At 73.1% G+C, this 112,082-nt stretch carries 99 protein-coding genes, 4 tRNA genes and 3 pseudogenes (1 of these 106 running past the window's edge); 48 read left to right on the forward strand and 58 right to left on the reverse strand.

Annotation, left to right across the window (positions count from 1 at the left end):
* Window positions 1-119: 119 nt before the first annotated feature.
* The 3 genes from AB0O82_RS19960 to AB0O82_RS19970 form a co-directional block, all read right to left on the reverse strand.
* Window positions 120-1,097, reverse strand: coding sequence for a ribose-phosphate diphosphokinase (locus tag AB0O82_RS19960; protein WP_350877737.1), 978 nt, complete (start codon window positions 1,095-1,097; stop codon window positions 120-122).
* A gap of 200 nt (window positions 1,098-1,297) precedes the next feature.
* Window positions 1,298-2,752, reverse strand: a complete 1,455-nt coding sequence (glmU, locus tag AB0O82_RS19965; RefSeq protein ID WP_363585320.1) for a bifunctional UDP-N-acetylglucosamine diphosphorylase/glucosamine-1-phosphate N-acetyltransferase GlmU — start codon at window positions 2,750-2,752, stop codon at window positions 1,298-1,300.
* A 144-nt stretch (window positions 2,753-2,896) separates the two neighbouring features.
* A tRNA-Gln gene (locus AB0O82_RS19970) sits at window positions 2,897-2,967 on the reverse strand.
* Between the two features lie 249 nt (window positions 2,968-3,216).
* On the opposite strand from AB0O82_RS19970, the gene AB0O82_RS19975 reads away from it, so the two are divergent.
* Together AB0O82_RS19975 and AB0O82_RS19980 are read left to right on the forward strand one after the other, a co-directional pair.
* Window positions 3,217-4,206, forward strand: a complete 990-nt coding sequence (locus tag AB0O82_RS19975) for an acyl-CoA desaturase (protein ID WP_363585321.1) — start codon at window positions 3,217-3,219, stop codon at window positions 4,204-4,206.
* Window positions 4,207-4,397: 191 nt separating this feature from the next.
* Window positions 4,398-5,000: a TetR/AcrR family transcriptional regulator gene (locus AB0O82_RS19980; protein WP_063348051.1), complete on the forward strand. Its 603-nt coding sequence runs from the start codon at window positions 4,398-4,400 to the stop codon at window positions 4,998-5,000.
* Between the two features lie 91 nt (window positions 5,001-5,091).
* On the opposite strand, the gene AB0O82_RS19985 is transcribed toward AB0O82_RS19980, so the two are convergent.
* A complete protein-coding gene (locus tag AB0O82_RS19985; RefSeq protein WP_363585322.1) occupies window positions 5,092-5,883 on the reverse strand; it encodes a methyltransferase domain-containing protein in 792 nt (263 codons plus the stop codon).
* 110 nt (window positions 5,884-5,993) lie between these two features.
* On the opposite strand from AB0O82_RS19985, the gene AB0O82_RS19990 reads away from it, so the two are divergent.
* Window positions 5,994-6,491: a MarR family transcriptional regulator gene (locus AB0O82_RS19990; RefSeq protein WP_363585323.1), complete on the forward strand. Its 498-nt coding sequence runs from the start codon at window positions 5,994-5,996 to the stop codon at window positions 6,489-6,491.
* A 15-nt stretch (window positions 6,492-6,506) separates the two neighbouring features.
* Here AB0O82_RS19990 and AB0O82_RS19995 read toward each other — a convergent pair whose 3' ends face one another.
* The 5 genes from AB0O82_RS19995 to AB0O82_RS20015 all read right to left on the reverse strand — a co-directional run bounded on the left by AB0O82_RS19995 (window position 6,507) and on the right by AB0O82_RS20015 (window position 10,446).
* Window positions 6,507-7,454 carry a response regulator transcription factor gene (locus AB0O82_RS19995; RefSeq protein ID WP_363585324.1) on the reverse strand — a complete coding sequence of 316 codons (948 nt, stop codon included), beginning with the start codon at window positions 7,452-7,454 and terminating at the stop codon, window positions 6,507-6,509.
* A gap of 298 nt (window positions 7,455-7,752) precedes the next feature.
* Entirely contained in the window at window positions 7,753-8,715 is a 963-nt protein-coding gene (gene galE / locus AB0O82_RS20000) for a UDP-glucose 4-epimerase GalE (RefSeq protein ID WP_350877731.1), read from the reverse strand.
* 150 nt (window positions 8,716-8,865) lie between these two features.
* Entirely contained in the window at window positions 8,866-9,534 is a 669-nt protein-coding gene (locus tag AB0O82_RS20005; protein ID WP_363585325.1) for a LuxR C-terminal-related transcriptional regulator, read from the reverse strand.
* A gap of 182 nt (window positions 9,535-9,716) precedes the next feature.
* Window positions 9,717-9,792 (reverse strand) — tRNA-Thr (locus tag AB0O82_RS20010).
* Between the two features lie 204 nt (window positions 9,793-9,996).
* Window positions 9,997-10,446: a helix-turn-helix domain-containing protein gene (locus AB0O82_RS20015; protein ID WP_363585326.1), complete on the reverse strand. Its 450-nt coding sequence runs from the start codon at window positions 10,444-10,446 to the stop codon at window positions 9,997-9,999.
* 185 nt (window positions 10,447-10,631) lie between these two features.
* Here AB0O82_RS20015 and AB0O82_RS20020 point away from each other — a divergent pair, with 185 nt between their 5' ends.
* Entirely contained in the window at window positions 10,632-11,228 is a 597-nt protein-coding gene (locus AB0O82_RS20020; protein ID WP_363585327.1) for a flavodoxin family protein, read from the forward strand.
* Between the two features lie 20 nt (window positions 11,229-11,248).
* Here AB0O82_RS20020 and AB0O82_RS20025 read toward each other — a convergent pair whose 3' ends face one another.
* The 4 genes from AB0O82_RS20025 to AB0O82_RS20040 form a co-directional block, all read right to left on the reverse strand.
* The gene (locus AB0O82_RS20025) at window positions 11,249-12,583 is read right to left on the reverse strand and encodes an MFS transporter (protein WP_363585328.1); all 1,335 of its coding nucleotides are present in this window, start codon (window positions 12,581-12,583) and stop codon (window positions 11,249-11,251) included.
* A gap of 123 nt (window positions 12,584-12,706) precedes the next feature.
* Entirely contained in the window at window positions 12,707-13,975 is a 1,269-nt protein-coding gene (locus AB0O82_RS20030; protein ID WP_363585329.1) for a S8 family serine peptidase, read from the reverse strand.
* Window positions 13,976-14,107: 132 nt separating this feature from the next.
* Complete coding sequence (locus AB0O82_RS20035; RefSeq protein ID WP_363585330.1) at window positions 14,108-15,778, reverse strand: hypothetical protein; 1,671 nt, start codon at window positions 15,776-15,778, stop codon at window positions 14,108-14,110.
* Window positions 15,779-15,821: 43 nt separating this feature from the next.
* A complete protein-coding gene (locus tag AB0O82_RS20040) occupies window positions 15,822-16,268 on the reverse strand; it encodes a hypothetical protein (RefSeq protein ID WP_363585331.1) in 447 nt (148 codons plus the stop codon).
* A gap of 417 nt (window positions 16,269-16,685) precedes the next feature.
* On the opposite strand from AB0O82_RS20040, the gene AB0O82_RS20045 reads away from it, so the two are divergent.
* Window positions 16,686-18,584 carry an FUSC family protein gene (locus tag AB0O82_RS20045; RefSeq protein ID WP_363585332.1) on the forward strand — a complete coding sequence of 633 codons (1,899 nt, stop codon included), beginning with the start codon at window positions 16,686-16,688 and terminating at the stop codon, window positions 18,582-18,584.
* A gap of 108 nt (window positions 18,585-18,692) precedes the next feature.
* On the opposite strand, the gene AB0O82_RS20050 is transcribed toward AB0O82_RS20045, so the two are convergent.
* The 8 genes from AB0O82_RS20050 to rsmI all read right to left on the reverse strand — a co-directional run bounded on the left by AB0O82_RS20050 (window position 18,693) and on the right by rsmI (window position 27,550).
* Window positions 18,693-20,552 carry an ABC-F family ATP-binding cassette domain-containing protein gene (locus tag AB0O82_RS20050; protein WP_363585333.1) on the reverse strand — a complete coding sequence of 620 codons (1,860 nt, stop codon included), beginning with the start codon at window positions 20,550-20,552 and terminating at the stop codon, window positions 18,693-18,695.
* 225 nt (window positions 20,553-20,777) lie between these two features.
* Complete coding sequence (locus AB0O82_RS20055; protein WP_363585334.1) at window positions 20,778-21,695, reverse strand: 4-(cytidine 5'-diphospho)-2-C-methyl-D-erythritol kinase; 918 nt, start codon at window positions 21,693-21,695, stop codon at window positions 20,778-20,780.
* The gene (gene rsmA, locus AB0O82_RS20060; protein ID WP_363585335.1) at window positions 21,692-22,615 is read right to left on the reverse strand and encodes a 16S rRNA (adenine(1518)-N(6)/adenine(1519)-N(6))-dimethyltransferase RsmA; all 924 of its coding nucleotides are present in this window, start codon (window positions 22,613-22,615) and stop codon (window positions 21,692-21,694) included. The genes AB0O82_RS20055 and rsmA overlap by 4 nt, the downstream gene beginning before the upstream one ends.
* Before the next feature lie 28 nt (window positions 22,616-22,643).
* Window positions 22,644-23,243, reverse strand: coding sequence for a Uma2 family endonuclease (locus tag AB0O82_RS20065; RefSeq protein WP_363585336.1), 600 nt, complete (start codon window positions 23,241-23,243; stop codon window positions 22,644-22,646).
* 70 nt (window positions 23,244-23,313) lie between these two features.
* Window positions 23,314-24,192, reverse strand: a complete 879-nt coding sequence (locus AB0O82_RS20070; RefSeq protein WP_363585337.1) for a TatD family hydrolase — start codon at window positions 24,190-24,192, stop codon at window positions 23,314-23,316.
* Entirely contained in the window at window positions 24,192-25,811 is a 1,620-nt protein-coding gene (metG, locus tag AB0O82_RS20075) for a methionine--tRNA ligase (protein ID WP_363585338.1), read from the reverse strand. The genes AB0O82_RS20070 and metG overlap by 1 nt, the downstream gene beginning before the upstream one ends.
* 175 nt (window positions 25,812-25,986) lie before the next feature.
* Window positions 25,987-26,412 carry a hypothetical protein gene (locus tag AB0O82_RS20080; protein WP_363585339.1) on the reverse strand — a complete coding sequence of 142 codons (426 nt, stop codon included), beginning with the start codon at window positions 26,410-26,412 and terminating at the stop codon, window positions 25,987-25,989.
* Between the two features lie 247 nt (window positions 26,413-26,659).
* On the reverse strand, window positions 26,660-27,550 hold the full coding sequence (gene rsmI, locus AB0O82_RS20085; protein WP_363585340.1) for a 16S rRNA (cytidine(1402)-2'-O)-methyltransferase: 891 nt from the start codon (window positions 27,548-27,550) through the stop codon (window positions 26,660-26,662).
* Between the two features lie 97 nt (window positions 27,551-27,647).
* Between rsmI and AB0O82_RS20090 the strand changes: the two genes are divergently transcribed.
* Both AB0O82_RS20090 and AB0O82_RS20095 read left to right on the forward strand, forming a co-directional pair.
* Window positions 27,648-29,579, forward strand: coding sequence for a phospholipid carrier-dependent glycosyltransferase (locus AB0O82_RS20090; protein WP_363585341.1), 1,932 nt, complete (start codon window positions 27,648-27,650; stop codon window positions 29,577-29,579).
* Window positions 29,580-29,752: 173 nt separating this feature from the next.
* On the forward strand, window positions 29,753-31,519 hold the full coding sequence (locus tag AB0O82_RS20095) for a penicillin-binding transpeptidase domain-containing protein (protein ID WP_363585342.1): 1,767 nt from the start codon (window positions 29,753-29,755) through the stop codon (window positions 31,517-31,519).
* A 25-nt stretch (window positions 31,520-31,544) separates the two neighbouring features.
* Here the strand turns inward: AB0O82_RS20095 and AB0O82_RS20100 are convergent, their stop codons facing one another.
* The 6 genes from AB0O82_RS20100 to AB0O82_RS20125 all read right to left on the reverse strand — a co-directional run bounded on the left by AB0O82_RS20100 (window position 31,545) and on the right by AB0O82_RS20125 (window position 39,416).
* On the reverse strand, window positions 31,545-32,744 hold the full coding sequence (locus AB0O82_RS20100; protein WP_363585343.1) for a glycosyltransferase 87 family protein: 1,200 nt from the start codon (window positions 32,742-32,744) through the stop codon (window positions 31,545-31,547).
* A 334-nt stretch (window positions 32,745-33,078) separates the two neighbouring features.
* On the reverse strand, window positions 33,079-34,578 hold the full coding sequence (locus AB0O82_RS20105) for an amino acid permease (protein ID WP_363585344.1): 1,500 nt from the start codon (window positions 34,576-34,578) through the stop codon (window positions 33,079-33,081).
* 229 nt (window positions 34,579-34,807) lie between these two features.
* Window positions 34,808-36,328, reverse strand: a complete 1,521-nt coding sequence (locus AB0O82_RS20110; protein ID WP_363585345.1) for a penicillin-binding transpeptidase domain-containing protein — start codon at window positions 36,326-36,328, stop codon at window positions 34,808-34,810.
* Window positions 36,328-37,704 carry an FtsW/RodA/SpoVE family cell cycle protein gene (locus tag AB0O82_RS20115; protein ID WP_363585346.1) on the reverse strand — a complete coding sequence of 459 codons (1,377 nt, stop codon included), beginning with the start codon at window positions 37,702-37,704 and terminating at the stop codon, window positions 36,328-36,330. Before AB0O82_RS20115 ends, AB0O82_RS20110 begins: the two co-directional genes overlap by 1 nt.
* Window positions 37,705-37,890: 186 nt before the next feature.
* Complete coding sequence (locus tag AB0O82_RS20120; RefSeq protein ID WP_363585347.1) at window positions 37,891-38,574, reverse strand: ABC transporter; 684 nt, start codon at window positions 38,572-38,574, stop codon at window positions 37,891-37,893.
* Window positions 38,571-39,416, reverse strand: coding sequence for an ATP-binding cassette domain-containing protein (locus AB0O82_RS20125; protein WP_363585348.1), 846 nt, complete (start codon window positions 39,414-39,416; stop codon window positions 38,571-38,573). Before AB0O82_RS20125 ends, AB0O82_RS20120 begins: the two co-directional genes overlap by 4 nt.
* Before the next feature lie 258 nt (window positions 39,417-39,674).
* On the opposite strand from AB0O82_RS20125, the gene AB0O82_RS20130 reads away from it, so the two are divergent.
* From AB0O82_RS20130 to AB0O82_RS20150, 5 genes and pseudogenes are all read left to right on the forward strand, one after another.
* On the forward strand, window positions 39,675-40,922 hold the full coding sequence (locus AB0O82_RS20130; RefSeq protein ID WP_350877784.1) for a VWA domain-containing protein: 1,248 nt from the start codon (window positions 39,675-39,677) through the stop codon (window positions 40,920-40,922).
* Window positions 40,923-40,924: 2 nt separating this feature from the next.
* Complete coding sequence (locus AB0O82_RS20135) at window positions 40,925-41,812, forward strand: peptidase (RefSeq protein ID WP_363585349.1); 888 nt, start codon at window positions 40,925-40,927, stop codon at window positions 41,810-41,812.
* A gap of 158 nt (window positions 41,813-41,970) precedes the next feature.
* Window positions 41,971-42,223: pseudogene (locus AB0O82_RS20140) on the forward strand (ATP-dependent DNA ligase); the annotation flags it as partial.
* Between the two features lie 259 nt (window positions 42,224-42,482).
* Complete coding sequence (locus AB0O82_RS20145) at window positions 42,483-42,701, forward strand: ferredoxin (protein WP_359896573.1); 219 nt, start codon at window positions 42,483-42,485, stop codon at window positions 42,699-42,701.
* 93 nt (window positions 42,702-42,794) lie between these two features.
* On the forward strand, window positions 42,795-44,000 hold the full coding sequence (locus AB0O82_RS20150) for a cytochrome P450 (RefSeq protein WP_363585350.1): 1,206 nt from the start codon (window positions 42,795-42,797) through the stop codon (window positions 43,998-44,000).
* A gap of 54 nt (window positions 44,001-44,054) precedes the next feature.
* Here the strand turns inward: AB0O82_RS20150 and AB0O82_RS20155 are convergent.
* Window positions 44,055-44,417, reverse strand: a pseudogene (locus tag AB0O82_RS20155) (transposase); the annotation flags it as partial.
* On the opposite strand from AB0O82_RS20155, the gene AB0O82_RS20160 reads away from it, so the two are divergent.
* Complete coding sequence (locus AB0O82_RS20160) at window positions 44,338-44,598, forward strand: hypothetical protein (RefSeq protein ID WP_363585410.1); 261 nt, start codon at window positions 44,338-44,340, stop codon at window positions 44,596-44,598. The pseudogene AB0O82_RS20155 and the gene AB0O82_RS20160 sit on opposite strands and share 80 nt — an antisense overlap.
* Window positions 44,599-44,857: 259 nt before the next feature.
* Here the strand turns inward: AB0O82_RS20160 and AB0O82_RS20165 are convergent.
* From AB0O82_RS20165 to AB0O82_RS20200, 8 genes are all read right to left on the reverse strand, one after another.
* Window positions 44,858-44,931: transfer RNA gene (locus AB0O82_RS20165), tRNA-Ala, on the reverse strand.
* Between the two features lie 82 nt (window positions 44,932-45,013).
* The gene (gene glpR / locus AB0O82_RS20170; RefSeq protein ID WP_363585351.1) at window positions 45,014-46,156 is read right to left on the reverse strand and encodes a gephyrin-like molybdotransferase receptor GlpR; all 1,143 of its coding nucleotides are present in this window, start codon (window positions 46,154-46,156) and stop codon (window positions 45,014-45,016) included.
* A gap of 149 nt (window positions 46,157-46,305) precedes the next feature.
* The gene (locus tag AB0O82_RS20175) at window positions 46,306-46,932 is read right to left on the reverse strand and encodes a GNAT family protein (RefSeq protein WP_363585406.1); all 627 of its coding nucleotides are present in this window, start codon (window positions 46,930-46,932) and stop codon (window positions 46,306-46,308) included.
* Complete coding sequence (locus AB0O82_RS20180) at window positions 46,929-47,432, reverse strand: MogA/MoaB family molybdenum cofactor biosynthesis protein (RefSeq protein WP_363585352.1); 504 nt, start codon at window positions 47,430-47,432, stop codon at window positions 46,929-46,931. The genes AB0O82_RS20175 and AB0O82_RS20180 overlap by 4 nt, the downstream gene beginning before the upstream one ends.
* 38 nt (window positions 47,433-47,470) lie before the next feature.
* Complete coding sequence (gene moaC / locus AB0O82_RS20185) at window positions 47,471-47,911, reverse strand: cyclic pyranopterin monophosphate synthase MoaC (RefSeq protein ID WP_363585407.1); 441 nt, start codon at window positions 47,909-47,911, stop codon at window positions 47,471-47,473.
* 153 nt (window positions 47,912-48,064) lie between these two features.
* A complete protein-coding gene (glp, locus tag AB0O82_RS20190) occupies window positions 48,065-49,405 on the reverse strand; it encodes a gephyrin-like molybdotransferase Glp (protein WP_363585353.1) in 1,341 nt (446 codons plus the stop codon).
* A gap of 25 nt (window positions 49,406-49,430) precedes the next feature.
* Window positions 49,431-50,351: a UTP--glucose-1-phosphate uridylyltransferase GalU gene (galU, locus tag AB0O82_RS20195; protein WP_363585354.1), complete on the reverse strand. Its 921-nt coding sequence runs from the start codon at window positions 50,349-50,351 to the stop codon at window positions 49,431-49,433.
* Window positions 50,352-50,401: 50 nt separating this feature from the next.
* Complete coding sequence (locus AB0O82_RS20200; protein ID WP_363585355.1) at window positions 50,402-51,313, reverse strand: GGDEF domain-containing protein; 912 nt, start codon at window positions 51,311-51,313, stop codon at window positions 50,402-50,404.
* A 101-nt stretch (window positions 51,314-51,414) separates the two neighbouring features.
* Between AB0O82_RS20200 and AB0O82_RS20205 the strand changes: the two genes are divergently transcribed.
* Window positions 51,415-51,990 carry a 5-formyltetrahydrofolate cyclo-ligase gene (locus AB0O82_RS20205; RefSeq protein ID WP_363585356.1) on the forward strand — a complete coding sequence of 192 codons (576 nt, stop codon included), beginning with the start codon at window positions 51,415-51,417 and terminating at the stop codon, window positions 51,988-51,990.
* A 54-nt stretch (window positions 51,991-52,044) separates the two neighbouring features.
* On the opposite strand, the gene AB0O82_RS20210 is transcribed toward AB0O82_RS20205, so the two are convergent.
* The gene (locus AB0O82_RS20210) at window positions 52,045-54,756 is read right to left on the reverse strand and encodes a penicillin acylase family protein (protein ID WP_363585357.1); all 2,712 of its coding nucleotides are present in this window, start codon (window positions 54,754-54,756) and stop codon (window positions 52,045-52,047) included.
* Window positions 54,757-55,067: 311 nt separating this feature from the next.
* Here AB0O82_RS20210 and AB0O82_RS20215 point away from each other — a divergent pair, with 311 nt between their 5' ends.
* From AB0O82_RS20215 to mscL, 5 genes are all read left to right on the forward strand, one after another.
* Window positions 55,068-56,552, forward strand: a complete 1,485-nt coding sequence (locus AB0O82_RS20215) for a potassium/proton antiporter (RefSeq protein ID WP_363585358.1) — start codon at window positions 55,068-55,070, stop codon at window positions 56,550-56,552.
* Window positions 56,553-57,039: 487 nt separating this feature from the next.
* Entirely contained in the window at window positions 57,040-58,311 is a 1,272-nt protein-coding gene (locus AB0O82_RS20220) for an MFS transporter (protein WP_363585408.1), read from the forward strand.
* Between the two features lie 193 nt (window positions 58,312-58,504).
* Complete coding sequence (locus AB0O82_RS20225) at window positions 58,505-58,837, forward strand: FmdB family zinc ribbon protein (RefSeq protein WP_350877692.1); 333 nt, start codon at window positions 58,505-58,507, stop codon at window positions 58,835-58,837.
* Between the two features lie 286 nt (window positions 58,838-59,123).
* On the forward strand, window positions 59,124-59,396 hold the full coding sequence (locus AB0O82_RS20230; protein WP_363585359.1) for a hypothetical protein: 273 nt from the start codon (window positions 59,124-59,126) through the stop codon (window positions 59,394-59,396).
* A gap of 30 nt (window positions 59,397-59,426) precedes the next feature.
* Window positions 59,427-59,846, forward strand: coding sequence for a large conductance mechanosensitive channel protein MscL (gene mscL, locus AB0O82_RS20235; RefSeq protein ID WP_363585360.1), 420 nt, complete (start codon window positions 59,427-59,429; stop codon window positions 59,844-59,846).
* Window positions 59,847-59,856: 10 nt separating this feature from the next.
* Here mscL and AB0O82_RS20240 read toward each other — a convergent pair whose 3' ends face one another.
* Window positions 59,857-60,120 carry a hypothetical protein gene (locus tag AB0O82_RS20240; RefSeq protein WP_363585361.1) on the reverse strand — a complete coding sequence of 88 codons (264 nt, stop codon included), beginning with the start codon at window positions 60,118-60,120 and terminating at the stop codon, window positions 59,857-59,859.
* Window positions 60,121-60,260: 140 nt separating this feature from the next.
* The gene (locus AB0O82_RS20245; protein ID WP_363585362.1) at window positions 60,261-61,232 is read right to left on the reverse strand and encodes a sigma-70 family RNA polymerase sigma factor; all 972 of its coding nucleotides are present in this window, start codon (window positions 61,230-61,232) and stop codon (window positions 60,261-60,263) included.
* A gap of 441 nt (window positions 61,233-61,673) precedes the next feature.
* On the opposite strand from AB0O82_RS20245, the gene AB0O82_RS20250 reads away from it, so the two are divergent.
* The gene (locus AB0O82_RS20250) at window positions 61,674-62,486 is read left to right on the forward strand and encodes a phosphatase PAP2 family protein (protein WP_363585363.1); all 813 of its coding nucleotides are present in this window, start codon (window positions 61,674-61,676) and stop codon (window positions 62,484-62,486) included.
* Between the two features lie 73 nt (window positions 62,487-62,559).
* Window positions 62,560-63,432 (forward strand): carbon-nitrogen hydrolase family protein, encoded by an 873-nt coding sequence (locus AB0O82_RS20255; protein ID WP_363585364.1) that lies wholly within the window; start codon window positions 62,560-62,562, stop codon window positions 63,430-63,432.
* A gap of 76 nt (window positions 63,433-63,508) precedes the next feature.
* Here the strand turns inward: AB0O82_RS20255 and AB0O82_RS20260 are convergent, their stop codons facing one another.
* From AB0O82_RS20260 to AB0O82_RS20275, 4 genes are all read right to left on the reverse strand, one after another.
* Window positions 63,509-65,992, reverse strand: a complete 2,484-nt coding sequence (locus tag AB0O82_RS20260) for an ABC transporter permease (RefSeq protein ID WP_363585365.1) — start codon at window positions 65,990-65,992, stop codon at window positions 63,509-63,511.
* Between the two features lie 243 nt (window positions 65,993-66,235).
* Window positions 66,236-66,311: transfer RNA gene (locus AB0O82_RS20265), tRNA-Arg, on the reverse strand.
* Between the two features lie 214 nt (window positions 66,312-66,525).
* Window positions 66,526-67,818, reverse strand: coding sequence for a transglycosylase family protein (locus tag AB0O82_RS20270; protein ID WP_363585366.1), 1,293 nt, complete (start codon window positions 67,816-67,818; stop codon window positions 66,526-66,528).
* A 148-nt stretch (window positions 67,819-67,966) separates the two neighbouring features.
* Window positions 67,967-69,412: a hypothetical protein gene (locus tag AB0O82_RS20275; protein ID WP_363585367.1), complete on the reverse strand. Its 1,446-nt coding sequence runs from the start codon at window positions 69,410-69,412 to the stop codon at window positions 67,967-67,969.
* A gap of 758 nt (window positions 69,413-70,170) precedes the next feature.
* Between AB0O82_RS20275 and AB0O82_RS20280 the strand changes: the two genes are divergently transcribed.
* Complete coding sequence (locus AB0O82_RS20280) at window positions 70,171-71,703, forward strand: glycosyltransferase family 39 protein (protein WP_363585368.1); 1,533 nt, start codon at window positions 70,171-70,173, stop codon at window positions 71,701-71,703.
* A 107-nt stretch (window positions 71,704-71,810) separates the two neighbouring features.
* On the opposite strand, the gene AB0O82_RS20285 is transcribed toward AB0O82_RS20280, so the two are convergent.
* Entirely contained in the window at window positions 71,811-74,084 is a 2,274-nt protein-coding gene (locus AB0O82_RS20285; RefSeq protein ID WP_363585369.1) for a hypothetical protein, read from the reverse strand.
* 298 nt (window positions 74,085-74,382) lie between these two features.
* On the opposite strand from AB0O82_RS20285, the gene AB0O82_RS20290 reads away from it, so the two are divergent.
* The 3 genes from AB0O82_RS20290 to AB0O82_RS20300 all read left to right on the forward strand — a co-directional run bounded on the left by AB0O82_RS20290 (window position 74,383) and on the right by AB0O82_RS20300 (window position 76,833).
* Window positions 74,383-75,126 (forward strand): GPP34 family phosphoprotein, encoded by a 744-nt coding sequence (locus tag AB0O82_RS20290; protein ID WP_363585370.1) that lies wholly within the window; start codon window positions 74,383-74,385, stop codon window positions 75,124-75,126.
* A 637-nt stretch (window positions 75,127-75,763) separates the two neighbouring features.
* Window positions 75,764-76,624: a helix-turn-helix transcriptional regulator gene (locus tag AB0O82_RS20295; protein WP_350877673.1), complete on the forward strand. Its 861-nt coding sequence runs from the start codon at window positions 75,764-75,766 to the stop codon at window positions 76,622-76,624.
* Window positions 76,624-76,833: a DUF397 domain-containing protein gene (locus tag AB0O82_RS20300; protein WP_363585371.1), complete on the forward strand. Its 210-nt coding sequence runs from the start codon at window positions 76,624-76,626 to the stop codon at window positions 76,831-76,833. The genes AB0O82_RS20295 and AB0O82_RS20300 overlap by 1 nt, the downstream gene beginning before the upstream one ends.
* Window positions 76,834-77,022: 189 nt before the next feature.
* On the opposite strand, the gene AB0O82_RS20305 is transcribed toward AB0O82_RS20300, so the two are convergent.
* Together AB0O82_RS20305 and AB0O82_RS20310 are read right to left on the reverse strand one after the other, a co-directional pair.
* Window positions 77,023-78,138, reverse strand: coding sequence for an ADP-ribosylglycohydrolase family protein (locus AB0O82_RS20305; RefSeq protein WP_350877669.1), 1,116 nt, complete (start codon window positions 78,136-78,138; stop codon window positions 77,023-77,025).
* Between the two features lie 203 nt (window positions 78,139-78,341).
* Complete coding sequence (locus AB0O82_RS20310; RefSeq protein ID WP_363585372.1) at window positions 78,342-80,948, reverse strand: bifunctional FO biosynthesis protein CofGH; 2,607 nt, start codon at window positions 80,946-80,948, stop codon at window positions 78,342-78,344.
* Between the two features lie 182 nt (window positions 80,949-81,130).
* Between AB0O82_RS20310 and AB0O82_RS20315 the strand changes: the two genes are divergently transcribed.
* The 3 genes from AB0O82_RS20315 to AB0O82_RS20325 all read left to right on the forward strand — a co-directional run bounded on the left by AB0O82_RS20315 (window position 81,131) and on the right by AB0O82_RS20325 (window position 84,410).
* Complete coding sequence (locus AB0O82_RS20315) at window positions 81,131-82,420, forward strand: DUF2092 domain-containing protein (RefSeq protein ID WP_363585373.1); 1,290 nt, start codon at window positions 81,131-81,133, stop codon at window positions 82,418-82,420.
* A gap of 78 nt (window positions 82,421-82,498) precedes the next feature.
* The gene (locus AB0O82_RS20320) at window positions 82,499-83,518 is read left to right on the forward strand and encodes an ABC transporter ATP-binding protein (protein WP_363585374.1); all 1,020 of its coding nucleotides are present in this window, start codon (window positions 82,499-82,501) and stop codon (window positions 83,516-83,518) included.
* Window positions 83,505-84,410 carry an ABC transporter permease gene (locus AB0O82_RS20325; protein ID WP_363585375.1) on the forward strand — a complete coding sequence of 302 codons (906 nt, stop codon included), beginning with the start codon at window positions 83,505-83,507 and terminating at the stop codon, window positions 84,408-84,410. The genes AB0O82_RS20320 and AB0O82_RS20325 overlap by 14 nt, the downstream gene beginning before the upstream one ends.
* A 36-nt stretch (window positions 84,411-84,446) precedes the next feature.
* On the opposite strand, the gene rarD is transcribed toward AB0O82_RS20325, so the two are convergent.
* Both rarD and AB0O82_RS20335 read right to left on the reverse strand, forming a co-directional pair.
* Entirely contained in the window at window positions 84,447-85,415 is a 969-nt protein-coding gene (rarD, locus tag AB0O82_RS20330; RefSeq protein WP_363585376.1) for an EamA family transporter RarD, read from the reverse strand.
* A 176-nt stretch (window positions 85,416-85,591) separates the two neighbouring features.
* Window positions 85,592-86,440, reverse strand: a complete 849-nt coding sequence (locus tag AB0O82_RS20335; protein WP_363585377.1) for an SDR family oxidoreductase — start codon at window positions 86,438-86,440, stop codon at window positions 85,592-85,594.
* 205 nt (window positions 86,441-86,645) lie between these two features.
* Here AB0O82_RS20335 and AB0O82_RS20340 point away from each other — a divergent pair, with 205 nt between their 5' ends.
* The gene (locus tag AB0O82_RS20340; RefSeq protein ID WP_350877776.1) at window positions 86,646-86,987 is read left to right on the forward strand and encodes a helix-turn-helix domain-containing protein; all 342 of its coding nucleotides are present in this window, start codon (window positions 86,646-86,648) and stop codon (window positions 86,985-86,987) included.
* Here the strand turns inward: AB0O82_RS20340 and AB0O82_RS20345 are convergent.
* Window positions 86,974-87,741, reverse strand: a complete 768-nt coding sequence (locus AB0O82_RS20345; protein ID WP_363585378.1) for a TetR/AcrR family transcriptional regulator — start codon at window positions 87,739-87,741, stop codon at window positions 86,974-86,976. The two genes, AB0O82_RS20340 and AB0O82_RS20345, sit on opposite strands and share 14 nt — an antisense overlap.
* A gap of 84 nt (window positions 87,742-87,825) precedes the next feature.
* A complete protein-coding gene (locus AB0O82_RS20350) occupies window positions 87,826-88,821 on the reverse strand; it encodes an AsnC family transcriptional regulator (RefSeq protein WP_363585379.1) in 996 nt (331 codons plus the stop codon).
* A 262-nt stretch (window positions 88,822-89,083) separates the two neighbouring features.
* On the opposite strand from AB0O82_RS20350, the gene AB0O82_RS20355 reads away from it, so the two are divergent.
* The 3 genes from AB0O82_RS20355 to AB0O82_RS20365 all read left to right on the forward strand — a co-directional run bounded on the left by AB0O82_RS20355 (window position 89,084) and on the right by AB0O82_RS20365 (window position 91,631).
* Entirely contained in the window at window positions 89,084-90,637 is a 1,554-nt protein-coding gene (locus AB0O82_RS20355) for an MFS transporter (RefSeq protein ID WP_363585409.1), read from the forward strand.
* A 74-nt stretch (window positions 90,638-90,711) separates the two neighbouring features.
* Entirely contained in the window at window positions 90,712-91,167 is a 456-nt protein-coding gene (locus AB0O82_RS20360; RefSeq protein WP_363585380.1) for a hypothetical protein, read from the forward strand.
* A gap of 206 nt (window positions 91,168-91,373) precedes the next feature.
* Entirely contained in the window at window positions 91,374-91,631 is a 258-nt protein-coding gene (locus tag AB0O82_RS20365; protein ID WP_363585381.1) for a DUF6011 domain-containing protein, read from the forward strand.
* A 35-nt stretch (window positions 91,632-91,666) separates the two neighbouring features.
* Here AB0O82_RS20365 and AB0O82_RS20370 read toward each other — a convergent pair whose 3' ends face one another.
* Complete coding sequence (locus tag AB0O82_RS20370) at window positions 91,667-93,610, reverse strand: hypothetical protein (protein WP_363585382.1); 1,944 nt, start codon at window positions 93,608-93,610, stop codon at window positions 91,667-91,669.
* 296 nt (window positions 93,611-93,906) lie between these two features.
* Between AB0O82_RS20370 and AB0O82_RS20375 the strand changes: the two genes are divergently transcribed.
* Together AB0O82_RS20375 and AB0O82_RS20380 are read left to right on the forward strand one after the other, a co-directional pair.
* Window positions 93,907-94,635 (forward strand): chitinase, encoded by a 729-nt coding sequence (locus AB0O82_RS20375; RefSeq protein ID WP_363585383.1) that lies wholly within the window; start codon window positions 93,907-93,909, stop codon window positions 94,633-94,635.
* Window positions 94,636-94,958: 323 nt separating this feature from the next.
* Window positions 94,959-95,681, forward strand: a complete 723-nt coding sequence (locus tag AB0O82_RS20380) for a DsbA family oxidoreductase (RefSeq protein ID WP_363585384.1) — start codon at window positions 94,959-94,961, stop codon at window positions 95,679-95,681.
* Window positions 95,682-95,735: 54 nt separating this feature from the next.
* Here AB0O82_RS20380 and AB0O82_RS20385 read toward each other — a convergent pair whose 3' ends face one another.
* The 5 genes from AB0O82_RS20385 to AB0O82_RS20405 form a co-directional block, all read right to left on the reverse strand.
* Complete coding sequence (locus AB0O82_RS20385; protein ID WP_363585385.1) at window positions 95,736-96,140, reverse strand: DUF3052 domain-containing protein; 405 nt, start codon at window positions 96,138-96,140, stop codon at window positions 95,736-95,738.
* A gap of 104 nt (window positions 96,141-96,244) precedes the next feature.
* Window positions 96,245-96,445, reverse strand: coding sequence for a hypothetical protein (locus AB0O82_RS20390; protein WP_363585386.1), 201 nt, complete (start codon window positions 96,443-96,445; stop codon window positions 96,245-96,247).
* Between the two features lie 78 nt (window positions 96,446-96,523).
* Window positions 96,524-96,889 carry a hypothetical protein gene (locus AB0O82_RS20395; protein WP_363585387.1) on the reverse strand — a complete coding sequence of 122 codons (366 nt, stop codon included), beginning with the start codon at window positions 96,887-96,889 and terminating at the stop codon, window positions 96,524-96,526.
* A gap of 105 nt (window positions 96,890-96,994) precedes the next feature.
* Window positions 96,995-97,258, reverse strand: coding sequence for a hypothetical protein (locus AB0O82_RS20400; RefSeq protein ID WP_363585388.1), 264 nt, complete (start codon window positions 97,256-97,258; stop codon window positions 96,995-96,997).
* On the reverse strand, window positions 97,258-97,629 hold the full coding sequence (locus AB0O82_RS20405; protein WP_363585389.1) for an ATP-binding protein: 372 nt from the start codon (window positions 97,627-97,629) through the stop codon (window positions 97,258-97,260). The genes AB0O82_RS20400 and AB0O82_RS20405 overlap by 1 nt, the downstream gene beginning before the upstream one ends.
* A gap of 208 nt (window positions 97,630-97,837) precedes the next feature.
* Here AB0O82_RS20405 and AB0O82_RS20410 point away from each other — a divergent pair, with 208 nt between their 5' ends.
* From AB0O82_RS20410 to AB0O82_RS20445, 8 genes and pseudogenes are all read left to right on the forward strand, one after another.
* A complete protein-coding gene (locus tag AB0O82_RS20410) occupies window positions 97,838-98,722 on the forward strand; it encodes a helix-turn-helix transcriptional regulator (protein ID WP_363585390.1) in 885 nt (294 codons plus the stop codon).
* A 10-nt stretch (window positions 98,723-98,732) separates the two neighbouring features.
* A complete protein-coding gene (locus AB0O82_RS20415; RefSeq protein WP_363585391.1) occupies window positions 98,733-98,939 on the forward strand; it encodes a DUF397 domain-containing protein in 207 nt (68 codons plus the stop codon).
* A 94-nt stretch (window positions 98,940-99,033) separates the two neighbouring features.
* A complete protein-coding gene (locus AB0O82_RS20420; RefSeq protein WP_363585392.1) occupies window positions 99,034-99,609 on the forward strand; it encodes a DUF1707 domain-containing protein in 576 nt (191 codons plus the stop codon).
* A 276-nt stretch (window positions 99,610-99,885) separates the two neighbouring features.
* Complete coding sequence (locus tag AB0O82_RS20425) at window positions 99,886-100,404, forward strand: DUF6879 family protein (RefSeq protein ID WP_363585393.1); 519 nt, start codon at window positions 99,886-99,888, stop codon at window positions 100,402-100,404.
* 196 nt (window positions 100,405-100,600) lie between these two features.
* Complete coding sequence (locus AB0O82_RS20430) at window positions 100,601-100,843, forward strand: hypothetical protein (RefSeq protein ID WP_363585394.1); 243 nt, start codon at window positions 100,601-100,603, stop codon at window positions 100,841-100,843.
* 5 nt (window positions 100,844-100,848) lie between these two features.
* Window positions 100,849-101,364, forward strand: a complete 516-nt coding sequence (locus AB0O82_RS20435) for a DUF6879 family protein (RefSeq protein ID WP_363585395.1) — start codon at window positions 100,849-100,851, stop codon at window positions 101,362-101,364.
* Between the two features lie 190 nt (window positions 101,365-101,554).
* Window positions 101,555-102,082: pseudogene (locus AB0O82_RS20440) on the forward strand (DUF4157 domain-containing protein); the annotation flags it as partial.
* Window positions 102,083-102,272: 190 nt separating this feature from the next.
* Window positions 102,273-102,770 (forward strand): hypothetical protein, encoded by a 498-nt coding sequence (locus AB0O82_RS20445; protein ID WP_363585396.1) that lies wholly within the window; start codon window positions 102,273-102,275, stop codon window positions 102,768-102,770.
* Between the two features lie 25 nt (window positions 102,771-102,795).
* Here the strand turns inward: AB0O82_RS20445 and AB0O82_RS20450 are convergent, their stop codons facing one another.
* Window positions 102,796-104,289, reverse strand: a complete 1,494-nt coding sequence (locus tag AB0O82_RS20450; protein WP_363585397.1) for a BTAD domain-containing putative transcriptional regulator — start codon at window positions 104,287-104,289, stop codon at window positions 102,796-102,798.
* 131 nt (window positions 104,290-104,420) lie between these two features.
* On the opposite strand from AB0O82_RS20450, the gene AB0O82_RS20455 reads away from it, so the two are divergent.
* The 4 genes from AB0O82_RS20455 (at window position 104,421) to AB0O82_RS20470 (ending at window position 110,056) form a co-directional block, all read left to right on the forward strand.
* Window positions 104,421-107,456 (forward strand): BTAD domain-containing putative transcriptional regulator, encoded by a 3,036-nt coding sequence (locus tag AB0O82_RS20455; RefSeq protein ID WP_363585398.1) that lies wholly within the window; start codon window positions 104,421-104,423, stop codon window positions 107,454-107,456.
* A 170-nt stretch (window positions 107,457-107,626) separates the two neighbouring features.
* Window positions 107,627-108,526 (forward strand): CAP domain-containing protein, encoded by a 900-nt coding sequence (locus tag AB0O82_RS20460; protein ID WP_363585399.1) that lies wholly within the window; start codon window positions 107,627-107,629, stop codon window positions 108,524-108,526.
* 63 nt (window positions 108,527-108,589) lie between these two features.
* Complete coding sequence (locus AB0O82_RS20465) at window positions 108,590-109,447, forward strand: peptidoglycan-binding protein (protein ID WP_363585400.1); 858 nt, start codon at window positions 108,590-108,592, stop codon at window positions 109,445-109,447.
* A gap of 51 nt (window positions 109,448-109,498) precedes the next feature.
* Entirely contained in the window at window positions 109,499-110,056 is a 558-nt protein-coding gene (locus AB0O82_RS20470) for an RICIN domain-containing protein (RefSeq protein WP_363585401.1), read from the forward strand.
* Window positions 110,057-110,369: 313 nt separating this feature from the next.
* On the opposite strand, the gene AB0O82_RS20475 is transcribed toward AB0O82_RS20470, so the two are convergent.
* Window positions 110,370-111,011: a TetR/AcrR family transcriptional regulator gene (locus AB0O82_RS20475; RefSeq protein ID WP_363585402.1), complete on the reverse strand. Its 642-nt coding sequence runs from the start codon at window positions 111,009-111,011 to the stop codon at window positions 110,370-110,372.
* 514 nt (window positions 111,012-111,525) lie between these two features.
* Between AB0O82_RS20475 and AB0O82_RS20480 the strand changes: the two genes are divergently transcribed.
* Together AB0O82_RS20480 and AB0O82_RS20485 are read left to right on the forward strand one after the other, a co-directional pair.
* Window positions 111,526-111,879 carry a DUF6542 domain-containing protein gene (locus AB0O82_RS20480; RefSeq protein ID WP_363585403.1) on the forward strand — a complete coding sequence of 118 codons (354 nt, stop codon included), beginning with the start codon at window positions 111,526-111,528 and terminating at the stop codon, window positions 111,877-111,879.
* On the forward strand, window positions 111,872-112,082 hold the 5' portion of the coding sequence (locus tag AB0O82_RS20485) for an LCP family protein (RefSeq protein ID WP_363585404.1). The gene runs 1,442 nt beyond the window's last position; the window shows 211 of its 1,653 coding nt (coding positions 1-211); the start codon lies at window positions 111,872-111,874; the stop codon falls past the right edge of the window. Before AB0O82_RS20480 ends, AB0O82_RS20485 begins: the two co-directional genes overlap by 8 nt.

Below are 112,082 nucleotides of genomic sequence, written 5' to 3' on the forward strand. Positions count from 1 at the left end.
CCTGTGCCCGCGCGCCTTCGCCGAAGCGGGGCACGCTCAGGTCGGTCGGCCTCTCGCGCAGGAACGGCCGGGGCCTGCCGGGCTGGGCCGTGGACCGGGGCCGCCGCCGTCGGGCTTCGTCAGTGCACGCCCTCGAAGAGGCTCGTGACCGAACCCTCCTCGAACACCTCGCGGATCGCGGCCGCGATCGAGGGGGCGATGGACAGCGTGGTGATCTTGTCCAGCTGGATCTGCGCCGGGGTCGGCAGCGTGTTGGTGAACACGAACTCGCTCACCCGCGAGTTCTTCAGCCGGTCCGCGGCCGGGCCGGAGAGCACGCCGTGGGTGGCCGCCACCAGGACGTCCGCCGCACCGTTGTCGAACAGCGCGTCGGCCGCGGCGCAGATCGTGCCGGCGGTGTCGATCATGTCGTCGACCAGGACGCAGACCCGGTCCTTGACGTCACCGACGACCTCGGCCGACAGGATGGTGTTGGCCTGGGTCATGTCGCGGCGCTTGTGGATGATCGCCAGCGGCGCGTCCAGCCGGTCGCACCACTGGTCGGCCACCTTCACCCGGCCGGCGTCCGGCGACACGATGGTCAGCTTGGAGCGGTCCACCCTCCCGCCCACGTAGTCCGCCAGCATCGGCAGCGCGAACAGGTGGTCCACCGGGCCGTCGAAGAAGCCCTGGATCTGCGCGGTGTGCAGGTCCACGGCCATCAGCCGGTCGGCGCCCGCCTGGCGCAGCAGGTCGGCGACCAGGCGCGCCGAGATGGGCTCGCGGCCCAGGTGCTTCTTGTCCTGGCGGGCGTACCCGTAGAACGGCAGGATCGCGGTGATGCTCTTGGCGGAGGCCCGCTTCAGCGCATCGATCATGATCAGCTGTTCCATGATCCACTGGTTGATGGGAGCCGTGTGGCTCTGCATCACGAAGCAGTCCGCGCCGCGGGCCGAGTCCAGGAAGCGGACGTAGATCTCGCCGTTGGCGAAGTCCAGGGCCTTGGTCGGGACGAGCTCGGTCCCGAGCGCCTCGGCCACCTCCCTCGCCAGTTCCGGGTGGGCACGGCCGGAGAAGAGCTTGAGTTTCTTCTCACCCGACGTCGTGATCCCGCTCACTGCACCGTCTCCTCGCGTTGCTGACGCTGAACCCCGTCGTCCCGTGCGGGCAGGCGCAGCCGGCTCGCACGGGGTCGGGGGAATTGTCGGTACGCCTGGACACGGGCCGTAAGCCCAGTGGCGCACGTATGACCCCAAGGTTACGCGCCCACGCAGAAACCGTCCGCCCCGGGACCGCCCTCGGGCTCCCGCCCGTCCCGTCAGGCGTCCGCGGCCCCGTCCGTCGCGGCCTTCGCGGCCTGCGCGGAAGTGGTCCCCGGGCGCTTGCGCTCCACCCAGCCCTCGATGTTGCGCTGGTGCGCCCGGCTCACTCCGAGCGCGCCCGGCGGCACGTCGGTGGTGATCACCGAACCGGCCGCGGTGTAGGCGCCGTCCCCGATCGCCACCGGGGCGATGAACATGTTGTCGGAACCGGTGCGGCAGTGCGCACCGATCACCGTGCGGTGCTTGTTGACGCCGTCGTAGTTCACGGTGACCGAGGCCGCGCCGACGTTGGCGCCCTCGCCGATCGTGGCGTCCCCGATGTAGGAGAGGTGCGGCACCTTGGCCCCCTCGCCCAGCTCGGAGTTCTTCACCTCGACGTAGGTGCCGACCTTCGCCTTGCGGGCCAGCTTGGCCCCCGGCCGCAGGTAGGCGTACGGGCCGGCGGTGGCCAGCTCGCCCACCTCGGCGCGGTCCGCCGTGGTGTTGCTCACACGGGCGCCGGCGCCGATCAGGGTGTCGGTCAGGGTCGAGTTCGGGCCGACCTCGCAGCCCTCGCCCAGGTGGGTGGCACCGTGCAGCTGGGTGTTCGGCAGCACGAGGGCGTCCGGCTCGTACGTCACCTGCACGTCGATCCAGGTGGTCGCCGGGTCCACCACGGTGACGCCGGCCCGCATCGCCCGCTCCAGCAGGCGGTCGTTCAGCAGCCGGCGGGCCTGCGCGAGCTGCACCCGGTCGTTGATGCCCAGGATGTCCCGGTGGTCCTCCGCGACCACGGCGCCCACCCGGTGCCCGGCGGTGCGCAGGATCTCCAGGGTGTCGGTGAGGTACTCCTCGCCCTGCGAGTTGTCCGTGGTGAGCTCGGCCAGCGCCTCGACCAGCAGCTTGGCGTCGAAGGCGAAGACGCCCGAGTTGATCTCGGCGATCGAGCGCTGGACGGCGGTGGCGTCCCGCTCCTCGACGATCGCGGCGACGGTGCCGTCTTCGTCCCGCAGGATCCGGCCGTAGCCGAAGGGCTCGGGGACGACGGCGGTCAGGACGGTGACCCCGTTGTCCTGGCCGGCGTGGGCCTTCGCCAGGCGGCGCAGCGTGTCCCCGGTCAGCAGCGGGGAGTCCCCGGCGGTGACGATCACCGTGCCGTCCAGCACCACGCCGTCGGCGGCCAGCGCCTCCAGCGCCGTGCGCACCGCGTGCCCGGTGCCCTTCTGGTCCTCCTGCACCACCGGACGGGCCGCCGGGTAGTGCGCCGCGAGGTGCTCCTGGACCTGCTCCCGCTGGTGTCCGACCACCACGACGAGCTGTTCCGGCGTCAGTTCGCGGGCCGCCGAGACGGCATGACCCACCAGCGACCGGCCGCAGACCTCGTGCAGCACCTTGGGCAGCTTGTTCGACTTCATCCGGGTCCCGCCACCGGCGGCGAGCACGACAACGGCGGCAAGCGAATTGGCACCCATGCGGGGAGGCTCCTCGGTCGGTTCACAGGGCGGGCAGAACGGGCCCGGACCGGACCGAGGCCGGTCGCCATTCGCACAGTCCGCCGAGCAGCACCGACAATACCGGCGGTTCGGCGGTACGCCCGAACCTGAGGCGTGCAGAGGCTCCGCCGCTAGGATTCGAACCCAGACAAAGGCCTCCAAAGGGCCCTGTGCTGCCATTACACCACGGCGGATGGTTGCTCAGACCCTACCCGAGTCGACCCTGCCATGGGTATCAACTGCCGCGATCCGCAGGCCCCGATCCGCCGGGAGCGGTCGAACAAGCCGGGCCGCCGGTTCATCCATCCAGTCGGGTGAATTCACTCAAGCGCCGTGCGGCGGCGTGTTCCCTTCGCCACGGAGCGCAACCTACGATGCCGTAGGTTACGCCAACGTAGCCTCCGCTCCTCCCTCCCGCACAGGGATGTCGCAAAGGGACGCCCATGACCACCAAGGCCGGCGAGCCGAGCGCGGGGAACGCCGCGCTTCCCACCGAATCCCCCGATCCCACCGACACCGCCACCCGACTGTCCGCCACCCGCGGCGGGGAGAAGCAGGGCCTCGCCGAACGGCTCGCGCTCGGGCTGTTCATCCTCCTGCCGTTCACCGCGCTGCTGGCCGCCGTGCCGGTGGCCTGGGGGTGGGGACTGGGGTGGACGGACGCGGCGATCACCGTCGCCATGTACTTCCTCACCTGCCACGGCATCACCGTCGGCTACCACCGCTACTTCACCCACAGCGCGTTCAAGGCCAACCGCCCGATGCGGCTCGCCCTCGCGGTCGCCGGCAGCCTGGCGGTCGAGGGCCCGCTGGTGCGCTGGGTGGCCGACCACCGCAAGCACCACCGGTTCAGCGACAAGGACGGCGACCCGCACTCGCCGTGGCGCTACGGGGAGAACCTCCCGGCCCTGCTCAAGGGCCTGTGGTGGGCGCACATGGGCTGGATGTTCGACGAGGAGCAGACCCCGCAGCTCACGTACGCGCCGGACCTCGTCCGCGATCCGGCCATACGGCGGATCTCCCGGCTGTTCTGGCTCTGGACCATGATCTCGCTGCTGCTCCCCCCGCTGGTCGGCGGGCTGGTGACGCTGTCCTGGTCGGGCGCGCTGTCCGCCTTCTTCTGGGGATCGCTGGTCCGGGTGGCCCTGCTGCACCACGTCACCTGGTCGATCAACTCGATCTGCCACGCCGTCGGCCGCCGCCCGTTCCGCTCCCGGGACCGCTCGGGCAACGTCTGGTGGCTGGCGGTGCTCTCCTGCGGCGAGTCCTGGCACAACCTGCACCACGCGGACCCGACGGCCGCCCGGCACGGGGTGCTGCGCGGGCAGATCGACTCCTCGGCCCGGCTGATCCGCTGGTTCGAGCTGGCCGGCTGGGTCCGGGACGTCCGTTGGCCGGACGCGCAGCGGATCGCCGCCCGCCGCGCCGCATGAGTCGTCGCTTCCAGCATGATGTAGGGGTGAACGGGAGCAGCGCAGACAGCACAGGCGGCCACCAGAGCACGCGGACGGACGCGGCGCCCGACGCGGCGCCGGCCCGTCCGCGAACCGCTGCACCGGCGGGCGGGGGCGCCTCGGGGGGTGCGCCCGCCCCGGCGCCGCGCCGCCGGGGCGGGCGGGTCCGGATGACCGGCAAGCAGCGGCGGGAGCAGCTGCTGGAGATCGGCCGGACGGTGTTCGCGGAGCGCGGCTACGACGGCACCTCGGTGGAGGAGATCGCCGAGCGGGCCGGGGTCTCGAAGCCGGTGGTGTACGAGCACTTCGGCGGCAAGGAGGGGCTGTACGCGGTGGTGGTGGACCGCGAGATGCAACTGCTGCTGGACATGGTCACGGGGGCGCTGACCGGCGGGCACTCGCGGGAGCTGCTGGAGCAGGCCGCGTTCGCGCTGATGGACTACATCGACACCTCGACGGACGGCTTCCGGATCCTGGTCCGGGACTCCCCGGTAGCCCAGTCGACCGGCACCTTCGCGTCACTGATCAGCGACATCGCGACGCAGGTGGAGGACATCCTCGGCCTGGAGTTCAAGTCCCGGGGCTTCGACGCGCGACTGGCCCCGATGTACTCGCAGATGCTGGTCGGCATGGTGGCGCTGACCGGGCAGTGGTGGCTGGAGGTCCGCAAGCCGGACAAGGCGCAGGTCGCGGCGCACCTGGTGAACCTGGCCTGGCACGGGCTGGAGGGCCTGGAGCGGCACCCGAGGCTGGTCGGCGGGCGCAAGGACTGACTAGCGGGCGAACCGGCGGCGGGGTAGGGCCGACCGGCGGGCGGAAGGAGCGACCGACGGGCGGAAGGGCCGGCGGCCCTCCCGCCCCGCATCAGGCCCTGGTCCCGACGGCGAAGATCCGCCGGAACGGGAAGACGGTGCCGTGCGACCCGGCCGGGTAGGCCTCGCGCAGGAGCGCCCCGTACTCGGCGAGGAAGGCGGCTCGGCGGGCGGGGTCGGTCAGCCGGGTGAGGACGGGGCGCAGGGCAGTGCCCTTGACCCAGGCGAGGACCGGGTCCGGGCCCGGGAGCAGGGTGCGGTAGGTGGTCTCCCAGACGTCGGGCGCGCAGCCGGCGGCGGTGAGGGCGTCCAGATAGCGCTCGGGCGGGTGGACGCCGGCCCTGGCGGCGTCGTCGCCGAGGAGGCCGCGCCAGCGGGGGCTTCGCCGGAGTTCGGCGAGCAGGGTGTGGCTGGGGGCGTCGAAGTTGCCGGGGACCTGGAAGGCGACGGTGCCGCCGGGCGGCAGGGCGCCGGCCCAGCGCGGGACGAGGTCGAGGTGGCCGTCGATCCACTGCAGCGTGGCGTTGGAGACGATCAGGTCGGGTCCGGCCGGGGCCGGGTCGTAGTCGCGGGCGTCGGCGAGCAGGTAGTCGGCGGTGGGCTCACCGTCGGTGCGGGCGGTGGCGAGCATCGGGGCGGAGTTGTCGATGCCGGTGAGGCGGGCGTGCGGCCAGCGTGCGCGCAGCACGGCGGTGGAGTTGCCGGGGCCGCAGCCGATGTCGAGGATCACGGGATCGCTCGGGTTCGGGAGGGCGGGGACGCGGGCGAGCAGGTCGCGCAGCGGACGGGTGCGTTCGTCCGCGAAGCGCAGGTACTGCGCCGGGTCCCAGACGGGACTGGTCATGGTCCACCTCACAAGTATCTCGACATCAAGATATCCCAGGTAGCCTTGCTGGCACATTTCTCGACGTCAAGAGACTTCACATCGACACATCCACCGATACACTGATCGTCATGGAGGACGAGGTCGACAGGCTGGTCGCAGCGTGGCGCCGAGAGCGCCCCGACCTCGACGTGGAGCCGCTGGAGGTACTCAGCCGGGTCAGCAGACTCGCCCGGCACCTCGACCGCGCCCGCCGCACCGCCTTCGCCGAGCACGGGCTGGAGCCCTGGGAGTTCGACGTCCTGACCGCCCTGCGCCGGGCCGGCTCCCCCTACCAGCTCTCCCCCGGCCAGCTGCTCACCCAGACCCTGGTCACCTCCGGCACCATGACCAACCGCATCGACCGCCTCACCGGCAAGGGCCTGGTCAAGCGCCTGCCCGACCCGGACGACCGGCGCGGCGTGCTCGTCCGGCTCACCGACGACGGCCGCGACCGCGCCGACCAGGCACTCGCCGGACTGCTCACGCACGAACGCGAACTGCTCGCCCAGCTCAGCTCCGGCCAGCAGGGCGAACTCGCCGCGCTCCTGCGGCAGCTGGTCGCCCCGTTCGACAACATCCCGGGCTGATCCGCGCCCCGGAGTTCACGTCCGGTCCACCGCGGTCACGACGGACGGCGGCGCCGGCAGGGCCGGCTCGGCCGGGCTGACCCCGGCCCGGCGGGCCACCGCCACCGCGGCCAGCGTGGAGTGCACCCCGAGCTTGCCGAGCACGTTCTGCATGTGCGTCCGGACGGTGTGCGGCGACAGGTAGAGCCGCTCCGCGACCGCCTGCCGACCCAGGCCCGCGACCATGCAGCGCAGGATCTGCTTCTCCCGCGGAGTGAGGGTGTCGACCAGCCGCTCGCTCTCGGTGCGGTCCCGCCGGGCGGTGGTCAGCTCGCGGATCACCCCGGTCAGCAGCGCGGGCGGCAGGTGCGTCTCGTCCCGCAGCACCCCCCGGACCACGGAGAGCAGCCGGGCCAGCGAACTCTCCTTGGCCACCCAGCCGGTGGCGCCCGCGTGCAGGGCCCGGGCGGCGCGGTGCGGGTCGTCGGCGACGGCCAGCACGACCGCCCGCAGCCCCGGATGGGCGCGGCGGACCCGGGCGAGCAGGGTGATGCCGTCCGGTGCCGGAGGCGTGGTTCTGAGCTGGTCGGCCCGGTACGCGTCGGAGCGGACCGGTTCCGTGCCGCGCCCGCCCGGGCGCAACAGGTCCACCGGGCGGCCGCCGGACTGCGCCACCGGCGGGCCGACCGGGTGGCGGGGCGGCGGCACCGCCGGGGCCGGCCGCCGCCGGGCCGCGTCGGCCGCGTCCGGGCCGAGCCGGCTCCGGACACCCGCCGAAGCAGTGCCCTCGGCCCCCAGGTCGGCGTCGATCAGGACCACGTCGAAGGCCCGCCCCTCGACGGCGGCACGCTCCAGCGCCCGCTCGGCGGCGGCCCCGCTGCCGGCCGCCCCCACCTCCACGTCGGGCTCGGCGGCGAGCGCCGCGGCCAGGGCCTCGGCGAAGATCCGGTGGTCGTCGACCACCAGGACGCGGATCCGCCCCATCGTCACTACCCCCCTGCTCAGACCGGCCCGAGCCCGGGGGCGGGGACCGGCCCCGGCACCCGCGGTCTGGGCCCGTCACTCCGCCCGCCCACCGGTGGCCGGTGAGGCCGAAAAGGGCGCCGGCCCCCACCGGTACCGCACTCAGCGTACGGGCCGGGAAACCCCCTCGTGGCGGTTTGGTGAAGTTTCGTCAGGAGGTGCGCGAGTGGCGGGATTTCACGCCATCACCGGTCGAAGCGGGCAACGCCGAGGCGCCGCCCCCGAACCTCCGGGAGCGGCGCCTGCGGGGTCCTGCGGCCTACTTGCCGTGCTTCTCCAGGGCGAACTTCCAGGCGTCGGCGACGATGTCGTCCAGGTTCGGGCGGCGCGGCGTCCAGCCCAGCGCCTCGTGGGCGCGGGCCGCCGAGGCCACCAGCACGGCCGGGTCGCCGGCCCGGCGGCCGGCCGCCTGCACCGGGATCTCCCGGCCGGTGACGCGCCGGACCGACTCGATCACCTCGCGCACCGAGAAGCCGCTGCCGTTGCCCAGGTTGCAGATCAGGTGCTCGCCCGGCTTGGCCGCGTCCAGCGCCAGCAGGTGCGCGTCGGCCAGGTCCGCGACGTGGATGTAGTCGCGGATGCAGGTGCCGTCCGGGGTCGGGTAGTCCTCGCCGTACACCGCGATGTGCGGGCGCTGACCCAGCGCCGCCTGGAACACCAGCGGGATCAGGTGCGACTCGGGGTCGTGGCGCTCCCCGTACGCGCCGTACGCACCGGCCACGTTGAAGTAGCGCAGCGAGACGGCGGCCAGGCCGTGCGCGACGGCCTCGCTGGTGATCAGGTGGTCCACGGCGAGCTTGGTGGCGCCGTAGGCGTTGGTCGGCGAGGTGCGGGCGGTCTCCGCGATCGGCACGACCTCCGGCTCGCCGTAGACGGCGGCGGTGGACGAGAACACCAGCTTGCGCACACCCGCCGCGCGCATCGCCGCGACCAGCTCCAGCGAACCCGCCACGTTGTTGCGCCAGTACTTCTCCGGGTCCACGACCGACTCGCCGACCTGCGAGGAGGCGGCGAAGTGCAGCACGCCGTCGAAGGAACCGTCCAGCACCCGGCCGGCCTCCTGGACCCGACCCTCGACGAACTCGGCACCGACCGGGACGCCCTCGCGGAAACCGGTGGAGAGATCGTCCAGGACGGTCACCTGGTGCCCCGCCTCCAGCAGGTGGGCGGCCACCACGCTGCCGACGTAGCCGGCGCCACCCGTGACCAGGTACTTACTCATGATGAGACCTCCAGCGGGCGACGGTCCGCCGGTCAGCGGCGGCCGTCGATGACGTGTGTACGACTGAGGCTATTCTCCCTGCCCGCCGGAGTGCCCAGGACCATGTGAACGGGCCGCCCGGGAGCCGGTTTCACGGACCCCGAGCCCCCCTCAGCCGCCGGCCATCCGCTCCAGCAGCCCGGTACGGGCCGCCACCGCGGCCGCCTCCAGCCGGGTCCGCGCACCGAGCTTCATCAGCACCCGCTGGACGTGCGTCCGGGCGGTGCTCGCGGCGATCCGCATCCCGGCGGCGATCGCCGCCGTGTCCTCCCCGTCCGCGATCCGGGCCAGCACCTGCACCTCACGGCGGGTCAGCAGCCGCAGCAGCCGCACCGCCTCGTCGTCCGGCTCGGCGACCGGCCGCAGCAACTGGTCGAAGGCCCCGCGCAGCACGTCCACGGCCACCGCCGCCTCGCCCGCCCGGGCCCGCCCGATCGCCCGCTCGACCACCCCGATCCGCTCGTCGCTCGGCACGTACCCCGCCGCCCCGGCCGCGAACGCCCCCGCCACACCGCGCAGTTCACCCACCGGACCGAGCACGATCACGGCCACCTCGGGACGCTCCCGGCGGATCCGGCGCAGCCCGTCGAAAGCCGCCGGCTCACTCGGCGCGGACACCCCCAGCAGACACACCTCCGGCCGCCGGCCGACCACCAGATCGGCCGCGACCCCGGCCGGGCAGCCGACCGCGAGCACCCGGTGGCCGCGCAGCTGCAACGCCGTGGCCAGCGCCTCGGCCAACAGCCGGTGATCGTCGACCACCACGAGTCGAACGCCCATGACGCCCTCCCGGTCGGGGTTCGGCTCGCGCCCGCACCCCATGGGCGGGCGGCCGATGACGCACCATCACAGCGCATTCCGTACCCGACCCGCTAGGCCGCCGCGCTCGGCCTCCGCACCGGGCCCGACGGTCTGATCGGGGAACAGCAAAAGGCCCTCGCCATGAAGCGAGGGCCTTCGAATGGAGCCCCCATGCGGAATCGAACCGCAGACCTTCTCCTTACCATGGAGACGCTCTACCGACTGAGCTATAGGGGCTTGCCGGGCTTTCGCCGGGCCGGTCGAACAAGGAAGACATTACACGGCTGGCGGCCAGGAAGGGAAATCGGGTCCGCGGCCCCGGCGCACGCCGGACCGACCCCCGGCGGGCGGGCACCCGCCCCTCGGCGCGGGCCCGGCCAGCCCTCGGCGCGCGCGGCCAGCCTTCGGCGTGCGCGCGGTCAGCCTTCGGCGTGCGCGCGGTCAGCCTTCGGCGTGCGTCTCGTCGAACTCCTCGCGGGCGGCCAGCATCTGCCCGGTCCGCTGCTCCGTCCACCGGCCGAGCGGCGCCAGCAGTACAGCCAGCTCCCGGCCGAGCGGCAGCAGGTCGTAGACCACCCGCGGCGGCGTCTCCGGGAACACGGTGCGGCGCACCAGTCCGCTGCGCTCCAGGCTGCGCAGCGACTGGGTGAGCATCTTGCGGCTGACCCCGCCGACGCCGCGCTGCAGTTCGGAGAACCGCTGCTGCCCGCAGGCGGCGAGGCTCATCAGGATCAACATCGACCACTTGTCGGCCAGTTCGGCGAACATCGCGCGGCTGGGACAGAGCTGGGCGAAGACGTCGAGCTCCTGCTCCCGGTCCTGCCCGCCCTCCCGTTCCTGCCCCTGCCGCCCGGTGCCGCTCTCCGCCCGGGCCGCTTCCTCCGTCGTCATGCTGTCCAGGGTAGCCCCACGGTCTCCAATCCACCCTTGGTAACCAATGGAGACTTGGTCTATATTAGAGACCAGTCGATGGGCCGGGGTGCGGCAGCAGGCCCTCGCCGCCCCTTGCCTTCCCCCTGCCTTGCCTGCGTTGCCCTGCCCTGCCCCTGCCCGTACCCGTACAGGAGTGCCCCCGCATGACCGCCATCCGCCCGACCGTCGCCCTCGCCTACCACTCCGGCTACGGCCACACCGCCGTCATCGCCGAGGCCGTCGCCCGCGGCGCCGCCGCCGCCGGCGCCGAGGCCGTCTCGATCGCCGTCGACACCATCACCGACGAGCAGTGGGCCCAGCTCGACGCCGCGGACGCGATCGTCTTCGGCTCCCCCACCTACATGGGCACCGCCTCCGGCGCCTTCCACGTCTTCGCCGAGGCCACCAGCAAGCGCTGGTTCTCCGACGCCTGGCGGGACAAGGTCGCCGCCGGCTTCACCAACTCCGCCTCCAAGAGCGGCGACAAGGCCGGCACCCTCGGCTTCTTCCAGACCCTCGCCGCCCAGCACGCCATGAGCTGGGTCAACCTCGGCCTCAAGCCCGGCTGGAACGCCACCACCGCCACCGAGAACGACCTCAACCGCCTCGGCTTCTTCAACGGCGCCGCCGCCTCCAGCCCGTCCGACGCCGGCCCCGAGGCCGTGCACAAGGCCGACATCGCGACCGCCGAGTACCTCGGCGAGCGGGTCGCCCAGCACACCGCCGTCGTGCTGGCCGGCCGCGCCGCCCTCGCCGGCTGACCGCACCGCACGGTCGGCACCTACGCCGCCGGGTCCGCCCCCAGGAGGGGCGCCCGGCGGCGTCCGCCGTCCACCGCCCCCAACTCCGCGCCGCCGGTCTCCGGCAGCAGCCACAGGCACCCCAGCGCCACCGCGCCCAACCCCACCAGGTACCAGCCGACCGGCTCCGCCGTCCCGTACGCCTCCGTCAGCCGCGTCGCCACCAGCGGCGTCGTCGCCCCGCCCACCACGCCGCCCAGGTTGTACGTCAACGCGGCACCCGTGTACCGCACCCGGGTCGGGAACAACTCCGGCAGGAACGCCGCCACCGGCCCCATCAGGCACCCCAGCACCACCAGCGCACCCGCCAGTGCCACGAACATCAACGGCCGGCGCACCGTCTCCAGCAGCGGGAACAGCACCAGCGACCACCCCGCCGCCAGGCCCGTCGCCCAGCACAGCGTCCGCCGCCGCCCCCAGCCGTCACTGCGCGACGCGCTCACCCACACCGTCACGCCCATGCCCAGCGCGCCCACCAGCAGCATCACCAGCACCAGCGAACTCGCCACCCCGAGCCCGGACGTCGCGTACGCCAACGCGTACGTCGTGGTCAGGTAGAACAGCGCGTACCCCACGGTGATCGCCCCGCAGCCCAGCAGCACCGTGCGCCAGTGCCCGCGCAACACCTCCACCACCGGCGCCCGGTCCCTCGGCTCGTCCGGCCGGAACAGCGGCGTCTCCTCCAACCGCAGCCGCACGAACAGCCCCACCGCCACCAGCCCCAACGACGCCAGGAACGGCACCCGCCAGCCCCACTCCCGGAACGCCCGCTCGTCCAGGCCGAGTTGGACCGCCAGGAACACCCCGTTCGCCAACACGAACCCGCTCGTCGGCCCCAACTGCAGGAACGCCCCGTACCGCCCCCGCCGCCCGGCCGGCGCGTTCTCCGCGATCAGCAGCGCCGCCCCGCCCCACTCCCCGCCCAACCCCACGCCCTGACACACCCGCAACGCCACCAGGGCCACCGGCGCCCACCACCCCCACGACCCGAACCCCGGCAACACCCCCACCGCCGCCGTCGACAGCCCCATCAACAACAGCGACACCACCAGCGTCGCCTTCCGCCCCACCCGGTCCCCGAAATGCCCGAACACCACCGCCCCCAGCGGCCGGGCCAGGAACGCCACCGCGTACACCGAGAATGCCGCCAACAGCGCCCCCACCGTGCCCAGTTCAGGAAAGAACACCGACCCGAACACCAAGGCCGCCGCCGTCCCGTACAAAAAGAAGTCGTAGAACTCGATCGCCGTACCGATCAGCGCCGCAGCCGCCGCACGCCTCAACTGCCCCGCCCGCCGGGCTTCCTCCGCATCCATACCACCACCCTGGACACCAGCCCGCCCCGCCACCAGCCCCCACCCGAGTGACCCCCGCGCACACCCCCACCCCACGCGCCCCCGGCTCAACACCGCAGGCGCACACCAGCGCAGGCCCCCGGATCACCGCACGTACGGGTCCTCCCCCGGCGGCGCCGCAGGCTGTCCACTGGCCTTCCGCCGCCGCAGCACGACGGACACCGCACCGGCGACCAGCACCAACCCACCCACCACACCGGCCACGACCGGCAACGCACCACCCGAACCGGAGGACTTCTCCGCCGCCGGCCCCACCGGAGGCGCCCCCACGGCCACCTCACTCGGACTCGGGGCGGCCGAACTCGACGAGGGCGTCGAAGTAGCCGACGAGCTCGCCGAGGGCAAGGTCTGCACAACCGGAATCGGCGACACATTCGCAGGCCCAGGATCGCCAGGTTCTGTCAGCGCGACGCGAGGCCTGACAACTCCGTACCCGACATCGACACTGCGGACCGACCCATCAGTCGGTTTTCCTGCCGTGTTAATTAGCACCCGAAGAACCTGATTTTCCGTCCATTCCGGATGCGTCGACCACACCAGGGCTGCCGAAGCAGAAACGAGTGCGGCCGAGTCCGAAGTCCCGTGACTCTTGCAATAACCAGTTGAGGAAGTGCAAGCTGCAAGCATATCCATGCCGGGCGCGGAAAGAATAACCTGCGGACCCTGCTCAGACTCGGCTGTCGCAATCACATCACGATCGACTGCCCCTACCCCGACAACGCCCGGAAGAGCTCCGGGATACTCGACCGGATTGCCCTTCTGCGCTTCATTTCCGACGCTTGCCACTACAAGAACACCCTTGGCCCTCGCAGCCTCAATTACGCCATTCAGATTGACAACATCTTCCGGCGCGGGAACTGCCGCATCCATACCCTGCGAGATATTGATGACCTTGGCACCCTGATCAACCGCATAGGAAATGGCCTGGCCGATCTGGCCAAGGAATTCAGTGGATACGAGCGCACCAGAAGACCCGTTATTGATCTTCAAGGGGAGAATTTTAACCCCGGGGGCCAGGCCTTGGGCACCGGTTCCCCCCATACCTTTGCCCGTCCCGGCGATGAGGCTGGCAATCCCGGTGCCGTGCCCGTCACCGAAGGAGCCCACCCCACCAGGACTGCCGCTGAAATCCTTGCCGGGCAGGAACTGCCCCGCCAGATCTGGATGATCCAGCTTGAATCCGCCGTCGATCACGGCAATCGTGATCCCCTGCCCCTTGGTGATCTTCCACATCTCCGGTGCATGCATCGCGTCCAGATGCCACTGCTGTTGCCGGATCGTGTCTTCGGCAGCCGCCGGCACTGCGACCGGGCCGACCACAACTCCCGCCGCCAAAAGCACCGCAGCGGACATCCGCCAACGAGATCGCGTGTTCGTCCGCCCCATCACAACTCCTCGTCAATCTCTCCGTCGACCGGGGAGCGTGCCCCGAACAGGTCTGCCCGGCCACCGGGAGAGCCCAGTGGCCGGGCAGTCGTTGCCGTCCTACTCAATCACGTCCGGGTTGCTGTGCGGCGTACCGCTGGTCCAGGTCTCCTCGTCCTCGTGGAGGTAGTCGGCCCGCTTGCGGCGATCGCGCTCGTTCCGCCCGGAGTGACCCGCCGTTCCAGGAGCCATCATGCCGTTCTGCCCGGAGCGGGCTTCGCCCTCAACGGCTCCCGCAGCAGCAGCCCGGTTACGCAGGCCCGTACCACCCGGCGTGAACTCCCCGCCAGCAGCCGGTCCCTTGCGGCCGCCGACCGCCCCTCCTCCGGTCGAGGTCAGGCCTCGACCCCGCGAGCTGCCGCCCGAACCAACGGCTCCGGAACCACCACCCATCCCTGGATGCATGCCGCCCACCCCGCCCGCGCTGCCGGCCGCTCCCGCCCGACCAGCCTGGGCCTCACGGGCGCCGAAGACCGTCCCGCTGGGCAGACCCGGGTTGCCACCGGACTTTCCCGGCACCGAGCCGCCGCCGAACGGAGCCGTACGGGCGGGGATCGAGCCCCCGCCCCTGCCGGAGACGGATCCGCCACCACCCTTGGCCGGGATCGACCCACCGCCGACCCCCGCCGGGAAACCGGTCACCGGGCCGCCACCCGGACCACCCGGATATCCCGGGGTGCCACCGGGGCCACCCGGGTATCCGGGAATCCCACTCGGACCGTCAGGCGAGAGACTTCCACCACCACTGGGGCCGAGCGGGCCGGTCTGACCTGGCACGGTCGGCAGGCTGTCGAGGCCGGTACCGGGACGGTGGACGGGTTCCGACGACACAGAGGGAGGCGCCGAGGAGCCCGGGCCCACCGGCGTCGGCGGCACCTGGCCACCGCTTCGCGGCGGAATCGGGTCGGCGTGGCCAGGCCCGCCGACCTGGCCTTGCGGACCCGACCCCGGACTCCGAGGCACGACCGAACCACCACCGTAGTTTCCACCTGGCGGGCGGTAGCTACCCCCGGTGCTACCGCCGCCTGTACGAGGGCTACGAACGGAGCCGCCGTAACCGCCCGAGCCACTGCCACCAGAGGCCGTCGAGGATTCGTACTTGTTGCTACTCGCATCCGGCGTACCCGGTAGAGCCACGTCCCCGAGCCCGGCCAGCTTCGTCGTCGCGGCCTCGTACGCCTGCCCCAGCTTCTCCATCTGGTGGATGGCTTCCTGGTGAGCCTTGTAGACCCGCTGGGAGGCGGCCAGAGCCTCCGTCTCGGTGACCCAGGAGCAGTTCTGCTTCTTCATCATGGCGTCGACGGTGGCGGTGGTCGGCCCGGCCGGGGTGAAGTTGGCGCTCGTGAGCGCCAACTGGTTGGGCGCCCCCTGGGTCGAGCGTGTCTTGACGATGTCGACATCGTCGTGTGGCACGTCCGGCACGGCCACCTTGGCGGTGCTGAGTGCCTCACCGGCCTGGTGCATGGCGTCGCCGGCGGTTGTGGAGTAGTCACCGAGCAACGCGGCAGACTGCTGCAGGTTGCCGGCCCAGGTCTTGAAGCTCTCGGCGGCCGGCCCTTCCCAGCTGACGTTGCCGATGTGCGATTTGAGTGCCGCGCCGAGTTCCTTCAGGACACGGCCGGCCGACTGCAGCTGGGTGCCGCGGCTCAGCACCGTCGTGGGGTCGGTGCTCTGGACCATTTTCTTGAGCTGGGCGTGTCCGACGCCCTCGAAGTTCGTTCCGTCTGCCACTACTTACTCCCCGTTTCCCCGTGGGCGCCCTCGCCGACCACCATCAGAAGCCCTCGCCGCCGGCCCGCGGCGGTGTGGGGCCGCCCGCGTTCTTCGCGACGGCGTTCTGTGCGGCCGCCGTGTCGTCCTCGTTGGCCGAGTAGTTGCCCGCCGTCGCCGCGACCGCGGTCTTCATCGCCTCGATCTGCGACACGAAGTCCTTGTGCAGCTTGACGAGCTGGGTGTGCACCTTGTCGTAGGCCGCGGTCAGGGCCGTCGCTTCGGCGAACTCCGCGCTGGCGAAGCTTCCGCCGGTCAGCTTCTGTTCCTGGAGTTTGTACGGGGCCGCCGGGGAGCCCTCCATGGCCTGGAGCAGGGCTTCGATCTTCTTGGCGAACGCGGTGAGCGTGTCGAGCTCGACCTTGACGTCCTTCTTGCCGAAGGCGGACACCAGGTCGGCGGCGCTGACGTTCGTCTGCACGGTGCTGACGAGGGGGCCGAACCCCATCATGTGGCTGAGCATAAATGGCGTGACGTCACCGGACGTGTCCGGACTGGCCCCCGTGTTCGGTGGAACCTCTCCTGCCACAGCAGTTCACCTCTCCCCCGTACGGGCGGCGGTTCGGGGTAACCCCGGGGCCGCCGCTCCGCAACATACCGTCAACTTCTCGGTCGTACAGTGCTGGTCGGTGCACCGCCCGCCCTGGGGGCGGTCTCCGCCTCCGTAATCGTAGCCACCGCCCCTGTCGGGTCGGCAGGGCCCTTGGCCCGCCTGTGCGGGATCGGTACGAACTTGACACGTGCGGCCCTCGGGGGTGTCGCGCCGGGCCCCGGTAGACTGGTCTCGCCCGGTTGGACCGGGTACGCCCCCATCTGCCGCGCAATGTCGCACAGCAGCGACCCCTGGCCGCAGAACGGACGTGACCTGATGCCCGCAGACGAGTCCGCCCCCTCCTGGTGGGCCCGTGCCGCCCGTCCTTCCCGGCCGCCGTTGCCGCTGGCGCTGATGGCCCGCGCGGCGGTGGGCATGGCGGTGCCGCTGGCCGCAGGGCTGCTGGCGCACCGGCTGGATCTGGGGGTGTTCGCCGGTCTGGGCGCGATGCACGCGACGATGAATGACCGCGCGGAGCCGAGCGGCCTGCGGGTGCCCCGGATCGCGTCGGCGGTGCTGGCTTCGGCGCTCGGCATGCTGATCGGCACCTCCCTCCAGCACGCGCACGTTTCGGCGGTGGTGCTCGGTGCGGCGCTCACGTTCACGGCGTTCGCGTCCGGCGCGCTGAGTGCGACGGGCCCGCGGGGTTCGGCGGCGGGGATGCTGCTGCTGGTGTCGGCGGCGTTGGGCAGCGGGATGCCGTTGCCGGATCCGTGGTGGGCGGCGGCGCCGATGATGCTGGCGGGTGCCGCGTTCGTGGTGGTACTGGGTCTGCCGGGGGGCGCGCACCGCCGTCCCGCCTCGGATCCGCGCAACCGTGCGCTGGCGGCCGCGTACGAGGCGTTCGGCCGGACGCTGGCCGATTTGGGCACGCCGCAGGGCGCGGTTTCGCGCCAGGTGTTGACGGCCCGGTTGAACCAGTTGCAGGACCTCCTCCCGCGACCGCACCGCCCGGGGTCGGAGTCCGCCCGTACGGTTCGGCTGCGCCGGATGTACGAGGCGGCGTTGGCCGCCACCGAGGCGGCGACGGGCCTGTTGTGGGCGTGGCGGCCGGTGCCGCCCGAGGTCGCGGAGGTACCGCTCCGGTTGGCGGACGCGGTCCGGCGGGGCGGCGGCGAGGTCGCCGTTCCGCAGTGGCAGCCGGACACGCCGTCCCGGCAGGCCCTGGACGTGGCGTTGCGCGCGGCGGCCGACACCGTGGCCGGCCGGGAGGCGGAGGTCGGTACCGCCCCGGCACCGCCGCCCGATCCGTGGCGGCTGCGGGTGCGGCTGCTGTCGCGCGGTTCGGTCCGGTACGGGCTGCGGGTGGCGTTGTGCATCGCGGTCGGTTCGGCGGTGACGGCCAGCTACCCGCTCAGCAAGAGCTACTGGGTGCCGATGACGATCGCCTTCGTGTTGAAGCCGGATCTCGGTTCGGTGTTCCTGCGGGCGGTGAGCCGCTCGGTCGGCACGGTGCTCGGGGTGGCGGTCACGGCGGCCGTGGTGTCGCTCACGACCGACGCGTGGGTACTGACGGCGATCGCCGCGTTCTGCGTGGCCCTGCTGCCGTACGCGACGGCGGCGCACTACGGGCTGAACACGGTGGCGATGACGCCGATGGCGTTGATCCTGCTCCAGTTGGGCGGGCAGAGCAGCGCGGCCGAGTTCTGGCCGCGGGTGCTGGACACGGTGCTCGCGAGCGCGATCGTGCTGCTCTTCGGCTATCTGCTGTGGCCGGAGCGTCCGCGGCACCGGATCGAGCCCCGGCTGGTGGACGCGGCCACCGCGCTGCGGGCCTATCTGGACGCGGTCACCGGGGACGCGGGCCGGGCCGAGGTGTGGCTGCGCCGTACGGCGTACCGGGCGTTGGAGGACGCCCGCCAGGAGGTGCGGCAGGGGCTGGCCGAGCCGCCGCCGACAGGACGGCTGGCGGAGCAGTGGCTGCCGGCGACGGCGGCGTTGGAGCGGCTGGGCGGCGCGGTGGCGGCGTTCGCGGCGCAGCTGCGGTACGGCGGCCGGGTGCCGGATCCGGCGGAGGTGGGGCGGGTGCGCCGGGCGCTGGACGAGCTGACGGCGGCGGCCCGCGAGCACCGCCCGCCGACCGGGGCGGCGGCCCGCCCGACGGCACCGCACGACCCGGCGCGCAGTGCGCTGGGCCGTGCGGCGGACGAGCTGGAGGCCCTGCTGGCCCGGTAGGGCCCGACCGGAGTCCCGGTCCCCGCCAGAGGACTCCGACCAGAAGACTCCGACCAGAACTCCAACCAGAACCCCGATCAGGACTCCGGCCAGAACCCCGACCGGGGCTCAGACCTGCTCGGCCAGCTCCAGCCAGCTCAGCTCCAGCTCCTCCTTCTCCTCCCGGACGGTGCGCAGTTGCGCGTCCAGCTCCGCGACCTTGGAGAAGTCAGCGGCGTGCTCGGCGAGTTGGGCGTGCAGCTTGGACTCCTTCTGGTCCAGCTTGGCGATCTGCCGCTCCATCTTCTGCATCTCCTTCTTCGCCGCCCGCAGGTCGCCGCCCGACAGGGCCGACGCGGCGGTCCCGGCGTCCGAACCGCCGGACGCCGCGGCCGAAGCGGTCGAGGCGGTCGAAGCACCCGACGCGGCCGAAGCGGCGGCGGCGATCGAGGCGGCCATCCGCGCCCGCCGCTCCAGGTACTCGTCGACGCCGCCCGGCAGCATCCGCATCTTCTGGTCGCCGAGCAGCGCGTGGACGACGTCGGTGGTCCGCTCGATGAAGAACCGGTCGTGGCTGATGACGATCATCGAGCCGGGCCAGCCGTCGAGCAGGTCCTCCAGCTGGTTGAGGGTCTCGATGTCGAGGTCGTTGGTGGGCTCGTCGAGGAACAGCACGTTGGGCTCGTCCATCAGCAGGCGCAGCAGCTGGAGCCGCCGCCGCTCGCCGCCGGACAGGTCGCCGACGGGCGTCCACTGCTTGTCCTTGCCGAAGCCGAACTGCTCGCACAGCTGGCCGGCGCTCATCTCCCGGCCCTTGCCGAGGTCGACGCGCGAGCGGACCTGCTCGACGGCCTGGAGCACCCGGATGGCCGGGTCCAGTTCGACGACCTCCTGCGACAGGTAGGCGAGCCGCACCGTCTTGCCGACCTTGATCAGACCCGACGCGGGCTGCACGTCGCCCTCGGAGGCGTACGCGTCGCGCAGGGCGCGCAGCAGCGAGGTCTTGCCGGCGCCGTTGACGCCGAGCAGGCCGATCCGCTCGCCGGGGCCGAGCTGCCAGGTGAGGTTCTCCAGCAGCAGCTTGGGGCCGGCCTTGACGGTGACGCCTTCCAGGTCGAAGACGGTCCTGCCCAGTCGCGCGTTGGCGAACTTCATCAGCTCGGACCGGTCCCGGGGCTCCGGCACGTCGGCGATCAGGGCGTTGGCGGCCTCGATCCGGTAGCGCGGCTTGGAGGTGCGGGCGGGGGCGCCGCGGCGCAGCCAGGCGAGTTCCTTGCGGGCGAGGTTCTGGCGCTTCTGCTCCTCGACGGCCTCGATCCGGGAGCGCTCGGCGCGGGCGAAGACGTAGTCGGAGTAGCCGCCCTCGTACTCGTGCACGGCGCCGCCCTGGACGTCCCACATCCGGGTGCAGACCTGGTCGAGGAACCAGCGGTCGTGGGTGACGCAGACCAGCGCGGAGCGGCGCTTCTGCAGGTGCTGGGCGAGCCAGTTGATGCCCTCGACGTCGAGGTGGTTGGTGGGCTCGTCGAGGACGATCAGGTCGGGCGAGCCGAGGAGCAGCTTGGCGAGGGCGATCCGGCGGCGCTCGCCGCCGGAGAGCGGGCCGATGACGGTGTCGAGGCCGTCGGCGAAGCCGGGCAGGTCGAGGCCTCCGAAGAGGCCTTCGACGATGTCGCGGATGCGGGCGTCGCCGAGCCACTCGTGGTCGGCCCGGTCGGCGATCACCTCGTGCCGGATGGTGGCCGTCGGGTCGAGCGAGTCGTGCTGGGTGAGGACGGCCAGCTGGAGGCCGCCGTTCCAGGTGATCCGGCCGCTGTCGGCCTCCTCCAGCTTGGCGAGCATCCGGATCAGGGTGGTCTTGCCGTCGCCGTTGCGTCCGACGACGCCGATCCGGTCGCCTTCGCTGACGCCGAGGCTGACTCCGTCCAGGAGGGCGCGGGTGCCGTAGACCTTCGTGACGGACTCGATGGTGGCGAGGTTGACGGCCACGTCTGCTGCGCTCCTGGGATTGGCGGTCTCGGGGCGGCCCGCCGGTCGCGGCCGGGCACCCCTGTCGGGGACGCCCCGATCTCCCCAGCCTAATGGGCCCGCCGAAGCGCCCTCACCGCCTGCGGCGGCGGGGGCCCCGAACCGGCGGGCCCCGAACCGGCGAAGCCCCTACGGCACGGGCGGGGTCCCTACGACACGAGCGCCGCCCCCGGCACCGGCGGGCCCCTACGGCACCAGCGCCGCCCCCGGCACCGGCCCGTACGTGGCGTGCGCGGTCCGGCAGGTGCCGGAGGCCCGCAGCGCCTCGGCGACGGCGGCGGCCGCGTCGGCGTCCTTGGCGAGGAACGCGCAGGTCGGCCCCGAGCCGGAGACGAGGGCGCCGAGCGCGCCGGCCTCGGTGCCGGCCCGCAGGGTGGCGGCGAGCGCGGGTCGCAGCGAGAGGGCGGCGGGCTGGAGGTCGTTGGCGAGGGCGGCGGCCAGGGCGACGGCATCGCCCTGGGCGAGGGCGGCGAGCAGCGCGGGGTCGGCGTCGGGGGTGCGGACGTCGGTGTCGCTGGAGCCGGTGCCGGCCTCCTCGCGCAGACGGTCGCACTCGCGGAAGACGGCGGGGGTGGAGAGGCCGCCGTCGGCGACCGCGAACACCCAGTGGAAGGTGCCGTCGACGGTGAGCGGCTGCAGGATCTCGCCCCGGCCGAGGCCCAGCGCGACGCCGCCGAGCAGGGCGAACGGCACGTCGGAGCCGAGTTCGGCGGCCAGCTCCAGGAGGGTGTCGAGGGCGGTGTCGAGCTGCCAGAGCGCGTCGCAGGCGACCAGCGCGGCGGCCCCGTCGGCGCTGCCGCCGGCCATGCCGCCGGCGACCGGGATGGCCTTGGCGATGTGCAGGTGCACGCCGGGGTCGGCGATGCCGTGGTGGGCGGCGAGCAGGCGGGCGGCGCGGGCGGCGAGGTTGCTGTCGTCGAGGGGGACGACGTGGGCGTCCGGCCCGGTGCAGGAGAGCGTGACGCCCTCCCCCGCCGTGGCGGTGACCTCGTCGCCGAGGGCGACGGCGAAGAACACGTTGGCCAGGTCGTGGAACCCGTCGGCGCGCAGTCCGCCCACCCCGAGCTGGACGTTGACCTTGGCCGGAACCCGCACGGTGATCACTGGGAGTCCGCCTCCGGCTCGTGCTCGGCGATCTTCGGCTCGTGCTCGGCGATCTTCGGCTTGTGCTCGGCGATCGCGGCGAACTGCTCCACCGTGAGCATCTCGCCGCGCAGCTTGTGGTCGATCCCGGCCGCCGCGAGCGCCTGCTCGGCCCCGGCGGCGGAGCCGGCCCAGCCGGCCAGCGCGGCGCGCAGGGTCTTGCGCCGCTGGGCGAACGCGGCGTCGACGACGGCGAACACCTCCCTGCGGCTGGCGGTGGTCTTCGGCGGCTCGCGGCGGATCAGCGAGACCAGCCCGGAGTCGACGTTGGGGGCGGGCCAGAACACGTTCCGGCCGATGGCACCGGACCGCTTCACGTCGGCGTACCAGTTGGCCTTGACGGACGGGACGCCGTAGACCTTGTTGCCGGGCTTGGCGGCGAGCCGGTCGGCGACCTCGGCCTGCACCATCACCAGGGTGCGCTCGATGCTGGGGAAGGTCGCCAGCATGTGCAGCAGGACGGGCACGGCCACGTTGTACGGCAGGTTGGCGACCAGCGCGGTGGGCGCCGGCCCGGGCAGCTCGGTGACCTCCATGGCGTCGCTGAACACCAGGTCGAAGCTGTCGACCTTGCCGGGCATCCGGGCCGCGACGGTCGCCGGCAGGTGCTGTGCCAGCACCGGGTCGATCTCCACCGCCGTGACGTGCGCGGCCACCTCCAGCAGCGCCAACGTCAGCGACCCGAGCCCGGGGCCGACCTCGACCACCGCGTCCTCGGCCGTCACCCCGCCTGCCCGGACGATCCGCCGCACGGTGTTGCCGTCGATGACGAAGTTCTGCCCGCGCTGCTTGGTCGGCTTCACGCCGAACGCGGCCGCCAGCTCCCGAATGTCGGCGGCGCCCAGCAGGTGGCTGTCAGGGGTGGGGTCGGTGGTGCTCACGCGCCAAGGATACGGGCGCGTGGGGCCCTCAGAGTTCGACGACCTCGGCGAGGTCGATCTCGACGGGGTACGGCACCGAGGTGCGGAGCACGCCCTCGTGCTGGGCGACGGGCAGGTAGACGCCCTTCTCATCGTCCCGGTGGAACTCGTGCACGATCGGCAGGTTGTCGAGGCCGCGCTCGACCCGCCAGTAGTACGGGATCTTCTTCTCGGCGTACTGGCCTGGCTTGCGGAAACGGTCGACGACCCTGGAGCCGGGTGATACGACCTCGACCGCCAGGACCACCGACTCGGGCGGGGTGCACTCCAGCTCGAAGAAGTCGAGGCCGGTCTTGTCGATGACGACGACGTCGGGCTTGGAGGTGTTGTATTCGTCGAGCAGGACGCAGCGCTCGGCGTTCACGACGTAAGGCGTGGTCCGCGCGCCGGACAACCTGATGAGCAGCTGATCGCGCACCTGGTCGTGCCACCACTTCGCCGTCCCTCGGACCACGACGGCTCCGTCCACCAGTTCCCAATCGAACGGCAGGTCGAGGTCCTTGACCTGCTCGTACGTCCAGCCCTGGGACGGCGGATGCATCCAGTCGATCGGCTCGGCGGTCATCGCCACCTCCCTCACTGCACTCATGCTAGCCAGCCCAAGAAGCAGCCGGGAGTGCCGAATCGTTCCGCCGGAATCCGACTTTCGTTCGACCGGCTCAGTACCCGAAGGCCCGGGCCGTGTTCTCCGCGATCGCCGTGGACAGCTCGTCCTCGTGCAGCCCCAGCGTGCCGGCCATCGAGCGGACGGTGACCGGGATGAGGTACGGGGCGTTGGGCCGGCCGCGGTAGGGGTGGGGGGTGAGGAAGGGCGCGTCGGTCTCGACCAGGACCCGGTCGAGGGGGGTGGCGGCGAGGGCGTCGCGCAGCGGCTGGTTGGCCTTGAAGGTGACCGGGCCGGCGAAGGACAGGTACCAGCCGTGTTCGGCGCAGACCTTGGCCATCTCGGCGTCGCCGGAGTAGCAGTGGAAGACCGTCCGCTCGGGGGCGCCTTCCGCCAGCAGGACGGCGATGACGTCCTCGTGGGCGTCGCGGTCGTGGATGACCAGGGCCTTGTCGTGCCGCTTGGCCATCTCGATGTGGCGGCGGAACGACTCCTTCTGGATCTCGACGCCCTCGGGGCCGGTGCGGAAGTAGTCGAGGCCGGTCTCGCCGACGGCGCGGACCTGCGGGAGGGCGGCGAGCCGGTCGATCTCGGCGAGCGCCTCCTCCAGCGCGGCCTCGCCGCCCGCCTTCCGCTGCTGGCCGGACCAGCCGTCCGCGTCGCCGAGGAAGATCCGCGGCGCCTCGTTGGGGTGCAGGGCGACGGCCGCGTGCACCTGCTCGTACTGGGCCGCCAGTTCGGCGGCCCAGCGCGAGCCGGGCACGTCGCAGCCCACCTGGACGACCGTGGTGACCCCGACCGAGGCGGCCCGGGCCAGTCCCTCGGCCGGGGTGCCGGCCTGCATGTCGAGGTGGGTGTGCGAGTCGGCCACCGCCACGGCCAGGGGTTCCGGCAGTGGCGGCGGGGTCGACCGGGCGTCGTCCTTGGCAGACATCAGGAGGCGGGCTTCTCTTCGAGGCGCGGGAACAGGATCTCGCCCTTGGTGACGGTGCTGCCGGCGGGCAGCCGGCCCCAGTCGGCGGTGGTGGCGATGGTCTGCGCGGCGAGCGCGCCGAGGCCGGCCTCGGCGCCGAGCGAGGTCCACAGCTTCTCGGCGGTGGACGGCATCACCGGGTTGAGCATGACGGCGGTGCCGCGCAGCGCCTCGGCGGCGGTGTAGAGGATGGTGGCGAGGCGGGCCCGGCCCTGCTCCGAGTCGTCCTTGGCCACCTTCCACGGCTCCTGCTCGGTGAGGTAGCCGTTGACCTGCTTGACGAACTCGAAGATCGCCGCGAGGCCGCCGGCGAAGTCCAGCTCCTCGCCGATCTTCCGGTCGGCGGTGGCGAGGGCCGTGGCGAGGCCGTCCGCGATGGCCTGCTCGGCGTCACCGTGGGCGGCGGCGGCCGGCAGCGCGCCGTCGAAGTACTTGCCGACCATGGCGGCGACCCGGGAGGCCAGGTTGCCGAAGTCGTTGGCGAGTTCGGAGGTGTACCGGGCGGTGAAGTCCTCCCAGGAGAACGAGCCGTCGGTGCCGAAGGGGATCGCCCGCAGGAAGTAGTAGCGGTAGGCGTCCACGCCGAAGTGCGAGGTGAGGTCGGTGGGCGAGATGCCGGTCAGGTTGGACTTGGACATCTTCTCGCCGCCGACCATCAGCCAGCCGTTGGCGACGACCCGCTTGGGCAGCGGCAGGCCCGCGGCCATCAGCATGGCGGGCCAGATCACGGCGTGGAAGCGCAGGATGTCCTTGCCCACCAGGTGGACGGAGGCCGGCCACAGTTCGGCGAAGCGCTCCGGGTCGCTGCCGTAGCCGGCCGCGGTGATGTAGTTCTGCAGCGCGTCCACCCACACGTACAGGACGTGCTTCTCGTCCCAGGGCAGCGGGACGCCCCAGTTGAAGGTGGAGCGGGAGATCGAGAGGTCCTTCAGGTCCTGCTCGACGAAGCGCAGCACCTCGTTGCGGGCCGAGGCCGGCTGGATGAAGTCCGGGTTGGCGGCGTAGAACTCCAGCAGCTTCGGGCCGTAGGCGGAGAGGCGGAAGAAGTAGTTCTCCTCCTCCAGCCATTCGACCGGCCGCTTGTGCACGGCGCAGAGCTTCTCGTCCTCGGTGGCGCCGTCGAGCAGTTCGGCCGGGAGCTTGAACTCCTCGCAGCCGACGCAGTACGGGCCGGAGTAGCCGCCCTTGTAGATCTCGTCCTTGTCGTACAGGTCCTGGACGAACTCCTGCACGCGGTCGGTGTGGCGCTGCTGGGTGGTGCGGATGAAGTCGTCGTTGGCGATCTCCAGGTGCTCCCAGAGCGGCTTCCAGGCCTCTTCGACCAGCTTGTCGCACCACTCCTGCGGGCTGACGCCGTTGGCCTCGGCGGTCCGCATGATCTTCTGACCGTGCTCGTCGGTGCCGGTCAGGTACCACACCTTCTCGCCGCGCTGGCGGTGCCAGCGGGTGAGGACGTCGCCCGCCACGGTGGTGTACGCGTGGCCCAGGTGCGGGCGATCGTTGACGTAGTAGATCGGGGTGGAAACGTAGTACGCCGGGGCGGTCGCCCCGGTGGTGCTGTGGTCTGCAGTGGCCGCCATGGTCGGAAAGCTTAGTCGGGCCCGCCCGCAGCCCTCGACCGGATTGCCGCCCGCCGCCCTCGACGGATTGCTGCCCGCTGCCCTCGACGGATTGCCGCCCGGCCGGCGACGGCGGGGGCCGCCCGCCGCGCTGCTCGCGGCGGGCGGCCCCCGGGTGCGCTCCCGGTGCCGGCGGTCAGCCCAGCAGCCGCGACCAGAACCGGGCCCAGCGTCCGCGCGGCTTCGCGGGGTCGGTCACCGGGGCCGCCCCGGCCGGCTCGGCGTGCGCCGGGTAGCCGGGGGCGTGGTGCCAGGACTGGTCGGCGGTGGCGACCCGGCCCTCGCGCATGATCCGGACGGTGTGTCCGCCACACCCCGGGCAGGTCGGCTTGAGCAGCGGGGACGGTACCCGGACACCGTTGGCGTGGTATTCGAACACGACGTGCCCGTCCTTGCCGGCGTGGTGCTCGATGTCGTACGCCTGCTCCCAGCCGTACCCGCATCGCAGGCAGGCGAAGGAGTAGGCCTCCCGCACGGTCTCGACGGGAGTGTGCGGCCGTCCGGCCAGGCCGGGGGCGCTCAGCGCGTTGCCACCGAGGGGGCTACCGATCATCTCGCTCATAGCCGTCTCCCAGCGCCCGCCGGGCGCTCGCCCGGCTGGGTCTTTCCATTCCAGGAAATGCCCTGACGGCCTCGGCCGATGCCCTGCTTGTGAAGAGTTGGACGCGGGTTGGGAACTCCTATACGAAAGGCCTGGATCGTTCCGGAAACCGCGACCGAACTTTCAGCTCCGTGGGCGTTTACCGGGGCCTTCCCTCAAAGGTACGACTCCCCCGGGGTCACGCAACCCCCCGGAATTCACCCCTCTTTCACGGCCCCGTTCCCGCCCCCTTCGCGGCCTCGTTCTTCGCCTCGTTCTTGGCCGCCACCACCGCGTCGAACACCTCCCGCTTCGGCAGCGCGAGCTCCGCCGCGACGGCCGCGATGGCCTCCTTGCGGCGCTCCCCGGCCTCCTCCCGGACGGCCACCAGCCGGGCCAGTTCGGCGGGGGTGAGCTCCTGCGGCGCCGCCGGCGGGGCGCCCGCGACGACGACGGTGATCTCGCCCCTGACGCCTTCGGCGGCCCAGGCCGCCAGGTCGCCGAGGGGTCCGCGTTTCACCTCCTCGTACGTCTTGGTGAGCTCGCGGCAGACGGCGGCGGGCCGATCGGCGCCGAACGCCTCGGCCATCGCGGCGAGCGCCTCGGCGATCCGGTGCGGCGCCTCGAAGAAGACCATGGTGCGCGGCTCGGCCGCGATCGAGGCGAGCTGCCGGGCCCGGTCACCGGTCTTGCGCGGCAGGAAACCCTCGAAGGTGAAGCGGTCGACGGGCAGGCCGGACAGCGCGAGCGCGGTGAGCACGGCGGACGGCCCCGGCACCGCGGTGACCTTGACGTCGGCCTCGACGGCGGCGGCGACCAGCCGGTAGCCGGGGTCGGAGACGGACGGCATGCCGGCGTCGGTGACCAGCAGCACCCGGGCGCCGCCGAGCAGTGCCTCGACCAGTTCGGGGGTGCGGCCGACCTCGTTGCCCTCGAAGTAGGAGACCACCCGCCCGGCCGGGGTCACCCCGAGCGCCTGGGTGAGCCGGCGCAGCCGCCGGGTGTCCTCGGCCGCGATCACGTCCGCCGTGGCCAGTTCGGTGAGCAGCCGGGGCGGGGCGTCCGAGACGTCGCCGATGGGGGTGCCTGCGAGAACGAGTACTCCTGTCACGGGCCCCATCCTTGCAGCTACCGCGGCCCGGGGGCTTTTGGTGACGATTCGGGCAGCTTCCGAGGGAGCGGTCACACGTGCGAGAAGCGCCCCTACGATGTGGCGGATGAACGGCGACACGGCGGCGCGCACGCCCACTGGTACAGACCACACCGCGCAGGATGGCGGCGACGTGGCCGGCCTGCCGTCCTCCGCCGTCCCGGCTCCGCGGCCCGCCGACCAGGCCGGGAGCCCCGCGCGGCCCGACCAACCCGACCAGTTCGACCGCCCGGACCAGCCCGACCAACCCGACCAGTTCGACCGCCCGGACCAGCCCGACCAACCCGGCCAACCCGACCAGCCCGGCAGCGCCGCGCGCAGCTGGCGCGAGCGGCTGGCCGGGTTCGGCTACGCCGGCCGCCCGGTGGCCCCGCTGGCCGAGCGCCTGGTCCCGCCGATGCCGGACGGCCCCGGGGTGACCCCGGCGGTGGTGCCTCCGTCGCCGCTGCTGCTGCGGCTGGGCGTGTCCGTGCCGCCGGCCGTGTGGTCGTGGCTGTGCCGCTGGTCCGGCTGGCTGGGCCCGATCGCGGTGGCGGTGTTCGCCGGGATCCTGCGCTTCACCAACCTCGGCCAGCCGCACGCGATCATCTTCGACGAGACGTACTACGCCAAGGACGCCTACGCGCTCTGGCACGGCGGCTACGAGATCAACTGGCCGGACGGCGCCAACGAGCAGATCATGACGCCCGGCGCGGCCGTCCCGTACCGCTCGGCGGCCTCCTACGTGGTCCATCCGCCGGTGGGCAAGTGGATCATCGGCGTCGGCGAGATGTTGTTCGGCATGAACCCCTTCGGTTGGCGGTTCGCGGTGGCCCTGCTCGGCACGCTGTCGGTGCTGATGGTGGCCAGGATCGCCCGCCGGCTGTTCCGCTCGACCCTGCTGGGCTGCGTGGCCGGCCTGCTGCTCTCGGTGGACGGCCTGCACCTGGTGCTCAGCCGCGCCGCGCTGCTGGACCTGGTGGTGATGTTCTGGATCCTCGCCGCCTTCGGTTTCCTGCTGCTGGACCGCGACCGCACCCGGGCCCGGCTGGCCGACCGGCTCGGCGGGGTGCCGGACGCGGTGCTGGCGCAGCGGGCGAACCTGGGCTGGCGCCCGTACCGGATCGCGGCCGGCGTCTGCGTCGGCCTGACCTGCGCCACCAAGTGGAGCGGCCTGTACGTGGCGGCGGCGTTCGGCGTGATGACGGTGCTGTGGGACGTCGGCGCCCGCCGCCTGGCCGGGGCCCCGCGCCCGTACCTGGCGACGCTCGCCCGGGACGTGGTGCCGGCCTTCGTGTCGGTCGTGGTGGTGTCGCTGGTCGTCTACGTCACGTCCTGGTGGGGCTGGTTCGCCAGCAGCAACGTGCCGGGCAAGGGCGGCTGGGGCCGGGACTGGGCGGTGGGCCGCTCGACCGACTACCCGTGGATACCCGAGGGGCTGCGCGCCCTGTGGCACTACCACTCGACGGTCTACGACTTCCACACCCACCTGAGCGACCCGCACACCTACCAGTCGAACCCGTGGTCCTGGCTGGTGCTGGGCCGGCCGGTCTCGTTCTTCTACGAGTCCCCCAAGCAGGGCCAGAGCGGCTGCACGGCCGCCGAGTGCGCCCGCGAGGTGCTGGGCATCGGCACCCCGCTGCTGTGGTGGGCGGCCGTGGTGGCGCTGGTGTACTGCCTGTGGCGCTGGGTGGCGCGGCGGGACTGGCGGGCGGGCGCGGTGCTGTGCGGCCTGGCCGCCGGCTACCTGCCGTGGTTCGCCTACCAGCAGCGGACGATCTTCCTCTTCTACGCGGTGGTGTTCGTCCCGTTCCTGGTGCTCGCGGTGACCATGCTGGTCGGTGCGCTGATCGGGCCTCCGGGGGCCTCCCGGGACCGCCGGATCATCGGTTCGGCGGCGGCCGGGCTGCTGGTGCTGCTGATCGTGTGGAACTTCCTCTTCTTCTTCCCGCTGTTCACCGGGCAGACGATTCCGATGGACGACTGGCGCCAGCGGATGTGGTTCAACAGCTGGATCTGATCGACACCGCTGTTCCCCGAATCATCCGTATGCGGTGCACGACACGTACCAGATCCGTCACAACTCGCGGGCATTTCGTCGGCGCACCGATCGGCGCTGCCTAGGGTGGGGGAACAACGTGTCCGGCCCCGGTCGGTCGCGCCCGTCCGGCAGACCCTTGGGGGAACAGCACCATGCGCAGAGGCGCGAAGATCGGCATCATCACCGGCGTCTCCGTCGCCGTGCTCGCGGGCGGTGGCTACGGGGCGTACAGCCTGATGGGCGGCTCGGACTCCGGATCGTCCTCGGCGAAGAAGCCCCGCACGGTGGTCGCCGAGCCGCCCTCGGCCGAGCAGGCGACCAACGGTGCGAAGGACTTCCTGGCGGCCTGGGCGGCCGGCGACCTGGACAAGGCCGCCGCGCTGACGGACGACCCGGCCGCGGCCACCACCGCGCTGACGGCGTTCCGCGACCAGGTCAAGCCGAGCGCGCTGACCCTGGCCCCGGCCGGCCCGGCCACCCCGCAGGCCTTCGCGTCGGCCACCGGCACCCCCGCGCCGGCCAAGCCCTCCGCCGGAGCCTCGGCCACGTCGTCGGCGGGCGCGACCCCCGGTGCCACCGACTCGCCGTCGGCCTCCGCCTCGGCCGGCCCCGCCGGTGTGCTGATGGGCTTCAAGGCGCGCGCCGAGTTCGCCGGCACCAACCGGGTCTGGGACTACAACGGCTTCCTGAACGTCGTGAAGATGAGCGACAACACCCCGGCCGTGCACTGGGCGCCGACGGTGATCCACCCGCACCTGTCCGGCAACGAGACGATCGCCACCCAGCAGGTCTTCGCCCCGCCGTCCACCGTGGTGGACCGCAACGGCAAGCCGCTGCAGGGCGCCTCGCTCACCCCGGCGCTGCTGTCCACCCTCCAGGACAACGCCCACAAGCTGCTGCCGCCGGACCCGAACAAGGACCAGGACGCGGGCAGCGCGGTGGTGATCAGCGACCCGGCCGGAAAGGGGGCCTCGGACAAGCTGTTCACCATCGTCGAGCCCAAGCCCGGCAAGCCGTTCAAGGTGACCATCGACAACACCATCCAGGCGGCGGCCGAGAAGGCGATGACGGACCTGGGCGGCAAGTCCGGGTCGATCGCCGCGATCGAGCCGAGCACCGGCCAGGTGCTGGCCTTCGCCAACGCGCCGGCCAGCGGTCAGAACCGGGCCTTCACCGGCCTGCTCGCGCCCGGCTCGACGATGAAGATCGTCACCTCGACGGCGCTGCTGGAGGCCGGGGTCAACCCGGACACCGTGGTGGCCTGCCCGGAGAAGAGCAGCAACCCGGTCGCGATCCCGAACGACTTCCCGGGCGCCTTCCCCAACAACACGCTCCAGCAGGACTTCATGGTGTCCTGCAACACGGCCTTCATTAACCAGGGCCTGACCAGCCTCAAGCCCGAGACGCTGTCCAGCACGGCCAAGGACGTGTTCGGCATCGGCCTGGAGTGGAAGACCGGTCTGCCGAACACCGACGGCAAGGTGCCGCCGACGCCGGGCAGCAAGGACGAGCAGGCCATGAACTACATCGGCCAGGGCAAGGTCCAGATGAACCCGCTGGCCATCGCCTCGATCACCGCGACCGTCCAGAGCGGCGCGTTCAAGCAGCCGATCCTGGTCGCCGGCCTGCCGCAGCAGGCGGCGGCCCGCCAGATCGCGCCGGACGTCGCGGGCAAGCTGCGCGCGATGATGAACGCCACCGCCACCGGCGGCACGGCCAAGGACGTGATGGCCGGGATCACCGACAATGCGGGTGCCAAGACCGGCTCCGCCGAGGTCGCCGGCGCGACCACCACCAACAGCTGGTTCACCGCCTTCCGCGGCAACATCGCGGTCGCCGCCGAGGTGCAGGGCGGCGGCCACGGCGTGGACGCGGCCGGCCCGGCCGTCGCCTCGCTGCTCAAGGCCGCGGGCCGCTAGAACAACCCGTCCGGACGGAGCCCGCTCAGCCCCGTGGCAGGGCGGGCTCCGGTCTGCCCGGCAGCCGGTGCGGCGGGATCGGGCGCCGGCTGCTCCAGCGCCGGGCCGCCAGCCGCGGCCAGATCACCAGGACCACCGGCAGGGCGAGGTAGCCGAACCGCCCGGCCGGGGCGAGCATGAACGCGATCGCCAGCCCGGCGGCCAGCAGGTCGGCGGCCGCGATCGCGGACACCGGCGGCCTGGCGAGCAGCCAGATGGCCACCCCGATCCCGCCCATGGTCATCAGCGCCAGCGAGACGGAGTGCCCGGTCGGCCCGAAGCCGGCCAGCACCTTGCCGGGCAGCGGGCTGCCGGCCGGCGTGCGGATGGCGGTGAGCCCGAGCGGGAAGCGCACCACCTGCTCGCGCAGTGCGTCCGCCCGGGTCAGCGCGGAGGGCAGGAGCACGGCCAGGCCGGCACCGAGCGCGATCAGCGTGGTCCGGGCGGCGGGTCGGCGGCCGTACAGCCGCCACAGCAGCAGGGCGGCGACCGGCAGCGCCGGCCAGGCCGTCCACTTGAGGGTGCAGGCGAGGGCGAGCACCAGGCCGGCGCCGACGGTGCGGTCCCGCTCGGCGAGCGCCATGGCGAGGCAGCAGAGGCCGATCAGCGGCAGGTCCACCCCGCCGACGACGAGGGCCAGCGAGATCAGCGGCGAGGCGGTGAGCACGGCGAGCGGCAGCAGCGGCGCGCGCTCGCGGGTGGGCCGCAGCAGCCGCCAGCTGGCCAGCAGGCAGACCACGAAGGCCAGCGCGAACCAGATCCGGGCGTCCCCGGCGACCTGGGCGAGGTCGGAGCCGTCGCCCAGCAGTTGGCGCGGCATCCCGAACAGGGTCATGGCCGGCAGGTACGGGTTGTAGTCGGTGACCACCACCGGGTGCGGCAGGTACGGGCTGCCGGTGGTGAGCAGCAGGTGGGCCGAGCGTTCGACCACCATCACCTCGGACTGGTGGCGGCCCTGCACGGCGAGCAGGGCGAGCGGCGCGAGGACGGCCCCGGCGAGCGCGACCACGGCGGCGGCGCGGGCCGCGTAGCGGCGCGGCAGGGTGACGCAGAGCAGCCCGGCCAGGACGTAGGCGGGGGCCGCGATGAAACCCCACATCCGCTGGTTGGGCAGGTCGGAGACGAGCGGGAAGGCGGCCGCCCAGCCGGCCGCGATCAGGCAGCCGAGCAGTTGGACGGTGCGCATCGAGGCGAGTCGGGCGGGATTCAGCCGATCGGGCGTGGGCGGGAACGTGCTCTCGCCACGCTGGCGGGGGAATGGCCGACTGGAGAAGCCGAGGGGCGGTCGTCCTGGTCCGGACGGCGCTCCGGCGGGGGTCGGCGGGGCCGGCGTTCTGCTGCGGCCGGTGAAGCGGCCGCGCGGGCGGGAGAAGCCGGGCGTGCGGGTGCTCACCATGGTGGAAGGTTATGGGTGGTGGCCGGGCCCTGTCGCCATGGCGTGGGGCACGTAGCGGGAGGTGGCATGAGGGGGGCCGCCGGGTGTCGTGGTCGGCGGCCCCCCATGTCCGGATTCGTCCGGCTCAGCTGTTGCGGTGGCCGGTGGAGCTGTCCGCCGTGGCGGCCTGCGCCTGCTGCTCCAGCTTGGAGTGCTTGATGCTGTAGCCGAAGTAGACGACCACGGCGACGGCGAGGGCGATCGCGCCGGCCCGGAAGGTGTCGGCGTGCAGGCCGGTGATCAGGTAGGCGCAGAAGGCGACGCTGAGCAGCGGGACGACCGGGTAGCCGGGGACCTTGAAGCCGCGCGGCAGGTCGGGCTGGGTGCGGCGCAGGATGATCACGCCGATCGAGACGACCGAGAAGGCGATGAGCGTCCCGAGGCTGGTGATGTCGGCCAGTTCCTTCAGCGGGACGAAGGCGGCCAGCGCGCCGACGCCGAGGCCCACCACGAGGGTGTTCCAGACCGGGGTGCCGGTGCGCGGGGAGAGTTCGGCGAAGCGCTTGGGCAGCATGCCGTCGCGGCCCATGGAGTACAGGATGCGGGTCTGGCCGTAGATCACCACGAGGGTGATGCTGAAGATCGAGAGGATCGCGCCGATCGCGAAGACGATCGAGGGCCAGGTCTGGCCGGTGATGTCCTGGAGGATCTGGGCGAGGCCGGCCTCCTGGCCCTGGAACTTCTGCCACGGCTGGGCGCCGATGCCGGCGAGGGCGACCAGGATGTAGAGCAGGGTCACCACGACCAGCGAGATGATGATCGCCAGCGGCAGGGTGCGGCGCGGGTTCTTGACCTCCTCACCGGCGGTGGACACGGCGTCCAGGCCGATGAAGGAGAAGAAGATGCTGGAGGCGGCGACCTGCACGCCGCCGATGCCGAGCGGCATGAACGGGGTCAGGTTGCCGGAGTGGAAGCCGGTGAGCGCGACGCCGACGAACAGCAGCAGGATCAGGATCTTGATCCCGACCATGGCCGCGTTGACCTTCACCGACTCGCTGACGCCGCGGATGAGCAGCACGCAGACCATCGCGACCAGCAGCAGCGCCGGCAGGTTGAACCAGTGGGTGTCGTTCGGCGCGCCGGACAACTGCTCCGGGATGGTGAAGCCGAAGGTCAGGTCGAAGAACTTGTTCAGGTACTCGGCCCAGCTCACCGCGATCGCGGAGGCGGAGACGCCGTACTCCATCAGCAGGCAGATGCCGACGCCGAACGCGACGCCCTCGCCGAGGGTGGCGTAGGCGTAGGAGTACGAGGATCCGGAGACCGGGATCGCGGAGGCCATCTCGGCGTAGCAGAGCGCGGTGAGTCCGGCGGTGACCGCGGCGAGCACGAAGGACAGGATGACGGCCGGGCCGGCCGAGGGCACCGCGCTGCTGAGCACGAAGAAGATGCCGGTGCCGATGGTGGCGCCGATGCCGATCGAGGACAGCTGCCAGAGGCCGATCGTGCGACGCAGGTGGATGCCGGAGCGTCCGCCCTCCTCGGGCGCACCGGCCGGGAGGCCGTCCCGGCCCTCGCTCTCGGCGATGAGGGACGAGACGGGCTTGCGTCGCAGCAGACGCGCACCGAGAGAGTTGCTGGTCACAGCTGCGGTCCTTCTGGGCGGGGGAGGGTGTCCTGGCGGCCGGTCACTCGACGCGTCATGGGGTGTCATCGGGGACCAACCGAACAAAGATGGGACAGTACCCCGCGAAAGCACCAGTGTCGCAAACGAACAGTCCGGATCGGCGCATTGTACGAATTGGCGCATGAGTCTATACAAACCGGACACTTCGCAGACGGCGGATTCGCCGTCCAGCAGCTAAGGCAGCAGTTCAGCGGCCCAGCACCGCCCGCATCACCGAGCGGGCGATCGGCGCGGCCAGCCCGCCGCCGGTGACGTCCGTGGCGTCACTGTCCGCGATCACCACGGCCACCGCCACCGGCGGCACCGCGTCCGAGCCGGCGGGCTTGGCCCAGGAGATGAACCAGGCGTACGGCGTCCCGCTGTTGTCCACCCCGTGCTGCGCGGTGCCGGTCTTGCCGCCGACCACCGCGCCGCCGATCCGGGCGTTGCCGCCGGTGCCGTTCTCCACCACGTCGGTCATCAGCTTCTGCACCTGCCCGGCCACCGCCGGGGTCATCGCCCGCCGGTACACGGCGGGTTTCATCAGCTGCACCGCGGTGCCGTCGCCCTTCGTCAGTCTGTCCACGAGCTGTGGACGCATCACCGTCCCGTCGTTGGCGATCCCGGCCGCGACCATCGCCATCACCAGCGGGGTCGCCGCGGTGTCGAACTGCCCGATCGAGGAGAGCGCCACCTGCGACTGGTTCATCGTGGTGTCGAAGTTGGACCGGGCCGGGCGCACCGGCATGTCCAGCCTGGCGTCGTTGAAGCCGAAGTTCTCGGCCATCGCCACCATCGGGTCCAGCCCGGTCCGCACCCCGAGGTAGCCCAGCACGCTGTTGCAGCTGTAGACCATCGCGGTGTCCAGCGACTGGCCGGGCCGGTCGCACGCCGAGGTGTCGTTGACCAGCGGCGTGGTCGTCCCGGGCAGCACGTACGGGTACGGCGCGTCGGTCGGCGCGTCGGGGTCGGTGACCACCCCGGCCGCGAGCGCGGCCGCCGCCGTGACCACCTTGAAGGTCGAGCCCGGCGGGTAGGTCTGGCGCAGCGCCCGGTTGAGCATCGGCTGGTCGGTGTCGGCCTGCAGCCGGTTCCAGGCGGCCTGGTCGGCCGCGGCGGAGCCGGCGAAGCTGCCCGGGTCGTAGGACGGCGTGCTGGCCAGGGCGAGGATCCGGCCGGTGGCCGGCTCGATCGCGGCCACCGCGCCCTTCTGGCTGCCGAGCCCGCGCACCGCGGCCTCCTGGGCGGCCCGGTTCAGGGTGGTGTAGACGTCCCCGCCGGGGTTCTGCCTGCGGGCGACGGCGTCCCAGACCGCCCAGCCGGCCAGTCTGCTGTCCGTCCCGGACAGCAGGTCGTCCTCGATCCCCTCCAGCTGGGTGTTGCCGTACGCCTGCGAGGCGAAGCCGGTGACGGCCGCGTACGTCGGACCGTCGGTGTAGGTGCGCTTGTAGTCGTACCGGCCGCCGGTGGGTTCGGAGCCGGTCACGGTGTCCGCGCCGACCCGGATGTCGCCGCGCGGCTGCGAGTACCGCTCGATGGTGAGCCGCTGGTTGGCGGCGTTGTGGTTGAGGTCCTTGGCCTGGAACACCTGCACCCGGGTGGCCTGGACGCACAGCGCCGCGACCAGCAGCAGGCAGAAGACGCCCGCGCGGCGCCCGGTGACGGAGATGCCCGGCAGGCCCTGCGGCCCGTTGCCCCGGGCGCGCGGACGGGAGCGGGTGCGCACCATCAGTCCTCCTCCGACACGGGCGCGGACACGGACACGGGCAGGACCGGGGCCGGGGCCGGGGCCGGCCGACGCGCGATGTCGCTCATCCGCACCAGCAACGCCACGATGATCCAGTTGGTGACCACCGAGGAGCCGCCCTGCGCGACGAACGGCAGCGTCATCCCGGTCAGCGGGATGAGGTCGAGCACCCCGCCGGCCACCACGAACACCTGGAGGCCGACGATCGCGGCCAGGCCGATCGCCAGCAGCCGCCCGAACGGGTCGCGCAGCGCGATGCCCGTCCGGAACCCCCGGGAGATCAGCAGCGCGTACAGCAGGAACACCGCGACGAGCCCGGTCAGGCCGAGTTCCTCGCCGATGGTGGCGAGGATGAAGTCCGACTTGGCGGCGAAGCCGATCAGCACCGAGTGCCCGTCGCCGAGCCCGGTGCCCAGTTCCCCGCCCCAGGCGAAGGCGAACAGCGACTGGGCGATCTGGTTGGCGCCCTTGCCCGCCGCGATCGAGCCCAGCGGGTCCAGCCAGTCCGTCACCCGGCTGTGCACGTGCGGCGAGAGCCAGCCCACCGTGACCGCCCCGACCGCCGCCAGGACCAGCCCGATCACGATCCACCCGGTGCGCGCGGTGGCCACGTACAGCATCACCACGAACAGGCCGAAGAACAGCAGCGAGGTGCCGAGGTCCGTCTCCAGCACCAGGACGCCGACGAACGCCGCCCAGATCAGCAGCACCGGCCCGAGCACCCGGCCGCGAGGCAGCTGCCAGCGCCAGACCCGGCGGCCGGTGAGCGCCAGCGCGTCCCGGTGCACCGCCAGGTAGGCGGCGAAGAAGACGGCCAGCAGGATCTTGGCGAACTCCCCCGGCTGGAAGGACAGCGGCCCGAGGACGATCCAGATCCGCGAGCCGTACACCGGCGGGAAGAAGATCGGCAGCACCAGCAGGACCAGCGCCACCAGCGCCCCGAGGTAGGCGTACCGCTGCAGCCGCCGGTGGTCGCGCACCAGCAGCACGACCGCGATGAACAGCGCCACCCCCAGGCTCGACCAGAGCAGCTGGGTGGAGGCCGCGCCGACGCCCGAGGTGGCGCGGTCGAGCCGGTAGATCACCACCAGGCCGATCCCGTTGAGCAGCACCGCGATCGGCAGCAGCAGCGGGTCCGCGTACCGGGCCCGCCGGCGGACCACGGCGTGCGCCAGCAGGGCGAGCACGCCGAGCGCGGCGCCGTACTCGGCCGCGTCGGCCGGCACCCTGCCGTCCAGGTTGACGCCGACCTCGACGTAGCCGAACACGGCGATCAGCACGGCGGCCAGGACCAGCAGCAGCTCGGTGGTGCGCCTGGTCGGCACCGGCCGGCTCGGCCGGGCTGCGGTTCTCGTCACGGCGGGGGGTGTCGCCACGGACCGTCCTGGGGGTCGCGGGGAGCCGGAGCGCTGTTCCGGGGGATGCCAATCGGAATGGACCGGCGGCACGAAGCCGGTTCACCCAGGTTCGTCACCCTAACGAGCACTATCCATATTTATCGGCTTTTTGCTGCGGTGTGTCCGCCCTTGGCATGAATCCTCCGCTCACTCGGGCCGCCGTCCGGCCAGCGCCGCCGCCCCGGCCGCCGCCGCGGCCAGCAGGACGGCGGCCGGCGGCAGTTCCGCCCACGGCACGGCGACCCGACCGGTGCGGGCCGCCGAGACCAGACCGCGGACCGCCGCGTTGGCCGGCGAGAGCGGCGCCACCAGCGCCAGCGCGGCCAACGCCAGCGCCACCGCGATGCCGTACTGCGGCCGCGCCAGCACCGGCCGGTTCGCCAGCGCCCCGGCCACCACCCCCAGCAGCACGCACACCACCGCGGCCGACGCCCCGGCCGCCAGCGCCGGTCCGACCGGCGGCTGCCGCTCCACCCCCGGGTTGGCCACCGTCCCGCTCAGCCACCACAGCGCCGCCACCTCGGCCGCCGCCAGCACCAGCCCGGCCGTCAGCGCCGCCAGCAGCGCGCCCAGGTGCACCCGCGGCGGCCCCGCCGCCGCGACCAGGCAGGCCCGCGAGGCCGACGGCTCCGCCCCGAGCGCGCTGCGCACGTACCAGGCGCTCACCGGCAGCAGCACGGCCGCGCCGTAGCCGAGGTCGCCCAGCAGCGGGTTGCCCGCCGACACGCCCACCACCAGCAGCAGCGCGTACGCCAGGAACGGCGGCAGCCAGGCGTGCGAGCGCACCAGCAGTTCCAGGTGGTACCGGGTCAGCGCCCCGAGCTGCCTCACCGCCGCCCCTCCCGCTGCCGCACCGCCAGCACCCGGACGGCCGGTCGGCCGAGCAGCAGCCGGCGCAGCAGCGCTTCCGTGTGCGCGGCCGGCACGGTCAGCCGCACGGCCGTGCCGGCCAGCGGGGTGAGCCGCGGCGCCCCGGGCAGCCGGGGCGGCAGCGGGGTGCCGTCCGGGACGTCCACCTCGACCTCCGTCTCCGGGCCGCCGTCCGGCACGGGCCCCGCCTCCTCGGCGGGCCGCAGACCGCCGTCCGCGCCGACCTGGTAGGCGGCGCTGGTCAGCCCGGCCAGCCGGGCCGGGTCGTGGTCGACGAACAGCACCGCCCCGCCGTCCGCCGCCCGCTCCGCGGCCGCCTCGTCCAGCACCGCCCTGGCGTCGGGGTCGAGCCCGGTCCAGGCCTCGTCCAGCAGCAGGACCGGGGCCTGCGCGAGCAGCGCCTGCGCGACCGCGACCTTCTGGCAGGTGCCCTTCGACAGCCGGCTCAGCGGGGTGCCCGCCCGGTCCGCGATGCCGAAGCGGTCCAGCCAGTCCCCCGCCCGCCGCCGCGCCCGCTCCGCCGACAGCCCGTGCACCCGGCCCACCCGCAGCAGGTACGAGGCGGCGTCGAACGGCAGCGCGGGCGGGAAGCGTTCGGGCACGTACGCGGCACCACCCGCGCGGGCCACCCGCCCGGCGGTCGGCCGCTCGATCCCGGCCGCCAGCCGGAGCAGCGTCGACTTGCCGCTCCCGTTCGCCCCGGCGATCCGCACCAACTCCCCCGGCCCGACGGCGAGATCGACCCCGCGCAGGACCCATCGCCCGCGCCGCCCGTACCGTTTTCCGACCCCCGTCAGCTCCACCGCGCCCCCATTCCCGCCCGGACTCGCACGAAACCCGCACGGAAGGCTATCCAGCCCGGGTAGGGCGGACGTAAGTCCGCGCAGCCCCGACCGCCTTTCCACGCGCCGGAGTTCACGCCGTGGCGGGGTGGCGCACGATCCGCTCTCGTTTGGCCATCGCGAACTGATGATCCCTAGGATCACCGGGTGACTACCGGACGACGACCAAAGACCAGGCTCGGCAGCCTGCTGGGCGCCCTGGCGATAACGGGCGCCTCGCTGCTCATCGGCCTGCCCGCCCACGCCGACGAACCATCAGCCGGAGCCGCCGCGCCCAAGGAGGCCCCCAGGGTCGACCTCGTCCTGGACGTCAGCGGCTCCATGAACGAGCGGGACATCCAGGGCAAGAGCCGGATCTCGGTGGCCCAGCAGTCCCTGAACGACGTGATCGACGCGCTGCCCGCGGAGACCGAGTTCGGCATCCGCACCCTGGGCGCGAACTACCCCGGCAACGACAAGACCCAGGGCTGCCAGGACACCAAGCAGCTGTACCCGGTCGGCAAGACCAACAAGGTCGAGGCCAAGACGGCCGTCGCCACCCTGCGGCCCACCGGCTGGACCCCGATCGGCCTGGCCCTGCGCGGCGCGGCCCAGGACCTCGGCAAGGGCGAGACCACCCGCCGGGTGGTGCTGATCACCGACGGCGAGGACACCTGCACCCCGCCGGACCCCTGCGACGTCGCCCGTGAACTCGCCTCCCAGGGCATCCACCTGGTCGTCGACACCCTCGGCCTGGCCCACGACGACAAGACCCGCCAGCAGCTGCTCTGCATCGCCAACGCGACCGGCGGCACCTACACCGACGTCCGCACCCAGGAGCAGCTCACCGACAAGGTGAAGCAGCTGGTCGACCGCTCCAACGACACCTACGCGGTGACCCCGGTGAAGACCTCCGGCGCCGACAAGTGCGAGAGCGCCCCGGTGCTCGCCCCGGGCGTGTACAGCGACCGCGAGAAGTTCTCCGAGCACCGCGTCTACAAGGTCCCGGTCAAGTCCGGCCAGGAGCTGCGCGCCTCGGTCAGCGTCGGTCTGGACCGCGCGGTGGCCCGGGACTACGGCGTCCTGCTGCAGGCCACCAGCGCGACCGGCCAGGAGCTGGTCCGCGGCACCGACGCCGGCAGCAGCCGCACCGACGTGATCTCCACCGGCCTGCGCTGGTCCACCAGCGACTCCAAGGGCTACATCACCACCGGCCCGACCTCCTCGTCGAGCGCCAAGCCGGAGACCACCGTCTGCCTGGTCGTCAGCAACTCGCTGGCCCCGCAGGCCGGCGTCCAGGCCGACCCCGGCCTGCCGCTGGAGCTGACCGTCGACCTGGCCACCGCCTCGTCCGCCCCCGAGGGCGCGGCGATGGGCCTGGGCCGCGGCTGGATCCTGCTGCTCACCCTCACCCTCGCCGGACTGCTGTTCGGCCTGGTGTTCGGCTGGATCGCCCGCTGGCGGATCTCTGTCTGGCGGGAGAACTGACCATGCGACCGACCACGCGCACGACCCTTCGCGGCGCCCTCGCCGCCCTCGCCCTGCTGCCCGCCCTCGCGCTGGCCGCCCCGACCGCCTCCGCCGCCTCCCCCTCGCCCTCGGCGAGCGCGAGCGGCGCCCCGGCCCCGGCCACCAAGGCCGGCACCTCCTTCCTGACCGCGACCAACCTCTCCCCCGGCCAGGACGCCAACGTCGCCGCCTCCACCGGTGACTACCTGTACTGGGCGTTCGGCGCCTCCGAGGGCCAGACCCCGACGATCGGCCTGACCGTCAACCTGGCCCCCGCGACCGACCGGCACGGCCCGCAGACCTGGTCCGCCGAGGTCTTCGACGGGCTCCGCCGCCGCCAGTCCTGCACCGCCGGCACCCAGAACGCCACCGGCGACCAGAACACCGGCACGCTCACGCTGAGCTGCACCCTGCGCGAGATCCGCTCCTGGGCCGAGCCGTGGTCCGGCGACCCGCTGCCCGGCACCTACTACGTGCGGCTCTCGGTCAGCGACGTCCCGCAGACCGACCTGGGCCTGGCCACCTCCGTCCAACTGCACGTCAGCGCGAAGGGCAACGCGGACAACGCCCAGCCGGAGGGCGGCGAGCTCAAGGCCCCGCTGGTCCCGCCGGCCGGCGGCGGCGCCAGCACCGCCAAGGCGGCCGCCCCGGTGGGGGCCGAGGAGCACTGGTACACCGGCTGGTTCTCCGGCTGGAACAGCCGCTGGTACTGGACCATCGGCGGCGGCGCCCTGGCCGCCCTGGCGGGCGTCCTGGGCTACAACCTGACCCGGCACCCACGCGGCTACCGCCCGCCCCGCTACGGCGCCGTCCCGCCGCAGTCCGGCGCCCCCCAGCCCGGCCCCTACGCCGGTTCCCAGCGCCCCTGACCCACCCCGCCCAACCCTGAGGGCCGGCCGGACTCCCCCGGCCGGCCCTCGGCCGTTCCCGCTCCGGTTCCCGCTCCCGCCCCCGTGCGCGACCGACCGGCGACCGGGACCGTCCGAGGGCCTCGCCGGCCGCCCGGGCGGCCGGCGAGCCGGGGCTCGGCCCGTGGGTGATGCTCGGCAAGACCTTCAAGGGGCTGACCGAGCGGACGCTCGCCTGGCAGACCGCCGAGTTGCTCGCCCGGGAGACCGGGCGGGACGCCCGGACGGTGCCGGTCCGGCCGGAACTGGTCGTCGAGGTCGCCTTCGACGGCCTCCAGCGCGGCCCCCGCTACCCCGCCGGGCTGGCCCTGCGGTTCACCCCGGGTGGTGCGCTACCGGCCGGACAAGAGCGCCGCCGAGGCCGACACGGTGGCCTCCGCACGGGAGTTGGCCACCGCCGAAGGCTCTTGTGAGGCCGTCCGCGCGGCCTGGTCCGCCGACCCGTCCGGCGAAGTACCGCCGGTTGAAACGCATTGCGCCGCAATGGGGGTTCACACACAGGGGCCGAGTCAGCCATTCTCGATCCGGCCACCGTACCCCTCCGTGAACGGACCAGCGACGGCTAGGTTGACCGTGACAACGAGAGGCGGCCGCCGGGCAGCCGGCGCCGCCCTGGCGAAAGGTGCCCGACATGCAGGTGAGCGTCGACCGGGACCGTTGCTGTAGCTCCGGCATGTGCGTGATGAACGCCCCCGCGGTCTTCGACCAGGACGACCGGGACAGTCTCGTGAGACTCCGTCAGACCGTCCTGCTGCCCGAGCAGTTCGACGACGTCAGACTCGCCTCCGAGCTCTGTCCGGGCCGGGCGATCACCGTCACCGGGGACGAGCCCGCGCGGACCGGGGCCTGACGGACCCCCGCCGCCGGCCCCGCAGGCCGCGCCGGGAACCTTCCCGGGCCCCGAACCCCACGAGAACACCCGCGACGTGAGGAGACCCCCGCCTTGACCACCGCATCCACCACCCCCGTCCTCCCGCTGCCGGCCCGGCACTCCGGTGGCTGCCCGTTCGGCCCGCCGCCCGCGTACTCCGAGGCCGCCGCCACCGGGCCGGTGACCAGAGCCGAGCTGCCCGACGGCGACCTCTGCTGGCTGGTCACCGGCTTCGCCGAGGTCCGCACCGTGCTGTCCGACCGCCGGTTCAGTGCCGACATCCGCCACCCGACCTTCCCGCTGCTGGTCGCCGGCGCTCGCGAGCTGATCACCGACAATCCGGACTTCCTGCGGCTGGACGACCCCGAGCACGCCCGCCAGCGCCGCATGATCACCGGGGAATTCCTGGTCAAGCGGGTGGAGGCGCTGCGCCCGGAGATCCAGCGGATTGTGGACGAGGCACTGGACCGGATGACCGCGGGCCGGACCACGGCCGACCTGGTCACCGACTTCGCGCTGCCGGTGCCCTCGCTGGTGATCTGCCTGCTGCTCGGCGTGCCGTACGAGGACCACGACCGCTTCCAGAACCTGAGCCGCACGATGCTCAGCCGGGAGAGCACCGTGGAGCAGCTCCGGGAGGCCCAGGAGGAGGTCCGGGACTACCTTCGCGACCTGACGGCCCGCAAGCGCGCACAACCGGAGGACGATGCCCTCAGCCGACTCGCGGCGCGGGACGACCTGACCCCGGACGACGTGGCCGGCATGGGCGTGCTGCTGCTGGTCGCCGGGCACGAGACGACCGCGAACATGATCTCGCTGTCGACCGCGCTGCTGCTGGAGCACCCCGAGCAGATCCCCGGCCTGGCCGACCCGGCCACCCTGCCGGGCGCGGTGGAGGAGCTGTTGCGGCTGCTGACCATCGTGCACACCGGCCTGCCCCGGGTGGCGCTGGAGGACGTGGAGCTGGGCGGCGTCACCGTCCGGGCCGGGGAGGGCGTGATGGCGATGCTCTCCACCGCCAACCGGGACGAGGCGGTGTTCGGCGGCGCCGGCCATCGGGCGACGGACGAGCTGGACCTGGACCGGGACGCCCGGCGGCACCTGGCGTTCGGCTTCGGCGTACACCAGTGCCTGGGCCAGCCGCTGGCCCGCGCCGAACTCCAGATCGCCCTGGAGACGCTGTTCCGCCGGCTGCCGGGGCTGCGGCTGACCGGCGAGCGCGAGTTCCGTACCGAGTCGTTCATCTACGGGATGCGGTCACTGCCCGTGGCCTGGTGAGCGGGGCCCAATGGAGAACTCTCGCTGGAGTACCAGGCAAAGCTGTCCGGGCGATCATGCGCGGAGCCAGATGACGAGAGCGGCTGCGGTGACGGTGCCGAGGTAGACGTATCCGCGCTTGTCGTATCGGGTTGCGACCGCTCGGGCGTGCTTGAGCTTGTTGATGGCCCGTTCGACGGTGTTGCGCTTCTTGTACCGCTTCTCGTCGAAGGCCGGTGGGCACCCGCCGCGTGAGCCTTTGCGCAGGCGGGCGGCCTGACCGTCCGCCTTCTCCGGGATCGTGTGCCGGATGCCGCGCCTGCGCAGGCAGGCGCGGCACGGGCCGCTGCTGTAGGCCTTGTCGGCGGCCACGCTGTCGGGCGTCTTCCGGGGCCTGCCCGGCCCTGTCCGCGGGACACGGATCTTCTCCAGTACCGGCGGACGCGTCGCCCAAGCGGTCCTGCTCGCCCTGATGGTCTTCATGATCGACCTGTTGACCATCCAGGACCGGCTCCGCACCAGCAGCCCCGGGCTGACAGCGGCGAACAGCATCGAGGACTACGACGGCCTCACGCCCGCCCCCGCAGACTTCAACGGCCTGCCCCCGCCGCACAGCTGACGAACAACTCGCAGACACCCCGAAGTGGCCTACCCCACAAAGCCGTTGGCCCGCCGCTCGACGGCGGCTTCCGCACGACCGCAACAGCTCAGCCGACCCCGAGAAAGCCCGCGCAGTCGCGTGATCTACGTCACGAAGCCCCATCGCCATCGCACGCCGCCTCGAACAGACCCGCCCAAAGCAGAAATCCCGCCCGACCGAATCGGTCGAGCGGGATCTCGTGACCACTCACGAATCAGACTCGTGAACAGTCGTTGGGTGGAGCTGAGGGGATTCGAACCCCTGACCCCCTCGATGCGAACGAGGTGCGCTACCGGACTGCGCCACAGCCCCAACGAGAAGAAACTCTAGCACCTTCCGGAGGGGGGCCGTGACCACCCCCGGCGATGCGGCGCTGGTCCGGGGGCCGGGGAGGTCACTCGTTGGCCGCGCGGGGGCGGGCCTCCGGGGCCGACGGTTCGGCGTACTGGTCGAACAGCGGGGTGTTGCGGGCGGACTCGGCGGGGCGGCCCGCGGTCCAGGTGCCGGGGGCCGTCAGGTCGAGACCGCGGGAGACCCGGGGGGCGACCGGCGCCGTGACGTACGTCGGCAGCGGGACGGGCACCGGCTCCCAGGAGTCCGGGCCGGCCGCGCCGCGCTCGCGCATGCCGTCGACCCACTCCTCGTGCTCGGTCGCCTCGGCCACCGCGGAGGCGGACGGCGCGGAGACGGCGGCCTCGCCGGGGTCGGCGGCCAGCCGCAGATGCGGGCGGCGCCCGGCCCGCCCCTCGGCGGCCGGGGCCTGGGCACGAACCGGGGCCTGGGCCCGGACGTGGGCCTGGGTGTGGACCTGGGTGTGAGCCTGGGTGTCAACGGCCTCGGCCGGGACGCTCCGGGCCGCGGCGCGCTGCTGCTCGCGCTTGCGCAGCCGCTCGGCCGCCTGGGCGGCCCGGGCGCGGTCGAGCTTCACCTCGTAGCGCTGGCGCTCCAGCTTGCGCAGGTGGCCGATGTACAGGGTGAGGAGGATCGCCGGGACGGCCGGGACCCAGAGGAAGGCCAGTCCGGCCACCGCCGCGACCACGGCGCCGAGCGCGAAGGCCAGGAAGAGGGCGGTGACCATCCGACGCCGGCGGGCCAGCAGCCGGGCCCGGCGCTGCGCCCCGCCGTGCGGCGCGGAGCCCGGACGCTCTCCCCGGGCGCCCCGCTCGGGCGAGGACGAGGATGCGGGCGAGGACGCGGACGCGGACGCGGGCACCGGCGCGGGCGGAGGCTCGACGGAGGGCGGGGACTCGGGCCCCACGGCGGGCGGCGCGGAGTCCGCCGCGGGGTCGCCGGAGGCGGCCCCGTCCCGTCCGGGAGGGCCGTCGCTGCTGTGCTCGTCGTCACGCGGTTCGTCGCCCAGGGCCCGGGCTGCCCGCCGCTCCAGCCCCGAACGCCCGGCCAGCAGGCGGATGGCGGTGCTGAAGCGCTCCGTCGGGCGCGCCTCGTTGAGTTCGTCCTGCCTGCGGAGCCACATCGGCACCAGATAGGCGGCCCAGGCCCCTACGATGACGGCGTAGATAAGGCCGCTACTGCTCACGATCCACACCGTACGGGCGCCGGGAAGGCCTGGCAGCAATTTGGCTCGGCGTGTCGTGTGATCAAGCTGATTCTCCGACTATTTTGCCGGTATTTGTGCCAGTCCGCCGTCGCGACGATGCCATATCGATATTTGTTTCGAACATATATTCAATTACTTGACTCGCGACCTGAACTGATCGACCGCCAGCGTTCCAGCATCCCCTCCGGCACCTCCTCGGCGGTCAGCGCGTACACCAGGTGGTCCTGCCAGGCGCCGTCGATGTGGAGATAGCGCGGGCGGATTCCCTCCGAGCGGAAGCCGAGCTTTTCCACCACCCGGCGGCTCGGGCCGTTCTCCGGGCGGATGCAGACCTCGATCCGGTGCAGGCCGAGGGTGCGGAAGCAGTGGTTGACGGAAAGCGCCACGGCCGTCGGCATGATGCCCCGGCCGGCCACCGCCTCGTCGATCCAGTACCCGACGTTCGCCGAGCACATCGAGCCCCAGGTGATGCCGCCCACGGTCAGCTGGCCGACCAGCTGGCCCTTGTAGAGCACGACGAAGGGCAGCATCCGCCCGGCCGAGCCCTCACCGCGCAGGAAGCGCACCATCTGCCGGAACGTCGGGCGCGGCCCGGCGGCCTGCCCGGCCGGACCGGGCGGGACGGTCGCCTCCCAGCGGCGCAGCCAGTCCCGGTTGCGGAGGCTGACCTCCTGCCACTCGCGCTGGTCGCGGGCCCGGATCGGGCGCAGCACGACCTCCCCCTCGTGGAGTTCTACCGGCCAACCGGCGTTCAGTGCGTTCTCCCGGAAGCTGGTGCGTCCGGCCGGGGGTGGTCCCCGCCGCCGAGCTGGTCGATGGCGTGGACGAGCAGCGGTTCGAGGACGGCCAGGCCGTCCTTGACGCCGCCGGTCGAGCCCGGCAGGTTGACGATCAGGGTACGTCCGGCGAGCCCGGCCAGCCCGCGGGAGAGCGCCGAGGTCGGCACCTTCTCCCGGCCGTACGCGCGGATGGACTCGGCGATGCCGGGGACCTGCCGGTCGATCACCCGGGCGGTCATCTCCGGGGTGAGGTCCGTCGGCGAGATGCCGGTACCGCCGGTGGTGAGCACGACGTCGTAGCCGGCCGCGACGGCCTCGCGCAGGACGGCCTCCACCGGCTCGCCGTCCGGGACGACCCGGGGGCCGTCGGCGGTGAAGCCCATCGCGGTCAGGCCGGCCACCAGCAGCGGGCCGCCCCTGTCCTCGTAGACGCCGGCCGAGGCCCGGTTGGACACGGTGACCGCAAGGGCCCTCATCCGTCCGGACCCCTCGGTGGTGAGCTCGCTCCGCCCGTTCACTCGCCCGCCTCCGGCGCGAACCAGTCGCCGCTCTTGCCGCCGGTCTTGCTGAGCACCCGGACGGACTCGATGGCAGCGCCCTTGTCCACGGCCTTGACCATGTCGATGACGGTGAGGCCGGCCACCGCGACGGCGGTCAGCGCCTCCATCTCGACGCCGGTGCGGTCGGCGGTCCTCACGGTGGCGGTGATCTCGACGGCGTCGTCCGCGACCGTGAGGTCCACCGTGACGCCGGAGACGGCGATGGGGTGGCAGAGCGGGATCAGGTCGGGGGTCTTCTTGGCGCCCATGATCCCGGCGATCCGGGCCACCGCGAGGGCGTCGCCCTTGGGCACGCCCTCGCCGCGCAGCAGCTCGACCACCTTCGGGGAGACCCGGACCCGGCCGGCCGCGACGGCGGTGCGCGCGGTGGTGGCCTTCTCGGAGACGTCGACCATCCGGGCCGCGCCCTGGTCGTCGACATGGGTGAGGCGGTCGCCGGGGGGAGGTGTCGTCACGGGTGGCTCCAGGGGCACGCAGGTCGAATACCGCGCTACCGTACAGCTCCCCCGCCACACCCCGTGGGAGGGGCCTGGTCCGCGAGACATGTCCTAGGAACCGAGCAGGACCACGTCGACCTCGCTGCCGGCGGGCAGGGCGGTGACGGCCTCGGGGACGGTGATCAGGCAGTTCGCCCGGGCCAGGGCGCCCACCAGGTGCGACTCGGCGCCGCCCACCGGCTCGACGGTGCCGTCCGCCGCCGAGTAGCGGCCGCGCAGGAACTGCCGGCGGCCGGCCGGGGAGCGCAGCGCCGCCGGGCAGAGCGCGCGGACCACCGGGCGGTGGACGTCGGCGGCGCCGAGCATGGTGCGGATGACCGGGCGGACGAACAGCTCGAAGGAGATGTAGGCGCTGACCGGGTTGCCGGGCAGGGCGAGCAGCGGCACGCCGGCCGGGCCGCCGATCCGGCCGAAGCCCTGCGGCTTGCCGGGCTGCATCCGCAGCCTGCGGAAGTCGACGCCGCCGTAGGACTCGAAGACCTCCTTGACCACGTCGTACGCGCCGACGCTGACCCCGCCGCTGGTGACGATCAGGTCCGCCCGGCCGAGCTGGTCCTCCAGGACGGCGCGCAGCCGGTCGGCCTGGTCCGGGACGGCGCCGACCCGGTAGGCGATGGCGCCGGCGTCCTGGGCGGCCGCGGTGAGGGTGAAGCTGTTGGAGTCGGAGATCTGCCCGGGGCCGACCGGCTCGCCGGGCTGGACCAGCTCGCTGCCGGTGGACAGCACTACGACCCGGGGGCGCGGGCGGACCCTGACGGTGGCGCGGCCGATCGCGGCGAGCAGGCCGAGCTGGGTGGGGCCGAGCCGGGTGCCGGCCCCCAGGACCTTGGTGCCGGCCGCGACGTCGCTGCCGCGGTGGCGGATGTGGGCGCCCTCGGCGACCGGGCGCAGGACGCGGACCTCCTCGTCCTCGACGGGCGCGGTCATCGCGTCGGCGGGCACCCCGGTGCCGGTGCCGCCGTCGGTCCACTCGACCGGGGCGACGGCCTGGGCGCCGGGCGGGACGGGGGCGCCGGTCATGATCCGGGCGGCCTGGCCGGGCCCGACCCGGGGCAGTTCGCCCGCGCCGGCCGCGATGTCGCCGACGACGGCGAGCACCGAGGGGTACGGGTCGGTGGCGCCGGCGGTGTCGGCGGTGCGCACGGCGTAGCCGTCCATCGAGCTGTTGTCGAAGGGCGGCAGGTCACCGTCGGCGAGGACGTCCTCGTCGAGCCGGCAGCCCTGGGCGTCGAGCAGTTGCAGCTCGATGGCGGGCAGCGGGCCGACCGCGGCCAGGACGTCGGAGAGGTGTTCGTCCACCGTCCAGAGGCGGGGGGCCGCCGGTGCCGGGTCCGTGGTTCCGTCGCAGCAGGCTGCGGCGGATCCGGTGGTGTGTTGGGTGGACCCGGTCATCGGCGGCTCGCTCTCTGTCGTCGTGTCAGTCCTGCAGCTCGGAGGCGACGAACTCGCGCAGCCAGGAGCGGAACTCCGGGCCGAGGTCCTCGCGCTCGGAGGCCAGTCGGACGATAGCGCGCAGGTAGTCCGCGCGGTCGCCGGTGTCGTAGCGGCGGCCCTTGAAGAGCACGCCGTGGACCTGGCCGCCGGCCTCCGGCTCGCGGGTGGTCAGCTCGCGCAGGGCGTCGGTGAGCTGGATCTCGCCGCCGCGGCCGGGCGGGGTCTCCCGCAGCACGTCGAAGACCAGCGGGTCGAGGACGTAGCGGCCGATGACGGCGTAGTTCGAGGGGGCCTCGTTCGTCTCGGGCTTCTCGACCAGGTCGGTCACCTGGAAGACGTCCTCGCCGAAGCCGTTCGCCTTGACGGCGGCGCAGCCGTAGAGGTGGATCTGGGAGGGGTCGACCTCCATGAGGGCGACGACCGAGCCGCCGAGCTCCTGCTGGACCTCGATCATGCGGGCGAGCAGCGGGTCGCGCGGGTCGATCAGGTCGTCGCCGAGGAGGACGGCGAAGGGCTGGCCTGCCACGTGCTGCTCGGCGACCGAGACGGCGTGGCCGAGGCCCTTCGGGTCGCCCTGGCGGACGTAGTGCATGTTGGCCAGCTCGACGGATTCGCGGACCCGGCGCAGGCGGTCCTCGTCGCCCTTGCGGGCGAGCAGCTCCTCCAGCTCGTAGGCGCGGTCGAAGTGGTCCTCCAGGGCCCGCTTGTTACGGCCGGTGACCATCAGTATGTCGGACAGCCCCGCGGAGGAGGCCTCCTCGACGACGTACTGGATGGCCGGCTTGTCGACGACGGGCAGCATCTCCTTCGGAGTGGCCTTGGTTGCCGGGAGGAAGCGGGTGCCCAGTCCGGCCGCGGGTACCACGGCCTTGGTTACCGGGATTCGGGAGTTGGTCGTCGTCATGCGTTTACCTTACTCAGGCACGTTTTCGCCCGGCCGGGCGCGGTCGACGGCTAGGACAGCACGTCGCGGGGCCCGGCCACGGCGGCAGGCGTATGGGAATTGACCGGCTGGGCGAGGGGGTCCCCGCCGGCACAGGGCGACAGACTACCCGGCTTTCCCGAACGGTCACGCTCGGCAGTCGCGTTGGGCTGCGCACCGGCGGCGGGCGGGGCGGCCGGCCGCGCCGCCGACCGGTCGCCGGGGCCCGGGCGGACCCGCCAGCAGTCGCCGCCGGCCGACCTGGCCTCGGCGAGCGCGCGGTCGGCGGCGCGCAGCAGCACGGCGGCGTGGGTGCCGTCCTCGGGCAGCACGGCGACGCCGACGGCGGCGGTGAGGCCGTTGCCGTGGGCCGGGCGGGACTCGCGCGGGCCGGAGGACCAGTCGAGCAGCAGGTGCCGGCGGACCGACCAGACCAGGCGCTCGGCGACCTGCGCGGCGCCCTCGGCGCCGGTGTCCGGCAGCACCACCAGGAACTCCTCTCCGCTGTAGCGGCCGAGGGTGTCGGAACGGCGGATCTCCATCGCCAGCCGCTGGGCGAGGTCGCGCAGCACCGCGCCGGCGCGGCCGCGGCCGTGCTCGGCGACGACCGCGTCGAAGCCGGTGATCTCCAGCAGCAGCACGGCCAGCGGGCGCGGCCCTTCGGGCTGGTCGGTCCGCTCGGCGCGGCGGGCGCGCTCGATCTCGCGGTCCAGGGTGAGCTGCAGGTGGCGGTAGTTCCACACGCCGGTGAGCGGGTCGCAGGAGGCGGTGCGCTCCAGGTCGGCGCAGCGGGTCTCCAGTTCGGCGATCCGCTCGCGCAGCCGTTCCTGCCGGGCGGCGGCTTCGGCGCCGCCCCGGCGCAGCCGAAGCCCGAGCACGGTGGCGCCGGCCAGCGCGGGGGCGCTGAGCACGGCCAGGGCCTGGACCAGCAGCGGGGTGGACAATCGCGGCGCCCTTTCGCGTGTCAGGCTCTGCGCGTCGATGGCGCCGGCCGGCGGGACCGGTCGGCGGCACGGCTCGACGGCACAGAGTTGCGGAGGATCCGATGCACAACGAGAAGAGCGATCTGAGGACACGGCTGTTGACCCGGCGCCGCGCGCTCTCCGCCGAGGGGCGCGCGGAGGCCGCGCTCGCGCTGGCCGGGCACGCCGGGGAGCTGGCGGCGCCGGGTGCCACCGTGGCCGCGTACGTGTCGGTGGGCGCCGAGCCCGGGACCAGGCCGTTGCTGGACGCGCTGCGGGCGCGCGGGGTACGGGTGCTGCTGCCGGTACTGCTGCCCGACAACGACCTGGACTGGGCCGCCTACCGGGGCCCGCAGGAGCTGGCCCCGGCCGGACGCGGGCTGCTGGAGCCGGTCGGCCCTCGGCTCGGCCCGGAGGCGGTCACGGAGGCCTCCGTGGTGCTGCTGCCGGGCCTGGCGGTGGACCGGCGGGGGCTGCGGCTGGGCCGCGGCGGCGGCAGCTACGACCGGGTGCTGGCCCGGCTGGGGCGGGCGGGCGCGCGGCCGGTGCTGGCGGTTCTGCTCTACGAGCACGAGCTGCTGGACGAGGTGCCGGCCGAACCGCACGACCGCCCGGTGGACCTGGCGGTCACGCCCGCCGGGCTGCGGAGGCTGGGGTGAGACGGCGGCGGCCCCGCTCCGGGGAGGGAGCGGGGCCGCCGGGGTCGTGCGGGGTCAGCCGTTGGTGAGCACCAGCTTGTGCTTGGTGGCCTTCTCGACCGCGTCCGGCGTGTAGGCCCAGGTCAGCAGCTTGCCCTTGAGCCAGAGGTCGGTCTGGTCGTTGTAGTTGTCGTGGAAGGCGTGGCCGGAGGCGCCGCCGACGTTGATCCACCGCGAGGAGTCGAGGTCACTCAGGTCGATCACCATCCGCATCGACGGGATCCAGTCCACCTGGTAGCCGGCCGCCGCGTTCCAGCCGGCCGCGTCGACGGCCGCCGAGCCGCCGGAGAGCCGGTACGGGCCGCGGTTGAGCAGCCGGTGGACCGCGCCGGAGGCGATCGAGGAGTCGTCGGTGCCGAGGGTCTGCTCGCGCAGGGTCAGCTTGTGCAGGCGGCCCCAGCTCCAGGTGGAGATGTCCTTGCTGAGCAGCGAGGTGAGGTCCTGCCGGGCGTCCTTCATCGCCTCCTTGAGCAGGTTGTCCAGGCCCTTCTGCTCCTTGTGCTGGGAGTCGATGTACGTCCACCAGGAGCTGTCCGGCTTGTCCAGCTGCTGCCGGACCACCTCGGTCCAGCGGTCGCCGCCGTCCGGCTGGGCCTTGCCCGGGTCGCGGGTGCCGCACTCGGTGACGATCTTGCTGGAGCTGTCCGGCCTGGTCGGGTCGTCCTGCTGGCGGACCAGCAGGCAGTTGCCCTTGGCCCGCAGGTCGGCCGGGAACTTCTGGCCGAAGGCGAGGCTGAGCAGCTGGCGCCAGACGCCGTTGTAGTAGGCGGCGGCGGCCGAGTCGGCGTCCTGGTGGTAGTTCCAGTCCTTCAGCAGGTCCTGCGCCTCACGCACGTACGGGTCGTCGATCTGCTGCTTGAGCAGCAGCGGGACGAGCGTCTTGGCCATGATGCTGGTGTTGTCCAGCTGCATGGTCTGCATGTCGTCCGGCGAGATCTTGCCGTTGTTCTTGAGCAGGCCCTCGATCTGGTCGGTGATCTCCTTGGCCCGGGTGCCGTACTCCCAGTCCTTGGTGAGCGAGTACTTGTAGCTCGGGTCCACCACGGCCTGGTTCGCGGTGACGATGTAGCCCGCGGACGGGTCCAGGCTGTACGGCAGGGCGGTGAAGGGGATCGAGCCCTTCCACTGGTACGTGGAGTCCCAACCCGGGGCCGGGTAGGTGCCGTCGCCCTTGCCGCGGACCGGGATGTCGCCGGGGGCCTGGTAGCCGATGTGCTTGGCGTCGGCGTAGACCAGGTTCTGCGCGGGGACGGCGAAGTCCTTGGCGGCGGCCCGGAACTCGTCCCAGTTGCGGGCCCGGTCCAGCTCGAACACCGCGTCCATGGTCTTGCCGGGGTTCAGCGCCGTCCACTGCAGGGCGACGCCGTAGCCGCCGGTGCCGCGGTCGGGGGCGGCGCTGCCGTTGGGGGCGTACTTGCCGACGTTCTGCTGCTCGGTGCTCTGGTCGGAGATGAGCGGGGCGCCGGTCTGGGTGGTGCGGACGGTGATCGTGCGGTCGTCGCCGCCGGCGACCTTGATGGTCTCCTTGCGGAGGTCGAACTTCACGTCCTTGCCGTCGACCTGGTAGGTGTCCGGGCCGGTGACCTTCTCCAGGTAGAGGTCGGTCACGTCGGCGCCGAGGTTGGTGAAGCCCCAGGCGACGTCCTTGTTGTGGCCGATTATCACGCCGGGCATGCCGGCGAAGCTGAAGCCGGAGACGTCGTACTGGCAGGCCGGCGAGCTAGTGCGGCAGTGCAGGCCCATCTGGTACCAGACGGAGGGCAGGCCGGGGCCGAGGTGCGGGTCGTTGGCCAGCAGCGGCTTGCCGGTGGTGGTGTGGGTGCCGGCGACGACCCAGGAGTTGGAGCCGATGCCCTGGCCGGGGCGGCCGAGCAGCTGCGGCATGCCGTCGATCCGGTCGGTGAGGCCCTGGAGCAGCGCCTTGGTGGTGGCCGCGCCCTGGGTGGTGGCGGTGCCGCCGCCGGACGGGGGCGAGCCGTCGGCGGGGCGGTAGTTGTCGCCGGCCACCGTGCCGGTCTTCACGATCGTGCCGTTGCGGGTGTACGGGTAGTCGGGGTACAGCTCGGCGATCTTGTCCGGACCGAAGTCCTGGGCCAGCAGCGAGCGGTCGATCTCCTCCTGGAGGTTCCCGGAGAGGTTCCAGGCCATCGCCTTGAGCCAGGCCACCGAGTCGACCGGGCTCCACTGCTCGGGCTGGTAGTCGCCGTTGACGGCGCCGAGCAGGGCGTACTCCAGAGAGGCCTTCTCGCCGCCGGGGTGCTCGGCGAGCCAGGCGTTCACGCCGTCCGCGTAGGCCTGGAGGTTCTTCTTGGTGTCGGCCGACAGCTTGGTGTCGAACTCCTTCTGCGCCACCTGCCGCCAGCCCATGGTCCGGATGAAGGCGTCGGTGTCGACCTGGCCGTCGCCGAACATCTCGGACAGCCGGCCGGCGGTGATGTGCCGCCGGACGTCCATCTCCCAGAAGCGGTCCTGCGCCTGGACGTAGCCCTGGGCGCGGAAGAGGTCCTCGTTGGTGTCGGCGTAGAGCTGCGGGATGCCGTTGGCGTCCCGCTTGACGTCGACCGGCGCGCTCATGCCCGCCACCTTGACGGTGCCGTCGACCTCCGGGAAGGACGCGCGGACCGCGGTGACCCCGCGGTAGCCGCCGTAGCCGACGCCGGCCACCAGCAGCACGACCAGCACGATCACGATCAGACGGGCGCGCCGGAACTTCTTCGAGCGGGGCATCTGGGTCCTTGCGGTCCTGACTTCGGGGCGGGCGGGCGTGTCCAGGGCCGGGGGCCGTGACAGGGCACCACATTAGGCCGAGTCGGCCGAGCGGCGTGCACGGGGGACGCTCACCGTGGGATCGGAGGAGGTCAACGAGGAGGCCCGGAAGCGGCGGTTGGGGGCCCGAGGAGGAAAAGAAACTAAAGATATGGCAAAATGTTAGACTGAGTAACGATCCGCAACAGGAGCATTGACGCCTTCTTAACGGGTCGCGCCCTCCAGCACCACCAGACACCCCGCCCGCCCCTGCCTGCACGAGGTGCCACTGCGTGAACATCGACCACCTGAACCAGCTCCTCCTCGAGTTCTCCGTGATCCTGCTGGTCGCGGTGGTCGCCGTGCGGATATCCACCCGCTCAGGGCTACCGAGCCTGCTGATCTACCTCGGGATCGGCGTCGCCCTGGGCCAGAACGGCATCGGCGTCTCCTTCAACAACGCCGAGCTGACCCAGGTGCTCGGCTACGCGGCGCTCGTGGTGATCCTCGCCGAGGGCGGCCTCAAGACCAGCTGGCGCGAGGTCAGACCCGTGATGCCGGCCGCCACCGTGCTCGCCACCGTCGGCGTCGGGGTCAGCGTGTTCGTCACCGCGGCCGGCGCGCACTGGCTGGTCGGCCTGGACTGGCGGACCTCGATGCTGCTCGGCGCGATCGTCTCCTCCACCGACGCCGCCGCCGTCTTCTCCGTCCTGCGCATGGTCCCGCTGCCGCACCGGCTCACCGGCCTGCTGGAGGCCGAGTCCGGCTTCAACGACGCGCCCGTGGTCATCCTGGTCGTCGCCTTCGCCACCACCGGCGAGCTGGACTCCTGGTACGTCCTGGTCGGCACGATCATCGCCGAGCTGGCGATCGGCGCGGCGGTCGGCTTCGCGGTCGGCAAGCTCGGCGCGTACGGGATCAAGCACGTCGCGCTGCCCTCCTCCGGCCTGTACCCGATCGCGGTGATGGCGCTGACCGTGCTCGCCTACGCGGGCGGCGCGCTGCTGCACGGCTCCGGCTTCCTCGCCGTCTACATCTGCGCGGTGATCCTCGGCAACGCCAAGCTGCCGCACGGCCCGGCCGTCCGGGGCTTCGCCGACGGCCTGGCCTGGATCGGGCAGATCGGCATGTTCGTGCTGCTCGGCCTGCTCTGCACGCCCGAGACCATGGGCTCCGCGGTGGTCCCCGCGCTGGTGATCGGCGGCGTGCTGGTCTTCCTGGCCCGGCCGCTGTCCGTGGTGCTGACGCTGACACCGTTCAAGGTTCCGGGCCGGGAGCAGGCGCTGCTCAGCTGGGCCGGGCTGCGCGGGGCGGTGCCCATCGTGCTGGCGACCATCCCGCTGGTGTCGGGCGCGCCGAAGGCCCAGGACGTCTTCAACATCGTCTTCATCCTGGTCGTCGTCTTCACCCTGCTCCAGGGCCCGACCCTGCCCTGGGTGGCCAAGCAGCTGCGGATCGGCGAGGGCTCGATGGGCCAGGACCTGGACATCGAGTCCGCCCCGCTGGAGAAGCTGCACGGGCACCTGCTGTCGGTCGCGCTCTCCCCCGGCTCCCGGATGTCCGGCGTGGAGGTCAGCGAGCTGCGGCTGCCCAAGGGGGCCGCCGTCACCCTGGTGGTGCGGGAGGGCAGCTCCTTCGTGCCGGACAAGGCGACGGTGCTGCGCGGCGGGGACGAGCTGCTGGTGGTCACCACCGACGAGGTCGGCGAGGCGGCCGAACGGCGGCTGCGGGCCGTGGACAAGGGCGGCAAGCTCGCGGGGTGGCTGAACGGGCGGTGAGACCCGCCGTCGGGCGGTGGGACCCGCCGTCGGGCGCTGAGCCGGGCAAGTGGGCGGCGGGTGGCGACCGCAAGGCCGGAAGACCGGAAGGCCTCACCAGCTGTTCACCTTCGATGGGCAGGACAATTTTGGACGGGCCTTGTAGTCTGGGGATTCGCGCGACATCTACGCGCGTATATGTATGATGGTCAGATCACACCCAGCATCTGCCTGAAGCAGAGTTGGCGCGACCGTTCGGCGGCCGCGGTCCGGACCTCGGCCACCACGCCGGGCCGGCCCGGTATCTACCCCGGTCGACGCGCGAGAGGACGACTCTCGGCGCCGTCGGGGCCACCCCATGCCCTGCCGCGCTACCAGGCAGCAGGAAGGACCGACCGTGACGGCCCGCCGAACGGTCGACGACCCCGCGGACACCGCGACCCCGCGTGACACCGCCAACGCCACCCCTGCCGACGGCACCGCCGATGCCGCCGGCGCCCCCGCCCCCGTGCGGGTCGGGTACGGCGCGCTGCTGCGCACGCCCGGCGCCTGGACGTTCCTGGCACCGGCGTTCCTCGCGCGGCTGCCGTACGCGATGCTCAGCATGGGCATCCTGCTGCTCGTCAAGGACACCCACGGCTCGTACGGCACCGCGAGCACCGTCGCGGCCGTCGCCGCCGTCGCCCAGGCCCTGATCGGCCCGCAGACCGGCCGGCTCGCCGACCGGTACGGCCAGACCGCCGTCCTCGTCCCGACCGTCGTGGTGCACGCGGCCTCGGTCGGCGCGCTGATCGCGCTGGCGCTCGGCCACGCACCGGCCTGGAGCCTGTTCCTGGCCGCCGTCCCGGCCGGCGCGAGCGTTCCGCAGATCGGCGCCATGGTCCGGTCCCGCTGGATCGCCGAGTTCACCGCGGACGGCGCGTCCGCCTCGTCCGCGGCCAAGGTGGGCACCGCGTTCGCCTTCGAGTCCGTGACGGACGAGTTCACCTTCGTGATCGGCCCGATCCTGGCCACCGCCGTCGCCACCACGGTCAGCCCCTCGGCCGGGCTGATCGCCGAGGCCACGCTGACCCTCGTCGGCGGCCTGGCCTTCGCCGCCCAGCGGCGCACCGCGCCCGCCCGGGCGGTGCCCCAGCCCGGCGTGCAGCGCGCCTCCGCACTCGCCTCCCCCGGCGTCCGGCTGCTGGCCGGGGCCTTCCTCGGGGTGGGCGCCGTGTTCGGCGGCATGCAGGTCTCGGTGAACGCCTTCGCCGACTCGGTCGGGCAGCACGCCGCCGCCGGCACCGTGTACGGGATCTTCGCCGGCGGCTCGATGGTGGCCGGCGTGCTGTACGGCGTGATCGCCTGGCGGCGGGCCGTGCAGCAGCGGATGATCATGAGCTACGCCCTGCTCGTGCTGGGCTGCTCGACGCTGTGGGCGATGCCCAACCTGATCGCGCTCGCCGTCGCCGGACTGGTCTGCGGCCTGGCCATCGCGCCGACCCTGATCAGCGGCTACACCCTGGTCGAGACGCTCGTCGCGGACGGCGCCAAGACCGAGGCGTTCACCTGGCTGACCGGCGCCATCGGCCTCGGCCTGGCGGTCGGCCAGATGATCGCCGGGCAGCTGATCGACGGCCACGGGCCGTCCAGCGGGTTCCTGGTGCCGGTGGCCGGCGCCGGCCTGGGCCTGATCGCGCTGGTGTCGCTGCGGCACCTGCTGACCGCGCCGGGCCAGGTGGTCGCGGCCGCACCGGAGCGCGGCGCCGCGCCGCAGTTGGTGGGCGCGGCCAAGGGCTGAGCGGGCACGCGGTGGCGCACCGCGCGAAGCCGTGGGCGGCGCGCGGTGGGGGCGGCGCGGAGCCGCGGTGGAAGAGCGTGCGCGGCTCGGCCACGGCTCATCTCACATCGGAGTCGCTGGACTGATCCAGCGGAATGCCGCATCATTGACCATCGTTAGCACTCATCAGGCGAGAGTGCCAGGAGGAAGACAAGTGCCCACGTACCAGTACCAGTGCACCGAGTGCGGCAACGGCCTGGAGGCGGTGCAGAAGTTCACCGACGAGGCGCTGACCACGTGCCCCGACTGCCAGGGACGGCTCCGCAAGGTCTTCTCGGCCGTGGGCGTCGTGTTCAAGGGCTCGGGCTTCTACCGCACCGACAGCCGTTCGTCCTCCAGCAGCACGGTGGGCGCAGGCTCCTCCGGTAGCTCCTCGGCGTCGTCGTCCGGCTCGACCCCGGCGTCGTCCTCGACGTCATCGACGTCCTCGTCCTCCGGTTCTTCGAGCTCTTCCAGCTCCTCCAGCCCGGCTCCGGCCGCGAGCTGACCTCGGCGCCGGACGCCCAGCGCATCGACAAGGCCCGCCACCCCGCGTTCTTCGCGGGGCGGCGGGCCTTCGTCGTCCCGGTTCGCCGTCACCACTCGTCGCCCCGGTTCGTCATCCCGGGCGGGCCGGATGCACTCGTGCGGGTGTACGAATTCGTCCACAGGGCCCGAGTTGTCCACAGGCTGCGGAGAAGGGCTTTCCGGGGCGGCGCGCGGCGCACATCGTAGGGGTCGCCGGAGAACGACCGGCCCGCACAGGAGCGGCCCCCACGATCTCGGTGGTGACCATGACGACCATGAGCCTCTCCGTACCGCTGCCCGCACCCGCCGTACCGCCCCGGCGGGAGGTACCGCGCTTCCCGCCGATCCGGCGCGGGGCCGGCGGGTGGCACCGCTGGCGGCACGCCGTACGGCACCGGGCCGGGGTGCCCGCGCTGGTGCTGCTCGCGGTGGCCGCGGCGCTCGCGGTCGGGCCCGCGCGGGCCGGGCTGCCGGCGCCGCCGGGCGGCCCGGTGGGCCGGACGGGTTGTCAATCCGGCCCAACGGAAGATCACCCGTAACCGGGCAACGACTTCGTCGTTCACGGCGGCATGAAAGGCTTCAAGCAATTCCTGCTGCGTGGAAACGTCGTCGAATTCGCCGTCGCCGTCGTCATCGGCGCGGCCTTCACCAACATCGTCAACGCCTTCGTCAAGGGCGTCATCAATCCGATCGTCGGCGTCTTCGGAACGAAGGACCTGGCGTCCTACAGTTCCTGCCTCAAGGGCCCCTGCGAGCTGAACGCCACCGGCGAGGTCACGTCCGGGATCCTCATCCTGTGGGGATCGGTGCTCAGCGCCCTGCTGCAGTTCCTGATCACGGCGGCCGTCGTCTACTTCGTCCTGATCGTGCCCATGAACAGGCTGGCCGCCAGGCGGAAGAGCACCGCCGAGACGGCGGCGGAGGCCGAGGCCAAGGAGGTCCAACTGCTCACCGAGATCCGCGACGCGCTGATCGCCCCGCAGCGCTGAGCACCGCTCCTCAGTCCCCGTGGTGCGGCGGGCGCTGGCTCAGGTACCAGTCCAGCCCCCGCCCACCGCTCTCCCCCGCCCCGGGGCGCTCACCCCAGCCGGTGTCGGTGTCGTCCCGGGACTGCTGGTCCAGCGGGTCCCGGAAGACCAGCCGGGCCTTCGGCGCCGCCGGCCGCTCCTCCCGCCCCTGCTGCTCACCCTGTCCCTGCCCCTGCCCCTGCCCCTGCCCCTGCTCCGGCTCCCGCGCCTGCCCCTGCTCGCTCACCCTGCTCACTTCCGCTTCCCGTCGACTGCCGTCCGGATCGTCCCGTCCCTCCAGCCTAAGAGCCCCGCGACACACCCCGGGCCCTGGTGCGGAGCGCTCCGCACCAGGGCCCGGGGCGGGATGGAGCCGCAGGCAGTTGGCTCGGGTTCTCAGGCGGCCTCGAAGCCCGCGTGGTCGGCGATCTTCTTCAGCTCGGCCAGCGCGTGCTTCTCGATCTGGCGGATCCGCTCGCGGGTGAGGCCGTGCTGCTTGCCCACCTCGGTGAGGGTGCGCTCGCGGCCGTCCTCCATCCCGTAGCGGGAGCGGATGATCGAGGCCGTGCGGTCGTCCAGCCGCCCGATCAGGCCGTCCAGCTCCTCGCGGCGGAGCATCACCATCACGGCGTCCTCGGGGGACGTCGCCCCGGTGTCCTCGACCAGGTCGCCGAACTGGGTCTCGCCCTCGTCGTCGACCGCCATGTTGAGGCTGACCGGGTCGCGGGCCCAGTCCAGCACGTCCTTGATCCGGGCCTCGGTGGTGTCCAGCTCGGCCGCGATCTCGGCCGGCTCGGCCTCGCGGCCCAGCTCCTTCGACTTCTCCCGCTGCACCCGCCGGATCCGCCCCAGCTCCTCGACCAGGTGCACGGGCAGCCGGATGGTGCGGGACTGGTCGGCGATCGACCGGGTGATCGCCTGCCGGATCCACCAGGTGGCGTAGGTGGAGAACTTGAAGCCCTTGGCGTAGTCGAACTTCTCGACGGCGCGCACCAGGCCGGCGTTGCCCTCCTGGATGAGGTCCAGCAGCGGAAGGCCACTGCGCGGGTACCGGCGGGCGACCGCCACCACGAGCCGGAGGTTGGAGCGGATGAAGACGTCCTTGGCGCGCTCGGCGTCCTCGGCTATCGCCTCCAGTTCCTCGCGCTTCACGCCCTCGGGGAACACGCCCTCCTCCAGCAGGTGCTGGGCGTACACGCCGGCCTCGATCCGCAGTGAGAGCTCGACCTCCTCGGCGGCATCGAGCAGGGGTGTCCTGGCGATCTCGTCGAGGTACATACCGACCAGGTCGCGGTCGGCCTCAAGGTTGGTCGGGCGGGCCGCGCGAGTCCGGTCGGCCCTGTCGCGAACGACGGCACGGGTGGCCATGCTTGCTCCCTTTGCTGGAATTGCCGAGGTCTGCCTGCCTGCCCCCCGAGAGGGCAAGAAGTGCGGGCCCCGCCGGGGCTCACACGTAACGATCCAACGAACAGAATCCGGACAACATTCCCAAGTCACTCAGATTCTTCCCCGCGATGCAGTACCCTGCTGGTTTTCACCCCGGCCATGGACACCGGGTGACCGGACGAACACCTACGGTGTCGTTTCCACTACCGCTTCCGAACGCTTCCGTCACGCCCCGCACACGCGCCCGCCGCCCCACCGGCCGCCATACAGGGTGAAACCCCCGAACGGGCACGCGCGTTCCCGCGCGCCCCCGCCTTCCGCCGGCGCCCGCTCCCCGGCGCACGCAGGTTCTCCCCACAAACGATGCCGAATCGCTATCACCCGTGGTCCTGATCGCCCCGGGACACTGGGAAGGTGTCAGCCATGCACCTGACCAACAGCTCGACCGCCGTCACTGCGCGTCACCGCCGCCTCTTGCGGGATTCGGCGCTCGCGGTGGTCTGTGCCGCGCTGTTCGGCCTCCTGGCCGCCCTGGTGACCCGACACTGGCATCCGCTGGAACAGCTCGACCAGAGCTGGATCGGCGAACTGCACACCTTCGCCCGGCGGCACCGGATCTGGACCGCCTCGGTGCAGACGCTCTCCGACATCGGCGGCACGGTCACGATGCGCACCCTGCTCGGCATCGCGGCCGTCTGGCTGTGGCTGATCGGCGCCCGGGTCCTGGCCGGCTGGGTGGCCGCCCAGACCCTGGTCGGCTGGGGCGGCCAGTGGGCGCTGAAGCTGGCCGTCGACCGCCAACGGCCCTCCTTCGCCGACCCGGTCTCGCACGCCGGCGGCCCGGCCTTCCCCTCCGGGCACGCCATGGCCTCGGCGATCACCTGCGCGGTGCTGGTCGGCCTGGTCTGGTACCGGGTCCGTCGACGCGGGCGGATCGCCGCCTGCGCGGTGGCGGCGGCGACGGTGCTGACCATCGGCTGGACCAGGATCGCCCTCGGGGTCCACTGGCCGAGCGACGTGGTCGCCGGCTGGCTGGCCGCCGGATTCGTGCTGGGCGCCGTGACGGCCGTCGTCGAACTCTGGCGACCGGGCGCGCTCGCCCGCGACGTACGGCGGGTCAACTGGCGTACCCGGCCGAGGGTCCAGCGGATCACCGTGCCGTCGGTCCGGTCGCCGCGCGGCACCGACCCGCTGGGCGACGCCGCCACCGACCACCCGGACGGGGCCGTCCACTGAGGCCGTCGGCATCCACGCGCGGCCGTCCGAAGCCGTCCGGGGCTGCCCGAAGCCGTCCGCTAGCGTGACGGCCATGTCCCCCGACCCGGTCCCCACCGCCGCCGTCCGTCACCCCGAGCGCCCGCTGCGGATCGCCACCGTCCAGGCCCAGGCCGTGGCCGGCGACATACCCGCCAACGCCGCCCAGGCCGCCGAGTTGATCCGCGAGGCCGCCGCGGCCGGCGCCCGCCTGGTGCTGTTCGCCGAGAAGTTCCTCTCCGGCTACGAGCCCGAGCTGATCCGCACCGACCCGCTCAAGTGCGCCGTCCAGCCCGGCGATCCGCGCCTCGCGCCGATCGCCGAGGCCTGCCGCGAGACCGGCACCGCCGCGATCGTCGGCGCCGCCGCGCAGATGGGCGACGAGCTGCGGGTCTCCGCCTTCGTCCTCGGCCCGGACGGCGGCCTCGTCACCCGCTACGACAAGCAGCACCTGTTCAAGACCGAACGCGACTACTACCGCCCCGGGGCGGCCGGTTGCACCCTGGAGCTGGACGGCTGGCGGCTCGGCCTCGGCGTCTGCTACGACTCGGGCTTCCCCGAGCACGCCCGCGCCGCCGCACTCGACGGCTGCCACGCCTACCTGGTCGGCGCGCTGTTCAGCGTCGGCCACGGCCACCACGAGTCCCGCACCTGGTTCCCCGCCCGCGCGCTCGACAACACCCTCTACACGGTGCTCGCCAACCACATCGGCCACACCGGCGGTTGGCACACCTGCGGCGGCAGCGCGGTGTGGGCCCCGGACGGCCGGCTGCTCGCCGAGGCGGGCGAGGACCGGCGCGAACTGGTGGTCGTCGACCTCGACCCGGCCGTCCTGCGCGCCGCCCGGGAGACCGAGACCATGCTCGCCGACCTGGCCGTCGCCGGCGCCCGCCCGGCCGCCCCGCGCGCCCTCTTCACCCTGGCCTGAGCCGGTCGACCTCCGTGCCCGGCCGCTCCGGGCAGGCGGGGTGGCCCGGCCGCTCCGAGCCGGGTGCGCTGGCCGGTCAGGCGGTCCGCATCGCGTCCACCACGGTCATCCGGCCGACCCGACGGGCTGGCAGGACGGCGGCGGCGAGCCCGGTCAGGACGGTCAGCCCGAGCGCGGCCAGCACCAGCACCACCGGCGGGCCGCCGACCGTCCCCACCGTGGAGGTGAGCGAACGCGCGGCCGCCCAGCCGTAGCCGACGCCCAGTCCGGTGCCGACCAACGCCCCGGCCAGCGACAGCAGCACCGCCTCCAGGGTGAGCATCCGGCGCAGCTGCCGCCGGGACATCCCGATGGCGCGCAGCATGCCGATCTCGCGGGCGCGTTCGCTGACGCTGAGCATCAGGGTGGCCGCGACGCCGAGCCCGGCGATGGCGACCGAGAAGGACAGCAGGGCCATGCTGACGGTCGTCATCCGGTCCAGCAGCAGCCGCAGCGTCTCCACCTGCGCGCCGGTGTCGGTGACGGCCACCTCCGGGTGGTCGGCGAGCGCCCGGTCCAGCGCCCGGCGGGCGGTCGACCGGTCCTCGCCCGCGCCCGGGCTGATCCAGACCGTGGTGACGGCCGCGCCGGGGGCGAGCCGGTCCAGGGTCGCGGGGGTCACCAGCAGCGTCGCACCGGTCTGCAGGGTGAACGGCAGGCTGCTGCGTCCGGGTTCGACCCGCAGGTCGGTGCCGGGCCCGCCCGCCGGACCCCCGACCCGGCGCACCCCGCCGCCGCCGAGACCGCTCAGCGCGGCGCCGTCGGCGAGCGCCCCGGCCTGGTCGACGCCGTCCGCCGAGGGGTTGAGCCGGGCCAGGTCGGCGGCCGCGACCAGGGTGGGCCGGCCGTCGAGTTCGACGGTGGCCGAGCGGACCGGCGTGACGGCGAGCCCGCGCTGCGCACCGAGCGCGGTGACCGCCCCGGCGGGCAGCGCGCCGCCCCCGGTGACGACCGCCGAGAAGACCCCGGGCTGGCGCGCGGACACCGCCGGCACCAGGGAGTTGGAGGTGATCTCCAGCGCGGTGACCGCGCCGACCATCACGGTCACGCCGAGCAGCAGCGCCGAGCCGGTCGCCCCGGTGCGGCCCGGGTTGAGCCGCAGCTGCTGGGTGGCGAGCCGCCCGGCCGTCCCACCGAGCCGCCGGGCCGGGCCGCCCAGCACGCCGACGACGGCGGGCAGCAGCCGGTCGGCGAGCCGCAGCACGCCGAAGAAGCTGACGATCGCGCCGACGGTGACCGCGAGCAGCGACAGCGGCGGCGGGGCCACCGCGCCGGCCACCAGCAGCGCCGTCCCCGCGCACAGCAGCACCGCCGTCCACACCGCCGCCCGGGCCTTGGCCGCCCCGCCGACCGGCCCGTGCGTGCCGCCGAGCGCGGCCACCGGCGGCACCGCCGCCGCGGCCTTCGCCGGGCCGCGGACGGCCAGCAGGGTGAGCAGCACGCCGAACAGCCCGGCCAGCGCGCAGGTCAGCGGGGCCGGCGCCAGCGAGAGGTGCACCGGGCCGAGGTCGAGCGTGCCGACGACCACCGTCCCCGCCGCGCACAGGCCGACCCCCAGCAGCACGCCCGCCGCCGAGGCTCCCGTCCCGAGCAGCAGCCCCTGGCGGCGGATCAGCCGGCGCAGCTGCCGCCGGTCGGCGCCCACGCAGCGCAGCAGGGCGAGTTGGCGGGTCCGCTGGGCCAGCACCACCGTGAAGGTGTTGCCGACCACCATCCGCGCCACCGCGAGCGCGATCAGCACGAAGGAGAGCGCGGCGATCAGCACCACCCCGTAGAGGGTCCGGCTCTGCCGGGTCGCCTCGGTGACGGAGGCGTCTCGGGTGCGCACCTCGACGCCGTCGCCGAGGACGGCGCGCAGCGCCTCGACGGTCCGGGCCCGCGAGGCGTCCGGCCGGACCCGGACGTCCAGCTGGGCGGTGGTGACGCCGGTCGCGTACTGGGCGACCGCACCGGCCGGGACGCCGACGATCGGGCGCCCGGCGAGGCTGGGCGCGCCCCGGCCGTCCAGGACGCCCGCCAGCCGGGCGGTGGCGGCGGAGCCGTCGGCCCGGGCCAGCCGCACCTCGGCCCCGGGGGCGGCGTCGAGCCGGTGCGCGGTGTCGGCGTCGAGCAGCACCTCGCCGGGCCCGGCCGGCCAGTGGCCGCCGGTGAGCAACTGCCAGCGCAGCGCCGGGTCGTCGGCGACCGCGCTGACCGCGGCGGTCTGGTCGAGCGGGCGCCCGTCGGCCGTCAGCACCGATCCCTTGCCGACCAGTCGCGGCGCCACCCCGGCCACCCCGGCCGTCCGCCGGGCCCGCTCGGCGGCGGCGTCCAGCCCACCGCCGGCGGCGGTCCTGGTCACCTGCACGTCGCCGGGCCCGACCTCGGCGGCCGCGGTCTGGCTGAAGGAGTCCACCAGCGCCCCGCTGCCGCTGACCGAGGCGATCAGGAAGGCCACCCCCAGCGCGATCGCGGCCCCGCTCAGGAGCAGCTGCCGCAGTTGCCCGCGCAGCTCGGCCACGGTGTATCGGTACGTCGTCATCGCTCCCCGGCTCGTCCGCCCTGACCAGGCACGACGCACTGGCAGGGGCCTCACCGAGCCTAGGGTCCGCACCCGCCCCGGCCCGTCAGCACGAGGTCTCCTCGATGATCACTCCGAGGACGGACGGCCGACCGCGCCCCCTCCTCCCCGAGAGGTACGCCGCCCCCGACCCGGCCCGGCCCCGGAAACGCCGTAGGCCCCCCGCCCTGGTGGGCGGGGGGCCTACGGCGACACACGCGTCTCTGGTGCCCCAGGCAGGATTCGAACCTGCGACACCGGCTTTAGGAGAGCCGTGCTCTATCCCCTGAGCTACTGAGGCGAGGATCCGCCGGGGAGCGACTGCATCCCGCAAGCGGATCCGGGGGCGGCCGGCCCGAGGGCAAGCCGCTACCGGCTCAGTGTAGCGGGTCGGGCGGCGCCCGGGCGGCGGCTTCGCGATCTTGCCGAGAACGGGGCCGGACGTGCCGCCCTCCGGGCTCCGACGGGGCGTCGGGGCGGGCGGTGACGGCTGCCCGCCGGGCCGGGGGCGGTGCTCAGCTGCGGGAAACGACCATCTGGGCGCTGCCGTCCGGCAGGCCGGCGGCGGCGACCTTCTGCCCGCCGAAGGAGGTGCTCCACCAGCCCTGCCAACTGCCCGAGGCGTAGCGGGCGTTGTGGTAGACGACGCCGTCGTTGCCCACGGCGATCAGCTGGGCGTCGCCGTTCGGCATGCCGGTGATCGCGAAGCTCCCGGACTGGAAGCTCGCCGCGCCGGCGTATCCGTCGACCACGTTCCAGTCCTGCCAGGAGCCGCTCGCGTAGCGGGCGCTGTGGTAGATCTTCCCGTCGCTGCCGGTCGCCAGCAGCTGGGTGTCACCGTTCGGCATTCCGGCGATCGCGACGTCCTTCGCCTGGAAGGTCGCGGCGCCGACGCCCGCGACGGCGTTCCAGCCCTGCCAGGCGCCGTTCGCGGAACGGACGTTGTGGTAGACGTTGCCGTCGTTGCCGGTGATCAGTACCTGCATGCTGCCGTCCGGCAGTCCTGCGGCCGCGATCTTCTGCGCGCCCCAGTCTCCGATCGGCAGCCAGCCCTGCCAGGCGCCCGAGGCGTAGCGGGCGTTGTGGTAGATCTTCCCGTCCTTGCCGATCGCCATCACCTGGGTGTCGCCGTTCGGCATTCCGGCGATCGCCTCGGCCCGGGCCGCGAACCGCGCCGACCCGGCGTAGCCGTCCAGCGGCGCCCAGCCCGTCCAGGATCCGTTCGGGTAGCGCGCCGTGTGGTACAGGTTGCCGTCGGCACCGGTGGCCAGCGTCTGGGTCGAGCCGTCCGGGGTCGCCGCGATGGCGTCCTGCGAGCCGTTGAAGAAGGCCGAGCCGGCGTAGCCGTCCAGCGGGCTGAAGGACGTCCAGTTGCCGTCCACCAGGCGCGTGGCGTGGAAGAGGTCGCCGGCCTTGCTCACCGGCGCGGTCGGCGACGGGTACGGGTTGGCGTGGTCGGTGCTCAGACCGCCGTTGCACTTCGCCGCCCAGGCCCCGGCGCCCTGGCCGGCAAGGATCCGCTCCGCCGTCAGGATCTGCTGCTGCTTGGTGGCCTGGTGGGGCATCGGCGCGTACTGGGTGCCGCCGTACGCCTCCCAGGTGCTCTTCGTGATCTGCAGGCCCCCGTAGTACGGCCAGCCGGCCTTGTAGTAGCTCCAGTCGCCGCTGCTCTCGCACTGCGCCACCCGGTCCCAGGTGGCCACCGAGGCCGCCTGGGCCGAGCCGGCGGCCACCGTGGACAGGCTCAGGGCGGCGAGGGCTGTGAACGTGAGGAGGGCTGCGCGGGGTCGGCGGGAGGCGCGGGACATCGTGACCTCTTCTCGGAGGGGCGGTACGGCTCGCGCGGGTCGGAGCCGGGGGCGAGCGGCGAGACGGCAGGAGAGCGGCGGCGAGGGGGCCGGCCCACCGCGGCGGGGCGGCGGTGGGCCGGCGGGTGGAACCGGCGGGCGGGGACGGTCAGTTGTAGGTGCCGCCGATGGAGACGGCGTAGTGGTTGCCGCTCACGCCGTTCAGCTGGATCGGGGCCGCCGGGTCCCAGCTGCCGGAGCCGTCGCGGATGGTGTGCATGATCCGGTCGTCGTTGGTGATGAAGACGGCCTGGAACTCGCCGTCGATGTTGGCGGCGCTGACCCGGTTGGCGGTGAACGAGCCGATCACGGGGGCGAGCTCGGCGAACGGCTGCCACGTGCCGTTGCCGTAGCGGGCGCCGTGGAACTGCTGGCCGTTGTTGTTCACCACGACGATCTGCGCGTCGGATCCGGTGCCGGCGACTGCCACGTCCTGGGCGGGGCCGACGTTCCCGGCGGCGTCGTAGACGTTGCCCCAGGCCGACCAGGAGCCGCTGACGGCGCGGATGGCGTGGTAGACCGTGCCGCCCGAGACCGTCACGACCTGGAGTTCGCCGTTGACGCTCGCGGCCGAGGCGCTGGTCACGGCGCCGCCCGCCGGGGTGATGTCGCCGAACGGCAGCCAGGTGCCGTTCGCGAGCCGGGCGGTGTGGAAGAGCTTGCCGTCGGCTACGGCGACGACGTGCAGGTCGCCGCCGATCGAGACCGCGGAGACCTTGGTGACGTTGCCCAGCCTGTTGGTCTGCGGGCCGATGTCGGTGAAGCGGTCCCAGCTGCCGCCGGAGCGACGGATGGTGTGGTAGATGTTCCCGTCGCCGCCGACGGCGAGCAGGTGGGTGTCGCCGTTGATGCCGGCGTCCGCGATGGACTGGACGCCGCCGATGTCGCCCGCGACGCTCTCCACGTTCCCGAAGCCGGTCCAGCTCCCGTTGGAGGAACGGGTGGTGTGGAAGACGTTGCCGCCACCGTTCACCACGACCTGGGCGCCCCAGCCCACGGCCCCCTGCTTCGGCGGCAGCGGGGTGCTGTCGACGGTCTTGTCGTAGCGGAAGGGCTTGAAGCCGCCGCTGATCAGGGAGCTGCGCGAGTAGTTGATCTTGCGGGCGGTCAGGCCCGGCCGCGGCTCCTCGTAGACCACGGCGGTGTTGTGGCTGCCGTCGGTCCAGCCGGCGAACAGCACGACGTGCGTGCTGATGTTGTCGATCATGTCGCCGGGCTGCAGGTCGTCGAGGCTGCCGAGCTGGGTGGAGATGTCGTCGAGGGTGGAGGTGACCCGGCTGGAGCCGAGGTGCCAGGCCATCGAGACCAGGCCGGAGCAGTCCTGCCGGTAGGAGCCGTTGCTGTCGCTGTGCCAGAGGCTCTGGCTGTACGGCACCGCCTGGTCGACCCAGTTCTGGGCCCGGGCGATGATCTCGGAGCGGCTGATCGGGCCGTTGACGGACGAGGTGCCGACGGCCTGCGCCGGTGCGGTCAGCGACACGGTGGAGACGACCGCGCCGAGCGCGAGGGCCCCGGCGAGGGCGACGTTGGCGAGCTTCGAACGGTTGGCGGACATGGCGGACCTCCGGACGTGGTGGACGGGGTTGGCGGCTGGGCCCGGCTTCGAGGTGCTCGGGGCCCGACGGTGACGGGCGGCTCACGCGGCGCGCGGATTCCGGTCGGCTGCCCTGCGGGAGCAGCCGGCCTGGCGGCGGTTCGACGCGCTGGTTCGACGCGCTGGTGCGGGGCGCTGCGGGGTGCGGCGCTCGGCGAGGCCGGGGTACGGCGCTCGGATCGGCCTGCCTCGGGAGCGGGCCCGGCGGGACGGCCGCCCCGCAGGAGCAGCCGGTCGATGGGGCCCGGCGGGGCCGGGGCGAGGTGGTGGGGCCGTCAGCCCCGGACAGGCGCTAAGAAGCAGCCGCGGCGGCGGCCCGGCCTGCGACGGCGAGGGTGGCGACCGCGGTGGCCTCGGTCATGACGGTGCGGAGCATGACGGTGTCCTCTCCTGCTGCGACGTGAGGGTGGGATCCGGTGGCCGCGTCCCGCGGTGACGCGCTCTCCGGTGCCGCCCTGAGCGGTGCTCCCTGGCGGCGATCACCAGCTTCGTCGCCGCTCAGCGGCGGTGGAAGGGACTTCGGCTGGACGGAAGTGGCCCTGGACCGTTCCGGCCAGGAGCGGTCGGCGTCCGCGCCGGGGCCTGGTCGGGACCGCGCCTGGCCGGGTCGGGACCGGGTGGGGGTGCGGGTGCCGACGAGGGGTCAGAGCGGGTCAAGTAGCCTGCCGGAAAAGTGTTCGACCGCCTTGCCGCGCCGTGCGAAGGAGACGAAGGACCCGATGAGACCTGCTGGGCACCCGGTGGTGCGACTGCTGGGGCAGGTGTGGGTGTGGCCCGCGGTGGTGATGCTGGCGGTGGGCGGGTACCGGCTGGGGACGCCGGAGCTGTGGCGGGACGAGATGGCGACCTGGACGGTGGCCACCCGGTCGTTGGGCGACCTGCTCCGGCTGCTCCAGCACGTGGACGCCAGCAACGGGGCGTACTACCTGCTGATGCACGGCTGGACGACGGTGTTCGGCGACTCCGTGGTGGCGCTGCGAATACCCTCCGTGCTGGCGATGGCGGGGGCGGCCGCGTTCGTGGCGCTGACCGCCGAGCGGCTGTTCGGCAACCGGGTGGCGGCGGTCGGCGCGGGGCTGCTGTTCGCGGTGCCGCCGGAGGTGTCGCGGTACGCGCAGGAGGCGCGCGCGTACGCGCTGGTGACCTTCGCGATCGCGGCGGCCACCTGGTTCCTGGTGCGGGCGCTGGAGCGGCCGACGTGGCGGCGGTGGGCGCCGTACTGCGCGGCGATGGCGGTGGCCGGCGCCGGGCACCTGATCTCGTTCAGCACGGTGGCCGGGCAGGTGGCGCTGGTGCTGCTGCACCTGTGGCGCACGCGCGGGGCGGCGGAGCGGCGGCTGCTGTGGCAGTACCCGGTGGCGGTGGGGGTGGCGGCGGTGCCGGTGCTGCCGGTGGTGCTGCTCGGCAGCCGGCAGTCGGACCGGCAGCTGGGCTGGATCGAGACGCCGAACCTCGGGGGCCTGGTGCACTTCGGCCAGCACCTGTTCGGCTCGCACACGGTGTTCTACGCCTTCGTGCTGCTGGCGCTGCCGGCGCTGCTGCTGCCGGGCCGGCGGGTGCAGGCCGGGCAGGCGCTGCTGCTCGCGGAGCTGCCGGTGATGGGCGTGTGGGTGGTGTCGCAGGGCGGCACCTCGTACTTCATCGAGCGGTACATGCTGTTCACGGTGCCCGCGTGGGCGGTGCTGGCCGGGGGCGGGGTCGGCGCGGTGTACGGCGTCGCGGCGGCCTGGGCGAAACGTTTCCGCGCTCCGGGACCGGCCAGGGCGGCGGTGGGACTGCTGGCGCTGGGACTGCTCGCCGCCCCGGCCGTGGCGGCGCTGCCGAAGCAGCCCGCGGTGCGCTACGTGGGCTCGCACAACGGGTCGGAGGAGCCGTTCCGGGCGGCGGCCGGGGTGATCGCCGCGGGCTACCGGTCCGGGGACGGGATGGCGGCCCCCCTGGGCAACCAGGCCTGGGCGATGGTGTGGCCGGGCGTCAGCTACTACCTGCCGTCGGACGTCCACCCGTACCCGGTGTTCGTCGCGCAGAGCGCCGACGACGCGGAGGACCTGTCGCCGACGCCGTGCCCGCAGCCGGAGGCCTGTCTGGGGCAGGCGGCGCGGATCTGGCTGCTGGTCCTCGGGGACACCGAGGACCCGCTGACCACCATGCCGGAGGACCAGGCGCAGGCTCTCCGCACGCAGTACGGCGCGCCCGACCAGGTCACGCCGCTCGGCGGGTTCACGGTCGCGCTGCTCGACCGCGACAACTGACGGGACGAACCCGGAGCACGCGACAACTGACGAGCGAGACCCGGAGCACGCGGAAACACGACGGAGGGGGAGCCGGGCGAACCGGCTCCCCCTCCGTCGTCGCGGTGTCAGAGCGTGCGGGTCAGCCGGGACTGGATGGACGGCGGGTTCAGGTCGGACTGAAGGGCCACCGGGACCTCCGTCTTGTCGTCGCCCGCGCCCACCCGCAGCAGGCCGACCTCCTGGCCGGCCTTCGCGGTGTGGCCGAGCTTGGCCGCGTCCAGGGTGACCGTGCCGGTGATGCCCGGGAAGCCGGCCACCACGAGGTCCTTGGTCGCGACGACCTGGACCTTGCCGCCGAGGCCGTCGTCCACGGTGCCGACGACGTCGCCCTTCTTCACCACGGTCTGGCCGGTCAGGCCGCCCTGCGCGGCCTGGATCTGCTTGCCGCTGACCTTGAGCACGGTCGGCAGGATGCCGTCGCCGGGGTTGGGCGAGGTGGCCTGCTGGCCCAGGGTGACGCCGATGATCAGCCGCTTCACACCGCCGATCTCCTTGTAGGCGGCCCACATCAGGCAGCCGCCGGCCGGGGTGCTGGAGCCGGTCTTGACGCCGATGACCCCGGTCTTCGGGTTGATCAGGTTGTTGGTGTTGGAGATCTTCGCGTTGTTGAAGTTGGTCTCCGGGGTGGAGACGATCTGCCGGAAGATCTCGTCCTGCATGACCTGCTCGGCCAGCTTCAGCTGGTCCTTGGCGGTGGACTTGGTGTCCGCGAGGAAGCCCGCCGGGTCGGCGTAGGTGGTGTTGGTCATGCCGAACTTGGCCGACGTCTCGTTCATCAGCTTGACGAACGCGTCCTCGGAGCCGGAGTGGAAGCGGGCGAGCAGCCGGGCCACGTTGTTGGCCGAGGGCAGCATCAGCAGTTCCAGCGCCTGGTACTCGGTGAGCACCTGGCCCTCGGTGAGGGTGACCCGGGACTCGTCGACGTTGCCGGACTCCTGCGCGGCCTGCTTGTCCACGGTGATCTTCGGGCCGCTCTCCCCCTTCTTCAGCGGGAACTTCTGGAGGATCAGGTAGGCGTTCATCACCTTGGTGACGCTGGCGATCGAGGACGGCGTCTCCTGCCCGGAGCTGCCGAGGCTGCCGACGCCGACCACCTCGGCGGCGGACTGGCCCTTGGCCGGCCAGGCGAGGTCGAGCTGGTCGCCGGCGAAGCTGAAGCTGCCCGCGGCGGACATCCGCACCTTGGCGTCCGGCAGCGGACGCAGCAGCTGGGCCACCACCGCCGCACCGAGCACCACGGCGAGGAAGGCCGTCCAGATGGTGATCCGCTTGAGCGCGCGGCGCAGCGGCGAGACCGGGCGCGCGTTGAGGGTCGCCAGGACCTCCATCGCCTCGGCGGTGTTCTCCGGCGCGGGCGGCGGCTCCGGGAGGGGCAGCGGCTCGGGCTTCGGCAGCGGCGGGACGGGCGGCACCGGCCGCGGGTCGGGGGTGGGCAGTGGCTCGGGGGCCGGGGCGGGGCCGGGCACGGGGGCGGGAGTCGGCTTCGGCAGCGGCTCCGGACCGGGCTGCGGCTCGGGTTCGGGGAGGGGCTTGGGCGCCGGGTGCGGCTCGGGCACCGGCTCCGGGACGGGGGACGGCTCGGGCTGCGGGGTCGGCGCCGGGGGCTCGGGCACGGTGCCGGACGCGGCGGCCGCGGGGGCCACGGCGGCGGCGGACGCGGCGGCCGCGGGGGCCACGGCGGCGGCGGAGGCGCGCGCAGGCGCGGGCTTGGCCGGCCCGGCTGCCGCCTCGTCCGGTTCGTCGCTCTCGGGCGCGGCGGGTGCGGCGGCCTCGGCGGGTGTGGCGGCCTCGGCGGGTGCGGCGGCCCCAGGCGTGTCGCCCTCGGACGCGGCCTTCCCGCCGGCCTCCTTCGCCCCCTTCTCCGTGCCCTTCTCCGTTCCCTTCTCCGCACTCCCCGCCACGGCTCCCGCATCCGCCGCGGCCGTCCGCATGGCGAGACGCGGGTCGGTTCCGGTCGGCCGTCCGGCCGCCTTCTCCTCGCCGTCGGAGGCCGTCACGGCCTCCGCCTCCCCGGCCGCGACGTCGGAACTTCCGTCACCGGCGGGCCTGGTCAGCTCCTCGGGCAGCCGCAGCGCGGTGGTCGCACTGTCCACCGGCAGCCGCAGCATCGTGGTCTTGCTGTCCACATCCCGGACACGGAGCTGTACGGTCGAGCCGCGCTTGGCCCCCGCCGCCGGCGTGTCGCCGGGGCCGGTCTCGGCCTCCCGGCTGCCGTTCGGGTTGCCGTCCGGAGCACCGTCCGGGTCCGGACCCGCACCGCCGGCCGTCCCGGTCCGTTCGCGTTCGCGCTCCTGCGCCCGCTCGCCGTCCCTCAGCACCCTGTCGGGGGACTCGCCCACGTATCCCAGCCTCCTCAACGCCCGGCGGGGCACCGGCAGACCCGATTTCGGGAAGCCGACGCCCCGCCCCGTGTACCTGTACAGTCTCCGCCACCGCCGGCCGATCCGGCCGCGCACACCCCGCCCGACCGGCGCTTATTGCCGTCGCACGGGCGTACTGCGGTCTGTTCACCGGTCAGACGCCGGGCCCGCCGCCCCTGGTTCCCCGCCTCCACCGCAAGGTCACGATTCGGAGGCGTACTCGACAAGCCCGTGTGAGAGGCGTCACCCTGTCTCTCATCCACGCGGGGAGGCTTGGATGGGCAAGAGCCGCAGAACTGTTCCCGAGGAACTCTTGCTGCTCGCTTTGGACCCGACCACGGGTACCACGGCGCAGCCGCAGACCCTCGACCTCGGACTCGCCGGGGCCCAGCTCGTCGAGCTGTCCCTGGCCGGACGGATCGTACCGGAGGGAGACCGGATCGCTGTCGTGCTCGCACGGCCGACCGGCGACCCGACCCTGGACCACGCACTGGAACTGCTGCGCCGACGCGGCAGTCCGGTCCGCGCGGCGCACTGGATCGGCGGGCCCCGGCTGGGGCTGCGGCAGACTTACCTGGCGCACCTGGAGCGCTGCGGCATGGTCACGGCCGTGCCGGGCCAGGTGTGCGGGGTGCTGCCGACGACCCGCTATCAGGCGTCGGACGACTGCACCAACGCCGCGATCAAACAGCGGCTGGACACCGCCATCCGCACCGGCGTGCCGCCGGACCCGCGGACGGCGGCGCTGGCGGCCCTGGCCCATTCCGTGGGCCTGGGCAAGCACCTGTATCCGGGCAACGAGGGCCGGTCCTCGCGGTCGCGGCTGCGCGACCTGATCCGGTACGACCCGCTGGGCGGGATGGTCGCGCACGCCGTGATGGACGTGCAGAACGGCCTGCCGGCGCAGCAGAACCGTTCTGCCCAGGGTTCCGGGACCGGTACCGGCACCGGGCGTTCCGGCGCCCGCGCGGCGGGCCGGGGCTCGGGGCGGGTCGCCGCCTCACGGGTCGGCGTCCGCTGACCGGGACCGCCCGGGCGCGCGGGACACCGCACCGATCGCCGTACGGCCTGCGCGGCACGTGCAGCCCGCACGGCCCGTACGGCCCGTGACGGCGGGCACCATGGGCCCGGCGGGCACCACGGGACCGGCGGGCACCACGGGCACCACGGGCCCGGCGGCACCTCCACCGGCGCGCGCCGCCCCGTTCACGCCGCCCGACGGCGCTGAGCAACGGCGCTGAAGGACCCGACGCACCACCGAAGCAGCACCCGCACCACCAGGAGCACGGAGGGGCGGTCGCCCCGCGACGGAAGTCGCCCGGCGACCGCCCCTCTGCCGTCCCCGAAGGCCCTTTGGGGCCCGTCCGGGGAGCCCGGCGGTCCTGCCCTCGCACGTGCCAATGGCACCTGCGCCGCCGGGGAGCACATCCTTAGCCCGTACCGGTTCGAGCCGCTGAGCCGCATTACCACTTGAGGGCCCTCGCCGTCTCACAGAAGTGCTTTTCCGACGATCTGTTCTACTGCGCTGCTGTGATTCCCTGACGCCGACCTGGCCCAAGGTGACATGCTGCTCCAAGTCAGGGGGGTTGGTCCCAATGTCCGAAGTGTTCCGAGGGCTGCCGTTCCAACGATCACCAGAGGTCCGGCCGGAGGTCGATGTGTCGACGAGCATCAATCCCACCGTGCGCCGTCGGCGCCTGGGCTCGGAGCTGCGCAAACTCCGCGAGGGCCTCGGGATGACGGCGGAGGAGGTGGCGGGCCGGCTGATGGTCTCCCAGTCGAAGATCAGCCGACTGGAGAACGGCCGCCGCAGCATCAGCCAGCGCGACGTGCGCGACCTCTGCGACGTCTATCTCGTGAACGACGAGCAGATGCGCGCCAGCCTCATGGAGATGGCCAAGGAGTCCCGCCAGCGCGGCTGGTGGCACGACTTCAACGACATGCCGACCCCGTACAGCGTCTACATCGGGCTGGAGGCCGAGGCCTCCTCGATCCGCGCGTACGAATCCTCCTTCGTCCCGGGCCTGTTGCAGACCGAGCAGTACGCGCAGGCCGTCGTGGAGGGAACCCAGCCGGACACCGACGCGCTCGCCGTGCAGCGCCGGGTGCAGGTCCGGATGAAGCGCCAGGACCGCATCCAGGGCGAGAACCAGCTCGGCAGCCTGTGGACCGTCATAGACGAGGCGGTGCTGCGCCGCGAGGTCGGCAGCCGCGAGGTGATGGCCGAGCAGCTCAAGCACATGATGGAGCTGAGCCAGCACCCGAACATCACCATCCAGGTGATCCCGTTCTCGGCCGGGGCCCACCCCGGTATGACCGGGACATTCTCCCTGCTGGAGTTCCCCGAGTCAGCCGATTCCACGGTTGTCTACTTCGAAGGGGTGACGAGCGATCTCTACCTGGAGAAGGACGCGGACGTCCGCCGCTATACCGGTCTGTACGACTACCTGCGGGCGGCGGCACTCGGCGTGGCGGAGAGCCGGGCACTGATAGCTGAGATTGAAGAGGGATACCACTGATGAGCACCACCTCCGAGCACGGAACCCGCTGGCGGAAGAGCAGCCACAGCGGCGGCAACGGCGCCTGTGTGGAGATCGCCACGCCGGCCACGGGGGCGGTGGCGGTACGGGACTCCAAGGACCCTCAGGGGCCGCAGCTGCGCTTCTCCGCCGAGGCCTGGACCGCGTTCGCGAGCGCTGCGGCCACCGGGGTGTTCGGCCGCCGCTGACCCTGCGGCGGCGGCCACCGACCCGGCCCCGCGCCCCCGGTGCGAATCCGAGCTCGGCCCGTTTGCCCGTAGCAGTGGCCGTCGCCCTCGCCGGCGGCCGACGCTACGGGCAAACGTCGTTCCCGCCCGAACTTCCCGCCCCATCTGTCCTGTCCGCCCCGTCCGTCCTGTCCGCCCCGTCCGCCCCGTTCAGCGCACCACCGGGTACCGCTCGGACCAGGTCAGCCCCTCCGGGGTGCGCGGATCGTGCAGTTCGGTGCCGTGCATCAGCTCCAGCACGAAGTCGTCGGCGAGTTCGAGGATGGCGCCTCGCCCCTCCAGCCCGGCCACCAGCCCCGACGGCAGCGCGGTGTCACCGTGCAGCACCCCGAGCAGGCTCCCGCAGACCGCGCCGGTGGAGTCGCTGTCCCCGGAGTGGTTGACGGCGAGCAGCAGGCCCGAGCGCACGTCGTGCGCGACCAGCGCGCAGTAGACCCCGATCGCCAGCGCCTCCTCGGCGACCCAGCCCTCCCCCAGCGCCTCCACCCGGTCCGCGGACGGCTCGCCGGCCCGGACCGCGTCCAGCGCGGCCCGCAGCGCGGCGGTGGTCTCCTCGTGCGCCTGCCGCTCGGAGAGCAGCGCCAGGGCGAGGTGGACGCCCTCCTCCAGGGTGCCGCCGCGGGCCACGCTCTGGACGATCACCGCGAGCGCGCCCGCCGCGAGGTAGCCGGTGGGGTGGCCGTGGGTGAGCACCGCGCACTCCACCGCGAGTTGGAAGACCAGGCCCGGCTCCCAGCTGGTGAGCAGGCCGAACGGCGCCGCCCGCACCACCGTGCCGCAGGCCTTGGAGTGCGGGTTCTTCGGCCGCTCCACGGTGCCGAGGAACTCGGCGTCGGCCCCGGTCAGGCCGGACAGGCAGCCCTGGCCGGGGGCGCGCTGGGCGTACAGCCACTCCTCGCGGCCGAGCCAGCCGAGGTCGGGGCGGCGCTCGTCGGGGCCCCAGTCGCGCTGGGTGGCGGCCCAGCGCAGGTAGGCCAGGTGCAGGTCGGTGGGCGGATGCCAGCTGCCGGTGTCGCGCCGGATGTGGGCGCGGATCAGGCCGTCGACGGTGAACAGGGTGAGCTGGGTGTCGTCGGTGACGGCGCCGGTGCGCCCGTACGCGGGGACGTAGCCGGTGACGCCCTGCGGGCCGTGCTGGGCCCGGATCTTCTCCAGCGGCTCGAACTCGACGCCGGCGCCGAGCGCGTCGCCGATGGCACCGCCGAGCAGACAGCCCCGCACCCGGCTGCGGAAGTCCTGCTGCTGGGCGCGTGACCACAGTGGCATCACGACGGGGCGCCTTTCCTCGGGGCAGGGGGCTGCGCGACGCACGGCCGCGGCGCGCGCCCTGGCACTGTATTCGAAGACCCGAGCGAATCAAGGGCGTCCCTCGTGCTCCGGTTTCCCGGCCCCGGCCGCCGTACGGGCGGCAGCGGGGCCGGGGGAACCAGCAGGCCGGGACCGGCGGAACCGGGAGGCCGGTGGCGGGATCAGTCCAGGACCGGCAGCAGCTCCGGCAGGTGCCCGTCCGAGGCCAGCGCCGCGGCCCGGCGCTCGGCCGGCACCTCGCCGTACGTGGTGGTGCGCTGGCGGTGCGGGCGGCCCGCCGCCTCGGCGATCGCCTGGAGGTCGCGCACCGACTTGTAACTCCCGTACGCCGAGCCGGCCATCCGCGAGATGGTCTCCTCCATCAGCGTGCCGCCCAGGTCGTTGGCGCCCGAGCGGAGCATCTCGGCGGCGCCCTCCGCGCCCAGCTTGACCCAGCTGGTCTGGATGTTGGGGATGTGCGGGTGCAGCAGCAGCCGGGCCATCGCGACCACCGCGCGGTTGTCCCGGGCGGTCGGGCCGGGCCGGGCGATGCCGGCCAGGTAGACCGGCGCGTTGGTGTGGATGAACGGCAGGGTCACGAACTCGGTGAAGCCGCCCGTGCCGTTGGTCTCCAGGGAACGCTGCTGGATCTCGGCCAGCAGCCGCAGGTGCCCGAGCCAGTGCTTCGGGGTGTCCACGTGCCCGTACATCATGGTGGACGAGGAGCGGATGCCCAGTTCGTGCGCGGTGGTGACCACTTCGACCCAGGTGGCGGCTGGCAGCTTGCCCTTGGTGAGCACCCAGCGGACCTCGTCGTCCAGGATCTCGGCCGCCGTGCCCGGGATGCTGTCCAGGCCGTTCTCCTTGGCCCGCTGGAGCCAGTCGCGGATGGACAGCCCGGTGCGGGTCGCGCCGTTGACCACCTCCATCGGCGAGAAGGCGTGCACGTGGATGCCGGGCACCCGCTCCTTCACCGCGCGGGCGATGTCGAAGTAGGCGGTGCCGGGCAGGTCCGGGTGGATGCCGCCCTGCATGCAGACCTCGGTGGCGCCCACCTCCCAGGCCTGCGCGGCCCGGTCGGCGACCTGCTCCAGCGACAGGGTGTAGGCGTCGGCGTCGGTGCGGCGCTGGGCGAACGCGCAGAAGCGGCAGCCGGTGTAGCAGACGTTGGTGAAGTTGATGTTCCGGGTGACGCAGTAGGTGACGTCCTCCCCGACGGTGTCCCGGCGGACGTCGTCGGCGATCCGGCAGAGCGCGTCCAGGGCCGGGCCGTCCGCGTGGAACAGCGCCAGCGCCTGGTCGTCGGTGAGCCGCGTCGGGTCGTCGGCGGCCACCGCCAGCGCCTCGCGCAGGTCGCCGACCAGCCGCTCGGGCGCGCCCTCGGCGAGCACCTGCTCGCGCAGCACCTCCCAGTCGCCGTAGACGTCCTCGAAGTCGGCCCGGCGGTCGCCGGTGCGGCCCTCGGTGTCGATGGTGGCGTGCAGGTCGGTCCGCCCGTACGAGACGGGCAGGTCCTCGGGCTCCTGCCAGGGCAGGCCGCGGACCACCGCGTCCGGGTTCGCCAGCCCGGTCTCCGGGTCGGCGAGGGCGCGCACGTGCGGCAGCACCCGCGGGTCCAGCCAGGGCTCGCCGCGCCGGACGTACTCGGGGTAGACGGCGAGACGCTCGCGCAGTTCGAAGCCGGCGGCCGCGGAGCGCTCGGCGAGCCGCTCGATCTGCGGCCACGGGCGTTCGGGGTTGACGTGGTCGGGAGTGAGCGGGGAGACGCCGCCCCAGTCGTCGACGCCGGCCGCGATCAGCCGCCCGTACTCGCCGTCCACCAGGTTCGGCGGCGCTTGCAGGCAGGCCGCCGGGCCCATCACGTGCCGGGCCACCGCCACGGTGGCGACCAGCTCGTCCAGTTCGGCGTCGGGCATGCCGCGCATCGCCGTGTCCGGCTTGGCGCGGAAGTTCTGCAGGATCAGCTCCTGGACGCCGTGGTAGGCCCGGGAGACCTTGCGCAGCGCGAACAGCGACTCCGCGCGCTCCTGGTACGTCTCGCCGATGCCGATCAGCAGGCCGCTGGTGAACGGGACGGAGCTGCGCCCGGCGTCCTCCAGCACCCGCAGCCGGACGGCCGGTTCCTTGTCCGGCGAGCCGAAGTGCGGGCCGCCGGGCTCGCTCCACAGCCGGGTGGCGGTGGTCTCCAGCATCATGCCCATGGAGGCGGAGACGGGCTTGAGCCGCTGGAAGTCCGTCCAGCCGAGCACCCCGGGGTTGAGGTGCGGGAGCAGGCCGGTCTCCTCCAGGATGCGGATCGACATCGCCCGCACGTAGGCGATGGTGTCGTCGTACCCGTGCGCGTCGAGCCACTCGCGGGCCTCGGGCCAGCGGTCCTCGGGCTTGTCGCCGAGGGTGATCAGGGCTTCCTTGCAGCCGAGTTCGGCCCCGCGCCGGGCGACGTCCAGCACCTCGTCGGGGGACATGAACATCCCGTGGCCGGCCCGGCGCAGCTTGCCGGGGACGGTGACGAAGGTGCAGTAGTGGCACTTGTCGCGGCAGAGCCGGGTGAGCGGGATGAAGACGCTCTTGGAGTAGGTGATGACGCCGGGCCGCCCGGCCGCCGCCAGCCCCGCGTCGCGGACCCGGGCGGCGCTCGCACACAGGTCGTTCAGGTCCTCGCCTCTGGCCTGGAGCAGCACCGCGGTCTCGGTGACGTCCAGGGCGACGCCGTCCCGGGCTCGGCGCAGGGCGCGCCGCATCGCGTTAGCGGTCGGGGGGTTGCTTGCGTCCATGGCGGTTCCGTCCATGGCGCGACCCTACGCCAGGTGTCGTACGTTCGGAGTAGCCAACCCTGAGGGCGTCTCAGGGTCGATGTACCCGCGAGGTTGACCCCGAACTGGCCCCGCAGGGCGATGACGGGGCCGGAGTGCGGGCCTCTAATGGAAGGGCACAGCCAATCGCTCGTGTTCGTAGAGGAGTTGAGGACGCCATGACCAATGACACGGCGGCGGGGGACAACGTGGACGGCGGCGTGCCGTACCGCTCCCGGCGGCGCATGCTGGTGCGGGCCGGGGTGCCGCTGACGGTGGCCGCGGTGATCGCCGCCGGGATCGGCCTGGTGCCCGCACTGGCCGCCGACGCCCCGCCCGAACTTCCCTCGCTGACGCCGGAGCAGCTGGTGGCCAAGGTGCTCGGCTCCGACGCGCAGAGCCTCTCCGGCACGGTGTCCGTCTCCACCGACCTCGGCCTGCCCAGCCAGCTGCTGGGCGTCGCGGCCGGCGGGCTCGGCGCGGCGGCCGGGCGCGGCGGCGGCCAGGGCTCCTCTTCGGCCGACCCGCAGGCCAAGCTGCTCGGCCTGCTCGGCGGCGACCAGACGCTGCGGGTCGCGGTGGACGGCCCGGACCGCCAGCGGGTCGACCTGCTGGAGGACATGGCCGGCTACACCGTCGTCCACAACGGCGACCAGGCCTGGGCCTGGGACAGTTCGACCAACACCGCCGTGCGCCTGACCGGCCAGGCGCCCGCCCAGCACCCCGACACCGCCGGCAAGCACGCCGGGGCACCGCTGACCGGGGTGCCGACGACCCCGCAGGAGGCCGCCCGGCAGTTCCTGACCGCGAGCGCGGGCACCACGTCGGTCACCGTGGCCGGCACCGCCAACGTGGCCGGGCAGAAGGCGTACCAGCTGAGCGTCAAGCCCGCGCAGTCCGGTTCGACCGTCGCCGAGGTCCGGATCGCGGTCGCCGCCGACAACGGGGTGCCGCTCTCGGTGGTGGTCAAGGGCGTCGACGGTTCCACCGTGCTGGACGTCCACTTCACCGACGTGTCCTTCGCCAAGCCGGCCGCCAAGACCTTCGACTTCACCGTGCCCAAGGGCGCCAAGGTGACGGAGCACAAGGCGGACGAGGGCGCCAAGGGTGAGGTGCCGCAGGGCTTCGCGCCCAAGGGTTCCGCGCCCGGGGGCCAGGCCGGTCAGGACGCCTCGGGCCGGGACCACGGCGGCGTGAACGTGATCGGCGAGGGCTGGACGACCGTGGTCTCGGCGCAGCTGCCCGGCGGCGCCGTCGACGCGCCGCAGGACGGCGGCAAGGGCGGCAAGCACGGCGGCCGGGGCGCGGCCCTGAACCCGCAGGCGCTGGTGAAGTCGCTCGGCAAGCCGGTCGGCGGCGGCACGCTGATCAGCACCAAGGTGGTGAACGTCCTGGTCACCGACGACGGCCGGGTGTTCGCCGGCGCGGTGACCCTGCCGGTGCTCCAGCACGCCGCCGGGGTGAACTGACGGATGACGAAGGCTCCCGTAACGGGGGACGTTACGGAGTCGGCCGGGGGTCCGGGCGCCGAGCAGCGCCCGGGCCCCGTGCCTTCCACCTCCACCTCCCCCTCCACCTCCTCCCCCGGTTCCCCCGGCTCCTCCCGGCCCGACGACGTGATCAGGACCCGCGGTCTGACCAAGCGCTTCCGGGGCGGCCAGCTCGCCGTGGACGGCCTGGACCTGAGCGTGCCGCGCGGCTCCGTCTTCGGCTTCCTCGGCCCGAACGGCTCCGGCAAGACCACCACCATCCGGATGCTGATGGGCCTGATCGCCCCCACCTCCGGCGTCGCCACCGTCCTCGGCGAGCCGATGCCGCAGTCCGTCGCCTCCGTGCTGCCCCGGGTGGGCGCGCTGATCGAGGGCCCGGCGCTGTACGGCTTCCTCTCCGGGCGGGACAACCTGGTCCGGTTCGACGCCGCCGACCCGACCGCCGACCCGCGCACCCGGCGCCTGCGCGTCGAGACGGCGTTGGAACGGGTCGGGCTGAGCGCCGCGGCGGCCAAGAAGGCCCGCGCGTACTCGCTGGGCATGAAGCAGCGGCTCGGCCTGGCGTCGGCGCTGCTCCAGCCGCGCGAGCTGCTGGTGCTGGACGAGCCCACCAACGGGCTGGATCCGCAGGGCATGCGCGAGATCCGGGCGCTGGTGCGGGAGGTCGCGGCGGAGGGGACCACGGTGTTCCTCTCCTCGCACCTGCTGGACGAGATCGAGCAGGTCTGCACGCACGCGGCGGTGATGTCCCGGGGCCGGCTGGTGGTGCAGGGCACCGTCGCCGAACTGGCCGCCCGCGCGCAGGGCCGACTGGTGGTCCGCACGCCGGACGTGGCGCACGCCGTGGAGGTACTGGCGGCCCACCGGGTCGGCTCCCTGCTGCCCGGCGACGGGCGGGTGGACGGCGAGCTCGGCGCGCTCGGCTCGCTCGGCTCCCCGGTCGAGGAGGCGCTGCCGAAGCTGTGCGCGGCGCTGGTCGAGGCCGGGGTGCGGGTGCACGGGTTCGGGCTGGAGCGGGGCACGTTGGAGGACGCCTTCGTGGCGCTGACCGGGGAGGGCTTCGATGTCGCAGGCTGAGCTGTCGCAGGCCGGGATGTCGCAGGCCGGGGCGGTGCCGGTCCGGACCGGGCGGAGGCCGCAGACGGCGGCCGGGTTCCTGGCGCTGTTCCGCAACGAACTGCACCTGACCTTCCGCCGGATGCGCACCAAGGTGCTGCTGGGGATCCTGGCGGTGCTGCCGATCCTGATCGGCGTGGTCGTCAAGCTCAACACGGGCAGCCCGCACGAGGGCGGCGGCGGGGTGAACTTCATCGCGCAGACCACCCAGAACGGCCTGTTCCTGGTCTTCACCGCCCTCGCGGTCGCGCTGCCGGTGTTCCTGCCGATGACGGTCGGCGTGGTCGCCGGGGACTCGGTCGCCGGCGAGGCGGCCACCGGGACGCTGCGCTACCTGCTGGTCGCGCCGGCCGGGCGCACCCGGCTGCTGGCCGCCAAGTTCACCGCCGGGTTGGTGTTCTGCCTGGCCGCCACCGTGGCGGTCGCGGCGGCGGCCCTGGCCACCGGCGCCGCGCTGTTCCCGCTCGGCGAGGTGACGCTGATCTCCGGCGACACCATCGGCTTCGGCGACGCGCTGCTGCGGGCGGTGCTCGTGGCCGGGGTGGTGGCGGCCTCGCTGGCCGGGCTGGTGGCGATCGGGCTGTTCGTCTCCACGCTCACCGGCAGCGGCATCGCGGCGATGGCGGCGACCGTCGGGCTGGTGGTCACCGTGCAGATCCTGGACGCCTTCCCGCAGCTGGACGCCGTCAGGCCGTTCCTGTTCACCCATTACTGGCTCAGCTTCGCGGACCTCCTGCGCCAGCCGATGTACTGGGACGGCGTGTGGAAGGACCTCGGCCTCCAGGCCGCCTACGTCGCCGTGTTCGGCGCGACGGCCTGGTCCCGCTTCACCAGCCGGGACATCAGCGTCTGACCGCCGCCTCGGCGGGAGCGGACCAGCAGGGGCGGATCAGCGCCTGACCGCCGCCTCGGCGGGGGCGGGCTGCGGCACAGCCGCGGCCCGCCCCGCGCGGTCGGCCCGTACCTGGCGCAGCGCGTCCCAGGTGAGCACCGCGAGCGCCAGCCAGACCAGGCCGAAGCCGGCCCAGCGGGCGGGCGGCATCGACTCGTGGAACACCGCCACGCCGATCAGGAACTGGAACACCGGCGCCAGGTACTGGAGCAGCCCGAGCACGGTCAGCGGCACCCGCACGGCCGCCGCGCCGAAGAACAGCAGCGGGATCGCCGTGATCACGCCGCTGAGCAGCAGCAGCCCGGAGTGCCCCCAGCCGTACGAGCCGGCCACCGTGTGGCCGAAGGTGCCGCGCCCGCTGACCTCCAGGTAGACCAGGTAGCCGAGCGCGAACGGGAACATGAAGGCGCTCTCCGCCGCCAGGCTCTCCAGGCCGCTCAGCCCGACCTTCTTCTTCAGCAGCCCGTACGTGGCGAAGGAGAGCGCCAGGGTGAGCGCGATCCACGGCAGCCGCCCGTACGCGACGCTGAGCACCGCGACGGCGGCCGCGCCGACACCGACCGCCGCCCACTGCGCCGTCCGCAGCCGCTCCTTGAGCACCAGGACGCCGAAGCCGATGGTGACCAGCGGGTTGATGAAGTAGCCGAGGCTGGTCTCGACGACGTGCCCGGCGTTGACGCCCCAGATGTAGACGCCCCAGTTGATCGAGATCACCGTGGCCGCGCCGGCCAGCATGGCGAGCCGGCGGGGCTGGCGCAGCAGCGGGCGTATCCAGCTCCAGTGCCGCTGGGCGATCAGCAGCAGCACCACGGCGACCAGGGACCAGACCATCCGGTTGGCCAGGATGTCGTCGGCGGCGCCGGGCTCCAGCAGTGGCCAGAACAGGGGGAAGAGGCCCCAGATGCCGTAGGCCGCGACGCCGTACCAGAGGCCTCGGCCGCTGTCCTGCTGGGTTGTCTCTGGCATGGCCGCCTGCCCTCCGCGCGCGTGTGTCGAGGTGACGGTAGCGGGCGGAGGGGCAGGCTGTCATCTCCGTTTCCGCATTTTGGTCATGACATCGCTGACCTCGGGAAACGCGGGCCCACGGCGGGTCCGGAGTGCGGGAGGACCTGAGGCCCGGAGCGCCTCAGGCCTGGAGCGCCTCAGGCCCGGAGCGCGGCGCGCACCGACTCGGCCAGCGGGACGGTCGGGCGGCCGATCAGCCGGGCCAGGTCGCCCGGGGTGCCGGCCAGCTCGCCACGGGCGATGCCCGCGTCCACGTCCACCAGCACCTCGGCGAAGCCCTCAGGCAGGCCCGCGCCGACCAACGCCGCGAGGTGCTCCGCCGGTGCCACGTCCTGGTGCGCGACCGGCTGCCCGGAGACCAGCGCCAGCTCGGCCGCCAGCTCCGCCAGGCTCCACGCGGCGTCGCCGCTCAGCTCGTACACCCGGCCCTCGTGGCCCTCGCCGAGGAGCACGGCGACCGCCGCGTCCGCGTAGTCCTTGCGCGGGGCGGTGGCCACCCGGCCGTCCCCGGCGCTGCCGAGCACCACGCCGCGCGCCACCGTGCCGGCCGCGTCGCCCAGGTAGTTCTCGGTGTACCAGCCGTTGCGCAGCAGGACGGACGGCAGGCCGGATGCGCGGATCAGCTCCTCCGTCGCCTTGTGCTCGTCGGCCAGCCGGAAGGTCGCCGCGCCCGGCGCGCTCGTGTAGGCGAACAGCGCGACGCCGGCCGCACGGGCCGCGTCGACCACCGCGCGGTGCTGCGGGATCCGCCGGCCGACCTCGCTGCCCGAGATCAGCAGCACCCGGTCACCGGCCGCGAAGGCGCCGGCCAGGGACGCCGGGTCGTCGTAGTCGACCACGCGGACGGCCACCCCGCGCGCGGCCAGGTCGGCCGCCTTCTCGGCGGAGCGGACGGCGACCGCCACCTCGCTCGCGGGGACCGCGGCCAGCAGGCCCTCGACGACGAGACGGCCGAGCTGGCCGGTGGCACCGGTGACGACGTACATGGGGATGCTCCTTGGGTGGGTTTCTGCCTCGACGGGGTTCCCGCCTCGAAACTCACCCTAGGGACTGCACTAACCTTTCGAAAGTACGCACTTCAAAGTACGGTACTGACATGAAGGTAATGGCAGGACAGTCATGAAGACCCTGGAGGAAGGCCGCCCGGCCGTCCCGGTGCGCGAGCTGCCGCCGGCGGACGTGTTCGACCGCATGTGCCCGTCCCGGGGCGTGCTGGAGCACGTCACCAGCCGCTGGGGCGTCCTCGTGCTCGGCGCGCTGCGCGAGCGCGGCTACCGCTTCAGCGAACTGCGCCGACGGGTCTCCGGCGTCAGCGAGAAGATGCTCGCGCAGACCCTGCAGACGCTGGAACGCGACGGCTTCGTGCACCGCGAGGCCCACCCGGTGATCCCGCCCCGGGTCGACTACAGCCTCACCCCGCTCGGCCGGGAGGCCGCCGAACTGGTCGCCGCCCTCGCGCACTGGTCCGAGCAGCGGGTCCCCGCCGTCGAGGCCGCCCGCGCGGAGTACGACGCCCGGCCTAGCGTTCGCTGATCAGGGCCGCCAGCCCGTCCAGCACGCGGGCCAGGCCGAAGGCGTACGCGTGGTCCGGGTCGTACGCGCCGCCGTGGGCCTCGCCGGCGGCGGCGCCCACCCGGGCCGCGACCGGGTAGCGCTCGGCGTCGAAGACCTTGGCGAGCAGCTCGGCGTTGGCGGCCCACCACTGCGCGTCGGTCATCGCGCTGTCCTGCCGGGCGGCGCGCTCGTCGGCGGCCATCCGGGCGCAGGTCTGGACGAAGCCCAGCAGGTGGGTGAGCGCCGCGTCCAGTTCGACGTCGGGCAGGCCGGTGCCCTCGAAGGCGCGCAGCTCGTACTCGTACTTGGCCATCAGGCCCGGGCCGAGCGGCGGGCGGCTGGTGGAGACCGCCGAGACCCACGGGTGGGCTCGGTGCAGCGCCCGGTTGTCGTCGGCGACGGCGGTCACCCTGGCCCGCCAGCCGTCGTCGGCGGGGGTGCTGCGCGGCGTCGTCGCGTAGACGGTGTCCAGCATCAGGTCGAGCAGTTCGGCCTTGCCGGGGACGTAGGTGTACAGCGCCATCGGGGACAGCCCCAGCTCCTGCGCCACCCGGCGCATGGTGACGGCGTCCACGCCCTCGGCGTCGGCCAGGGCGATGGCCACGGCGGCGATCTCGCCGGTCGACCGGGCCTGCCGCGGGCCGCGCCGGCCGGGCTTCTCCTCGGCGGTCAGCCCCCAGAGCAGGGCGAGGGTGCGCGCCGGATCTCCTGCGCTGCTGCGGTCCGTGGCCATGGGGGGATCTTTTCACGGCCCCGCCGACAGCTCGACGGAGCGACGGGGGCGGTCGCTCGGCGGTTCGGCAGCCCGGTGCCGGCGTCATACGAGCGCCGGGTGGATCAGCCGCCCGTGGTGGATGAGCGAGGCGGACTGCTTGAGCCGGTTCACCCGGACGCTGATCTCGTAGCCGCGGATGCCCTCGACGTGGGCCAGGCGGCCGGTGAGGTAACGGTAGAAGTCGGGGGTGTCCCGGCAGGCGACCACGGCCATCAGGTTGTGGCGTCCGCTGATCGCGGCGACGAACGCGCACTCGTGGTGGCCGCCGACCTCCTCGCCGACCTGGTGCAGCCGCGGTAGGTCGACCTGCAGCCACAGGGTGGCGTTGAGCCGGTAGCCGAGGCGCTCGGCCAGGGTGTCGACGTCGTACGTGAGCGAGCCTGCTGCCTCCAGTGCCTCCAGGCGACGGGCGACCCGGGGCTTGGACCAGCCGGTGACCTTGGCCAGGTGGGTATGGGTGGCCCGGCCGTCCTCGGCGAGCGCGCGCAGCAGCGGCAGGTCCTGTTCACCCAGGGGCGTCGACGAGGCCACTGCCGGGGTGGGGTGGCCGGAGGTCAGCCGCCGCACCTGTTCGGGGGTGAGCGAGGCGTCGGGGTCGGTCCAGGGCGCGGTTCCGGGACCGCCGTAGATACGCACGACCAGGTCGACGTTCACGTCCAGGACCGCGCCCGCTCGCGGCAGCTGGCGCAGCAGCAGGTCGTCATGGTCGGTTCCGGCGGGGGACCGGATGATGCAGATGATCTCCGAGCCGCCGGAGGCGATGCCGACGTACGCCACCTCGGACCGGCGGGCCAGTGACTGGGCCAGCGGTGCCACCGCATCAGGTCGGCAGCGCAGCCGGGCGATCCACTCCGCCTGGCCGTCGGCGTTCAGGTTGCCCAGTCCGACGACGCGCAGCAGGCCGTCCCGCCGCAGGGCGGCGTAGCGGCGCGCCACAGTCTGTTCGGACACGCCGATGACCTCCCCGAGCCGCCGGAACGAGACCCGGGGCGCGCACTGCAAACCGTGGATGATTTTGCGGTCCAGATCATCAGCCATGGAGGAATGGTCCCATCGCCAGGCGCTCAGGCGGAGGTTCCGGGAGGCTTCTTGGGATCGACTGCGGGTTTCGGGTGCTTCGGGGAGAAGCTGATCGGCGGCTCCACGGGCGGCTGCCATCGGCCGTCGCCCCCGGGAGCGGGCGCACGCTCCCGGCGGCGCTCCGAGAATGCGGGGCCTCCCCCGCAGCAGCCGAAGGAACGACCCCGTGAACTCCACAACGACGCCGGACCTCAGGGCCGGACGGGCCGCCACGCTCGTCATGGCCTGCCTGGGTGTCTTCGTCGCCTACCTGCCCGTCACCACCGTGTCGGTGAGCCTGCCGGCGATCCAGCGCGCGCTGGGCACGTCGACCTCCGAACTGTCCTGGGTGTCGGACGCGTTCGTGCTGCCGATGGCCGCGCTGATCCTGACCACCGGCGTCTGGGGCGATGTCCACGGCCGCAAGAAGGTCTTCCAGACCGGCATGGTCTTCTGTGCGCTGGGCGCCGCGATCTCGCTGCTGTCCAGCTCGGTGCAGGCACTGTGGGTCGGGCAGGCGGTCTCCGGCATCGGCGCCGCCGCTCTGCTGCCCACCACACTCACACTGATCAGCCATGCCGTGCCCGACCACCGTGAGCGGGGCAAGTTCATCGGCTTCTGGGCGATGAGCCTGACGGCCCCGCTCGCCGTCGGCCCGCTGATCGGCGGCGCCCTGCTGGAGCACACCACCTGGCGCTGGATCTTCCTGCTGCCGATACCGCTCTCCGTGGCCCTGCTGGCCGTCGCCGCGTTCCGGCTGCCCGACTCGCGCGCCCCGCACGGCCGCCGGCTCGACTGGCCCGGCCAGATCACCGCCGCCACCGCCGTCACCGCACTGGTCTACGGCGTCATCGAGGGCGGCGCGGACGGCTTCGACGAACCCGCTGTGATCACCGCGCTGACGCTCGGCGCGGTCGCCGCCGGAGCCTTCGTCCTGGTGGAACTCCGCAGTACCAGCCCGATGCTGGACCTGGCGCTGTTCCGCAGCCCCGCGTTCACCGCCACCGCACTGGTGGCCGTGGTCAGCTTCCTCGGCCTGATCGGCTTCTTCTTCGTGCTCAGCCTGTACTTCGGCCTGGTCCAGCACCTGAGCACCATGCAGGCGGCACTGCGGATGGTGCTGGTGTCCGGCACCTCGCTGGTGGCCGGCCTCCCTGTCGGACGGCTGATGCACCGGATCCCGCCGAGGGTGCTGATCACCTCCGGGCTGGCGCTGGTCGCCGCCGCGATGTTCGCCATGACCGGCGTCGACGCCCACACCTCCTACGCGGCGCTGACCTGGCGACTGGTGCTGCTCGGACTCGGCATGGGCGCGGTGCTCACCCCGATGACCGCCTCCGCAGTCTCCGCCGTTCCCTTCCACCTGGCCGGGATGGCCGCGGCCGGCAACAACGCGATCCGCCAGGTCGGCGCCGCGCTCGGCCCCGCCGTCCTCGGGGCGCTGCTCACCACCCGTGCCCTGAACGCCCTGCCCGCACAGCTCGCGAACGCCGGCGTCCCGGCCCAGACCGGCGCGCGTGTCCTGGACTCCGCCCGCGAACACGGCCTGGGCGCCGTCGCCGGACTCGACCTCGGCCCCGCCACGGGACAGGCCCTGACCGCGCTGAGCAACTCCTTCCTGGACGGCATGCGGCTGTGCCTGCTGGTCTCCGCCGGCCTCGCCCTGCTGGCCGCGCTGGCCTGCGCCCTGCTGCTGAAGAGCCCGTCGAGCGCGGCACCGAGGGCGGCGGGTCCGGGACGGCCAGTGCCGGAAGCGGAGCAGGCCGCGGTCCCGGTTGCGGCGCAGCCAGCCTGAGGAACAGGAAGCAGGGGGACCGACAGCGGTGGTACTGCACCCCGCTGGAGGGAGTCGGTCCGCTGCGCTTCGGGATGAGTCCGCAGCAGGTGTCGGCCGCCCTGGACGGCGAGGTGCCGGCCGAGGGCTGGGGCCGCCACCCCTTCCCGGTGGGCAGCCCTTGGGAGGACCAGGGCACTCCCGAGGAGTGGCACGTGAGCAAGGAGTACTACGCCCGGGCTGGGGCGAGCGCGCACTACTTCTACGCGTCGCAGGCGGGCAGGGGTTCCGTGCTGGTCCGGGTGAGCGTCCACGGGCGCAGCGGCCCCCTAGTGTCCCTCTACGGCATCGAACTGATCGGCCGCAAGCCCTCCGCCGTCGAGGCGGACATCATCCGCTACATCCAGGACCGCGGCCTGGACCTGCGCATGGGTTGCGGCGGGGACATCAGCCCGGGCGACTCTCAGGTGTGGGCACGGGCGGAGCGGGCAGGGGACACCTCGGTCAGCGCGGCCTGCTTCTGCATCGAGGACTTTGAGTACCACGGCTGACCCCGCGTCCAGAAGCCGATCAGCCAGTCGACGCCGGCTCCTCTCCCGTTCCACGCAGACGTTCAGGCGTGCTCACTCCGGTCTTCCCGGCCGCCCGATGCCGCGCTGATTCGACAAGATCCGAAAGAGAGGTCCTAGCCGACCATGATCAAGCTCGGCGCCAACCGCTGTACCGGTGTTCCCCGAGGCCGGGCTACCGTCTCCCCATGACCAGCGTCCCGACCAGCAACGGCCCGACCAGCAACGGCCCGAGTGGCGGCGGCTCGACCGGTGGCGGCCCGGACCCGATCCCGGGCACCGACACTCCCGAGGCCATCCGGCCCCGCGTCACCTGCCGCCGCTGCCATCGCCCGCTGCACGACCCGGAGTCGCGGATCCTGCGGCTCGGCCCGGAGTGCCGCGATCCGGCGGAGCGGGTCGCGCGCTTCGACGTCGACCAGGATCCGCTGCCGGGCATCGGGTGACGGGCGTAGCCCGCCGACCTCTGTTGTAGCGCCCGTCAGGCGCGCCGGAAGAGGCGGCGCAGGAGGCCGGGGCGGGGTTCCGGTTGCTCCTGGGGCGCCACCTCGGCCTGCTGGGCTTCCCCGACTTCCCCGACTTCCCCGGCTTCCCCGGCTTCCCGGGCTTCCCTGGCCTCCTGGGCCTCGGCCCGCTCGATCAGCCGCCGGGCCAGGTCGAGGTCGGCCCGGGGCAGCCAGGGCGCGGTGAGCGCCAGCGCGGCGAGCGAGCGCAGGACGGTCACCACGCGGGTGCGGCGGGCCCGGGCGCTGTAGTGCAGCCGCTGCCGGAGCCGGTCGGCGATGTCGGCGCGGGTCTCGGGGTGCGTCCAGCCGATCGCGACGAGGGCGAAGCCGGCCGCCTCGACCACCCAGTCCTCGGGCCCGAGCAGCAGGTCGACCAGCACGCGGCGGCGGTCGGAGTCCTCCCACGGCTGGTCGGTGCGGTGGTGGGCGATGCCGAGGCAGGCGAAGACCTGGACGGCCCGCACCCACAGTTCGGGCTGGTGGGCGAGCAGGGCCCGGCCGAGGTCGTCCTCCCGGGGCATCGGCGGGTGGACGAGCGCGCCGAGCAGGTCGTCGAGCGGCAGCCCGGCCAGCCGGACGGCGTGGTCGTAGGCGGCGGGGACGGTCGCCCAGACGATCTCGGCGGTGGCCCGGACGAGTTCGGCGCTGTCCGGTGCGGGCGGGGCGACGGCCGGGCGCGGGTCGGTCCCGTCCCAGGCCCAGATCCGGGTGGCCGGTTCGGCCAGCGGGAGCCGGGGGTCGGGCTCGGCGACGGACCGGTAGTCGACGGTGGCGCGCGGCAGGGCGAGGCGGACGGCCAGCAGGGAGCTGGGCGGTTCCACGGCGGAGGCGCTGCACTCGATCTCGCTGTCGCGGGTGGTGCCGGGGGCGGCGAGCAGCTGGTGCAGCACGTTGACGGTCGCCTCGGTGGCGCCGGAGACCATGCCGAGCCAGGGTTCCCGGTGGCTGAGCCGTTCCAGCAGGTCCTGGGCGTACTCGTGGTCCGGGTGGGCGCGGTGGTGGTCGGCCAGGGCGAGCAGGTGGGCGGGGTCGCCGTCGGCGGCGTGCCGCAGGCCGTACCGGGCGGGGGCCGCCTTGGGGTGGTCGGGTTCGGTGGCGAGCACGCGGTCCAGCCAGGGCAGGCCGTCGGCGGGGCGGCCGAGGGCGCCGTACAACTCGGCGACGTCGACGGCGAGGTAGCTGCTGGAGTTGTCCCGCTCCGGTTCGACCCGGGCCAGTTCGGCCTCCCAGACGGCGAGCGCCCGTTCCGGCCGGCCGTGCGCGCGCAGGGCGTTGCCGAGCATCACGGACGGCAGGTAGCCGGGGGCCAGCAGGTGGGCCAGTTCGGCGAGTTCGACGGCGCGGTCGGTGGCGCCGAGGCGGCGGGTGAGGCCGGAGGCCATCGCGAGCAGCAAGGCGTGGTCGCCGTGGCGGGCCACCACGGACTGGACGAAGTCCTCGAACGGCTGGACGGCTTCGGCGAGTTCGGCGGGCAGCGGGTCGGGCAGTCCGCCGGCGGCCCGGGCCACCGCCTGGGCGACGGCGTCCGGGTCGACGAGGGCGGGCAGGTCCTCGCGGGCGAGCCAGGCGGTGTGCGCCCAGGGTCTCGCGGGCTCGTACTGGATCGCGGAGGCGAGCAGGCCGACGGCGGTGTCCCAGTCCCCGGCGGCGGCCTCGACGTGGGCCCGGCAGGCGACGGTGCCCAGGTAGACCTGGCCGTCCAGCGGGAACAGGTCGCGGGCGGCGGCCGGTCCTCCGGCGGCGGCGCACAACTCGGCCAGCGCCTCGTACAGTTCGGGCAGCTGGGGGTCGGCGAGGATCGCGTCGGCCAGGTGGTCGGCGGCGTGCGGGAGGTCTCCGGAGTCGATGGCCAGCCGGGCCACCGCCACCTCGCCCTCCGCCGCCAGCCGCTCGTCGCCCTCGTCGTCGGCGTGCCCCATGTGGTCGTCCCCCCGCTCGCGGTGTCTGCCTTGTGCGCGGACGAGGCTATCCCGCGTATCTGATGACCGGATGATCAATCTGCCGGTGTGTCGGACGAGCTGGAATTGGCCTGAATCGCGCTCACCTCTAGGTCGGATACACCCCGAACGAGTGGTTTGGGTGCTGGTCGGCGCCTTTTCCCGGAATCGGCGCACCACGATGTTCCCGACGCTTCGCTCCCGACGCTTCGCTCCCGAAGCACCCCCCGGTGCACCCACCGGAGCACCCCCACCCCGACGACAAGCGAGAAGTGACGATGAAGCTCTCCCGCACCCTGTCCATGGCCGCCTCGGCCGCCGTCCTGAGCACCGTCGCCCTGGGCACCACCGCCCTCACCGGGCACGCCACACCAGCGGCCGCCGCCTCGTTCGTGGTCAGCGAGGCCCAGTTCAACCAGATGTTCCCGAGCCGGAACTCCTTCTACACCTACCGCGGCCTGACCGACGCCCTCAGCGCCTACCCCGGGTTCACCACCACCGGCAACGACGCCACCCGCAAGCGCGAGGCCGCGGCGTTCCTCGCCAACGTCAGCCACGAGACCGGCGGCCTGAAGTACGTCGTCGAGCAGAACACCGCCAACTACAGCCACTACTGCGACGCCTCGCAGCCCTACGGCTGTCCCGCCGGCAAGAGCGCCTACTACGGGCGCGGCCCGCTCCAGATCAGCTGGAACTTCAACTACAAGGCCGCGGGCGACGCCCTGCACATCGACCTGCTGAACAACCCCTACCTGGCCGAGAAGGACCCGGCCGTCTCCTGGAAGACCGGCCTCTGGTTCTGGAACACCCAGAAGGGCGCCGGGACGATGACCGCGCACGACGCCATCGTCAACGGCAAGGGCTTCGGCGAGACCATCCGCAGCATCAACGGCGACCTGGAGTGCAACGGCAAGAACCCGGACGAGCGCAACGACCGCATCAACCTCTACAAGAAGTTCGTCGGCGTCCTCGGCACCGACGTCGGCGGCGGCAACATCTCCTGCTGACCGGCGACCCCGTGCGTGGGAAGTCGACCGGGCCGACTTCCTGCTCACGGCCCCCCGCAGACCGGCGCATCCCAGCGCTCGACGAGGAGCCTGCGCCGTCCTGCACGAGGCGTTCCTCACGGAGGCCCGGGCGGCGTCGGGCTCGGCGGACGGGCACCTCCCGTACGGGTTCAGGATCCACCTCGCGACGGCGCGGCTGCGGTGAGGCCGGTCCCGTCGGGCACCTGAATATTTCATCACGAGAAATATTCAGGTGGTCGTCGGCGTTGACCACGGAGCCGGGTGCGGGAAGGCCCCGCACGGCTGGAGACGGGAGCGACGCCGTGCGCGTGGAGATCTGGACCGACATCAACTGCCCGTGGTGCTACATCGGCAAGGCCCGGTTCGAGCAGGCCCTGGAGCGGTTCCCCCACCGCGGGGACGTGGAGGTCGTCCACCGCTCCTTCGAACTCGACCCCCACTCGCCGGCCGAGGCGCGGCCGGTCGTCCCGCTGATCGCCGCCAAGTACGGGCTCAGCCTGGACCAGGCCGAAGCGGCGGAGGCGCGGATCGCGGACAACGCGCACGGGGAGGGGCTGGCGTACCTCCGCGAGGGGCGCGACGCGGCGAACTCCTTCGACATGCACCGCCTGCTGCACTTCGCCAAGGACCACGGGCGGCAGGGGCAGCTGCTGGACGCGCTGTACCGGGCCAACTTCGCCGACGCGCGATCCGCGTTCGCGGAAGGGCGACTGGTGGACCTGGCCGTCGAGGCGGGGCTGGACGGCGAGGCCGCGGCGGCGGTGCTGGCCGATCCGGACGCCTACGCGGAGGCGGTACGCGAGGACGAGGCGACGGCGGGCGCGATGGGCGCCACCGGGGTCCCGTTCTTCGTGTTCGACCGGCGGCTCGGGGTCTCGGGCGCCCAGCCCGCCGAGACGTTCACGGCGGCACTGGAGCAGGCCTGGGAGAGCCGGGTGGCGGTGCCCCTGCTGGTCGGCGGCGCCGGCGGTGAGGGCAGCGGCGAGGTCTGCGGGCCGGACGGGTGCGAGCTGCCGCAGCGGTGAGGCGAAGGGCGTGGAGCAGGAAGTCGGCGGGGCCGACTTCCTGCTCCGGGGGTGTCAGCGCTTGGGGGCGATGAGGCGGATGCCGGTCCAGTCCGCAGCGGCGCTGATGGCCTTGGTCGAGGCGAGGCCGGCGGTCTGGGCGGCCTCGTTGACGTCGCTGGGCTCGATGTAGCCGCCCCGGCCCGGCTTCGGGGTGAGCAGCCAGATCATGCCGCCCTCTTCGAGGAGGCCGATGGCGTCGACCAGGGCGTCGGTGAGGTCGCCGTCGTCCTCGCGGAACCAGAGCAGGACGGTGTCGGCCACGTCGTCGTAGTCCTCGTCGACGAGGTCCTGGCCGATCAGCACCTCGATGCCCTCGCGGAGATCCTGGTCGACGTCCTCGTCGTAGCCGATCTCCTGGACGACCTGCCCGGGCTCGAACCCGAGCCGGGCCGCCGGGTTGGTGCGCTCTGTCGTCATGCCGGTGTTCCTTTGACTTGGAGGCGCCTGTCGCCTCGCATCCGGGTAGCCAACCAGACACGGACGGCGGTCGGCGCGGAACACGCCCGGAGATTGACGATCCGTCAGATCTTGCGGCAGGAGATGACCACGGACGAGCTGACGGTCAACAGGAGTTGCGCACCGCCGGCCGCGTCGGCCCGGGCAATGGTGGCGCCCAGCTCGCCGGGCGGGAGGGGGAACGTGTGCGGGCGCAGGTCGGCGTCGTGCGCCACGACCGCGTCGCCCTCGACGTAGAGCAGCAGGTATTCGGCGACGTCGGACACGTCGGGTCCCCTCCCCTGGGGTGGCTGGCGCTTGGCGCTGCCCACGCTAGGGGCCGCGCGGGGCGCGGTCGGTGGCATTCACCCGGCACCACTCCCACGGGTGAACGCGGTCGAGGACGAGCGAGGGCTCGGGCTGGGGTTGAGGTGGGGGTTGAGGCGGGCGGGGTGCCCGGCGGCGTTGCGACCGGCGGCCTCGCGGTAGGCGATGCGCTGGACGGCGGTGAGCAGGCGGTAGAGGTTGAGAGCGGCGTCGGAGTCGTCGGCGGCGAAGCCCAAGTGGAAGATGAAGGCTTCGAGTTCGCGCCAGTCGAAGTCGTCGGGGACGGGCTGGGCGGCGCCGGGGGCGAGGGTGTTGAAGGCGGCGGCGACGGCGTAGTGGGTCGCGGCGAGGGCGTTGGCCAGGGGGTTGGGGCCGAAGTCGGGCTCCGGGGCGGGGTCGGACATGTCAGGGGTCCTCCTCGTCGGGCTTTGCAACGTTGAGTGCGGTGATGACGCCCAGGACGACGGTGGCGATCGCCAGGGCGAGGAGGACGGCGAAGGCGGCCGCGATCAGAAAGCGCACGGGTCGTCGCGGTCTCGGTCGGCGGCGAGGAGGAGGGAGAGGAGGTTGAGGAGGGTGGAGGCGGGGGCCGTGTTGAAGCGGACGAGGATGCGGCCGTCGATGGTGCGGTCGGTGGTCGCGGAGGGGAAGATGAGGCCGAACCTGCGGCCGCGCTCGTCGACTTCGGCGAGGAGCGTGCGGATGTGGTCGTCGGTGTAGTACCGGATCCGGGGGTCGGTCGGCAGCATCGGGTAGCGGCGGGGAAGAGGCATCAGGCGGCGTCCAACTGCAGTTCGAACCAGACGGATTTGCCCTGCTTACGCAGGTCAGTGCCGAAGCGGTGGGTGAGGGAACGGACGAGGTGGAGGCCCCGGCCGGAGAGGGCGAGGGGGTCGGCGGGGACGCACGGCTCGGGCGGGAGGGTCTGGCTGTCGTCGCAGACCGAGACCCGGAGCCTGCGGTTGAGGAGGGACAGCACGACGAGGGGCGCGAGGCTCCCGGCGTGCTTCCACGCGTTGAAGAAGAGTTCGTGGAGGGCGAGTTCGGCGTCGGAGATGGTGGGGGGCGGCCAGCCGGCGGTGGTGAGGAGGTCGCACAGCTCGGTGCGGGCGGCGGTCCAGTCGGGAGGGTTGGAAGCACGCATGGGAGACCCCAGGAGGAGAGGAGGGGAATCGGCGGAAACGTCGCCATGAACCGGACTGACGCTCCGTCATGTGATCAGTGCAACACTGAGAGTAGGGGTCTGTCTGGCAAGGTTGCAAGCAGATCCAGGAGACTCGTACCAGCCATCACTCGTTGGTGGCATCCCGGAGGGGTTGTGCGCGAGACTGCGCCGACAGGGAAGGACGATCGTGGGATACAAGGGACCAATCAGCCAACGGCAGCGCCGATTCGGCGAGGAGCTGCAGCACCTGCGGACAGCCGCCGGGCTGTCGTCTGCCGACGCCGGGGCACTGGTCGGTATGAAGGTTCCGGCAGTGAGCCACACCGAGGCTGGTCGGATCACTCTCAACCCCGAACGCCTCGAAGTCTGGCTCGACGCCTATGGCTGCACGGACCCGGTATACCGCGCGGGTCTTACCGAGATGGGGCGGAGCAGCGGCAAGGGCTGGTGGAGCGAGTTCGAGGGCAAAGTTCCGACACTCGCGCTGGATCTGGCCGAGGCGGAGGACAGGGCACAGACCTTCTCAGTGTTCGATACGCTCCATATCCCCGGCAGCTTGCAGGTCCCGGGCTATATCGAAGCTATCTACAAGGATGCTTACCAAGATGGCCGTTGGGACACGGCGACCGCCGTCCAGTTCCGTCTACAGCGGCAGCGCGTCCTGACCGACAGTAGGCGTCAGTTTCGATTCGTCATCCACGAAGCAGCTCTTCAGATGCGGTTCGCCGGCAAGTCGGTCATGCACGAGCAGCTTCTTCACCTCGTCGATATGGCGGAGCTACCCAATGTCACGATCGAGATCATTCCATTCGACGCCCCCAAGAAGGTCCCCTACACAGGCGCCTTCCTGATCTGCGACCCCGGGTGCACCGCGCTGTCGACCATCATCCTGGATGGGCCCAAGCGCGCTATTCACCTTGGGGATCCATCAGATGTAGTGGCCTACCACCAGAAGTTTCGCGAGGCCTGCGATCTCTCATTACCGGCCGTGGATGCGTCGAAGCCCAGGCGTGATTCCTCTCGTGACTCGTGGGGACTCCTTCAGCACCTCATCTACCAGCTTCAAACGTGAAAGGCGCCCGATGTCCGACCTTGCCTGGCAGAAGTCATCCTTCAGCGACGCAGACGGCGGCAGCACATGTCTTGAACTAGCGACTGGGGTCGACAGCCTCCGTCACTTCCGCGAGTCCGACGACCCCGACGTCATCGTCACCACCACCGTCCCCAAACTCCGCGCCTTCCTCCTCGGCGCCAAGGCCGGCGAGTTCGACCATCTCGTCCGAGCCTGAACTCCACGCACGCCCGGCGGTCAGCACACTCGGTGCTGACCGCCTCCGCTCAGCTCCCTGTTCCGGGCCGCCCGCACTGGGTTAGCGTGGACCCATGTCGAGAGACCTGCCCGCGCTACGGGCATCCCATCAGGACCGGGACCGCACCGTAGAAACGCTGCAGGTCGCCGCCGCAGACGGCCGGCTCACCCCCGAGGAGCTCGAAGCCCGGCTGGAATCCGCGCTCTCGGCCCGGACGCTCGCCGAGCTGGCTGAGCTGACCACCGACCTGCCGAGCTTCGCGTCGGCCGTGCCCACGCCGAAGGACGTGCTGGTCATCGACCAGCGCGGCGGCAAGTACACCCGGACCGGACGCTGGGTGGTCCCCCGGCACATCGAGTTGCGGCCGAAACATTGCACGGTCACCCTCGACTTCACCGAAGCGGTCATCACGGCCGACACCCTTCTGATCGACGCGGCCCTGCGGCACGGCAAGCTGCTCATCATCAGCCCGCCGGGCCTCGTCACCCTCGACACCGACGATCTCACCCTCGTCTTCTCCAAGGTCAAGCAGCGCTCCAACGGCGGCGGCGACGCCACCAGCCCCCGGCTCCGGATCGAGATCACCGGCACCCTCAAACACGCCAAGGTCATCGCGCGCGCTCCCCGCCGCCGCCTCTTCGCCATCTGAGGCAGCCCCGCTCCACAGCTACGCTTCCTCGCCCGCTCGTCGATCCCGACGAGCGGGCACCTCCCGTTGCCCGGCCGGTCTCCCGCCCTCAAAGAGCCCGCCATGACGCATCGTTGGCCGATTCCCGCCTTCCGACACGACCACGCCGGTGACCTCCTCTTCGAGCATCTCGGCTGCGCGCGAACCCCGGCCGTCCCGCGAAGATCGGCGCCCGGAGGGTCGAGGCCGTGGTCGAATCTCCCAGACGAACGATGCAGTTCTTCCCGGAGGTGAACGATGCCCGCAGATCCCCCACTTGAGGACCTGCTGCGATCCTGCACCCGCTCCGCGCTTCACCTTGAGATGCGCGACGGCTACATGCGGGACGACCCACTGTTCCTCCGCTGGCTCGACGGGCACCGGGACGACCCGGCCGACCGCTCGTCGTGGTGGAACCCGTGGTTGCAGCTGATCCACGAAACCACCGCCCGAGGCGTCGAGGTCCGGCGCGCCCGTGTGGTGTCGGAGCCGGTGAGCGAGTACATCCGGTTCGAACACGAGATCACGTTCCGGAACATCGCCTCCGGCGAGCAGGTCCGGTGGCTCCCCCGTCAGCAGACGACCGACCTGGCGCTCCCCGGAAACGACTTCTGGCTCATCGACGGGCGGCTGCTCGTCGTCCACCACTTCAGCGGCGAGGGCGACTTCGTCGACGACGAGATCAGCACCGACCCGCAACCCGTGAAGCTCTCCCACTCCGCGTTCGAGGCCGTCTGGGAGCGGGCGGTCCCGCACGAGGACTTCCAGCTCCACTGACCGGTGCACGCGCGCCATCCGGCGTCCAGCAAGGCAATCTGGCGTTGGCCAGGTGCCGTAGGAGGAGGCCGCACCCGCCCGCTCGTTGGAGCCCAACGAGCGGGCGGCAAACGTCCTACCGCCCTCTTGGCGGCGATCAACCGGAAGGGTGAGGCTCACGCACACCGGTGCACCCCACTCGACTACGGGAGTGAGAATGGCCCTGAGGTTCCTCGGCATCATCCCGAACACCCCGGACACGGACTCGCCGACGATCTGGTTGGACGAGGAAACCGGAGACTTGCTGATCCAGTCCTACAAGGCCACGGACAACGAAGTGAAGGCATGTCAGGAGATCGGTTCGATCCCCGGCCACTCCACCGACGTGCCCGATCACGAGACGATCATCAGGCTTCCCGAGATCATGCTTCAGTTCATCCCCAAGCCCGACAGTGAGTAGGAGCGATGACGAACCCGGTACTTGAGGGCCTGGCCGAGTCCAAGGTTTCCGCCGTACACCTTGAGATGCGCGACGCCTACCAGCCCAGCGACCCCGAGTTCATCGCATGGCAGCAGGGCAAACGCCTTGACCCTGCCGCCGAGCGGTCGTCCTGGTGGCGCCCGTTCCTGGACGTGGTGGCCGAGACGACGGCACGCGGTCTCGTGATGAGGCGTGCCCGGGTCGTCTCCGAACCGGTCACCGACTACATCCGGTACGAGTACGACGTGACGTTCCCGAACGTCCGGGCGGGCGAACAGGTCCGTTGGCTTCCCCGCCGGAAGGCGGCCGACATCGCGCTGCCCGGCACCGACCTGTGGCTGTTCGACGGGTCGTCGGTACTTTTCACGTACTTCTCGGGCGTCGGTGAGGTCGTCGACCGCGAATGGCGCACCGAGCCGGCCGTCGTGGAGTTGGTGCAGTCGGCCTTCGAAACGGTGTGGGAACGAGCCATCCCGCACGAGGAGTACCGGCTTCACTGATCCACCATGGCCGCCTCGCCTGCACGCCCTGCCCTCGACGGCGAAAACCCCTGCCCTGCCCGCGCGTTGGGGACCGACCGGCGGGCGTGGCTGCCCCCGGTGGGCAGGGTTGCTGCCCCCGCCGTCCCTATCGCTCCGGGTGTGGGCGGGGTATCCAGGACTCACCGGCCATCGACCCGAAGGGACGCCGATGAGGACCAGCGACAGTGACGACAAGGCGCACGCCCCCTCGACCGCCCGGACACCCGCGCACGCGCCCGCGCCCGCGCCCGCACCAGCACCCGCGCTGCTCGGCCTCCAGGCGTCCGTCGGGAACGCCGCCGTCGTCCGACGACTCCAGCGGGCCGGCCAGGTACAGCGCTCCGCCGCCGCCGTCCACGACGTGCTGCGCAGCGGCGGCCGCTCGCTCGACGGCGCCACCCGCGCCGACATGGAGGCCCGCCTGGGCGCCGACTTCTCGGACGTCCGGATCCACGACGACAGCGCCGCCCGGAGCTCCGCCGCCGAGATCGGCGCCCGCGCCTACACCTCCGGCAACCACGTCGTCATCGGCGACGGCGGCGGCGACCGGCACACCCTCGCCCACGAGCTGACCCACGTGCTCCAGCAGCGGCAGGGCCCCGTGGCGGGCTCCGACAACGGCTCCGGGCTGAGCGTCAGCGACCCGTCCGACCGCTTCGAGCGCGAGGCCGAGGCCAACGCCCGGCGGGTGATGTCCGGCCCGACCGCAGGCCGCCGAGCCGACCACGCCGCCACCCACGAGGACGAGGAGCACCGGGGCTGAGCCGTCCCGCCCGCGCCCATCAACGGGATCGTTCATCGTTTGTCTACCGCCTTGCCCCATGGTCAGTCCCACGGGGCGCCCCGAACTTTCACGGGCGCGATATGGACGAAAGAGGTACCCGGGGATGAAGGCAGTGAAGGCAGTGCGACGCATGGCCGTCGGGGTGGCGGCCACGGCGCTGGCGCTGACGGGGACGATGCTGGGGGCCGGCACCGCGCAGGCGGCGTACGACCCGACGACCCACACGCTCTGGAACGACGAGCCGCTCTACCCGGGCTGGCACGTCGACTCCGAGAACTCCCGGCTGATCATGCAGTCCGACGGCAACCTGGTCGTCTACCGCGGGTACAACACCCCGAACCCGCTGGCCGTCTGGAACTCCGGCACCCACGTGAACCACTGCGGGTACAAGGCGGTCATGCAGTCCGACGGCAACCTGGTCGTCTACTCCGCCTCCGGGGGCGTCTGCTGGTCCTCCGGCACGTACGGGCACCCGGGCGCCCGGCTGGTGGTGAAGAGGCTCGGCGGCGTCGCCATCTACTGGGGTGACGGCGAGGTCCCCATCGTCACCACGCCCACCAACGACATCCGCATGTGGGCGATGTCCTCGGACCTCTACTGACCACCGCACCGGCCCGGAGCGCCGCTCAGGCGCCCCGTTCGGCGAGCCAGCGGACCAGGTCGGCGACGGACCACTGCGGGCGGGCCGCGAGGCGCGCCGCCACCGACCGCAGGAGTACGGGCAGGTAGCCGCAGAGCTCGGCGACCTCGGCGGCCGGGCCCGGCTCCCGGCGGATCCGCTCGGCGCCGACGACCCGGGCCAGTAGCTCGTACGCGTCCTGCGGCTCCAGCGGGCCGACGGCCAGCCGGGCCGCGTCGGCGGGCAGGGCGCCCGGTTCGGCGCCGGCCACGACGGCCGCGCAGCCCGCCACCGCGGGCAGCAGCGGCGCCGGGTCGGTGACGCCGTCGAGCACGACCAGCACCCGCCGTCCGGCGAGCGCGGCCCGGTAGCGCACGCCCAGTTCGCCGACACCGGCGTCCTCGACGGGCCGCTCCCCCAGGGCCCGCAGGAAAGCGGCCAGCACCGCTCCCGGCTCCGCCGTCCCGCCGGCCGCGTACAGCTGCCCGTCCGGGAAGGCGTCCTGGACGGTGTGCGCCAGGTGCACCGCGAGCGCGGAGGTGCCGCTGCCGGCCGGCCCGGACAGGCCGAGCACCGGCGAGGCCCCGGCATCACCGCCGTCGACATCACCGCCGGCACCGGCACCGGCACCGGACCGCAGGATCCGCTCGGCCTCCCGCACCTGGGCCGCCCGCCCGACCAGGTCGGGGATGTCCGGCGGCAGCTGGCAGGGCCGGGCGGGCCGGCACGGCGGTACCGGGGCGGACGGCGCCGCGAGCTCGGCGTCCCCTCTCCGGATGCGGGCGTGCAGGTCCGCGACCGCCGGTGCCGGTTCGAGCCCCAGCTCGCGGTCCAGCCGTTCGCGCAGCGCCTCGAAGGCGGCCAGCGCCTCGGCCGTCCGCCCGCAGCGGTGCAGGGCCAGCAGGTGGAGGCGCTGCACCTCCTCGTCGCGCGGGTGTGCGGCGGCGAGCGCGTCCAGCGCGGGCAGCGCCTCGGCGTGCCGGCCGAGCGCCAGGTCCAGGTCGTGCAGCACCTTGACGGCGGCATGGTGACCGGCGGCGAGCCGTTCGCGGGCGCGTTCGGCGAAACCGCCGGGCACGCCGTCCAGCGCACGCCCCTCCCACAGCGCGAGCGCGCCGGCGAGCAGTTCCCGGGCCCGCACCGGGTCGTCGTAGCGCAGCGTGACGGCCTCACCCACCCCGGCCTCGTAGCGGAACAGGTCGACGGCGGCCCGGTCGACCTCCAACCGGTAGCCACCGGCGGTGGCGACCAGCAGGCCGGGGGCCGCGAGGGCACGGCGCAGCCGGTGCGCGTGGGTGCCGATCTGGCCGGCCGGGGCCTTGGGCCAACGGGCGACATCCTCGCCCCACAAGCCCTCGACCAGCCGTTCAGTGGGCACGAGCTGGCCCGGGGCAAGCAGCAGGGCGGCCAGCACGGCCCGCTGCTGCGGCCGACCGAGATCGATCTCGTGGCCGTCGCACCGGGCCCGCAGCGGCCCCAGAACACGGAATTCGAGCCCCATGCCCCCACCCCTCGAAGCCATGAGTTCAAGTACACAATCCGTGACAGAGCATAGGTGACCGGATCAGGGGGCGCCGCCGTCCGTACGGAAGTGGCGTGATCCGGGCACCGGACGACATTCGGGGACGGGACATGGTTGACATCGGGGCGTCCGGGCTGCGGTTCGGACTGCTGGGACCACTGCGCGCCTGGCACGGGGAGCGGGAGATCGAACTGGGCCGACCGCAGCAGCGGGCCGTCCTGGCGGTGCTGCTGGACGCCGCCGGACGGACGGTGGCGACGCCGGTGCTGGTGGAGGGGGTGTGGGGCGGGGCCGCACCGGCCGACCCCCGCAAGGCCGTCCAGCTGGCCGTCTCCCGGCTGCGTTCGGCCTTCAAGCCGTACACCGGGCCGGATCCGCAGCGGATGCCGCTGGTGCGGGTCGGCGACGGGTACGCGCTGCGGGTGCCGGACGCGGAGGTGGACGCGGCCCGCTGGGAGGAACTGCTGGCCACGGCCGGACGGCTGCGCGACGAGCAGGCCCCGCCGCAGGAGGTCCGGGAGGTCCTGCTGGCCGCGCAGCGGCTGTGGGTCGGCGAACCGCTGGCCGGGCTGCCGGGGCCGCACGCCGAGGCCGTCCGCTCCCGCCTCGCCGAACAGCGACTTCACGCCAAGGAGACGCGGCTGGAGCTGGACGCGGAGATCGGCGACCACACCGGTCTGACGGCCGAGGCCGCCGCACTCGCCCTGGAACACCCCGAACGGCCCCGGCTGACCGCCGTCCTGATGCGCGCCCTCTACCAGGCGGGCCGCAAGGCCGAGGCGCTCGCCGTGTACGAGGACGCCCGCCGCCGACTGCCGTCCGGCGGGGACGGGCCCACCCGGCACGAGGACACCCGCCGGCCGCCGACGGCCGCCGCCGCCGCTCCGACGGCCGAGGACGGCCCCGCCGCACTGCACCTGCGGATCCTGCGCGAGGACCCGTCCCTGCTGCCCGCCCCCGCCGCCTCCGCCTCCGTCCGCGCCGAACCCGCCGCCGCCTGGCAGCCGCCCGACCAACTGCCCGACGGCCTGGCCGACTTCACCGGCCGCACCGAGGAGGTCGAGACCCTGGTGGACCGCCTCGCCGGGGCCGGCGGGCGAGCCGTCGTGGTCTCCGCCCTGGACGGCATGGGCGGGGTCGGCAAGACCACACTCGCTGTGCACGTCGCCCGACAGGCCCACGGACGCTTCCCCGACGGGCGGCTCTTCGCCGACCTGCGCGGCGCCGACCGCACCCCGCTGGACCCGGGCGCGGTGCTCGCCGGCTTCCTGCGCGCCCTCGGCGTGGCCGCCGCCGAGATCCCGCTCGACACCGGGGAGCGCTCCGCCCTCTACCGCTCGGCACTGGCCGGGCGGCAGGTCCTCGTCGTCCTCGACAACGCCGCCACCCTCGGCCAGGTCGAACCACTGCTGCCCGGCTCGTCCGGCTGCGCCGTCCTGGTCACCAGCCGCGTCCGGCTGGCCGGCCTCGCCGGGGCGCACCAGATGCGCCTGGACACCCTGCCGCCCGCCGAGGCACTGGAACTGCTGACCCGGATCATCGGCGCCGACCGCGTCGACGCCGAACCCGGGGCCGCCGAGGAGATCGTGCGGGCCTGCGGACTGCTGCCGCTCGCCGTGCGCATCGTCGCCTCCCGGCTCGCCGCCGACCCCGCGCTCACCCTGGCCGCGCTCGCCGACGGGCTGCGCCGGGAACACCGGCTGGCCGAACTCAGCGACGGCGAACGGACCGTGGAGGCCACCTTCGCCCTCTCCTACCACCGCCTCGACGCCGAACTCGCCCGCGCCTTCCGCCTGCTGTCCCTGCCCGACGCCCCGGACGTCCCGCTGCCCTGCGCGGCCGCGCTGCTCGGCCGCACCGAAGCCGAGACCGACGAACTCCTCGAAGCGCTCGTCGACCTCAACCTGCTGCACTCCCCCCGCTTCGGCCGCTACGGCTTCCACGACCTGGTCCGCGACTACGCCCGCGGCCGGCTCGCCGCCGAGGAGCCCGCCGCCGAACGCACCGCCGCCGCCGACCGGCTGGTCGACTACTGCCTGGCCACCGCCCGCAACGCCGACCGCGCCGCCCGCAAGGCCGACCCGGTCGAACTCAGCCTGCTCGACGCACCCGTCCGCTCCCCCGGCAAGACGATCACGGACGGGCCCGCCGCCGTCCGCTGGATGCGCGAACAGGCCGGCGTGCACGCCTCCGCCATCGCCCTGAGCTGCGCCGACCCGGCGCTGCCGCTCGACCGGGCGGCCGAACTCGCCGACCGGATGGGCTCCGTACTCGCCGAACGCACCCAGACCCGCGACATCGCCGACCTCTCCGACCGCATCGCCCGCGAGGCCGCCGCCCGCGGCGACCACGGCCCGCTCGCCCTCGCCCGCTACGTGCGCGGCGGCATGCTCTGGCACATCAACCGCTACGCCGAGTCCGAGCAGGACATCCGCCAGGCCGTCGCGCTCTGCCAGGACGACGACGGCGGCAACGGGGGCAGCGGCGACGGCCCGAAGGTCCGCGTCCTCGCCAAGGCCCTGCTCACCCTCGGCGGCAACGCCCGCGTCCACGGCCGCTACGCCGACGCCGCCCGACACGCCGGCCGCGCCGCCGACCTGTTCCGCCGCCTCGGCGCCGAACGCTCCGAGGGCAGCGCCCTCGGCGAGTTCGCGTTCAGCTGCGCCCAGACCGGCCGGCTGGCCGAGGCCCGGGACGCCGCCGAGCGCGGCGCCCGCCTGATGAGCGGCTCCGGCCCGGTGTCCGCTGCCACCGGCCGCTACTACCTGGCCCGGGTCCTGCGCCTGTGCGGCGACCCGGAGGCGGCGCTCGCCCACGCGGCCGGCGCCCGCGACGAGTTCGCCGCCCTTCAGGTGACGGTGTTCGCGGCGGCGGCGGGCGACCTCGCCGCCCGGATCCACGCCGAGGCCGAGCGCTGGCTGCTCGCCGCCGACGCCGCCGAGGCGGCGCTGCCGCTCGCCCGCCGCACCAGCGCCGCCCTGGAGGCCGCGCTGCTGCGCACCCTGGGCACCGCGCTCACCGGCCTCGGCCGCCCCCGCCAGGCCCGCGCCTGCCTCGCGGACGCGCTGGAGGTGTACGAGCGGCTCGGACTCGGCGAGGACGCCGAGCGGACCAGGGCCCTGCTGGACGGCCTGCCGCAGCCCTAGGTCCCGGCCGATCTCGGCGGGCCGGACGAGACCTGGCAGGCCCTGGGCCCGGGGGCCGCCCCCCCTTGTTGATCACTTGTCTACCGCGGTCCGCGATCTTCTCTCTCGTCAGGTCGCGGACCGCACCAGTGCGGAGCCGGGGCCACTCCCATCGAAGATAGGCGCCACTCATGCCCACGCTCCCGCAGAACGGCCAGGTCTGGACCCTCAAGTCCGCGAACGGAACGGTCGCCGACGTGCGCTCCAGCCAGAGCAGCCCGGGCACCCCGGTCCAGTCCTGGGGCCCCAACGGCACCACCGCCCAGGGCTGGGTCTTCTGGGCCAAGGACGGCGGCAGCTGGCTCCTGGAGACCCAGCTCACCAACGGCAGGCACGCCCCCGGCCAGGCCGTCGTCATCGACTACAACTACTCCACCGGCCAGACCTGGCTGTTCAACGAGCACGGGCAGCCCAACCAGCGCTGGGTGCTGGACGTCATCGACAACGACTGGTTCCGGGTCCGGACCGTCCGCGGCGACGAGGGCCAGCTGTTCCTCACCGCGGCCGCCCCCGGCGCCCCGCTCACCCTCACCAAGCAGGACGACAACAACCCGGCGCAGCGCTGGCAGCTCATCCCGGCCGGCGGCCAGAACGGCGGCGCCGGCGGCCAGCAGCAGCCCCAGCCCCAGCCGCAGCCGCAGCCCGGCGGCGACTTCCGCACCGAGATGCTGGCCTCCGTCAACACGGAGCGCGGCCGGGCCGGCCTCCAGCCGCTGCGGCTCGACGACCGCCTGAGCGCCGCCGCCCAGCGGCACGCCAACGACATGGCGTCCCACGACCTCACCCAGCACGACGGCACCGACGGCAGCAACCCGTGGGACCGCATCCACGCCGCCGGCTTCCAGTTCCGCTCGGCCGCCGAGAACGTCACCCCGGGCAACAGCGTGGCGGAGGCCATGCAGATGTGGATGAACAGCCCGCACCACCGCGACAACATCCTGGGCCGCGACTTCACCTCCATCGGCATCGGCTACACCCCCCGCCAGCGCGGCAACTGGGGCCGCTACGTCCAGACCTTCGCCCAGGCCTGACCTCCCCGCCCCCTCAGCCGTCACAGCAGCCACAGCAGCCACAGCAAGCAAGGAGCCACCCTCATGTCCTCGAACGCGGCGGACCTGATCCGCGTCGCCCGAGACGAGGTCGGATACCAGGAGGGCCGCAGCGGCTCGCACTGGAACAACATCCAGAAGTACTCCCCGACCGTCCCCGGCCTGGAGTGGTCCCAGGGCGAGGCCTGGTGCGCGACCTTCGTCGCCTGGTGCGCCCAGCAGTCCGGCAACGCCGGGCTGTTCCCGGTGACGGCCTCCTGCGCCGAGGGCGTCGCCTGGTTCAGGGACCGCGACCGCTTCACCGACTACCCGGTGATCGGCGGCCAGGTGTTCTACGGCCCCGGCGGCGGCAGCCACACCGGCATCTGCGTCGCCTACACCAGCTCCACCATCACCACCGTCGAGGGCAACACCAACGACGACGGCAGCTCCGAGGGCGACGGCGTCTACCTCAAGACCCGTGACCGCAAGTCGAGTTGGGTGTACGGGTACGGCGTCCCGGACTTCGCCGACGGCGTCATCCTCGCCGACCCGCAGTGGCGGGACCGCCAGGGGGCCGTCTACTTCGGGCAGGAGGCCTCCGCCGCCGACCAGCCGAACGGCGGCGCCCGGCCCCAGGCCGACAGCAGCGGGGACGGAGGCGGGGGCGAGGGCGGCTACGAGCCCTTCCCCGGCGCCGACTTCTTCCAGGACGGCCAGAAGAGCGACGTCATCACCCGGATGGGCGAGCGCCTGGTCGCCGAGGGCTGCTCCGCCTACGCCGAGGGCCCCGGCCCCGAGTGGTCCGGGGCGGACCTCGAATCCTTCCGCAACTGGCAGCACAAGCTGGGTGACTCCGGCAGCGACGCCGACGGAGTCCCCGGCCCCAAGCAGTGGGACGCCCTCCAGGTCCCGCGCGGCTGACGCCGCACCTCGACCACACCCGGATCCACCACACCCAAGAAGGAGAACCCGATGAAACCCGTCACCCGTACCCGCAGGTTCCTCGCCGGGCTCGGCGCCGTCGCGGCCGTCGCGGGGGCGGCCGTGGTCACCTCCCCGGCCGCGCACGCCGCCGGCTGCGAGCTGGCGCCGAACCTGCAGACCGTCACCGCCGTCTACAACGGCGCCACCGGCGTCCTCGACCTGCCGGCCAACACGGAGACCAACGGCCAGCGGATCGGCGTCTACCAGGGCAACCAGAGCCCCGCGCAGACCTGGTCGTTCTGGGGCTACTGCGACGGCACCACCGCCATCTCGCACGGCTCGGCCGGCAAGGTCGTCGACCTCGACACCGGCTCGGGCGCCGTCCAGCTCTGGGACACCCCCGGCGGCTGGGACGGCCTCAACCGCCCGGCCGGCGACTGGCTGCCGGCCAACCAGAAGTGGATCCGCACCAGCGAGGACCGCGGCTGGTACCTGATCCAGAACGTGGCCACCGGCCAGTGCCTCAAGTCCAACGGCGTCGCCCAGCTCACCTCGGTGACGTCCTGCAACGGCAGCGACCCGGCCCAGCGCTGGAAGATCGGCTGACGGCTCCCCGAGAGGGGTCCGACGGTTCCCGCCCGGGGCGCGAATCGTCGGACCCGACCCGTCCCCGGTCCGTTCGCCGACTCCGGCGGGCGGACCGGTCCGCGCCCACCACCCTCCGCCCGAGCCACCCCTGGGCCGGCGGAGGGGTTCGTCGGCGAGCCGGTCCTCGACCTGCTCGCCCACGAGTGGGCCCCGTGACACGCCGCCGACCCCCTCCCCGACGGCGTGTCACGGTCAGGCGTCCGCCGTCACCGCGCTGCGGGCGTCTCACGCTCCGGCGTCCGCCGTCAACGCGCCGCAGGCACCCGCGCCGTCACCGCGCCACAGGCACCCGGTGGATCCGCAGGAAGGCGTCGACACCGAGCGCCGCGATCCGGGCGAGTTCCTCGTCCGCCACCGGCAGGGCGCCCCAGAACGAGCGCTCGGCGACGCCGTGGAAGGTCAGCAGCGTGAACTGCTCGGCGGTCTGCGGGGCGTCGTCGACGGCCAGCAGGCCTCGGTCCGCGATCGCCTCGAACCGCTGCGCGAGGTCGCGCTGCGAGGCGATCGGGCCGGCCTCCAGCCACGCCTCCAGGACGTCGGCCGGGATGTTGGCGACCTCGGCGCGGATGGCCCGGCCGAGCGCGCCGCGGTCCCCGGCCGAGAGGACGGCCCGGGCCCGTTCGACCGCGAAGTCGGTGAGGCCCTGGCGCAGGTCCACCACCCGGTCGAGGTGCTTGTCCATCAACTCGCGCATGACCTCGGTCAGTTCGGCCGAGTTCTGGAGTGCGACGGAGAGGAAGAGGGTCTCCTTGTCGGCGAAGTGGTTGTAGACCGTGCGCTTGGACACCCCGGCCTCCGCCGCGATCGCGTCCATGCTGGCCCGGACGTATCCCTCGCGCCCGAACACCGCCGTCGCGGCCCGCGTGATCGCCTTGCGCTTCTCCGGCCGTCCCGCTCCGCCCGTCGCCGCCACGGCGCCACTCCTCATCTACCGGGACTCTCGAAAACTGCCCGGTGTAGTGTCTCCCGAGCCCGCCTGAGCCGGGTTGCCATCGAACAAGGGTGCTCTATGCTGCCTACAACCTCTACACCCGTGTAGAGGGAATTCAACAGCACGCCTGCCCCCGACCGGAACACGGAAGCCGAGCGCGGGAACCGGCCGGCCGAACAGCAGCGTCCAGAAGTGGCAGCGCACAACGGCTCATCACACGAGGACCGGGCGCAGGCGCCACAGGGGCGCAAAGCACGGGAACACCGGGGGTGAGTGCGTGGCGGGGCGGCGAGGACGGACGTCCAACCAGGAGGCACGCGGGCGAACGCCAGGCCAGGAGACGCAGGCGCGGACGACCGACCAACGGACGGCCGACCAGCGGTCACCGGGGCGGACACCCGACCGGCGGGCACCGGGGCGCACCTCCGACCAGGGAGCCCGTCGGCGGGCGAACAAGGCCCCCGTCCGCCCCTTCCCCGGCGGAGCGGCCCTGCCCGTGGCCCTGGCCGTGGGGCTGCCGGCGGTGGGCGCCGGGATCGACGAACTCTCCGGCCCCGGCATGGGGACGGCCTTCCTGGTGGGCGCCGTGCTCGGCACCGGCCTGGCGGCCGCACTCAGCAGCCGCAATGGCTGGTGGTGGGTCCTCGCCTCCACTCCGCTGCTGGTCCTGGGGGTGACGGCCGGCGCGGAACTGCTGGCCAACGGCGACGCCTACCGGGGCAAGAACCTGGCCACCGGCTCGGCGAAGTGGGTGGTCCACGACTTTCCCGTGATGGCCGCGGCCGCCGCAGCGGCCGCCCTGGTGATCGTGGTCCGGCTGGTCCGGGACCGGAGGAGGGACCATGGCTGAGAACCCGCAGACCCGGGACGGGGGCCGCGCCGCCGCGCCCCCGACCCGCCGCATCTCCCCCCTGCTGATCGCGGGCCGGACGCTGGCCTGCTCGGTCGCCCTGGCGGTGTTCGGCGCCAGCGGGGTGGTCTGGTACGAGGTGACGTCCCTCACCGACGGGATGACCACCTCCAACGCCATCGCCGAGACCAAGAAGAACGCGC

This window comes from Kitasatospora sp. NPDC088264 (assembly GCF_040685715.1).
GTDB lineage: Bacteria > Actinomycetota > Actinomycetes > Streptomycetales > Streptomycetaceae > Kitasatospora.

Coding starts and splice junctions, on each gene's coding strand:
- AB0O82_RS20350 (WP_363585379.1), bottom strand. CDS start 88,821: ATGGCTGATGATCTGGACCGCAAAATCATCCACGGTTTGCAGTGCGCG.
- AB0O82_RS20135 (WP_363585349.1), top strand. CDS start 40,925: ATGCGACCGACCACGCGCACGACCCTTCGCGGCGCCCTCGCCGCCCTC.
- glmU (WP_363585320.1), bottom strand. CDS start 2,752: ATGGGTGCCAATTCGCTTGCCGCCGTTGTCGTGCTCGCCGCCGGTGGC.
- AB0O82_RS19980 (WP_063348051.1), top strand. CDS start 4,398: ATGACCGGCAAGCAGCGGCGGGAGCAGCTGCTGGAGATCGGCCGGACG.
- AB0O82_RS20420 (WP_363585392.1), top strand. CDS start 99,034: ATGTCGAGAGACCTGCCCGCGCTACGGGCATCCCATCAGGACCGGGAC.
- AB0O82_RS20275 (WP_363585367.1), bottom strand. CDS start 69,412: ATGTCCGCCAACCGTTCGAAGCTCGCCAACGTCGCCCTCGCCGGGGCC.
- AB0O82_RS20145 (WP_359896573.1), top strand. CDS start 42,483: ATGCAGGTGAGCGTCGACCGGGACCGTTGCTGTAGCTCCGGCATGTGC.
- AB0O82_RS20245 (WP_363585362.1), bottom strand. CDS start 61,232: ATGGCCACCCGTGCCGTCGTTCGCGACAGGGCCGACCGGACTCGCGCG.
- AB0O82_RS20090 (WP_363585341.1), top strand. CDS start 27,648: ATGAACGGCGACACGGCGGCGCGCACGCCCACTGGTACAGACCACACC.
- AB0O82_RS20340 (WP_350877776.1), top strand. CDS start 86,646: ATGTGCCCGTCCCGGGGCGTGCTGGAGCACGTCACCAGCCGCTGGGGC.
- AB0O82_RS19995 (WP_363585324.1), bottom strand. CDS start 7,454: ATGGGGCGGATCCGCGTCCTGGTGGTCGACGACCACCGGATCTTCGCC.
- AB0O82_RS20020 (WP_363585327.1), top strand. CDS start 10,632: ATGACCGCCATCCGCCCGACCGTCGCCCTCGCCTACCACTCCGGCTAC.
- AB0O82_RS20005 (WP_363585325.1), bottom strand. CDS start 9,534: ATGGGCGTTCGACTCGTGGTGGTCGACGATCACCGGCTGTTGGCCGAG.
- AB0O82_RS20365 (WP_363585381.1), top strand. CDS start 91,374: ATGACCAGCGTCCCGACCAGCAACGGCCCGACCAGCAACGGCCCGAGT.
- AB0O82_RS20375 (WP_363585383.1), top strand. CDS start 93,907: ATGAAGCTCTCCCGCACCCTGTCCATGGCCGCCTCGGCCGCCGTCCTG.
- AB0O82_RS20280 (WP_363585368.1), top strand. CDS start 70,171: ATGAGACCTGCTGGGCACCCGGTGGTGCGACTGCTGGGGCAGGTGTGG.
- AB0O82_RS20210 (WP_363585357.1), bottom strand. CDS start 54,756: ATGCCCCGCTCGAAGAAGTTCCGGCGCGCCCGTCTGATCGTGATCGTG.
- AB0O82_RS20305 (WP_350877669.1), bottom strand. CDS start 78,138: ATGCCACTGTGGTCACGCGCCCAGCAGCAGGACTTCCGCAGCCGGGTG.
- AB0O82_RS20040 (WP_363585331.1), bottom strand. CDS start 16,268: ATGATGGGGTTCGGCCCCCTCGTCAGCACCGTGCAGACGAACGTCAGC.
- AB0O82_RS20025 (WP_363585328.1), bottom strand. CDS start 12,583: ATGGATGCGGAGGAAGCCCGGCGGGCGGGGCAGTTGAGGCGTGCGGCG.
- AB0O82_RS19985 (WP_363585322.1), bottom strand. CDS start 5,883: ATGACCAGTCCCGTCTGGGACCCGGCGCAGTACCTGCGCTTCGCGGAC.
- AB0O82_RS20045 (WP_363585332.1), top strand. CDS start 16,686: ATGCCCGCAGACGAGTCCGCCCCCTCCTGGTGGGCCCGTGCCGCCCGT.
- AB0O82_RS20455 (WP_363585398.1), top strand. CDS start 104,421: ATGGTTGACATCGGGGCGTCCGGGCTGCGGTTCGGACTGCTGGGACCA.
- AB0O82_RS19975 (WP_363585321.1), top strand. CDS start 3,217: ATGACCACCAAGGCCGGCGAGCCGAGCGCGGGGAACGCCGCGCTTCCC.
- AB0O82_RS20370 (WP_363585382.1), bottom strand. CDS start 93,610: ATGGGGCACGCCGACGACGAGGGCGACGAGCGGCTGGCGGCGGAGGGC.
- AB0O82_RS20065 (WP_363585336.1), bottom strand. CDS start 23,243: ATGAGTGCAGTGAGGGAGGTGGCGATGACCGCCGAGCCGATCGACTGG.
- AB0O82_RS20465 (WP_363585400.1), top strand. CDS start 108,590: ATGTCCTCGAACGCGGCGGACCTGATCCGCGTCGCCCGAGACGAGGTC.
- AB0O82_RS20355 (WP_363585409.1), top strand. CDS start 89,084: ATGGCCTGCCTGGGTGTCTTCGTCGCCTACCTGCCCGTCACCACCGTG.
- AB0O82_RS20400 (WP_363585388.1), bottom strand. CDS start 97,258: ATGCCTCTTCCCCGCCGCTACCCGATGCTGCCGACCGACCCCCGGATC.
- AB0O82_RS20430 (WP_363585394.1), top strand. CDS start 100,601: ATGGCCCTGAGGTTCCTCGGCATCATCCCGAACACCCCGGACACGGAC.
- AB0O82_RS20015 (WP_363585326.1), bottom strand. CDS start 10,446: ATGACGACGGAGGAAGCGGCCCGGGCGGAGAGCGGCACCGGGCGGCAG.
- AB0O82_RS20300 (WP_363585371.1), top strand. CDS start 76,624: ATGAGCACCACCTCCGAGCACGGAACCCGCTGGCGGAAGAGCAGCCAC.
- AB0O82_RS20435 (WP_363585395.1), top strand. CDS start 100,849: ATGACGAACCCGGTACTTGAGGGCCTGGCCGAGTCCAAGGTTTCCGCC.
- AB0O82_RS20290 (WP_363585370.1), top strand. CDS start 74,383: ATGGGCAAGAGCCGCAGAACTGTTCCCGAGGAACTCTTGCTGCTCGCT.
- metG (WP_363585338.1), bottom strand. CDS start 25,811: ATGGCGGCCACTGCAGACCACAGCACCACCGGGGCGACCGCCCCGGCG.
- AB0O82_RS20180 (WP_363585352.1), bottom strand. CDS start 47,432: ATGAGGGCCCTTGCGGTCACCGTGTCCAACCGGGCCTCGGCCGGCGTC.
- AB0O82_RS20315 (WP_363585373.1), top strand. CDS start 81,131: ATGACCAATGACACGGCGGCGGGGGACAACGTGGACGGCGGCGTGCCG.
- AB0O82_RS20100 (WP_363585343.1), bottom strand. CDS start 32,744: ATGCGCACCGTCCAACTGCTCGGCTGCCTGATCGCGGCCGGCTGGGCG.
- AB0O82_RS20425 (WP_363585393.1), top strand. CDS start 99,886: ATGCCCGCAGATCCCCCACTTGAGGACCTGCTGCGATCCTGCACCCGC.
- rarD (WP_363585376.1), bottom strand. CDS start 85,415: ATGCCAGAGACAACCCAGCAGGACAGCGGCCGAGGCCTCTGGTACGGC.
- AB0O82_RS20230 (WP_363585359.1), top strand. CDS start 59,124: ATGACGACCATGAGCCTCTCCGTACCGCTGCCCGCACCCGCCGTACCG.
- AB0O82_RS20385 (WP_363585385.1), bottom strand. CDS start 96,140: ATGACGACAGAGCGCACCAACCCGGCGGCCCGGCTCGGGTTCGAGCCC.
- AB0O82_RS20205 (WP_363585356.1), top strand. CDS start 51,415: ATGCACAACGAGAAGAGCGATCTGAGGACACGGCTGTTGACCCGGCGC.
- AB0O82_RS19990 (WP_363585323.1), top strand. CDS start 5,994: ATGGAGGACGAGGTCGACAGGCTGGTCGCAGCGTGGCGCCGAGAGCGC.
- AB0O82_RS20080 (WP_363585339.1), bottom strand. CDS start 26,412: ATGAGCGAGATGATCGGTAGCCCCCTCGGTGGCAACGCGCTGAGCGCC.
- AB0O82_RS20255 (WP_363585364.1), top strand. CDS start 62,560: ATGTCCCCCGACCCGGTCCCCACCGCCGCCGTCCGTCACCCCGAGCGC.
- AB0O82_RS20470 (WP_363585401.1), top strand. CDS start 109,499: ATGAAACCCGTCACCCGTACCCGCAGGTTCCTCGCCGGGCTCGGCGCC.
- AB0O82_RS20030 (WP_363585329.1), bottom strand. CDS start 13,975: ATGTCCGCTGCGGTGCTTTTGGCGGCGGGAGTTGTGGTCGGCCCGGTC.
- AB0O82_RS20395 (WP_363585387.1), bottom strand. CDS start 96,889: ATGTCCGACCCCGCCCCGGAGCCCGACTTCGGCCCCAACCCCCTGGCC.
- AB0O82_RS20460 (WP_363585399.1), top strand. CDS start 107,627: ATGCCCACGCTCCCGCAGAACGGCCAGGTCTGGACCCTCAAGTCCGCG.
- glp (WP_363585353.1), bottom strand. CDS start 49,405: ATGACCGGGTCCACCCAACACACCACCGGATCCGCCGCAGCCTGCTGC.
- AB0O82_RS20270 (WP_363585366.1), bottom strand. CDS start 67,818: ATGTCCCGCGCCTCCCGCCGACCCCGCGCAGCCCTCCTCACGTTCACA.
- rsmI (WP_363585340.1), bottom strand. CDS start 27,550: ATGGGGCCCGTGACAGGAGTACTCGTTCTCGCAGGCACCCCCATCGGC.
- AB0O82_RS20450 (WP_363585397.1), bottom strand. CDS start 104,289: ATGGGGCTCGAATTCCGTGTTCTGGGGCCGCTGCGGGCCCGGTGCGAC.
- mscL (WP_363585360.1), top strand. CDS start 59,427: ATGAAAGGCTTCAAGCAATTCCTGCTGCGTGGAAACGTCGTCGAATTC.
- AB0O82_RS20070 (WP_363585337.1), bottom strand. CDS start 24,192: ATGTCTGCCAAGGACGACGCCCGGTCGACCCCGCCGCCACTGCCGGAA.
- AB0O82_RS20110 (WP_363585345.1), bottom strand. CDS start 36,328: ATGGTGCGCACCCGCTCCCGTCCGCGCGCCCGGGGCAACGGGCCGCAG.
- galE (WP_350877731.1), bottom strand. CDS start 8,715: ATGAGTAAGTACCTGGTCACGGGTGGCGCCGGCTACGTCGGCAGCGTG.
- AB0O82_RS20095 (WP_363585342.1), top strand. CDS start 29,753: ATGCGCAGAGGCGCGAAGATCGGCATCATCACCGGCGTCTCCGTCGCC.
- AB0O82_RS20415 (WP_363585391.1), top strand. CDS start 98,733: ATGTCCGACCTTGCCTGGCAGAAGTCATCCTTCAGCGACGCAGACGGC.
- moaC (WP_363585407.1), bottom strand. CDS start 47,911: ATGGTCGACGTCTCCGAGAAGGCCACCACCGCGCGCACCGCCGTCGCG.
- galU (WP_363585354.1), bottom strand. CDS start 50,351: ATGACGACGACCAACTCCCGAATCCCGGTAACCAAGGCCGTGGTACCC.
- AB0O82_RS20360 (WP_363585380.1), top strand. CDS start 90,712: ATGAGTCCGCAGCAGGTGTCGGCCGCCCTGGACGGCGAGGTGCCGGCC.
- AB0O82_RS20260 (WP_363585365.1), bottom strand. CDS start 65,992: ATGACGACGTACCGATACACCGTGGCCGAGCTGCGCGGGCAACTGCGG.
- AB0O82_RS20325 (WP_363585375.1), top strand. CDS start 83,505: ATGTCGCAGGCTGAGCTGTCGCAGGCCGGGATGTCGCAGGCCGGGGCG.
- AB0O82_RS20445 (WP_363585396.1), top strand. CDS start 102,273: ATGAAGGCAGTGAAGGCAGTGCGACGCATGGCCGTCGGGGTGGCGGCC.
- AB0O82_RS20250 (WP_363585363.1), top strand. CDS start 61,674: ATGCACCTGACCAACAGCTCGACCGCCGTCACTGCGCGTCACCGCCGC.
- AB0O82_RS20335 (WP_363585377.1), bottom strand. CDS start 86,440: ATGTACGTCGTCACCGGTGCCACCGGCCAGCTCGGCCGTCTCGTCGTC.
- AB0O82_RS20310 (WP_363585372.1), bottom strand. CDS start 80,948: ATGGACGGAACCGCCATGGACGCAAGCAACCCCCCGACCGCTAACGCG.
- AB0O82_RS20405 (WP_363585389.1), bottom strand. CDS start 97,629: ATGCGTGCTTCCAACCCTCCCGACTGGACCGCCGCCCGCACCGAGCTG.
- AB0O82_RS20345 (WP_363585378.1), bottom strand. CDS start 87,741: ATGGCCACGGACCGCAGCAGCGCAGGAGATCCGGCGCGCACCCTCGCC.